Consider the following 115,343-nt stretch of genomic DNA (forward strand, 5'->3'; position numbering starts at 1 on the left):
GACAAGGCGAAGCAGGTCCCAACGGCACTCCAGCCGGTGACCTCTTCGTGGCGGTAACCGTAAAACCAGACAAGGTCTTTACTCGTGAGGGCGATGACCTCCATGTCACCGTTCCGGTTTCCTTCACCGAGCTCGCCTTGGGCGATACCATTGCGGTTCCAACTTTGGATAACCCGGTGCGCGTGAAGATCCCTGCCGGCACGCCGGATGGACGCACGCTGCGGGTGCGCGGAAGGGGCATCGCCAAGCGCGGTGGCAACTCCGGTGATCTGCTGGTTACCGTGCAGGTCACCGTGCCCACCAAGCTCGATGCCGCCGCCTCCAGCGCACTGCGCACCTATGCTCAGGCGGAAAAGGACTCCGGTTTCAACCCGCGTGCGGGTTGGGCCGGCGCCGAGAATGCTTAAGGCAGGAGGTGTGTTAAAAAATGAGCACTGGAAAGGCAGAAGATTCCGGCACCGCGGTCTACGTCATCTCCGTAGCTGCGGAACTCTCCGGAATGCATGCCCAAACCCTGCGCACCTATGACCGTATGGGCTTGGTCTCCCCGGCCCGCACTCGTGGCGGTGGCCGCCGCTACTCCGACCGGGACATCGAGCTGCTGCGCAAGATTCAGGCGCTGTCCCAAGACGATGGCGTCAATCTTGCCGGCATCAAGTCCATCATCGAGTTGACCGAGGAACGCGATCGACTCGAGGCCGAACGCGATGCCCTTGCCGAGGAAGTTCGGGCCCTGCGCGAGCAGGCCGCCGGCCGTCGCTCCCAGCGCAGCGGTGAGCTTGTCCATGTCCCACGGTCCACCTCCGTGGTGATGTGGAGCCCGCGCACCGCGCGTGAGCGCAAGCGCTCCCGCGGCCGTGGATACGGCCAAGACTAACTCTCGCTCTGCAGACGAGTACACCCAACCCCGCAGCCAGCTTCCCCGCTGGCTGCGGGGTTTTCTTCAGCCTTGGCCGTGAGAACCACTTGATGATGCTGGGCCACTATCAGGAGACTAAGAATATGTTGGTCTCCTATTCGGACCAGCCGGCTGGTCTGTTCTAAAAGGCCCTACCCCTCGGACTAATCCGCGCGTGCCACTTGGCCTAGGCCGCGCAAGAACCGGGGGTCCTCCCAATAGGAGCCATGATCGCCAGGGAGGCCATCCGCGCCGGGAAGGGGAGTAGCGCCAAAGGTATCAATGGTGGGATCGGGGCCATGGATGCCGGCGTGAGGCCCCGTCGTAATAGCGATGGGGTCGTTGGCGTTTGTGGCTGCCCAGATGCGGCCATGCAGTTCTGAGGCGTGGCCAGCGCCGGTGCCGGGACTGCCGACGAGCACTACGTCCTCAGCAATCCTTTCCTGCTTTGCGGCATGCCCGGTGACGACAGAACCATAGGAGTATCCCACTACGGTGCGCTTGGCCTGCGGATAGCGCCTACCGAGCGAGCGCTGAAACCGGGCGAGTTCTTGACTGGCAGTGCGCGCGGGAGTGGCGTGAACCGCACGGGGCAGGGAGGAGGGCGCCTGGTAGCCCAACCACACGACCGCGGGCCCGCCGCTGGCCTTGGCTAGATTGCGGCCGCGGTCTACCGCACGCTGCCAGGTTTCTGGATCGGAGGAGTGAACTCCTTCTACGAAGCTGGTAAGTGATGCCGGCATAGTCCGAAAGCCGCCGGGGTCCACCATGGCTACGAGCCGTCCGTCGCTAGTTTCTAGCACTCGCATATCTGGGTTCTGTGCGGCGAGCTGAGATACGTGCTCGCTGGCGTGGGCAAGATTAATCTCGTGGACGGTATCCACTGGAAGATCGGAGAAGTCTTCCAAGCGAACGGGTGGGGCCACCCCGTCAGGCGTACATAGGGCATCGATTTCTTGGGAGCATAGCCAGTCGAGGGAATCGCCCAGCGCCCGCACCTGATTCAACAAGAGTCCTGCGGCGCTGGCCGCGGCGCCATTGCGCTCATCCACTTGTCCTAGAAATGCGATGATGCGGTCCTCGAGTTCCTCGCGGCGGGCCTGCAGGCTGGCGTGGAATTCAAGGGTGGTGGCAACCTGCTCCATCTGGTGCAGTGGTTGTGCGAGCCAGTCGGTGTAGCTTGCCAAACTGGTGCGCGCGGCCTCGCCGGCAGGTCCACCCAGTGGTAGGTCGCGCCAATCCTGGTGTGCATCTATAACACGAAAGCGCAGTTCAGCGTGTTCGCTGTGCAACGTACTAGCACCATTTTTTAAAGCCACGGATAGGGTCATCGCGCATCTCCCAAGGCATTGCCCAGGTGAGAATCCACCCCGGCGGCAGCGTGGAGGAAAGCGTCGACGGAACGCAATTGCTCGGCCGTGGCGTCTTCCGTTGCAGTCACGGTGCTGGACCAGGTGGCACGGGCTCGCTCTAGTGCGGCCGCTGTGCGGCAGGCGGTATCGAGCGCGGCCGTCGGCGGTGGCAGCGGAGGGCGCGCCATGAGGGAGCGGACGTAATCGGGCAGGTGCGTGGGAATTTCTACATAACTCATGCCCCTAAGCCTGAAGGACCATACAACGCCGCGCTAGGGGTAAAGACGCAGCCTGTGGATAACTCCGCATTGCTTCATTATTTTGGGAGGCATGAAGGTAGCAGCAGTGCAGTTAACGTCCACCGGTAGTGTCACCGAAAACCAGGAACTGGCCCTCGCCAAGATCCGTGAGGCGGCCGGAAACGGGGCGCGGTTAATCGTGCTGCCGGAGGCCACGGCGCAGAATTTCCGCTCCGGGCGCCTTGATGAGCAGGCGCAGACGCTCGAAGGCCCGTTCGCCACGGCGATCCAAACGCTCGCAGAGGAGCTTGAGGTCACCGTCGTGGCCGGCATGTTCTGCCCAGCCGATACCGTGGAGCGCGACGGCAAGACCATTAATCGCGTGACCAATACGGCGCTCATTGCAGGACCTGGCGTGCTGGGCGGCTACGACAAGATCCACACCTATGATGCCTTTGAGTACCGCGAATCGGATACGGTCTTAGCCGGCGAATCGCTCGTAGCCTTCGACGTGGATGACCTTGTAGTGGGCGTGGCCACCTGCTATGACATTCGCTTCCCAGAGCAGTTTAAGGAGCTGGCCAGCCAGGGCGCGCAGCTCATTGTAGTACCCACGAGCTGGGCGGATGGCCCCGGAAAGCTGGAGCAGTGGCGCCTGCTCACGGCCGCGCGTGCCTTGGACTCCACCAGCTATATCGTTGCGGCCGGCCAATCGCGCCCGGGGGGTGACGCAGAGGCGGGCAATCCTTCCGGACCAACGGGCATTGGCCATTCCACCATCGTTGATCCGAATGGCGTGCGCATGGCCGAGGCCGGCTACGAGGATGACATCCTCTATGCCGACATCGATCCGAATGAGGTAGCGAAAACCCGCCGCGCCCTGCCGGTTGTGGCCACTGTGGACTAGGCCAGAGCCGCGTAGTCTTCCGGCTGCCAGCGCCCGTCGCGGCCCCAGCTAAGGACGTCGATCTGCTGCTTGCCGACGCCTCTTTGAACCAACCTTTCCCCACCTTCCACAACCTCGTCGGCTGGTCCGACGAGTAAGAAGCGTGGGGGAGTGCCTGTGGATAACTCCACCTCGTTGACTACTACATCGGTCGGTTCCCCGGAGACTACGTAGTCGGCGCCGGGCGCCAATTCGCGGGCATTGAGCAGCCACGGGTCTTTTTCTTCCCGCACGATGCGGCGCACCGGCACGCCAAGTGCTGCCAGGTTCTGCTGGAAGTAGGTGTCATAGTGGGCGCCGGGGCTGCCCGCCACGGCGAAGAGGCGTGGTACTCGGCCGCGGTCATCATCGTCCAGCGCGGCGAGTGCCGCGCAGCGGGCCGTGGCCCACCCGGTGCCATAGGCAATAATGACCAGTTCGCCTGCGCCCGCGTTCTGCAGGCTAATGCCTCCGGCGGGCTGGCCCAGGGTCCACCAGTCTCCGGGCTGCGCGTGCGCGAGGGACCGGGAAGCCTCGCCCGCGGTGGAGATGTGAAAGACCACCTGGCCGGTTCCGTCGCTAGGCTGCGCAGGAGTGAGCATCCGCCATTGCCCGGGCAAGTACTGCGTGGTCACCGGAAAGTGCTGCCCCGGTTGATAGGGCACAGCCAGGCCAGCCTCCACGCGGATGATGGACGTCTCGCGGGTGGGGTGATCCACCGCCACCACTTGCGCCGAGTGCGCCGGTGCTTCGCCGGCGGCATCGGACTCCCGTGCGGCGTCGGCCATCGTGGCGCACACCTGGTGGATGACGTCGCAGGCAAAGTTGTATTGATACTGCGTCAGCGCCAAAACCCGCAGGCCCGCTACTAGGGCATCGTCGAAGCGGGAATAGATTTCGGCCGGAAACCCATGCCGGCGGTGATCGCGGGCGAGCTGGGTGAGTTTTGCGGAGACGTCGGCAAGCAGGGGCTCCCTAGGCTCCGTATGCTCAATCACCCACGCCAGCGCAGGCACCATCGAGGTATGGGTATCGCGCATCGACAGGGCAAAAATCTGCCGGGATTCAGGCACCGCGTTAAAGAAATGCTCGTGCACCGCATCGCGATACTCGTCTGCGTAATTTCGAAAATGCTCGCCCAGTTCCCACATGTCACATCATCCTAATAGTCAGCGCCCAACCGGGGGTCGAGCTACCTACTGAAAGCTGTAGTGGGGGTGAAAACGGGAGCCTATGTTGTGGATCACTTAGCGGAAGGTATTGTATTCCCTATCCGCCTGCCCTCTAACGGGGGCAAGCCGCCATAATTGCACAGTTAGAAAGGGTCCCCATGGAAGATTTTTCCGCTTATACGCTCATGCTGGATGTGGGCTGGATTTCTTTGCTCATGGTCATCGGCAACGTCCTGCGTCACCAGGTGAAGTTCATTTTCCAGGACCTGCTGCTACCTGCCCCGATCACTGCCGGCCTCATCGGCCTACTGGTTGGTCCAAACGTGCTGGGCTGGATCAACTTCTCCGATAACTTGGGCGACTACACCTCCATCCTCATCGCGGTGGTCTTTGCGTCTATGGCCTACTCCATGGAAGTGGGCGGCAACATGGGCAAGGGCGCGCGCAATATGTGGGGCTATTCCACCATGATGTTCACCGGCCAGTGGGGCCTGTTCATCGTGCTGGGTCTTTTCCTTTTTGCGCCGCTTTTCGATACCCCGAATTGGTTCGGCATGATGCTGCCCGTCGGTTTCACCGGCGGCTTCGGTACCGCCGCGGCCGTGGGTGGTGCGCTCGAGGGCGTAGGCGCTGATGCCGCGTCTTCGCTCGGCTTTACCTCCGCGACCGTCGGCACGCTGGCCGCAATCATCGGCGGCGTAGTCGCCGGTAACTGGGGCATCCGCAAGGGCAAGGTTTCCCACGTACCCAAGGAGCTGCCGGAAGAGCTGCGCCGCGGCTATATCAAAAACATCGATGAGCGCCCGTCGCTCGGCCGCGCTACCACCAACCCTTCCTCCATCGAACCGCTCGCATTGCACTTCGGCTTCATCATCTTGACCGTGATGACCGCCTATGGGATCAACCAGGGCCTGAGCAGCATCTGGGAGAATGTCTCCGTGCCGCTTTTTGCCATGTCCATGGTGGTGGGCCTAATCTTCCGTGCGCTTATGAACTTCGTCGGCGCAGAGGACTACCTGGATAAGGACTCCATTTCCTCCGTCTCTGGTGCGGCCACGGACTACCTCATTGCCTTCGGTGTGGCCGCCATCGTCCCGGCCGCTATTGCCTCTTATTGGCAGGCACTTCTCCTGCTCTTCGTCCTGGGCACCATCTTCTGCGCGTTCTTCTTGCTGTGGTTCCCGGCCGAGTTCTTTGGCGAGCGCTGGATTGAGCGCGGCATCTTTGGCTGGGGCTGGGCTACCGCCACCGTGGCGACCGGCATCGCCATCCTCAAGATTGTGGACCCCAAGCTTAAGTCCGGCACGCTATCTGAATACGGCATGGCCTACATTGGTTTCGGCCCATTCGAAATCTCGTGGACCATCATCGCGCCTATGGCCGTGATGTACGGATTCACCGGCATTTTCGGTGCCATTTCCCTGGCGATTTCCATCGGCGTCTACATTGCTTTTAAATCCATGCGCCTTATGCCGCCGCGCGGCACCATCTTCCAGGAGGGCATCGGCCATGTAGGACAAAAGCAGGAATAGCCGCGCTTGCCGACGTCCCCTCCCTCACACCGCCACCTTAAAAAACTATGAGATAGGACGCGCAAAAACTAAGAAAATGTTCCATCGGTGCAAGGCGGGTGGACATGGCTGCGGCCGTGACCATGGCCTATCGGCCCCGCCACCACCGTCAACATTGGTGAGGGGCTACATACTTGAAAAGGGTAATCGATTGGGGCCATCCCTAAACCTTAAAATTTGTTAGAATCAGTGGGTATCAATCTCAGGAATGATGAGGAACTAGATGTACCAGTTGGATGCGGCTTCCAGTCGGGCGATTATCCTGGAAGCCGCTGTTTATATAGCGGGCTCCGCAGGCGAGCAGGCTGTTACCGTGGACTCTGTGGCGGACCAGGCTGGCCTCTCGCCGGAGGCGGTTTCCGCGGAATTTACCAGCGGTGCTGACATGCTTGCGGCACTCCCAGATTTTTTGGATTGCCGCATGTCTGAATACATGGTGGAAGCGGCGCGTCACCTGCCGGAGGGTAATTCCGGCGGCGATGTCCTCATGCAGTTGGCCGAGGCCTACTTTGCCTACGCACAGGACGAGCCTAGTATCTACCACTACCTCTTCGAGCGGTACGATGCCATGGATGAGGAGCGGGTCTGCCAATTTGCCAAGGGGGAAAAGTCGGGCACGCCGGGTGCGGACATGGCGCTGGACGTCGTCAAGCGCTTTGCTGAAGAACAGGGTGCCGTCGTAGCGGCAGATGGAGATATCTCGCCTCTGGAAATCGGCCGCATCACTTTGGCGCTCTGGTCGGTTATTCATGGCATGGGGCACTTGAGTGTGGTGGGCATCTTGCGCCTGCAGCACGCCGTTATTCGCGCCGCTAATCTGAAGCGGGTGGAACGCCTCGTGATTGATGCCCTGCAATATTGGTTTAAGAATAAGCAGATCCCGCAACGCCGCCCCATTATGAACGATGCTCGTGGCATCGTAGAAAAAGTCATGGGCAGCGAGCGTGAAAAACCCTTCGTTGTCCCGGATAACCTCGAGCAGATGGATCCTGAGGAAGCCAAGAAGGTCATTATTGAGGCCGCGCTGCGCGTGGCTGGTCGCCGCGGTGTCGACCGCCGCTTCTTTGACCACGTGGCCGAAAAACTTGGTACCTCCAAAGACTTCCTGACCACCATCGTCGACAATGACTTCGCGCTGCGTGAGGTTGCAGAAACCCTCACCGCCGCAGAGATGGCGAAGGACTTCGAGGACTGTCTCGCCGTGCTTCCAGAAGATACCCCCACCGTAGACCGCCTGCAGATTGTTGCTGCCGCCTACTTTAACTACGCGATGATGTACCCAGAGCGCTTCAGCTCCATTATTGCGCTGGCCAGCGGTTCCATTGTTCCGCACAATGGTGATGGTAGCTCGCATGAGGGTATGGCCAAGAACTTTGCCATCATGATGGACCTGCTCCGCAAGTTTGTCATCGAGATGGGAATTACCCCCACCGACCACCTAGTTTATATCAGCACCTTGGCTGTATGGGCCGGCGCCAATGGCATTGCCCATCTGTGCAGTATCGGCGATTTCAAGACCTTTAATGAAGATCTCAAGTGGGCGCTTTTTGTTCAGGTAGTGACCGTATCCTTCTTCGCTACCGCCCACAGCTTGCAGATTCTGGGCCACGAAAACGAGGAGTACAAGCAGGTTTAAAAACCCTGCGTAAAGTTGAGCGGATTACGCTTAAAAATATTTAAGTTGAGTGGAATAGGCTCAACTCTGGGTGCGTTGTGCTAAGTGAAGCCCTACAGTGGGTGAATAAAACTTAGAAGGAGCAACGCACACATGAACTCATTTAACCCCACCACTAAAACACAAGAGGCTTTGCAGGACGCCCTGCAAACCGCCTCGTCCAATGGCAATCCGGATATCCGCCCGGCCCACCTGCTGGCAGCCATTCTTAGCCAAGAAGGCGGAATTGCCGCCCCGGTTCTTAAGGCCACCGGCGTAGACCCGGATACCGTGCTCAAGGAAGCCCGCGAGCTTGTTGATTCTTATCCCAAGGCCGAGGGCGCCAATATGGCCAACCCGCAATTTAACCGCGACGGCCTCAACGTCCTGACCAAGTCGCAGGAGCTGGCCGGGGAGCTAGGCGATGAATTTGTCTCCACCGAGGTTCTCCTCGCCGCCATCGCGGGCTCCAAGACCGACGCTGCTGAGCTGCTTACCGGCCGTGGTGCTACTTATGACGCCATCAAGGGCGCCTTCCCCTCCGTGCGCGGTGCCGCCAAGGTGACCTCTGAGAACCCGGAGGACCAGTTCCAGGCCCTAGAAAAGTACGCCACGGACCTCACCGCACGCGCCCGCGAGGGCAAGATCGACCCGGTCATCGGCCGCGATCAGGAAATCCGCCGCGTGGTCCAGGTGCTCAGTCGCCGTACGAAGAATAACCCAGTGCTCATCGGCGAGCCCGGCGTGGGCAAGACCGCCATCGTGGAAGGCCTAGCCCGCCGTATCGTGGCTGGCGACGTCCCCGAGTCCCTTAAGGGCAAGACCCTCATCAGCCTGGATCTTGGATCCATGGTCGCCGGTGCTAAGTACCGCGGTGAATTCGAGGAGCGCCTTAAGGCCGTGCTCGATGAGATTAAATCCTCCGAGGGCGAGATCATCACCTTCATCGATGAGCTGCACACCATCGTCGGTGCCGGCGCTACTGGCGACGGCTCCATGGACGCCGGCAACATGATTAAGCCCATGCTGGCCCGCGGCGAGCTACGCTTGGTTGGCGCCACCACCCTGGACGAGTACCGCAAGTACATCGAAAAGGACGCCGCCCTCGAGCGCCGCTTCCAACAGGTCTATGCTGCCGAGCCTTCCGTGGAGGACACGATCGGTATCCTGCGTGGCTTGAAGGAGCGCTACGAGGTACATCACGGCGTGCGCATCATGGACTCCGCGCTGGTATCGGCCGCCGAGCTTTCCAACCGCTACATCACCAACCGCTTCCTGCCGGATAAGGCCATCGACCTCGTCGATGAGGCAGGCTCCCGCCTGCGCATGGAGATCGACTCCTCCCCGCAGGAAATCGACGAGCTTGAGCGCATCGTTCGCCGCATGGAGATCGAAGAGCTGGCGCTGAAGAAGGAATCTGACGCCGCCTCCCAGGATCGCCTAGCCGCCCTGCAAGGCGAGCTCGCGGACCAGCGCGAGAAGCTCGGCGAGCTCAAGGCCCGCTGGGCCAACGAGAAGAAGGCCATCGACGATGTCCAAAACATCAAGGAAGAACTCGATGACCTGCGCCGCCAAGCCGAAATCGCCGAGCGCGACGGCGACCTCGCACTGGCCTCTGAGATCAACTACGGCAAGATTCCACCGCTGGAAAAGGATCTCGCGGCCGCGGAGGTCAAGGCCACCGAACAGCGCAATACGATGCTCGATGAGGAGGTAAGCCCGGACACCATCGCGGAGGTCGTTTCCGCCTGGACCGGCATCCCGGCCGGCAAGATGTTGCAGGGCGAGACCGAGAAGCTGCTCAACATGGAATCCGTGCTGGGCAACCGCGTGGTCGGCCAGAAGGAAGCCGTCACTGCCGTATCGGACGCAGTGCGCCGCTCCCGTGCGGGCGTGGCCGACCCCAACCGCCCGACTGGTTCCTTCCTCTTCCTCGGCCCCACCGGTGTGGGCAAGACCGAGCTGGCGAAGGCATTGGCAGACTTCCTCTTCGACGATGAATCTGCCATGGTGCGCATCGATATGTCCGAGTACGGCGAGAAGCACTCTGTTTCCCGCCTCGTCGGTGCCCCTCCGGGATACGTCGGGCACGAGGCTGGCGGCCAGCTCACCGAGGCCGTGCGCCGCCGCCCCTACACGCTCGTGCTTTTCGACGAGGTAGAAAAGGCCCACCCCGACGTCTTCGACGTCCTCCTGCAGGTTCTGGATGAAGGCCGGCTTACCGACGGCCAAGGACGCACCGTCGACTTCCGCAATACCGTCATCATCCTGACCTCCAACCTGGGCGCCGGCGGCACCCGCGAGGAGACCATGGATGCGGTGAAGAAGGCCTTCAAGCCCGAATTCATCAACCGCCTCGATGATGTGGTCATGTTCGAGCCCCTTTCTGAGGAACTCCTGCGTGGCATCGTCGACATCCAACTGCACGGCCTGTCCGAGCGCCTCGACGCCCGCCGTCTGACCCTGCAGGTCTCGGATTCCGCCAAGTCCTGGTTGGCCGAGCGTGGCTACGACCCGGCCTATGGCGCCCGCCCGTTGCGCCGCACCATCCAGCAGGCCATTGGTGACAAGCTCGCCAAGAAGCTGCTGGCCGGCGATATTGTCGACGGCGACACCGTCCACGTGGACGTCGCCGATGGCGGCGCCGAGCTAGACATCGCCGCCCGCTAATCGGCCTTCCACCGCCCGCCGCGCCAAATCCTGCTCATGCCCCTAGACTCGGGGGCATGAGCATTTTGGTCTCCCCGCAAGAACTCCGCGAATCTATTTATCACGGCGAGCGTTTCACCCTCTTGGCCACCCACTGGCAGCCGCAGCTGCGCCAGAGCTACAACGAATTTACCTCCCTGCACATCCCGACAGCACTGTTTAGCGATACCGCCAATTCCTTCGCCGGCCTGCCCGGCTCCCAAGTAGGCCGCAACCCGCTGCCGGATCCGGATAAGTTGCAGGAGCACTTCCGCCAGTGGGGAATCCGTGAGGACCGTCCCGTCGTGGTCTATGACGAGGGCCGTGGCCTTTTCGCCGGCCGCGCGTGGTGGACCCTGCGCTGGGCTGGTCTAGACAACGTCCGCATCCTCGACGGCGGCTTGGCCAATTGGCGCCACCTGGGCTATACCACGCTGACCGGCCCTGGCAACTTCGCCGTCGGTGCCACCGCCGAGGTCAACCCGGGCCAGATGCCCGTGGCCACCATCGATGACGTGCGCAATCACGACGGTCTGCTCATCGATACCCGCACCCGCAACCGCTTCGCCGGCCGCCGCGAGAACCTCGACCTCAAGGCCGGCCACATCCCCGGCGCCGTCAATGTGCCGGAGCGCCTGTTCCACAACGATGGCCTGCGCACTTGGAAGTCCGCGGGCGAAATCCGCGAAGTGCTTTTCGACGCCGGCCTCACCCCCGACAACGTCCAAGGCGCCATCATCTACTCCGGTTCCGGCAACCACTCCGCCCTCGCCCTTGCCGCCATGGAAGACGCCGGGTTCGCTGGCCTGCGCCACTATGTCGGCGGCTGGTCCCAGTGGTCCGCCAACCCCCACAACCCTGTCGAGCGCGGCGACCGCTTCACCGTCAACGGCTAATCGCCCCAACCCGCCCCTCGCCTTCGCCCTCAGCCTCCCGCGTCCGCGCGCCGAGCGCTGAGGGCTTGCTCCTTCCTACTACTATCGTGGGATGATGGCTTTTCTAATCCTTGCTCTCGCGGTTCTTCTCGGCATTGCTGGCGGTGCCCTGCTGCTTTACGACGGCAAACAGCGCACCTCCACCCCTACACCCTCCGCCGACGCGGATCCCAGCTCCGCGGACCCCAGCTCCGCGGACTCCAGCTCCGCGGATCCCGCCCCCGCAGACGCCACTCCGACGGACTCTGCGTCCTCCGACGCCGCACCCGAAAACGCTGCTCCGGCCGAGCCTGCCGATTCGGCCTCGAGCGTCGCCCCCGAGCGCGCCCCTGCCGCTGACCCGGCCACCCCAGCTTCAGTTTCCGCGCCCACACCAGAACCCAAGCCGGAACCCACACCCAAGCCCGCGCCCCAGCAAGAACCTGAGTCAACCGGCGAACCCGACCCGGAACCCGATGGCGAACCAGCCCCCGAACCCAATCCCCAGCCGAGCCACGAGACCACAAGCGAGCACCCAGCGCCTTCCAAGACACACGCACGCCACCGGCCAATCCTGCCAGGAACCATGCGCCGCGAGCGCCGCAATTGGGCGGAAGCCAAGGGATTTGAATTCATGAAGGCCGACCCTTACCTCGTAGACGAATGGACCAGGGGAGTGGCCTCCACGGGCGTGGCACCCAAAGACATTGTCGCCGGCAACGTGTACGGCCACGAGATGCTGTTGATGGATATCGATGGCGTCAACGTCATGGCTATGCGCACCGGTGCGGCCTCCGACATGGTGGTGGACTTTCGCCGCTTCGACCGCGACGACGCGAAGGCTTCCGAGGACCTGCTTTTGGCCATGACCATCGAAGGGTTCGATGTGTATTCCTCGGATAGTGCCGTGACCGAGCGCATGGTGGATGAGCGCGTCCACGTCGCCCTGCAGCGAATGCCCGAAGCCGTTACCGCACTATGGCTGGAAACGGAGTGGGTCCTGGCGCAGACCACGAAGCAGGCGCGCTCCGCGGAATGGGACGCGATGCTTCCACCTCTCGCCCTGCTTGCCGACGCCGCCCGCGTCCTCCCCCCGCGTTCCTCGGCCACCCATGTGGTGCGCCTCGAGGAATTGGACCCAGCCCGCGAGATTCCCGCCCAGCCCATCGTCGAGGCCGTCGGCGGCGCGCCGGCGGCCGGCGCGCCCGAATTCGAGCGACCCGTCATCCAACGGCCGGAAGAGCCGCTGCAGATGCCGTCTCGGGCCTACTCTGAAACCCGCGGCCCGGTCGAGCACAGCGCCCTCGGCGGCGACGAAGTAGACGCCATTGCCGATGGCCGCGAGCGCCCCACACCCGATTCCCACACCGCCCGCCTGCCCCGCCAGCAGTTCCGCGCCGCCTCCATCTTCGACGACCCCTCCGACGATTCCACTAGTGGGCCCGCCCCCAGCGCGGCTGATACCCGCGGGGCCGATAGTCGCGCGGCCGAGGAATCGGACCCGCGCCGGGAAGAGTAGCCTAGAGACCAATACTGGCGGCCTGCCACCGCGCACGAGCCGCCGCGCACGACCCACGACAAGGAGCAGATGACTGTGGATTCTCACACCACCAACGCCCAGAACGCGCACGCCCAAAACCTGGACGCCGAGAAGAAGGCCCGCCTCGCTGAACTGGTCAAGGAACTGGCCGTCGTCCACGGTAAAGTGACGCTGTCCTCGGGCAAGGAAGCTGACTACTACGTGGATCTCCGCCGCGCTACCTTGCATCACGAAGCCTCCCGTCTCATCGGCGCCCTGTTGCGCGAGCTGACCGCAGATTGGGATTTCGCGGCCGTCGGTGGCCTAACCCTCGGCGCCGACCCGGTTGCTACCTCCATCATGCATGCCGACGGCCGCGATATCGACGCCTTCGTCGTACGTAAGGAGGCCAAGAAGCACGGCATGCAGCGCCGCATCGAGGGCGCGGACGTAGAAGGCAAGAAGGTTCTTGTCGTAGAAGACACCACCACTACCGGTAACTCCCCGCTTACCGCCGTGGCTGCGCTGCGCGAGGCCGGCGCCGAGGTCGTTGGCGTGGCGACCGTTGTGGACCGCGAGACCGGTGCCGGCGACGTCATCGCCGCAGAAGGCCTCGAGTACCGCTCCCTGCTGGGCCTGGGCGACCTTGACCTCGCCTAACGTAGACAGCGCGGCCGACCAGGCCAAGGGGCCGACCGAGTGGAACGAGGGCCGCCATGGCGTAGGCCCCTGGGAAGGTCCGCTGCCGCGAGGGCCTGAGGCCGAGAAATACGACCCAGAGCTGCTTGCTGAAGGAGACCGTCGCAACGTCGTCGATGCCTACCGCTACTGGAGCAGGGAGGCGATCAAAGAGGACATCGATAAGCGCCGGCATAGCCTGCACATCGCCATCGAGAACTTTGAAAATGACGCCAATATCGGCACCGTCGTGCGCACCGCCAACGCCTTCGCCGTCGATACCGTGCACATCGTCGGCCGGCGGCGGTGGAATCGCCGCGGGGCAATGGTCACGGATAGGTACCAGCACTTGATGCACCACGAGAGCGTCGAAAAGCTTATTGCTTGGGCGGCCGAGGAAGGCCTTACCGTGGTAGCCATTGATAACACCCCCGGTTGCGTGCCCCTGGAAACGGCCGAGCTGCCGGAGCGCAGCCTGCTGCTTTTCGGTCAAGAGGGCCCCGGTGTGACGCAAGCGGCCCAGGACGCCGCGGTGATGACCTGCTCCATCGCCCAATTTGGCTCCACCCGCTCCATCAACGCGGGTGTCGCGGCCGGCATTGCCATGCACGCCTGGATCCGCCAGCACGCCGATCTGGACAATTCCTGGTAGGAAGATCGTTACACTAGCTATATCTACCCGTGCGACTGGAGTGATTGAGGAACCGTGGAAGAAAAGTGGGCCCACCGCGCCGAACTCGCAGAGGCCGCCATCAATGAGCGCCACGCGCACTCCGTATGGGGCCTGCCGCGCACCAATCTTGCCGTGGTCAGCTGGCCGCCCACCACGAAGGAAAAGCTCTTTGTCCACTGGCACTACTGGTGGCAGGCCCACTACCTGGACTGCCTCGTCGATGCGGCGCTGCGCAATAACACCAAGGTGCGCCGCCACCGCATCTATGACACCTTGCGCGGCATTCGCATCCGCAATCTCGCGCAGCTGACCAAGAATAAGTACTACGACGACAAGGCCTGGCTCGCCCTGGCTTTCGGCCGCGTGGAGGGCCTGAAGAAGGCAAAGACACCCAAGCGCCTCGCGGCCCTGCAGCGCAATATCCACGAAGGCCTCGATGAATCGCTTGGCGTGCTGCCGTGGCGCCTGGGCGAGAATTTCATGAACGTGCCCTCCAACGGCCCGGGTGCCATCATGCTCGCGCGCATGGGGCGCATTGAGGAAGCACGCCACATCGTTGACTGGATCTATGACCACCTGCTGGACGACGACGGCTACATCATGGACGGTGTTCGCATGCGCATGGACGGCCCTGAGGTGGTAAAAAACATCCACCCCTACTGCCAGGGCGTAGTGCTCGGCGCGTGCCTGGAAATCGTGCTGGCGCTGCGGGAAAAGGCCGGCGTGGGCGATTTGGAACAGATCGACAGCGTGCAGGAAGCGGAGATGGCTTCCGAGATGATGGATTACATCATCCGCATCCGGGGCTTGGTGCAGACCGTGGCCTCGGGCATGGCTACGCCTTCGGGCGTAGTGGACTGGGAGACCGGCGATGGTGACGGTGGTCTGTTTAAGGGCATTTTGATGCGCTATCTTGCCGACGTCGCCGTGCGCCTGCCCGGCGATTCCCCCGCCAACCGTGCGACGAAGAAGCTGGCTGCGCGCATGGTGATGGCCTCGGCCGAGTCGGTGTGGGAGCACCGCTTAGAGGTTGATGGTCTGCCGATTTTCGGATCCGACTGGCTTTCCGATGCGCGCCTGCCGCATAACTACGGCTTCGGCCGGCGCACCATGAGCGAGAAGGTAGGCATCATTCGCGTAGACGAGCGCGATTTGTCGGTGCAGCTTTCCGGCTGGATGCTGATGGAGGCCTGCGCCCGCGTGGCGCGATATTTGGCTAAATAGCCCACGCTTGTCGGAGTGGATTGGTCCCGGAAGTGACCGGGTTGAAAATGTCACACGGTTTTTGCGGCAGAATTTCCGGGAAACGGGCATACTTGGGTGCTGGAACGTGTTTGACCACAAACCCACTTTTAAGGATGGAAACTCATGCCAATTGCAACCCCTGAGGTCTATAACGAGATGCTGGATACCGCGAAGAAGAATGGCTTCGCGTTCCCAGCTATCAACTGCACCTCTTCTGAGACCATTAACGCAGCTCTGAAGGGCTTTGCTGAGGCCGAGTCCGACGGTATCATCCAGTTCTCCACCGGTGGTGCCGCTTTCGGTTCCGGTCTGGCACTGAAGGACAAGGTCAAGGGTGCTCAGGCATTGGCCGCATTCGCTCACGAGGCCGCCAAGCACTACGGCGTCAATATCGCGCTGCACACCGACCACTGCCAGAAGGAAGTGCTCGATGAGTACGTCCGTCCGCTGCTGGCTATCTCCCAGGAGCGCGTGGACCGCGGTGAGAACCCGCTGTTCCAATCCCACATGTGGGACGGCTCCGCTATCCCCATCGACGAGAACCTGGTCATCGCCCAGGAGCTGCTGGAAAAGGCTAAGAACGCGCACGTCATCCTCGAGGCCGAAATCGGCGTCGTCGGCGGCGAAGAGGACGGCGTTCAGGCAAAGGCAGGCGCTAATCTCTACACCTCCCCAGAGGACTTTGAGAAGACCATCGATGCCCTAGGCACCGGCGAGAAAGGCCGCTACATGCTGGCCGCTACTTTCGGCAACGTTCACGGCGTCTACAAGCCAGGCAACGTGAAGCTGCGCCCCGAGGTCCTGCTCGAGGGCCAGAAGGTGGCACAGAAGAAGCTCGGCCTGGGTGAGGACGAGTACGCATTCGACTTCGTCTTCCACGGCGGCTCCGGCTCCGAGAAGGAAAAGATTGAAGAGGCACTTCGCTATGGTGTCATCAAGATGAACGTAGACACCGATACCCAGTACGCCTTCACCAACCCGATCGCTCGCCACATGATGGAGAACTACGATGGCGTATTCAAGATCGACGGCGAGGTTGGCAACAAGAAGGTCTACGATCCACGCTCCTACCTGAAGAAGGCAGAGCAGGGCATGTCCGAGCGCGTCATCGAGTCCTGCCAGGACCTGCACTCTGTGGGCAAGTCCCTCTCCAAGTAACTTGGCCACCGTGCTCTAAGTTGAGGCAGCCTCGTACATAGGCATGCCGAATGAGCCGCTTCCCCCGCGTGGGAGGCGGCTTTTTCGTTCTCTCGGCCGGGGCGATTTTAGGCCGGGGCTTGGTGATCTGCCGGCGCAGTTAAAGGTTGTGGTTGGGGCTTGGCGGCCTAGCGGGGCTGGGGACGAAGCGTGGGGTATTGCTCCACGGCGGTACCCAAGCGATGCGGCCATTTACGCGCACCATACGGCCGCGTTCTGTGGACCGCGAGGGATCATCTTGGTTGACGGCGTTGTGGTGCGCGCACAAGGTGACCAGATTTTCTTGGTTGGTGGGCCCGCCGGCGGACCACGCGGTGAGGTGGTGGACTTGGGCGTCGTCGGCAGGCGTATTGCACCCCGGCCAGGCGCACACGGGATGCTCGGCCGAGGCGAGCATGCGCTGTTTCCATGTGGCCATGCGCTCGGTGCGATACAGGTTTACCGGGCCGTGTTCGGGGTGAACAAGACTGACGTAGCCGCGCTGGGCGAGAGCGCGGGCAACCAACTGTGCGCCGGTCATGCGGGCGCCGTTGGTGAGCTGGAGGGTGATATCGGTGGCATTGGAGGGTGCGGCGACGATGCGGTCGAGCTGGTCTAGGGTGAGGATGACGTTGGTGTGCACGGCCGGCAGCGTGCCGGGGTTGCCCTCGAGGAGGACCTTCTTGGCGGCGGCGAGGGGATCGTCTTTATTGACGGAGGAGAGCACGCCCTTGATATCGGCGATATCGGTGGGATCAGCCGTAATGGAGATGGTGTGGGGTCCGTCGGGGCGGCGGGTATAGCGCACGCCGGGCTCAGGGCGGCGGGGCGGATTGAGCTGTTTGAGGAGCTTCTTGGCCACAGAAGGGATGAGGCGGGCCTCGGTGCGGCAGAGCTCTAAGCGCAGGTCCCAGGCGCGGTTGGTATCTCGCACGCGGCGGGTATAGGACTCGATGCTATCGAGCGTGGCGAGGTCATGGGCGCGGCTGCGGGCGGCGTCGCGCGCGAGGCGCTGCTTGCGGCTATTGGACGTGCGGCCGAAGTAGACGTGTTGCAGGCGGGCGAGCTGGGCAGCCAGAAGGGGGCTGGCTCCGGCCTCGAGGAGTGAGTCTTCGGAGCAGCCCTGAAATTCGGCGACGAGGTCGACGCCGCGGCGGCATAGCAAGAGAAATTCGGTGTTCACACGGCCGAAGCTAAAGGGCACGCTGGGGTCGAACAAGCGGTGCGCGGCCGGGAAGGGCGAAATTGTGGATAGGTGGGGGAGAAGGGGGCGTCGGCAAGAGCTATCCACAGGCCAGCCGACGGCCGAGATGCGCGGGGACGACGGCGATGGTAGGGGCGGTCTTCTATGCTGGAAGTCATGTCGGAAGCGAAGGAAAGAGTCTCAACGCGGGAAAAGCTGCGGGTGATTGACCGCTCGGTGCTCTCGCGGGTAAACCGCATCCGCGCGCGGTTTGTCTACATCGTCCAGGCGACCATTGGTGCGGCGCTCGCGTACTGGGTGGCCGGCGATGTGGTGGGGCACCCGCAGCCGTTCTTTGCGCCGATTTCTGCGGTCATCATTCTGGGGATGTCCGGTGGGGACAGGATGAAAAAGGCGCTGGAGATGTCGATTGGCGGCATCATCGGCGTGGCCGTGGGCGACCTGCTCTTCCAGGTTGTGGGGCAGGGGCCGTTCCAGATTTTCTTCATTGTGGGCGCGGGCCTGGTGGTGGGCTCGTTTTTGACTAAGTCGCCGCTCGTGACCAACCAGATTGTCTTTGGCGCGATTTTGATTGCGACGATTTTCCCACCGACGGAGGGTCCGGGTGGCCTGCACCGCGCGATCGACGCGATGATTGGCTCGGCCATTGGCCTGATAACCATCGCGCTGATTCCCAATTCCCCGTTGGTGGAGGCGCGGCGCGAGGTATCGAAGGTGTTAAAGATTGCCTCGAGCATTCTTGCCGACGTCACCTATGGCATCCGCCAGCAAGACCCCGCCGTCATCCGCGACGCACGCGAGGCGGTGCGTGGTACGCAAAATAGCGTCAATACTCTGTTGAGCGCGGCGCAATCGGGTAGGGAGGCCTCGGAGGTCTCGCCGCTGTTGTGGGCCTCGCGGCGCAGCATTCGATCGCTGGAGCGCATCCTCATGCCGGTGGATAACGCGGTCCGCGGTGTGCGCGTGCTCTCCCGCCAGGCATTGGGCCTGACGGAGGACCGCGACAAGGTTTCGGATGAGCAGGTGGAATTGCTCGATGAGCTTTCTGAAATCATGCTCGCCATCAGCGAGCTCTATAGTCAGGGCAAACAGCACGGGCACGACGAAGCGATTGAGATTCCGGACCTCGTGCAGCGCCTGCGCATCGTGGGCGGGCGCGCCGGGCTGGACATCATCGACAAGGACGGCACGTTATCGGCCTATATGATTCTGGGCCAGACGCGCTCCCTCGTGGTGGACATGCTGATGGTGTGCGGGTTGTCGCGTGAGTCGGCCGTGGCGCACCTGGTGCCGACCTCGCAGCACCCGGCCTACCCGCCGGAGGTGTGGGGGCGCGAGGACTAGCGTCCTCGCGCGTAGATAAAGACGTCGTGCGCAATGAGTGACGTCGCGGGGGCTAAGGGCGGACGATCTGGAGGTCGCGCAGGTGGCGGTAGAAGGTCACGCGGGTCACCGGCCGCTTGTGAGGGACCGAATCGACGATGACGCGCAGCTGTGGGCCGCCGGCCTGGACGGCGCGGCCGGTGCGCACGGATTCGGGGTCGAGCTGGCCGGGCTTGCGCAGGAGCGAGCGGAGGCGGCCCTGGGATTCGACGGGGGAGGTAGCGCGGGCGGCGAGGATGCCGGGGGCATCGGTCATCGGGACTAGGCGTGCGCCGAAGGTCTTGGGGGAGGTGGCGGCTAGGGTGTGGTCATCGATGATGATTTCGCCGGTAAAGGAGCCGTTTGCGGCATCCGAGATGGTGGCAGAGCCAGCGACTGCGAGGCCAGAATCGTTGCGGATGAGCGGAGCTGGGCGGACCGGGGCGGTGCGGGCGAAATCGAGGGCTTCGGCCGGGGCGGTGGGAAGGCCCCAGTTCTGCGCGGCCGCGGACGGGGTAGACGGAGTAGCGGCGGCCGGCGCGGTGGTTGAAGGGGTGGAGGCGGATGCTGCGGCCGAGGGGACGGGGATGAAGGCAACCTCGGCCCAGAGGCGGTCGGAGCGCATGAGGCGAGTGAGCACGGCCGAGAGGGCGGCGTCGGAGCCGGCGACGACGATGCGGGCGGGCTCTGCTAGGTGCGAGGCCTGAGGGGCTGGCTCTGGCGCGCCGAGGTGGCGGACGTCGGGCTGAGCAGCGATGTCGTCGAGGGAGGGGGTGGGGTCGGTGGGAAGGAGGGGGGATAAGAAGGCGTCGATAAGCGCGAGCTCTTTGCGGGTAGGAACGGCCGAAAGATCGTGGGCCTCAGCGGGCATGGGGATGTCCGGAGCACCGCAGCGGAGGAACAAAAAACGCATGCGCACCATGCTACGCGCGCTTTTTGGGCCGGGAAAGTGTAAGGTTGGAGAGTATTTTGGCTTCAATAATGAGGAAGTGACTAAACAATGGCAGCGATCGTCATTGTCGGCGCCCAATGGGGCGACGAAGGCAAGGGCAAAGCGACCGACATCCTCGGCGGCAAGGTTGACTACGTGGTCAAGCCGAACGGCGGCAATAATGCCGGCCACACCGTCGTGGTAGGCGGCGATAAATATGAGCTGAAGCTCCTGCCAGCCGGCATCTTGTCTGAGAACGCTACCCCGGTGCTGGGCAATGGCGTAGTGATCAACCTTGAGGCGCTCTTTGATGAAATTGACGGCCTTGAGGCCCGCGGCGCGAACGCCTCGCGCCTGAAGATTTCCGCCAATGCGCACCTAGTGGCGCCGTACCACCAGACCCTGGACCGCGTGCAGGAACGCTTCCTAGGCAAGCGCGCTATCGGCACCACCGGCCGCGGCATTGGCCCGACCTACGCCGACAAGGTTGCGCGCATTGGCATCCGCGTGCAGGACATCTTTGATGAGTCCATCCTGCGCCAGAAAGTGGAATCCGCGCTGGATATCAAGAACCAGATGCTGGTGAAGATGTACAACCGCAAGGCCATCGAGGCAGACCAGATTGTGGAGTACTTCCTGAGCTACCGCGATCGCCTGCGTCCGATGGTTATCGACGCTGAGCTGGAGCTCAACAAAGCCCTCGAAGCTGGCAAGCACGTGCTCATGGAGGGCGGCCAGGCCACCATGTTGGATGTGGACCATGGCACTTACCCGTTCGTGACCTCGTCAAACCCGACCGCCGGTGGTGCTTCCGTGGGCTCCGGCATTGGTCCAACCCGCATCAAGACCTCCCTGGGCATCATCAAGGCCTACACCACCCGCGTGGGTGCTGGCCCGTTCCCCACCGAGCTCTTTGATAAGTGGGGCGAGTACCTGCAGACCACCGGCGGCGAGATTGGCGTGAACACCGGCCGCAAGCGCCGTTGTGGTTGGTACGACTCCGTCATTGCGCGCTACGCCACCCGCGTGAACGGCTTTACCGATTACTTCCTGACTAAGCTGGACGTTCTCACGGGAATCGGCGAGATTCCGATCTGCGTGGCCTACGACGTCGACGGCAAGCGCTACGACGAACTGCCGCTTACCCAGTCCGAGTTCCACCACGCCGAGCCCATTTTCGAGACCATGCCGGCCTGGGATGAGGACATTACCGAGTGCTCCACCTTTGAGGAGCTACCGCAGAAGGCCCAAGACTACGTCCTGCGCCTAGAAGAGCTCTCCGGCTGCCGCATTTCCTACATCGGCGTCGGTCCTGGCCGCGACCAGACCATCGTGCGCCACGATGTGATGGAAGATCAGTAAAGCAAGTCCGCTTTCAATCGTCGAATGAGCCCCGCCTCGTAGTGTTTCCACTGCGTCGCGGGGGCCGATCCCTGTCTGATGGACATAGGTTAGCCTCGGCTCCTAACCGGAGAAAGCTAGCTATTACTTATGTCTTTTAAACTCTCTTCGGAAGAGTTTAAAAGCGACATAGCCGCCATCTGTGAAGACACTGATAATGCGTTTGTACTTTGTCTCAGAAGTGCCCCAGGTTTTGTTCCGTCTGAGTAGATGGGAAATTCTGAAGAATGCCAAAGAAACTTGAACAGGATGCAAAGGATCGAGCGGTCCGCCTTGTGGAAGACTGCATCTTGGCTAAGAACAAGTCCATACAGGAAGCGTGCAAGGTCGTGACACCCAACCTGGGTGTCTCGTGGCATACTGTTCGGCGATGGGCGCAGGCGGCTCGTCGCAAAGGGCGCACTACTGATCCTTTGCCTGCATATCTTGTTGCAGCGGTAGCCAAGCTGCGTCGTGAAAACCAAGAGCTGAGGGAGACCAATGAGTTGTTGAAAGCTGCCGCGGCTTTTTCGCGTCAGAACCTGGCTCAAAACGTCGGAAATGATCCAGATCATCGATGAATATTAGAATCGTTTCACAATCGAGTTCATGTGCACGACGTTGAAGGATAATCGTGGAGGCAACCTGGTTACCCCGCGAGGTTACCGGCAGTCCAAAGCCCGGGGCTAAAGTGCACAGGCTCTTTGCGACGGAAGCCCTCGTGGCACATGTTCGCCGTGTACATGCGGAAAATGTGGCACACTCTTCGACGTGGAGGCATCGCTATCGGCCGAGAGCAGACTGCCCGGTTGATGTGTATGGCCGGCCTGTCTAGAGGAGGTAAAGATGGTGTACCCACCAACGACCCATAGACCCACGGGGCTGGGCCTACGCCCAGATCTAGTTGGTCGAGAGTTCAAAGCCGCTGGGCCTGACCGGCTGAGGTAGCAAAAATTGTCTACGTTTGCACGCGGAAGGGATCCGTGTATACCGCTTTTGCCACCGATGTGTTCTCCCGGAGGATCGTCGGTTGGGCACTGTCTGATTTGATGCATACTTCAAGTGCTGCCGCTACAGGCGCTCAACCAGGCGATTGTGAAATGCCCAAGGAAACTTCCACAGTTGGTTCACCATTCTGACCACGGCTCGCAGTCAGTGAGTATTGTCTATAACGAACGTCTTGCCTAGCGATGGAATCGCAGCGTTCACTGGGTCAAAAGGTGACTGTTATGACAATGCGCTAGCTAAGCGTATCAATGGTTCTTACAAGAACGAGCTCATCTATACCCGCACGGGGAGTGATGTCGTCGACGTGGAGATTGCGAACTTCGACTGGGAGAATTGGTGGAACGAGACAAGGCTTCATCAGAGCCTTGGCTACCGCACACCAATGGAAAATGAATCAGAGTTTTGGAGTCATCAACCGGCCCGAGATGTAAGAGAAGATAAGAAAATGCCTAGGAACAAACCTCGGGGCACTTCAATGAGATTTCTTCGTGATCCACTTTAAGTTTGTTTATGGCCAGCGAACCAGGTGTGCGATTGAACAGGAGCGCCAAACTTTAAAACTCAATCGATCTTCATTTTTCAGACAGGTCGGCACCCGCGAAAACATAGATCGAAGATGTATTCGGTTGCACTTATCGGAATGAAAAACTGCAACCAGCTTCGATGATGAGCACGGTCGTTACGGGCTAAACGCGTCACTGCAACCTCTTAGGGGACACGTCGTGTGCCCCGACGAACCAAAACAAGGTCGAACGAATCATGAAACGCAAGGGGCTGGAAAGCGCAGCCGTTTACTTACCGCCAAAAGCATGCCGATCCACCGGATCTAGTTGGTTTTAGTAAGCCGCAAATTGTCAGCTGACAGGCCGAATTGGGTCTATGTTGGGGTATTTGCTTGCTCAGCAAGGGGGTAAGAAAATGTATTTAGATACGGTCATTTGTACCTACTCGGACAGACTTGCAGATTATGCAAAAGAAGGTCAAATACGCTTCTCATTGGCCATCAATGCTTTATTTCACGCACACACTGTCTGGAGGCCTAAACGGTACGATCTTCCACTCGGATCACGAGAGCGTGTGCACTTCACAAGCTCTTTAGAGAGCATTGTGAGTCGCTGAGTGAGCCCTACCCCATGGAAGCGGTAGAAACCCGGGCTAATAACGCACAGGCCGGAACGTTTAACGTGATCCTCAAGTGAGTAGGAATGGGTGAGAAATCTGACGGTCCGATCGCCTACCGCCAAGAAGTCTATCGATAGCGCACGTGCTCCAACATTCGCCGACGGATCTCCTGGTGTAATCCTTTGGTTCCAGATGTTCTTGTGGTCGAAACTCTAGCTACATGGACTGGAGCGGTGTATCCCCCGACGTGCCTACTTTCCGAGAGTAGGTCCCGCCCCTAATGCGGCACTATTCCAGGTACAGAAAGGATACACCGACTAAAACATAAGTCTACCGTTATATTCAAAAAATGGAATGTTACTGTGATTTTATTTAGCCGGATCGTGAAACAAATAATCATCTAGCATTAAAACATCCTGTGAAAACTTGCATCGTGACCTAAATGTCCTATACTCAACCCTTAAGAAAGTAAAATCCGGACACTGGAATCATGGAAATGAGGATTGGATGATGCTTAAATGAGTATAAGTATGGAAGGTGCGCAGCTCGGTCGAAGTAGACTATTTCGACCGATTTTGGCGCTTTTTGTTGCAATTGCAGTTGCATTTGGAGTGGCTCCAGTAGCTAAAGCTGTCAGTGTGGGGGATGAAGTTACAACACTTCCTGGCCCAGGCTACGGATTGACATGGAAGGATCCAGAGTCTACTGGAACATTCCTGCCCCGTCTGTTTTGGTATGCACCAGACAATGACTCCGCAAAATTTGAAGGATTGGCTGGATATTGTGTTGATCCTGAGCATGTAGCTGAGGGTGAGGGGCCCGGGGTTGTTCACGACTGGGACGGTTACCTAAAAGCTGCAGAACAGCAACAGGGGTCGCGTAAAGAGTCCATGCCGGGCGGTCAAGAAGCATTCCGGAAGATTAACTGGATCGCTCATCATGGTTATCCGTATATTGGAATCAAAGATCTTGAAAGCAAGCTTTCGCTTAATCGGGTAGATCAAGATCAGGCCATTATAGGTACACAGCTTGCTATTTGGCACTTTTCTGACGGGATTGATTTCTCTGGTACGTTTGATAAAAATAGCAAGAGAGTGTGAAGCGTCCTGGGTTTAGTTCCTACCTCAGCTAAGGAAGGATTGAACTATGCCTAGAAAGTATTCCGTCGAGTTCAAGGAGAAGGCGGTCCATCAGATCATCGAAATGGTCCGCCTGGAGTCTTGCTCACTGCAACGCGCCTACACGGAGGTCGGTGAGCTGCTTGGAGTATCTCACCACACGTTGCGGGCCTGGTACCGTGACAGCGCCTCAGTACGCGATAATTCTGACGCTTCAGGCGGCGAAACAATGGAAGAAGAACTCAGGCGTCTGCGCCGCGAAAACCGCGAACTGAAACGAGCAAACGGGATTCTTAAAACTGCTTCGGCTTTTTTCGCAGCGGAACTCGACCGACCCACGACCAAATGATCTCCTACATCGACGCGTACAAAGATCAATTTGGGGTCGAGGCCATCTGCCGAGTCCTTAAACAAGCAGATCGTGGATTCATTACTTCACGCGGCTACCGCAAAGCCACCACACGTGTTCCCAGCGCAAGAGCCTTAAGCGATAGCCTTCTCATCCCAGAGATACAGCGTGTGCATGCGGAGAATTTCTCGGTCTACGGCATCCGCAAAATGTGGCACGCGATGAACCGCGAAGGCTTTCATATTGGTCGCGACAAGACCGCACGTCTGATGAAACTTGCAGGTGTTTCTGGCCGCAGACGTGGGCGAACCCCAATAACAACGGTAAGCCCGAAGACACCGGATCATCGCCCGGACCTAGTGCGCCGAAACTTCCGTGCGCAGGCACCAGGCAGGCTTTGGGTTGCCGACATTACCTACGTTCGCACCCTGTCAGGATTCGCCTACACCGCGTTTGTCGTGGATGTCTTCAGCCGAAAAATTGTTGGTGTTGCTACACGCTCGACAATGCGCACCGATGCGCTGCCCATGGAGGCATTGGAACATGCGTTAACGACTGCAGGACGAATCCATGGAAACCAACTAATTCACCACAGCGATCGGGGCAGCCAGTACGTGTCACTGAAGTATTCCACCGCGCTAGCTGAGTCAGGAATCCGCCCGAGTGTGGGAACAATCGGCGATTCTTACGACAATGCACTAGCCGAAACAGTCAACGGTCTCTACAAGGCGGAACTGATTCATGCCCAGGGCCCGTGGACGTCGGTCGGAGAAGTCGAACTGGCCACCTTGCGGTGGGTGCATTGGTGGAACACTAAGCGACTTCACGAAGCATTGGACTACGCCACCCCACAGGAAGTAGAAACCGAGTACTATCTCACCCAGCCCATCAACACAGGGCCGTAAAAGAAGCGGAACTAAACCCAGGACGCTTCANGTGCATTGGGGGAACACTAAGCGACTTCACGAAGCATTGGACTACGCCACCCCACAGGAAGTAGAAACCGAGTACTATCTCACCCAGCCCATCAACACAGGGCCGTAAAAGAAGCGGAACTAAACCCAGGACGCTTCAAGTGCAAAATATTAAGGCTATCTACACCTATTTGACCGGAGAATCGAACGTCGGGCAGGATGAGGTGAAAGATTCATCAAATCTGACTGGCAAATTCGTTTCACATTCGGGTCAAGATCAGGTAATTATTGATACAAACTCGCCGTCTGACTCTGGCCATAAAAAGACGCCGTCTATTAAGACGGAGGCTAAGTTTGCTGAGGGTTCGGTTCGTGTTGTTAATGGTGCGGTTGTTACTGACACTGTGACCTATGAGGGTCTGGTGCCTGGTAAGAAGTACCACTTGGATGCGACGTTGATGTCCAAGGATGGCGAGACTGAGCTGGGTACTGGTGAGGCTGAGTTCACTGCTGCTGAGAGTGGTAGTGGTTCCACCACGGTTGATATCACTGTTAAGAATGCTGAGAAGCCGGTTGATGCTGCTGTTGCGTTTGAGGAGTTGACCTCTGTTGAGGTTAATGCTGATGGTGATGAGACTCCGGATGCTGAGACTCCGAATAAGATTGCGGAGCACAAGAATCTTGAGGATCAGGCTCAGACTGTTACCTCTAAGAAGGCTTTGACGCCGTCTATTAAGACGGAGGCTAAGTTTGCTGAGGGTTCGGTTCGTGTTGTTAATGGTGCGGTTGTTACTGACACTGTGACCTATGAGGGTCTGGTGCCTGGTAAGAAGTACCACTTGGATGCGACGTTGATGTCCAAGGATGGCGAGACTGAGCTGGGTACTGGTGAGGCTGAGTTCACTGCTGCTGAGAGTGGTAGTGGTTCCACCACGGTTGATATCACTGTTAAGAATGCTGAGAAGCCGGTTGATGCTGCTGTTGCGTTTGAGGAGTTGACCTCTGTTGAGGTTAATGCTGATGGTGATGAGACTCCGGATGCTGAGACTCCGAATAAGATTGCGGAGCACAAGGATCTCAAGGATGAGGATCAGACGGTGCCCAAGAAGGACGAGGGAACCCCTACCACTGAGCTGACTGGTGAGACCACTAAGCCGGGTGAGCCGACTGGTGAGACCACTAAGCCGGGTGAGCCGACTGGTGAGACCACTAAGCCGGGTGAGCCGACTGGTGAGACCACTAAGCCGGGTGAGCCGACTGGTGAGACCACTAAGCCGGGTGAGCCGACGCCTGGCGAGCACAAGCCGGGTGAGCCGTGGATTACCACGAATGCTGACTTCGCGAACGGCTCCCACGTTGTGGTTGCTGGTGCCAAGATTGTTGATGAAGTCACCTACGAGGGTCTGGTTCCGGGTAAGGAATACACCCTGAAGGCTGAGCTCATCAACAAGGAAGACGGCAAGTCTGTTCTGGGTACCGGTGAAGCTACCTTCACTCCGGAGAAGTCCAAGGGCATGGAGCCTGTCACCATCACCGTCAATGATGATGTAACGGAGCCTGTCGAGGCTGCGGTGGCCTTTGAGGAGCTCACCTCCACTGAGGTCAATGACAAGGGCGAGGAGACTCCGGGTACTACTCCGGAGAAGCCAAACCACATTGCTGAGCACAAGGACATCAACGATAAGGATCAGACTGTTCCGAAGGACACCCCAGGCGGTTCCTCTAACGGTTCTTCCAACGGTTCTTCTAAGGACAATAAGTGGTGGCTCATCCTGATTCCGGGCATTGGCTTGGGCAAGATCATCAAGGATCACTTCGACCACAAGGATCATGGCAACCACAACGGTGGCCACGGTGACAACACCAGCAGCCACAATGGCGGCCACGGTGACAACACCGGCAACCACAATGGTGGCAATGGTCACGAGGACAAGGGTCAGGACGCTCCTAAGGGCGGCAACTCTGACAATGGAAACGGCCGCGGTGTCGAGGTCCAGGGTCAGCAACCTGAAGAGACTGGTAACGCACTGCCATCCAACGCTGACCGCGTTGAGATTAAGTCCGTACCGTCCGGCGCAACCGAGCTTGAGCCGGGTATGCAGGATTACATCAAGTAGTCCATAAGCTTTGGTGAGGTGGCCCACGGGCCGCCCCGCCGGGGCTGAGACTTAAACACCAAAAATCCCCTCCAGGGTGTGATTGCACACGCTGGAGGGGATTTGCATATAACCTGCACAGGCTTGATTTCTAGTGGTCGTGGAAACACCTGACATGGGTTAGGTGATTGTGTGGAGTCGAAATGGGTTCCGGATTCTGCTGTTGTGGCGCGGTTTGCGTCGTTGGTTCGGGCTGGTAGTTCAATACGGGCGGCTGCTGGGGTGGTTGGTTTAGCGCGGTCGGTGGCTTATCGGCTTGCTGGTGAGTTGGACTTGCCGCGCAAGCGCCGCAGGACTACTAGCTCGGATGACTGTGAGGAAATAGCTCGCCTGTGGCTGGAAGGTGTGGCACCGATGGATATTGCGCGCCAGCTTTCTATAGGCTCTTCTCCGGTGTACCGCATCGGTATTGAGCTTGGTTTGTGGAAGCGCAATCCGCATGGCCGAAAAGCTGCGGCCACAACTGACCGGTGTAGTTATCTGCAATTGCGCGCGAATGCTTTAGGCCGCAAAGATGCCGCTTTAGCCTGTGGCATTCATCCGCGTAATGCTGCTGATATAGACAAAGGTGTCATTAAGCTTTCCACTGGGCGTGTGCCTTTTGTCCCGGCTGGCCCAGATGTGGCGCTGTATAACAGGCTTATGCAGGTAATTGAGTACGTTGATGGTCGCCAAGCAGTTCCAGTCCAGGTTATTCCGCAACAGCGTATCGATAGGCGTATTTCTTCGCGCTACTTATCGGTAGAAGAACGCGAGCTCATCTTTGACCTTGACCGGCAAGGCAAAGGTGTACGTGAGATAGCTCGGCGTCTTCAGCGCTCTGCTGGCACTATCAGCAAGGAGCTTAAACGCAACCGGGATGAATTTGGGGTGTATCTTCCCACGCATGCGCACCGTAAATCGGTGTTGCGTAGGTTTAGACCGAAAAAGCGCAAGATTGATGCCAATCCACGTTTGCGCACCGTGGTCTGGGCGATGGTGAAAGATAGGTACTCGCCGGAGCAGATTTCTGGGAGGTTGCGCAGCTGCTACCCCGGTGATGAGACTATGTACGTGTGTCCTGAAACTATTTATCAGTCTTTGTATTTCCAGGCTAAAGGTGAGTTGAAAAAGGAAGTCGCTGCTGCACTGCGTCGCGGTCACGCCCAACGTCGACCTCGTGGCACGCGCAGTGCCCGCAGGCGGTTTGTTGACCCTATGGTGATGATTTCCGACCGGCCAGCAGAAGTAGACGACCGAGCAGTACCAGGTCATTGGGAAGGCGACCTCATTTTAGGCGCGGGTAATAAGTCTGCAATTGGCACGCTAGTAGAGCGAACCACGCGCTATGTCATCTTGCTGCATTTACCTAATGGGCATAGTGCTACCGAAGTAAATAAAGCACTTACTAAAGCGATTGCTACCTTGCCAGATCATCTCAAAGGATCACTTACCTGGGATCAGGGAAGTGAAATGGCCTGCCATAAGGCCTTTTCTGTAGCTACAAAGTGTCCCGTGTTCTTCTGCGATCCTGGTTCGCCGTGGCAGCGAGGCACCAATGAAAACACCAATGGACTACTAAGGCAGTACTTCCCTAAAGGAACAGACCTAAGCGTCCATAGTGCAGCGGACCTAGAATTCGTCGCCATGCAACTCAACCGCCGCCCCCGCAAAACCCTGGGCTTTCAAACACCAGCCGAGAAAATGGCCGCACTGATAAACTCAACCGAAACATAAGAAGTGTTTCCACGACCACTAGAATCCGCCAGGGTAGACAAATCGAGGAAATGAAGGAAGCTAGCTATGGGAAAGCACAGGGAGCCAGAGCAGCCGGAGGAAAGCGGCGCTTCGCAGTATCCGGCGAGTGGGGAAGAAGGGGGCGTCGGCAAGCAGGGCATGGGCCGTGGCAAGCTGATCGCTATTATCGCAGCCATCATTGTCGTGGCGTTGGTCTTGTTGCAGGTAGTGCTGTACCTGGCGCGCGATGATGAGGATGAGGCCGGCTCGGCGCCGGAGACGGTGGCCAGTGAGAGCGCACCCGAGGAATCTGGACCGAAGTCCGATGCTTTCGTGGATGATTCGGGCCAGCAGGAACACGAGTATGAGGCCGCGCCTGGTGAGTTCAAGGGCTTTGAGGGCATGTCGGTAGGCATCGATGGCGAGTATGCGGCCGTGGACCCCGTGCAGGTCACGGACCAGGGCGTGCTGCTGCCGCCACACGACGTCACCCGGGTGGGCTGGTACTCCGCTTCCGCTGTGCCGGGTGAGCCGGGCAATGTGGGCTCGAGCGTGATTACGGGCCACATTAACTACCAAGGCCAGGGCACCGGCTATGCGGAGAAGTTCACCAAGCTGAAGAAGGACCAGGAATTTACCGTGGTTATCGACGGACAGGAGCGTACCTTCCGCGTGACCGAAGCGCCGTACCGTCTGCCCAAGGGTTCCGGTTTCCCGGATGTGGTCAATGATAAGGAAGGTGAGAACCGCCTGGTTCTCATTACCTGCGGTGGCCAGTTTGTTGGCGGCGCGCTGGGTTATGAGGACAACATCATTACCGTGGCGGAGCCGGTAGGCGAGCCCGAGCAGCCCGCCGAGCAACCGGCAGGGGAAGCACCGGCTGAGGCTCCTGCAGCCTAGGCGGAAATGTTTCAGGTGCCCTGTGGAATTGCCCACAGGGCACCTTTGCTTATCCGGCTTACCTGGCATGTGGGTAGTGGGGTTGGGGCCTAAATATGAAATAATTTAGGGCAGTAAACGCCGCTGCCTGCGGCTTAGAAGGAGCATTTTCATGGATAATCCAGGCGAGATCGCCGGTCATATTGGCACGCCGCTGACTAGCAATGCCACCAAGGTATTGCTGCTGGGCTCGGGCGAACTGGGCAAGCAGCTGGCCATGTCCTTCCAGAACCTGGGCCTTGAGGTCCATGCGGTGGACTCGTATGCGGGCGCGCCGGCGCACCAGGTGGCGCAGTATAGCTACGTCGCCGATATCAAGGACGCTGGGCGCATCCTGCAGCTGGCGCAGGAGATTCGGCCGCACTTTGTGGTCCCAGAGGTAGAAACCGTTGCGGTAGAAGCTTTGGAAGAGATGGAAGCGCAAAGTGACGCCATCGTGGTCCCTTCCGCTCGTGCCTGCGCCATGACGCAGGACCGCCAGTGCGTGCGCGAGGTGGCGGAGAATATCGGGCTGCCGGTTTCGGCATACCGCTTTGCTAGCTCCGTGGAGGAGTTGGAGGAAGCGGTGGGGGAGCTGGGATTTCCGTGCATTATTAAGCCGGATGTGTCCACTTCCGGCAAGGGCCACATGATCGCGCGCGACGAGGATGATGTGCGGGTGGCCTGGGAGACCGTGCGGCGGGTGTCCTCGGACTCGCAGCGCGTGGTGGCCGAGCGCTTCGTGGACTTTGACCTCGAGGTCACCCTGCTGGCCATCCGTTCCATCGATCCGGCCACGGGCAAGTTGGCCACGTGGTTTAGCGAGCCTATCGGTCACCGCCATGAGCGCGGTGACCTCGTGGAGGAGTGGCAGCCTACTGGCATGAGCGAGATCGCGCTGGAAAACGCACGCTCGGTGGCCGCGCGCATCTCTAATGAGTTGGGCGGGCGCGGCGTGTACTGCGTGGAGCTCTTCGTCGCCGGCGATGACGTGTACTTTTCTTCCGTGTCCCCGCGACCCTCGGATACGGCGATGCTTACCGCCTACACGCAGCGTTTTTCCGCCTTTGACCTGCATGCGCGCGCGATTTTGGGCTACCCCATCGACGCCACCTTGGTCACCCCGGGTGCCAGCGTGGTCATCCACGCGGACGAGGAGCTGAATGAGGTGGCCTATACCGGCGTCGCCGCGGCCCTCAGCTATGCGGAGACGGACGTCAAACTCTTTGGCAAGCCGGGGGCCTACAAGGGCCGCCGCATGGGTTTGGTCTCTTCTACTGCGGAAAATGTGGAAGAAGCGCGCGATCGGGCGGCGCTTGCAGCGCATAAGATCGAGGTGACCTCCACGCCGGGCCTGCTGGCGCAAGGCGGCGCCCGCGGCATCGATCCAGAAACCGAGAACGTTCCCGATATTGAGGTCGTGGAGTACGAGGGCGGCGTAGAGCTCGACCCGAAGCTCGCCTCCGGCGTGGACGACGCCGACTAGTAGCCGGCCAGCTGTCCAAGTGGCTAGCTGGCAGGGCGCAGCATCGGCTGGTGGGGGACTCCCTCGTCATCAAATGGCTCTCCAGTCGGTGTGAAGCCGAAGGAGGCGTAGTAGTCCACTAGGCCGGCCTGCGCCTCCAGATAGAGCGGCTGGCCTGGGCGCATGCGCTCGCCAAGGTCTATGGCCGCCTGGAGTAGTTTGCGGCCGAGTCCCGTGCCGCGCGCGGCCGGCGCGAGCGCGAAGCGGCCGATTTGTGCGCCGGTGGTCGGGGCGTTGGTAGGCGTGGTGTCGGAAAGCGCGGTGTCGTCGGCAGGCGCAGCCGGAAAGACGCGGGCCGTGCCAAGCAGCTCGTGGGTGTCCGCGTCCCAGGCCAGCAGGTGCACGGTCTGGGGGTCGGCGTCGGTGGCGTCAATCTCGGCGTACGGGCAGCGCTGCTCGTGGACAAAGACGTCTACCCGCAGCTTATAGAGCTGGTGGACGTCCAAGGCTGCCAGTTGGCCCAAGGGCGCGGCGGAAATGAAGTGTGGCATGGATTAGGCCTGTGGGCCAGCGTGCTTGACCATCTCGTCCCACTCGACGATCTTGATGCGCTCGCGGCCGTGCGGCTCGCCGGCGGCGCGCTCGGCAGCATCCAGGCGGTGCCAGCCTTCCCAGGTGGTAACGGCGATATCGCGGGAAGCCAGGAAGTCCAGGATGTTCTGTGGATCGCGCTTGGTGGCAAGCTCCAGGTCGCCGGCCTTATAATCGGCGATCAGCATGGTGGTGGTGTCCTTGGCATCGGACTTGGTATTGCCAATCAGGCCCACTGGGCCGCGCTTAATCCAGCCGGTGGTGTAGAGGCCAGGCAGCTTTTCGCCGTCGACATTGGCCAGCACATGGCCGCCGTCGTTTGGCATGGTGGCCTTGGTCTCGTCGAAAGGCACGCCATCGACGGACTGTGGGTGGTAGCCCACCGCGCGGTAGACGGCCTGGACCGGCCACTCGGTGTACTTGCCGGTACCGGTGACGGTGCCATCGCCGTTGAGCTCAGTGCGCTCGGTCTTGATGGCGGTAACGTGGCCGTCCTCGCCCAGCACCTCTACTGGGGACTCAAAGAAGTGGATGTAGAGCTTGTGCGGGGCATCGCCCGGCTCGCGCATGGCGTAGGACTCCAGCGTCTGGCACACCAGGTCGGTGGACTTGGCAGCGCGGCGTGCCTCCTCGGAGGCGGCGTCATACTCGATGTCCTCGGGGTTGACAATGACCTCAATGGTCGGGGACTCGTCTAGCTCCTTGAGCTCCTTCGGCGTGTACTTGGCCTGTGCCGGGCCGCGGCGGCCGAAGACGTGGACCTCCTTGGCGCGGTTTTTCTTCAGCGCTGCGTAGACATTATCTGGGATCTCAGTAACGAGCAGCTCGTCGGCGGTCTTTGCCAGGATGCGGGAGACGTCGAGGGAGACATTGCCCACGCCCACGACGGCGACGGATTCTGCGGAGAGATCCCAATCGCGCTCGAAGTTGGGGTTGCCGTCATAAAAGCCCACGAACTCGCCCGCGCCGTGATTGCCCTTAAGATCCTCACCGGGGATGCCCATGCGCTTATCGGCGGTGGCGCCGGTGGCGAAGATGATGGCGTCGTAATACTCGCGCATCTCCTCGACGGTGATGTCCTTGCCCACCTCGATATTGCCCAGGAAGCGGATCTCTTCTTTTTCCATAACGTTGTGCAGGGACTGCACAATGCCCTTAATGCGCGGATGATCTGGTGCCACGCCGTAGCGGATCAAACCGAACGGCGTTGGCATCTTTTCAAAAAGATCGATCTGCACATCGAGGTCGGATTTCACTAGAAGGTCAGAGGCGTAAATGCCTGCCGGGCCGGAGCCGACCACGGCGACGCGCACTGGGTTAGTCATGTGCTTAGGGTGTCCTTTCTTTCGTTGTGCTGCATATTCTACGCGGTCACTATGCGATAAAAACCACAGCATTACTAACCCCAGTTTAGGGCGGTCACGATAGGGCATAGGAGGGGGTAAATCGCGTACAGTGGAAGAGTCACCGCGTGTTAATAACTGTGATGGATGACATGAAGTTATGACACGCGTTAATTGTGTTCAAGTGACCGTGAATGAAAGGTAATTTGCATGTCTGCATCCCATTCCGCAGTTATCAGCACTATCGGCCGTGGCTTTGATGGCCTCGACGTGTCGGCCCTAGCCCAAGACTTGGGGGCGGAGTTTATCCGCCTCGAAGACTTTGACGCCACCGTCGCCGCTGTACTCGCTGAGGCGCCTGCTGCCGAGAACATCGTGGCGCAGGGTACCGGCGATATCGCTTTTGATGCTGAGGTAGCTGCCGCCCTCGGCCTGCCCCTGGCCATCATTTCCGGCGCCCCGCAGCGCACCGGCGAGCTGGCCCAGCAGAATGCGGAATCCTTGGGTGCCACCGTCGCTGGCATCTTCACCGATCTGGAGGCGGTTCCGGGCGCACTTGCCTCGCTTGGCGACGTCACCCCGGTCATGTCCGCAGACCTCTTCCAGAAGCAGCTCATTGACCAGGCCCGCGCGGCTGGTGCACACATCGTCTTGCCGGAAGGCGACGATGACCGCATCCTCGAAGCTGCTCACGTGCTGCTGCGCGATAAGGTTGCCAAGCTGACCATTCTGGGCAACGAGGCCGATATCAAGGCCCGCGCCGAAGAGCTCAAGCTCGATCTGGCTGGTGCCGAAATCATCAATCACCTTGAGTCCCCGCTGGCGGAAGAATTCGCCGCCGACTTTGCCGAGCTGCGCAAGAAGAAGGGCGTTACCCTCGAGCAGGCTCGCGAGACGATGCAGGATATCTCCTACTTCGCCACCATGATGGTCCACAAGGGCTTGGCCGATGGCATGGTCTCCGGCGCTGCTCACACCACCGCCCACACCATCAAGCCTTCCTTCCAGATCATCAAGACCAAGCCGAATGCTTCCGTCGTCTCCTCCATCTTCCTGATGGTCATGCGCGGCCGCCTGTGGGCCTTTGGTGACTGCGCTGTTAACCCGAACCCCACCGCCGAGCAGCTGGGTGAGATCGCCATTGTCTCCGCACAGACCGCTTCCCAGTTCGGCATCGACCCGCGCGTGGCCATGCTGTCCTACTCCTCCGGTACTTCCGGTTCCGGCCCTGACGTCGAGCGCGCCGTGGCCGCCGTAGAGGCCGCCAAGAAGCTGGATTCCTCCGTCAAGGTGGATGGTCCGCTGCAGTTCGATGCCGCCTGCGATCCAGGCGTTGCTGCGAAGAAGATGCCGAATTCTGAGGTTGCCGGACAGGCAAATGTCTTCGTCTTCCCGGACTTGGAGGCTGGCAATATTGGCTACAAGACGGCACAGCGCACCGGCGGTGCGCTCGCCGTGGGCCCGATCCTGCAGGGCCTGAACAAGCCGGTTAACGATCTGTCGCGTGGCGCGACCGTTCCGGACATCATCAACACCGTTGCAATCACCGCTATTCAGGCTGGAGAGAAATAAATGTCATACGTTCTGGTCCTTAACTCAGGTTCTTCCTCCGTTAAATTCCAGCTGGTCGATCCCGAGTCCAGCGCCACGGATACCCCGCTGGTCTCTGGCCTGGTCGAGCAGGTTGGCGAGCCCCTCGGCGCCGTCACCGTTAAGACCGGTGGCGAGAAGTACAAGGAAGAGCTGGAAATCCCTACTCACTCCTTCGGCCTTGAGCGCGCTTTTGCCATCATGAGCGAGCACAACGTTGGCCCGACCGACGTGGATGTTATCGCCGTTGGTCACCGTGTTGTTCACGGCGGCCGCCTCTTCTCCGAGCCACAGCTCATCGTGGACCAGATTGAGTCCATGATTGAAGACCTCATCCCGCTGGCTCCGCTGCACAACCCGGCCAACCTGGACGGCATCCGCGTGGCCCGCAAGATGCTGCCGGATATCCCGCACGTTGCCGTCTTCGATACCGCGTTCTTCAACACCCTGCCGCCGGCAGCTGCGCTATATGCCATCAACAATGAGGTGGCATCCAAGTACGATATCCGTCGCTACGGCTTCCACGGCACCTCTCACGAGTTCGTCTCCCAGCAGGTACCGGCCCTTTTGGGCCGCGACCCAATGCATACCCACCAGATCACCCTCCACCTGGGCAATGGTGCGTCCGCTGCGGCCATCCGCAATGGCCGCGCCATCGATACCTCGATGGGCCTGACCCCGTTGGCCGGTCTGGCTATGGGTACCCGTTCCGGTGACATTGACCCGGGCATCATCTTCCACCTCGTCCGCCAGGCGGGCATGAGCGTGGATGAGATTGACAACCTGCTCAATAAGCAGTCCGGTGTGAAGGGCATCTCCGGTGTCAATGACTTCCGTACGTTGCGCGAGCGCATCGACAACGAAGACCAGGACGCTTGGCTGGCTTATAACATCTACATTCACCAGCTGCGCCGCTTCATCGGTTCCTACATGATTTCCCTGGGCCGCGTTGACGCCATCACCTTTACCGCTGGTGTGGGTGAAAACGATACCGAGGTGCGCCAGGATTCCCTCTACAACCTGGATATGTACGGCATCCACTTTGATAAGGAGCGCAACCTGGTCCGCTCCGACCAGCCGCGCATGATCTCCACCGAGGATTCCCCGGTCAAGGTCTTCGTTGTGCCGACCAACGAGGAGCTGGCGATCGCCCAGAAGTCTGCCGAAATCGCCGCTATGGCGCGTGAGGCTGGCATGTACAAGTAAAGATTCTCACGTCTAGCTAGCGGCTGGAATATGAATAAGGGGCGTGCGGTCCGCAAGGGATCGCACGCCTCGTTTTTGTCTCTGAACCTAGTACAGCAACTGTTTCGTCTATTTCGGTTATTTTGTAAGGTGAGGGTATGAAGGACTTACAAAATGGCGGGGCAACTCGGGATACCAGCCCAGCGGAAGAGGCTTTATTAAGGCTCAATTCTGTGTTGGAGGCAAAAGATTCACCGGCACCAGTGGATATATTCGTGCAAGGAACCGAGCAAATAATCGCAATTCCGCGAGAAATCGCTGAAACCCTGCAGAAAGTTCTCGTCATTGAAGCGGCAGGGAAATCGGTCCGCGTAGTGCCCGAGGAATCCGAATTCACCACGCAACAGGCAGCAGACTTTCTCAATGTTTCGCGGCCACACGTTGTAAAGCTCATTGATGAAGGGAGCCTTCCCGGCTACAAAGTTGGTTCCCATCGGCGCGTGAGTCTTGCGGATCTGCAGAAATACAAGAATGAAAGAGATGTCCGTCAGCGCCGTGCCGTAGCTGAATTAACAGCCTTATCGGAGGACCTGGAGCTATATTAGTGGGGCGGCTGTACGAGCCTATGTAGCGATTAGAAGGTGGTGACCGGGCGGACCTGGTTGGCAAGGTCAACGAGCGCGTAGCGGTGGCGGCTAAACGGGGCTTGGCGCGCGAGGGCGCGGAGTGTCTCGGAGAGACCAGTGCGCAGGCCACGCTGGGTAAAGGCGTATTCGAAGAGGTCGTTGGGGGAGGCGGCGCGCGATAGATCAGCATTGCGCAGGAAATTCAGGCCGGCGGAGATGACGGCAATCTTGATCTGGAGGAAGCGCGGCTCGTTGGTGGGGACCTCTTCGAGGCGTCGGGCGGCGCGGCGGATTCGGGATTCGGAGAGATCGTGGACGATGAGCTGGAGGATCGTCGTCAAGCGGGCCATGCGGTAGTGGCGCGAGGCATTGGGGACCTTGTCAAGGACCACGACGGCTACCTCCACCTGGCCCTCGGAGCGCAGTTGGCGGGCGAGGCCAAAGGAAGAGGAGACGGTGGTGGGGTTGGTGGACCACACAATGCCGTAGAGGCGCATGGAGTTAAAGCGCAGTGCGGCCGGATCCTGGGTGACGTGGTTCCAGATTTCCGGCTGGCCCTCAAAGGCGGAGTTAGGGAGATCGGCCAGCGTGGAATGCATATTGGAGCAGGCCCGCGCCACGGTGGGGTCAATAAGCGAGGTATCGCTATAGTCCAGCTGCTGCAGGATGAGCTCGTTGATGGCGGCGATGGCGAGCTTGGGGGCCGCCTCGCCCGGCAGAAGATCGAGGACGGTGGAGAAGTATTTCTGGGCGTCGCGGTAGTCGTCGTGAAGCAGCTCGGTAATTCCGGCGTACCACTGGAAGCGCCAGTCTTGGCCAAGGCGGTCTTCGATGGAGCTTAGCCACTGGCGGGCCTGGCCGGTATAGCCCAGGTCAATCATGGAGCGGACCACGCCCAGCGGGATTTCGGCGGAGTGTTCATACTCGGGGGTCTGCATGGCCTGGCGGAGGGTCTCCAGGGCTTCCTGTGGCTCCGCATAGGATGCGCCCTGCAGCAGGCCGGCGCCCACGTCATCGCGGTCCAGCAGTGGCGTAGGCAGGGCGGAGACGACCTCGGGGGCGGTGATTTGGACGGTGCGATCGATGCCGTCGATAAGCTGGTCGGTGCGAAAGACCAGGTGTTTGGTGCCAAAAGTGGTACGTTGCGGCGAAAAGAGCGAGTGCTGGGACGGATATTGGAGGCCGTCGCGGATGGCAATGACCTCGCGCAGAACGCCGTAGAGCTGGGTGCGCAGCTCCTTGATGGAGGTAAAGCGGCGTTTTGGGTCCGGGTCGGTGGCGCGCTGTAACAGGCGGTAGAGCGACAAGAAGCGGCGCAGTTCCGGCTCCTCGGTGGGGGTAGGAATGCCCGGCAGATAGACGCCGTCCTCAGTAGGCAGCTTGAGGCAGAGCGCAGCCAGGGTACGGCCGATGGTGTAGATATCGCTGGCGATGGAGGGCCCTTCGGTGGCTACCTCTGGGGCCTGGTAACCCTTGGTGCCGTAAATATAGCCAAAGGCGCCGATTCCGGAAACCGCTCCCAAATCAATGAGCTTGACCTGGTCCTCGGTGACGATGATGTTATCGGGCTTAAGGTCGTTGTAGACCACCCCGCGCGAATGCAGGTATTCCAGCGCAGGCAGGATTTCTAGGATATAGGCGATGGCGATATCAACCGGCAGGAGCTTATCGGGTTGCTTTTTGCGCCTGTTTCTTAGCGACGGCCCGCCAACGTACTCCATGACAATAAAGCCACCGGGTACTCGCTCGTCATCGATAAAGTTGAAAATCTTGACGATACCGGGGTGGGTAATATCCGCGAGAAACTCGCGTTCGGCCACCGCAGCGGCGGTTTCATCGGCCGATTTTTGGGCCTGCATACCTTTGAGAACCACCACTCTTCCCGAGACAAAGTGGTCATTGGCCAGGTAAATCCATCCCATGCCGCCGTGGGCGATAACGCCCAGGATTTCGTACTGGCCGGCCACCACGTCGCCGGGCTGCAGCTGCGGCGGCGGGATCTTTTTGCCGGATGTTTTCTCGGCCGGATCGATCAGGGCATCGGTGGGTTCGGACGGGGTGATAAAGGGCAGCCGCACCATGCCATCGGCCACGCGGCGCTCGGTGCGGTGGGTGCCGCGGCGCTCACGGAAGGTATCGAGCGCGCGGCGGCGCGAGCGTTGCGAGGAATCCTCTTGGGCCTTCTGAGCGCGCTGCTGTTCGCGTTGGGCGCGGATATTATCCAGATCCGCCAGAAGGCTGGAGATGTGGTCTGGGTCGATGGAACCATCGCCATCTTCATCGTCGTCCGCGAACGGATCGAAAGCCACAGCAGCGGTGCCGGTTTCCTCCCCGGACTCCTCATCGGCGAAGGGGTCAAAGGCCACGGCCGCAGTGCCCTCTTCCTCTTCGTCCGCAAAGGGGTTGAAAGGAACGGCGGCGGTGGCGGGGCCATCGTCCAGCGCATCCGGCTCCTGCGCGGAATTGGCGGCATTGGTGGGCTGGCGGAAGGCGCGCTGGGTATCGAGGTTCTCCGGTTCGATGTACTCGAGCTCGTCGTCGCTAAAATTCGGGTTATGGCTCATGGCTTAGCGTCCTCCTCGATGTACTTGCCGGCCGGCAGGGTGGGCTCTTCCAAGTAGGCGCCGAGCCACTCCTCAAAGATTGTGGACCACGTGCCGTCGCGGCGGATGCGCTCGAGCGTGGAATTTACTTGGCGCAGCAGTGGGCGGGTGTCATGTTGCTTGCTGGGGCGGCGCACGGCCACGCCGTAGTTCTCGGTCTCTAGCGGCTCGCCCACGATGGAGGTATAGGAGTCTTGGGCGGCCATGCCGGAGAGCAGGGCATCATCGACGACGATGCCGTCGGCCTGGTTAAGCTGCAGGGCCATCAGGCAATCGCCCCAGGAACGGGTAACCAAGATATCGGACTTGGGGGCGTGCTCGCGGATGGTATCCAGCGCGGTGGACGCGCCTACGCCGCATAGGGTCTTACCGGCGGCGTCTTTCACGGACCTAATGCCGGAATTGGTGAGCACCAGCATGCGGGTTTGGGTGCTCATATAGGGAATGGAAAAGGCCACGTCGCGCTCGCGTTCAGGGCTAATGGTCATGGTGCGCACAATCATGTCCACCGCGCCGGTATTGAGGGTATCGACGCGGTCGGAGGATTCCACGAAGCGGAAGTCCACCTTGTTGGGATCACCAAAGATATCGCGGGCAATCTCGCGGGCAATCTCCACCTCGAAGCCGCGCACGTCACCAGTGGCGGCATCGCGGTAGCTCAGCAAGTTATTGGAACGGTCCACACCCACGATGAGACGGCCGCGCTTGACGATGTCCGGCACCCGCTCCTTCGCCTTCCTATCATCCGGGCGATAGCTGCCCCTGATTTCCTCATCAGAGGCACGGTGAGCTGCGGTCGATCCGGCCTTTTCAATTTCCGCTCCTTCCGGCAGCGGCGGGCCCGGCTTTGAATCGAGGGCGTGCTCGGCGGGCGCCTCCAGCGGCGGGGTGGAGCGAACATCGCACGAGGCTAGCGGCAGTGCGGCGCAGATGCAGGCAAGGGTAGCGAGGGCAAGGCGTGTGCGGCGCATTAGAGGTACTCCTGCAGTCGAGGACGGATGCCCAGCCACACGGCAATAATGGCGCACAAGGTCAGCAGGAACACGGCCGAGGACACCGCAGTCATGGCGGTCAGGCCGCGCTCCAAGTAGCTGCGCATGGCGATGCGCGCCTGACCGATGAGATCCGAAAGCTCCGTGTCGAGCTCATCAAAGGAACGCGCCGCGGTCATCTCGCCATGCCTGGGCTCGGTGGCCGTGGCCTGGTAGATGGCCTCATCATAGTCGCCATCCTTGAGCGCACCCATGAGTTTGTCGTGGGTACCGCGCCACTGCTCGGCGGCCGCCCGGGCGCTGTGAATGAGTTCTGGGTCGGTGACCTCCACGTCCTCATCATTGAGCGCTTCCTCATAATCCTCGAGGGCCCTTTCGATGGAGTTGATGGAGCTGGAAAAGCGCACCATCGAATCCTCCTCGGAGGAGCGCAGCACCAGCGCCAGGGTCTCAGAGGTACGCGCCTGCTGCGCCTCAATCCGCGAGGCCGTGAGCGAATCCCACGGGCGCGAGGCCGTCTCAAAGCCCTGGTGGCCGGTGGACCAGGTGGCGAGGTTGGATAGTGCCACCCAGGAGATGGCCAAGAAAAGCAGCACGCTGGCAGTTAAGAAGCCGCGGTTAAAACGCCGGCGGGTCTGGCGCCACAGCCACCATTGGGCCACGGCGAGGAAGAAGAGCGCCGCCAAGAGGCCGGAGAGCGGCACCCACTGCGGGGAGGTGAGCTTTTGCTGTTGCTGGTTTACCTTGGCGGTGGTCAGCTGGAACAACTCGGAGGCAGCCGGCAGGATACGCTCGCGCATCAGCGCCGAGGCATTGGACATATAGGAATTGGCCACCGCATTGCCCGCCCGGTGGTTGGCGCGGGCCTTTTCCACCATTGCGGTATAGACGGGGAGCTCGCGTTGGATAAAGGTCACCAGCTCGCGCACACGGCCGTCTTCCTGCGTGGTACCCAGCACGGATTCGGTGGCTGCCACCGAAGCGGCATCAATGGCTTCGTTATATCTATCGCGGTTGTGCTCTGATTCCACACCGGCCTGCACGAAGCCGGTGGTGGCCACGGTATCGGCCACCGAAAGCGAACTATAAAGGTGGTGCGCCGCATTCGACATCGGCTCGGTGGTGCTTAGCAGCTCGTCCAAGTCGGAATGGCGGGCGGCGGAAGATTGGGACATCGATAAGCCGGCAGCGCCTAGGGCTACGGTGAGAATGAGCGTGACCGTAAAAAGCTTGCCTGGGGTAGTGGAGGCGAAGTAGTAAAAGCGGCGCAGCAGGCGCGCCGGGCCCGCGAACCATTCCATGGCGCGGCTACTGAGCCCGCTGAAGGCCGGGCCGGTGGGCGCGGTAACCTCATCGAGCCAGTGATCGCTCGGGTGAGCGTGTTCGTCGTGCACGCTTTCTGCCCGGACTGCCTGCTCGGTCATTCACTTAGAATAGCGCCCGCAGTGTGCTGGGCGCCACCATATACCCGCGTGTGTGGCTAGGATAGGCAGCATGCATAACCCTCACAGTGGAGACGGCTGGGCGGCAGGCCCCGGCGGCATTCGCGTCTGGGGAAAATTTGGTGCCGCCGGCCTGTTCCTCGTCGCCGGGCGCAAGGTGCTCCTCCAGCACCGCGCCGCGTGGACCAATCATGGCGATACCTGGGGGATTCCGGGTGGCGCCCGCGATTTTACGGAGACGCCTACCCAGGCCGCGCTGCGTGAAACCCATGAAGAATGCGCGATTGCGCCCCAAGATGTGGAGGTGCTCGATGCGCGAGTAACGGCCGGGCCCTATCCCGCGGCGGGGGATCTGCCGGGGGAGTGGACCTATACCACCGTCCTAGCACGCACGCGCACTGGCGCACCGCTTCCTACTACAGCTAATGAAGAGTCCTATGAGCTGCGCTGGGTGCCTTTTGAGGAGGTAGAAAGTCTCCCCCTTCTGGCCGCCTTCCGCCACGCCTTTCCCGCCCTGCGGGAGAGTGTGGAGGCATTGAACAGGTAAAGTTGCCGGATTTATGGCACGCTAGTGCCATGATCGAAGTAGAAGGATTGACTAAACAATATAAGTCTGTCCGCGCCGTTGATGATCTCACCTTTCAGGTAAAACCCGGCATGGTCACCGGGTTCCTGGGCCCCAATGGCGCGGGCAAATCCACCACCATGCGCATGATCCTGGGCTTGGACATGCCGACGGTCGGCAGGGCGCGCATCAACGGCAAGCACTACCACGAGCTCAAGCAACCTCTGCGTGAGGTAGGTGCCTTGCTCGATGCCAAGGCGGTGCACCGCAACCGCAGCGCCGCCAACCACCTGAAATGGCTTGCGCAGTCCAATGGCATTTCTACTTCCCGCGTTGATGAGGTCCTAGGGCTGGTAGGGCTTTCCGACGTCGCCGGTAAGAAGGTCGGTGGCTTCTCCCTCGGCATGGGTCAGCGCCTCGGCCTAGCCGGCGCGCTGCTCGGTGACCCGGGCATCCTCATCCTGGATGAGCCGGTCAACGGCCTCGATCCAGAGGGCATTCGCTGGGTCCGCCAGCTCGTGCGCGCCCTAGCCAAAGAGGGCCGCACCATTTTGATTTCTTCCCACCTGCTTTCGGAGATGTCCCAAACCGCCGACCATCTCGTGGTCATTGGTAAGGGCCGTTTGGTAGCGGACCAGCCCACCTATGACTTTGTGAAGGACCACTCGCAGTCCTCCGTGCTGGTGCGCTCCGACCATCTTGATGCCTTTGGCTCTGCTCTGCGCGCCGAGGGAATCTCCTTTACCGAGTCCACCGACGAGGAAGGCCGCCCCCGTTTGGTGATTGCCAACCAGACCACGGATTTCGTAGGTCAGCTGGCCTACTCCACCGGTGTGCCGCTTAATGAGCTCAGCCTCAAGAGCGCCTCCCTCGAGGATGCTTTCATGGAGCTTACTGGCGACGCCGTCCAGTACCACGGCTCCACTGGTGGCCCCACCGCCGGCGGTGCTGCTGCCAGTGCCGATGCTGCCACTCCGTTCGCTCGACCCACCCAGCAGGAGGTTTAATTCGCCATGCTGAATACCTTGAAGTCCGAATGGACCAAGCTGCACACCACCCGCTCCTTCTGGTGGACCACCTTCATCTTCCTCTTCTTTGTGTGGGGCTGGGCTATCTTGAATGCTCGCCTTACCCAACCGGCAGAAACCCCCGAGGATGCAGCGTTGGGCATGGGTGTTATCACCCCGGATGGCGCGGTGTCTGTTCTTTTGGGCCTCGGCCTGCCCGTGCTCATGATCCAGGCCATCATGATCGTGACCACCGAGTACCGCTTTGGTACGCAGACCATCACGTTTATGGCTACCCCGCGCCGCTGGTCGGTGGCCTTGGTCAAGCTGCTCATGTACGCGGTTATCGCGGCCGCGCTGACCTTTATCGCCGTGGCGGGCGCCTACCTACTGACCGAGGTTTTTGCCCACGATGAGGTAGCCGCGGAATTCCACCCTTGGGACGATGAGATGGGCCAAAAGCAGCTGTGGAAGTACCCGCTGGCTGCCGCGCTGCTCGTCCTTTTTTCCCAAGGAATTGGTTTGCTCTTGCGCTCGACGGCTGGCTCCGTGGCCATTGGCCTCATCCTCTTCCTCGGTGTGGATAATCTCGTGGCCAGCATCCCCAAGGTTGGTAGCAAGCTGGTTAACTTCATGCCGTTCAAGTCTTTCCAGTCTTGGCTTTGGGAGATAGATCCGGTGGATGCTCCCTGGAAGGAATCCTGGGGATTTGGGCTGGTATTCCTCGCCTGGGCTCTCCTTTTGTGGGTCCTAGGAGTCATCGTCCTGCAAAAGCGCGACGCCTAAACACCCACCCATATAACGCTTCACCGCTCCGGCCGACAGTTCATTCGCTGCCCGCCGGGGCGGTTTCTTGTTGCCAGACTGTCTTCGCTGCAGTCGTGATGGTTCGTGTTCGCTCTACTGCAGCGCGGAGGTAAGGCGCATGACATTATCCACGTAGCGGCGGATAAAGCCGCGCTCATTCCACTCCTCCAAAGTTAGCTCGTGGCACACCGTGCGGTAATTGGCTACGAGCTGGTTGAATTGGTCAATGAGGTCGCCCTTGGCCACCAACATGGTGGATTCATAGTTCAGGCCGAACGAGCGCGGGTCCATATTGGAGGAGCCGAACATGCACAACGGGTCGCGGCCGGGATCGTCCGGGTCGGTAATGATGAACTTGGAGTGCAGCACAAAGGGGTAGGGGAATTGGTAGATGTGTACGCCTGCCTCTAGCAGGGCTTGGTAGTAGGAGGACTGGGCATGGTTGACCATAAACTGGTCCGCTTTTGCCGATACATAAAGCTCCACATCCACCCCGCGGTAGCACGCGGTGGTCACCGCCTCCAGCAGGGACTCATCCGGGACGAAGTAGGGCGAGCACAGCACCAGCCGGTCCTTGGCGTGGTGCACCAAGGAGTTGAACATGCGCAGGTTTGGCTCAGTGGTATAACCCGGGCCGGAGGGGATTATTTGGAGGTGGTTGGCGTCGGCAGTCTGGGCGTCATCATAAGGCAGTTCATCGAGCGGAAGGTTCTCGCCTGCCTCCAGGTACCAATCCACGGCGAAGACCGCAGACATAGAAGTTACAATTGGCCCGGAGAGCTCCACCATGTAGTCAATCCAGTACCGGTCCTTGGTTTTGTACTGGCGCTTAATCATGTTCAGCGAGCCGATAAATCCCACCTTGCCATCGATGATCACCAACTTGCGGTGGTTGCGCAGGTCCGGGCGGCGGAAGCGGCCCTTGTGTATCTGAATAGGCAGCATGAGATGCCAGTCCACGCCTATCTCTGTTAGCTGCTTGCCCAGCTTGAAATAGCCCTTGTACTTAAAACTGCCGATCTGATCCAGCAGCAGCCGCACCTTTACGCCGCGGGCGGTAGCCCTGCGCAGCGACTCGAAGAATACGTCCGTGACCTCATCCCAGGACTGGATGTAGATCTCGATGGACACGTACTTCTCGGCGCGGTCAATGGCGGCTGCGATGGCGCGAATGGATTCGTCATAATCCGCGTGCAGGCCAAGGTTGTGGCCCACCAACGCCGGGAATCCGGTTAGCTCGCGGTTGAGCCGGATGACCGACTCTATTTCCGCCGAAAGGATGCCCTGCGGATGGTCCGGGGTGCGGGCCGTGACACTTTCAATCTTCTCATTGGCTTCTTGCTGGATGCGGTGGCGACGCCGGTTGATATACGGCGAGCCCATGAGCAAAAACAGCGGCAGGCCGATAAACGGCAGTACCAGAATTGCCAGTAGCCACGCGGTGGAGCTGGAAGGTCGGCGGCCTTCGGGCACGAAGCCAACGGCAACGATCTTGATCCCGTAATCCAGGATCAGGAATACGAGCTGCCAAAAACTGAGATCAAGCGACCAAGACATCTATTTCACGGAATCGAAATCGGGCAGATCGTAATCTGCGAGAAGCGGGCAGTGATCGGAGGTTTTATCGCCGGCGCGCTCGACCATGTCTACCTGCGCGCCGGTCACGTGCTGGGCAAGCGGGGCTGAAGCCAACTGGAAGTCGATGCGCATGCCTTCGTTCTTTTGAAAGCGCATGCCCTTGTAATCGAAGTAGGTATAGCGTTGGTCCTCCGTGAACCGGCGGGTAACTTCTTCGAGCCCGGCTTCTTCCAGCATCTGGAACGCGGCGCGCTCTGGCTCGGTGACATGCGTCTTGCCGCGGAAGGCCTCTATATCCCACACGTCTTCATCGCGCGGGGCAATATTGAAGTCACCGGTCAATAGCAGCTTGGACTGCGCATGATTTTCCGCATAGCGCGCTAGGTGATAGAGAAAGTCCAGCTTGTAGTCATAGTGGCGGTCCGTGATCTCGCGGCCGTTGGGCACGTAGAGGGACCAGATTTCTACGCCACGGATGCGAGCCCCTAGCGCGCGGGCCTCACGGTCCTGCGGCTTTTCCGAATCCTTCGCAAAGCCCGGCTGGCCCGGAAAGCCGACCAAGACCTCCTCGGGTTCTTCCTTGGACACAATGGCCACGCCGTTCCACTGGTTGAGCCCGTGGCACGTGACGTGTAGGCCCGCGTCCTCGAAGGCCTCGCGTGGAAACTTATCGTCTTTCACCTTAGTTTCCTGCAAACACAAAACGTCGATGTCGTGCTTGGAGATAAGGTCCAGCGCCCGCTGTATGCGGGTGCGGACGGAGTTAATATTCCACGTGGCGATGCGCATGCCACATACAGTACCTGCCCGCTGCAGCGAGGTCAGCGGGCAGTCCCATAAGGCTCACCGCTCAGACCGGAAGTCTGCAGCGCGGAGCTTAGTTGCGCAGGCAGGCGTAGATGCGGCGGTGTTGCTCGATGAAGCCGAGCTTCTCAGCCAGCCGCACTCCTGCGGTATTGGAAGCCGGCACGGTGAGGTAGGCGTGCTCGGCGCCGTTATTGCGCCCCCAGTGCAGCAGGTGCTGGAGCATGAGCGTGCCGTATCCGCGACGCCGGAAGTCCTTGGCCACTTCGATGGAAGAAAGCCCCAGCCACGTGGTGCCATCGCCGGATTCGGTAATTGTGGCGCGGGCGATGGCGACGGTCTCGCCATCGAGGACTAGGCGGCCGAAGCCGAGCGTTCCCTCGACGTGAGAGCCAAGGCTCTGCACCGCCTCGGCAGGAAGGGCATCGGTGCGCGATTGATACATCGCCAGCCACTCGTCATCGGGCTGGGCGGCGAGGTGGAAAGTGGGGGAGGTAGAGGGGGCGTCGGCAAGCGTGGGCAGATCCCGCAGGACCATGGCGAGGACCTCCGGCTCGGTCTCCCAGGCGGGGTCGGCGAGCAGGCGTTCGGCCGGCTTGCCAATGCGCTCTGGAACCACCAGGCGCACCGGGAGGTTGTGGCGGGCGTAGAAGGCCTTAATCTCCTCCAGTGGCACCGGGGTAAAGCCGGCTGAAGGACCTAGAGGAACGGCTGCATTGGAGCTGCCGGAAACCCCGTTGCTCGCGCGCAACAGCCAGGAACCGTCGCTGGTCCAGGCGTGGTCTGTGCCGGGGGAAGCCGCGGCCGCGGCAACCTCCACGGCGCGGATATCGGAGTTGCGGACCATGCGCGGGGAGAGCCGTTTGATGATTTTCAGCTGCTCCGGCGGGATCTCCACCGCATCTAGGTCGGAAGGGTAACCGCCGACCTCTTGTGGGCGAATGACCAGCGGATTGAGGCTGAGCACATGCCCGATGACATCGCTATGTACATCGCCGAAATCGCGCCGGGCCACCACGCGCTCGCCCACCTGGACGGCATCGGAGCGGAAAATACGTGACATTAGTCGTCGTGGCCGAAGGGATCGGCGTCCTCGCCCGGTACCCAGGAATACCCCGGCTCGGTCCAACCGTGGCGCTTAATGGCCTTCTTGGCCTGGCGCTTATAGCGGCCAATGAGGGTATCGGTGTAGAGGAAGCCATCGAGGTGGCCGGTCTCGTGCTGCAGGCAGCGGGCGAAGAAACCATAGCCTTCGACGGAGATGTCGTTGCCGTTTTCGTCCTTGCCGGTCACGCGCGCCCAGTCGGCGCGGCCGGTGGGAAAGCCCTCGCCAGGAACGGAGAGGCAGCCTTCGTCATCGGAGCCGTCATCGGCCGGCATGGTCTCTGGAATCTCGGAGGTCTCCAGCACGGGGTTAATAACGCAGCCCTTGCGCATGCCTGCCTTTTCGGACGGCAGCTCGGTGCCATTGGGGCCATCCGTATCGGGGCAGTGGTAGACAAAGAGGCGCTTGCCAATTCCTACCTGGTTAGCGGCCAAGCCTACGCCATTGGCGGCATCCATGGTTTCATACATGTCCGCGATGAGCTGCTGCATTTCCGGGGTGGAAATCTCGGATTCTTCCACCGGTTGGGTGGGTTCGTGAAGCACGGTCTCGCCGTGGATAACGATGGGGCGAATAGTCATGCCTTACAGTTTAGGCATGAACCCCTTGTCTGACCTAGACGCCGCCATTTTGGACTTCGAGGAAACCGCGCCGCGCAGTATCGGCCGCAAAGAAGAGGCTATTCGTGCGCAGCTGGATATCTCCCCGGTGCGCTATCACCAGCGCCTTAATCTGCTTCTCGACGCCCCCGCGGCCGCCCAATCCCATCCCCTCCTGGTTGCACGGCTGCGTCGCCTGCGAGAGGAGCGAGAAGACACGCGGCGCGCCGCGCAGGGAAATACCCCGGATAGTTAATTCTGAGTACTAGTGTTGCGTATGTGACTAATGTGAATCCGGAAAATTCGACCGACAAGGTATCCGACGAAACCCGCGCCGGCTCTGCTGCCGGCGCCTCCGCTTCCAGTGCTGCTAAGCAGCGCCCCGCTGGTGGCGGTGCGCATGCTAAAAAGGGCGGCCTCCCGCTGCGCGGCCTGGCGATGGTCCTCATCGCGGTGGCCGTCATGCTCGGCCTTTGGGCTTTGTACTCCATGACCTCGGGCGACGATGATTCCACCGTGGCGTCTAAGAGCACGCAGGAAAACTCCGCAGGTTCTACCATCGGTGCCGCGCCCGAAGGCTCTGCTGGCCCCGACACCGCCGGCTCCCGCGCTCCGGGTGCCCCAGAGGCATCCGATCGACCCGGCGCTCCTGCCCCCGCCCCAGCAGGGGAGGGCGATAAGCCGCGTGATGCAGCCGCTTCCGGTGACGCTGACGAGCGTGCCGCAGCTGAGAATGAAGCCGCAGGCGAGGGCAACGCCCACTCCGCCGCACGCGACCGCAATGACATTAAGGTCAGCGTCCTCAATAACTCCGGCGAGGTAGACAAGGCCAAGAAGGAAGCCGATTCCCTCAAGGGCGGCGGCTTCAAGGTTGGCTACGTGGGCAACCTGCCTGGCGACGTCCTTACCGTCCCGAAGACCACCGTCTTCTTCCCCGAGGGCGACGCCTCTGCTGAAGCACTGGCCAAGGAGGTCGCCGCCCGCTACCAGGCCGATATCGCCCCGATGAACCGCGATTTGCCTAAGGAAGCCACCGCTGACGGCGCCGTCGTCGTCGCCCTGGCGGTTCCGCAGGCCTAAGCAATCCGTGCACCTGACTTAAAGTCCAAGGCCATCCGGCCGAAGAGCAAGCACCATAGTTCTTCGGCCGAATGCCTTGGACTTTTGTGATCTGAGCTATTCCGCACCTGCAAGGCCGCCGGTAAAAGTAGGTTAAATAAAATTCACGTCTTAATACCTGTCAGCCGTTAAGCTGAATGGGTGAAGATCCCGGCAGAACAATTCGCCCGCTCTCCCGAACCAACGCTCGGCGTGGAATGGGAGGTAGCGCTCGTGGACCGCGACACGCGCGACCTCGTCCCGCGCGGTGCGGAACTTATCGATCTAGCCAATGCGACCCACCCCGATATCCATCTGGAAAAGGAATTTCTCCAAAATACGGTGGAGCTAGTCACAGGCATTTGTCACACCGTGCCGGAAGCAATCGCTGACCTACAAAATTCCCTGAACGCGGTGGAAGAAGCCGCCGATAAGCTGGGCATAGACGTCTGGGCCTCTGGCGGCCACCCGTTTACGGACTTCCGCGAGAACCCACTTTCGGATAAGCCCAGCTATCAGGAAATCATCGCGCGCACCCAGTACTGGGGCAAGCAGATGCTGCTATGGGGCACGCACGTGCACGTGGGCATTAGCCACGAGGACCGCGTCTGGCCCATCATCAATGCATTGATGACTAAGTACCCCCACCTGCTGGCCATTTCTGCGTGCTCGCCTGGGTGGGAGGGCCTAGATACCGGCTATGCCTCCAACCGCACCATGCTGTACCAGCAGCTGCCCACCGCCGGCATGCCGTATCAATTCCGCGATTGGGCCGAGTGGCAGTCCTATATGCGCGACCAAGCGATTTCCGGCGTTATTAACCACACCGGTTCCATGCACTTTGATATTCGACCGGCGTCCAAGTGGGGCACGGTGGAGGTGCGCGTCTCTGATGCAACGTCCAACCTGCGCGAGCTCTCCGCCATCGTGGCGCTGACCCACTGCTTGGTGGTGTACTACGACCGGCTTATCGACGCCGCGGAGCCCCTTCCCACCCTGCAGCCCTGGCACGTGGCAGAAAACAAGTGGCGCGGCGCCCGCTATGGTATGGATGCGCTGGTGATTACCTCCCGCGAGACCGATGAGGCCTGGGTTAAGGACGAGCTAGCGGAGATGGTGGATGAGCTTAGCCCCATTGCGCGCGAGCTGGGATGCGTCAACGAGCTAAAACTCATCCACGAAATTATCGAAGGCGGTGCCGGCTATGAGCGGCAGCGCCGTCTCTTCAAAGAGACCGGCAGCTGGCGCGAGGTGGTCGAGGAGACCTGCCGCGAGTTGCACACCTTCCGCCCGCTCTAAAGCGGCGGGCAGGCGGGCCCGGGGCTAGTCCTCGGAGCGCGAGTGGCGACCGTAGGCCGGGGTATCGGGGATATCGGTGATGTCCTGAGCCGCCGGGAACGCGCGCGTTTCCGGCCCTACCGCGGGCATTTCTGCTGTTTCATCGCTGACGGGTTGCGCTGCCCGTGGATGACCCTGGCCCCTCCGGCTCGTAGCTGCCGTATTAAACGAGCGCGCCGGGAGTGCCCCGGCCTCCGCGGAAGCAGGTTGCGCACCAGCGGGCTTTGCGCCAGCGGGCTGCGCAGGTAAGTGGTGGCGGCCCGGGGCGGGCGCTTCCTCTTCCGGCTGGGTGCCAGGGACAAAACCCCACACCGCGTAGAAGGCGATAAAGAGGACGCCGGCGCCGGTGAAGGCCAACATTCCCCACGGCTGCAGATCCCAGTGGTTGAGCGAGCGGCTAGCAGCAGATAGCCACACGGGGGCGGAGATAAACGGCAGGGTTACCGCACACATCGCCAGCACCGATACGAGGCCAGCGACCTGCGCGCCAAGGATGCCGGGCAGGCGCTTGCCCAGACCCTGGTTGACGGCAACCAGCACGACGACGGCCAGCGGCACCGTCCACACCCAATGGTGATACCAAGAGAAGGGGGAGACCAAGCAGGAGCTGATGCCAGCAAGCGCAAGTGCGGCGGAATTATTGCGGTGCTTCATCGCAGTGCGCAGCGCCAGGCAGGTCAAAATGAAGACCACGACCACGGCGGCGAGCCAGATCCAGCCGCCATCGATGCCCCACGCGCGGACCATCACCGAGCGAATGGACTGCGCACCTGGGTTGGTGTGCTCGCCCACGCGGGAGGACTTAAAGATAGCGTCGGTCCAGAAATCGGCGGCATCCGGAATGGTCACGAAACCAATGGCCACGGTTACCGCGAACGTAAGGATGGCGATGATCGCTTGCCACCAGCGCTTCTGGAAGAGCAAGACCAGACCCATATAGGCCGGGGTGAGCTTCATACCCGCGGCCAAACCAATGCCGATGCCCGGCAAAGCGCGTTTGCGCGGCAGAATATCCAAGGCCACTAGCAGCATAAGGAAGATGTTGATCTGGCCAAAGAATAAGGTGCCGTGCACCGGCTCATTCGCCGGGGTGCAGCACAGCAGCAAAAGGCCCAACAGCCACATTGCCGGGGAGAGCTTGAGGCCGCGCTCGCGCAGAACCAGCATAATAACCGTGAACAAGGCGAGGGCGGTGCCGCCCTGCCAAAGGAGGATCAGGGGGGCGTCGGCAAGCGAGGAAAGCCACGTGAAAAGGGTGCCGGAAAAGGGCGGATAGGTAAAAGGCAGGTTGCCGATATAGGCGTTATCGTAGAGGTCCGCGCCTTGGGCCACCTCGCCGCCGGCGAGCCAATAAATCTTCAGATCCAGGGGAACGCGCCACACAAAGGCGCTATTGCCGTCGAAGATGCTGAAGCGGTAGACGATGATGCCGATAAGAGCGGCGAGCAAAGTCACCATAGTGGGAAGCCCATAAAGCTTTTTCACGGTGAAAAGCGTCTCCTACTTGCGGCGCAGCGACTTCGCGGCGGGTCGGTCGTTGCGGGACATGGATTCCTCGGTGCCGTACAGGCCCTCACGGCGTGCAATACGCGAGGTGCGCTGCGCGGTTACCGGGCTAGTGAACATGGCAAACAGTACCAGCAAAACGAGTATTCCTAAATCCCCGCGCTCGGCAACGCTGAAGGATTCCGCGCCGGTGATGCGAATGATGGCGCCGAGGATGGTGAGGATAAGCCCTGTGGTTTGCGGCTTGCTTACCGCGTGTACACGAGACATCGTGTCCTTGAAGCGGGCGATGCCGATGGCTGCGGCCAAGGTGAGGACGCTGCCGCCGATTATCAGGATGAGCGAGAGCACATCTGCGATGAAAGACCAGCTCATTGGCTATCCCTCTTCCTAAACCTGGTGACGGACACGGTGGAGATGAATCCCAGCAGCGCAATGACCAGCATGGCCGAGACCACCGTGGTATTGAGCGACCAGCACATATAGGTAGCCAACGCGCACTGGAACATCGCGGTAAAGCCGTCCATGCCCACCAAGCGGTCCAACGAATTGGGGCCGGTGACAATGCGCCAGACGGTGATGAGGAAGGAGACCACCAGCAGCGCGGCGGCCACCAGCAAAATCGCGTTATAGATCTGCGGATCCATTAGGGGTGGCTCCTTTCAAAGATGTCGATGAATGAGGCTTCAAGGTGGGCCACGGCACCGATTTCGCGCTGAATCTGGGCCTCATCGCGGGCGTCCAGGATATGGACGGTAATCATGCGGTTTGCAATGTCGATATCGGTCACCGTGCCGCCTGGCTGCAGGTTATACAGCGTTACGGCCAGGGAGAGTACGAACTCATTATCCAAGCGCATGGGCAGCTCCAAGATGGCGGTCTTGGGCACCGGCTGCGGGCGCACGGCCAGCCAGCCCACCTTGAGCGAGGCGTAGAACAGCTCCCAGAACCAGCGGATCATGAACGCAACGAGCTTGCCCCAAGAAACGTCGATGCCGGTAATGGGCATGGCCGGCAGCGGCAGAGCAAAGACGATAACAGTGCCGATGAGGAGTCCGGCCACCACATTGCCCACGGTGATCTCTCCCATGAGCATGCACCACATGACTACCAGCCAAACGATGAACCACGGGCGGAAGCGGTGTCGCAGGCCGGAAAAGCGCGTGTTAGTCATCGCTAATATCCTTCCTCTTGGCGGCATCCGGGGACTTTACATCGGTGGAATGCGCATCGCGTCCACCGGCTTCCGGGTCGGTGCGGGCATCCAAACCCGCTGAATCCGGCGGCTCCGCCTCCGGGGAAGGGTTGCGGCGATTCTTATAGGAATCAGCGCCGCCGGTGTAGCGCTCCTTCTGGTTGAGGTGGCGGGTGGGGTCATCCGCGCGGTCGCCCAAGACCGCGTATTGATAGATGGACGTGTCCTGCGCGGATTCGGCAGCGCGTGAGGTCACGCCGGACATTGGACCGGCCAGAAAGGTAATGGAGGTAGACGCGGCCACCAGCAGAGTAGTAGAGGCGATCATGCCAAAAGGCACCCTGCCCACATCCTGGCGGGAGGAAAACTCGACCTCATCGGTGATATCGGAAAGCGGGGCCGGGCGGGCGAGCGCCACGTTGCCTTCCGGGGCATCGGCGCGGTCGCGTTGAAAGCCCTTGGCCCACACCAACATCATGACGTAGAGGGTCAGCAGCGAGGTGAGCACAGCACCGACGATGAGTACCCACGCCATCCAGGAACCCTCATTCGCACCGGCTTGCAGCAAGATGATCTTGCCTAAGAAACCGGAGAACGGCGGGATGCCGCCCAGATTAATGGCTGGAATGAAGTACAAAATTCCGATAAGCGGGGCCGAGTACATCAGCGAACCCAAGCGGCGCAGCGACGAGGTGCCGGCCTGGCGTTCAACGAGTCCGACCACGAGGAATAGCGCAGTCTGAACCAGAATGTGGTGTACAGCGTAGAAGATGGCGCCGGAAAGCCCCTGGGCGGTACCGAGTGAGACGCCGAAGATCATGTAGCCAATGTGGCTGACCAGGGTAAAGGACAAAAGGCGCTTAATATCGGACTGTGCGATGGCGCCCAAAATTCCCACCAGCATCGTGGCTAGGGCCACCCACATGAGCACGGTATCGAGGCCGCCGGCAGTGAAAATGGAAGTGCGGGCGCGGATGATGGCGTAGACACCCACCTTGGTCAGAAGGCCGGCAAAAACCGCAGTGACTAGTGAAGGCGCCGTGGGATACGAGTCCGGCAGCCAAGCGTCCAGCGGAACGACGGCCGCCTTAATGCCAAAGGCAACGAGCAGCGTGGCAAAGATCGCGGTGCGGGTGCCTTCCGGGAGATCCTGCATGCGCTGGCCGATCTGGGCCATGTTCATCGTGCCCACGGAGGAATACACATACCCCAGCGCGAGCAAGAAGATCATTGACGAAGCCATGGACACCATCACGTAGCCCACGCCGGCGCGAACTCGACCGGCTGAGGCACCTAGGGTCAACAGCACATAGGACGCCACGAGGAAGACCTCGAATCCCACGTAGAGGTTGAAGAGATCGCCGGCCAAAAAGGAGATATTAACGCCCATGGTCAGCAGCATGTAGGTGGGCAGGAATACGGCCACCGGCTCGTCCTTGGTGCCATCGCGCACGCCCTGGGAAATGGCGTACCAAATGACAGAAAACAGCACTACGGAGGAAGTAAAGAGCATGACCGCAGATAGGCGATCCGCCACGAGCGTGATGCCCACCGGGGCGTCCCAACCTCCTATCTGCAGGGTTTGGATGCCTTCAAAATCCGCAATGAGGATGAGGACGGCATTAACCACCGCGGTAATGAGCAGCGAGAAAAACACGATCTGGCGCTGCGCATTGGGAATGCGGCCAAAAATCAATGCGAGGGCCGCGGCCACTGCGGGGATGATAATCGGCAGCGGAATGAGGTATCCGATGTAGGGAAAGAGGGCATCGACAAGCGGCTGGACGGTTTCACTCATCGCGGGCCCCCTTTACTGGTTCCTCGAAAGATGCGGGGCCGAAATTATCACCTTGCTTGGTGGCGCGGCCCGTAGTCGGATCATTGGACGCATCGTGGTCCGGGCTGGCGGCCGCATTGCCGGGGCGTGCGGCCTTGGCTGCAATTGCGGTATCTTCCGCGTCATCTTCAATGACATCGTCTGTACGGTAGCGGTACTGCCGGTATGCCAAGGTGAGGATGAAAGCCGTCAACGCCATGGAAATGACGATGGCGGTCAGAATCATTGCCTGCGCCAGTGGATCCGCAATCTCGGCGCCGTAAGGCTCCGACTCGCGGCCATCGATAGGCGGGGAACCGGCCGAACCGCCGGACTGCAGCAAGAAGAGGTTGGCGCCATTGCCCAAAAGCAACAGTCCAAGCAGCATTTTGGTCATGGCACGGTCCAGGAGTAGGTAGACGCCCGCGGCTACAAGCACACCGGCGGCCAAGAGGAGGAAGAGGTTGGCTTCCATTTATTTCTCCTTCCCTGTGGTGGCGGTTGTGCTTGCTGTAGCGGCTCGTTTCTTTTCCTTGCGCTGGGCCCGTTGCGCCTTTTGCTTGGCGGTGCGTTGGCGTTGCTGCCGGGCCAGCGAGCGGGCGCGATCGCGGGCACGTTGCTTACGCATATCCTCTTCCTCATCCAGCTTGGCGCCCAAGGAATTCAGGATGTAGAGCGTGAGCCCCACGACGATGAGGTAGACACCTGCGTCAAAGACCAACGCTGAAGGCAGTGAAACCTTGCCGATGAGCGGAATCTCCGGCGAGGTGTATCCGCTGGTAAGTGGCGGGTGTCCAAAGAACATCGGGGTCACCGTGGCCAGTGCGGACAGCAAGAGACCGGTGCCCATGGTGCGGCCGGCATCAATAGGCAGGGTTTCTTCCAGCTCTGCGCGCCCACCAGCCAGGTAGCGCAAGATGAGCGCTAGCGCTGCGACGAGGCCGCCGGCAAAGCCGCCGCCAGGGGCATTGTGGCCGGCGAAGAAGAAGTAGAAGGACAGTGCGACCATGGACGGAAAGAGCACGCGCGTGGAGACATCGATCATCAGCGAGCGGTTGAGCGCTTGCTCTGATTCCACCCCGGCGGCCAGCCACCGCCGGCCGGTAACCCGCAGGGTGGGACGGCGGCTTTCGCGGCCGAAGGATTGGGTGCGATAAATCAGAGAAACCACGCCCAGTGCGGCGATGATGATCACCGTGATTTCGCCAAAGGTATCCCAGGCGCGCAAGTCCACTAGCAAGACGTTGACAGCATTGGCGCCGTGTCCAATCTCTTTGGCCAGATCCGGCATGAACTCGGAGATGGGCTTAGACTGACGTGCGTTAATAGCAAACATCGCCACCACGGTGACGGTAAGGCCCGTGCCCACGGAAAGCCACGCGCGCAGGCGCCCCATCTTGGGGTCCTGCTTCCACTCGGTGGAGGCCGGCATGCGGCGCAGAACCAGCATGAAAAGAACCATCACGATGGTCTCAGTCAGCAGCTGCGTCAGCGCCAAGTCCGGCGCACCGTGCAGAGCGAAGATGAAGGCGAGGGTATAGCCAGTCACCCCGACGATGATCACGGCTGATAAACGATTATCGGTGACCGTGGCGGCTACGGCGGCCACCATGATGATGAAGGCGGCGACGATCTGCCAAGGATTTTCCGCCACAATCATGCGGATATCGGTGAGATCGCCCTTGATGATCATAGCCAGTGGCAGCAGCATCAATGTGGCAAAGATGACCGTCAAGTTCAGCTGCAGGGAGCCGCGCTGCGTGGTTGCCGTCGTGCGCAGCGAGAGCTGGCGCAAAAGAGCGATGACCGAATCATAGGCATCATCCGCATTGCCCAGCGCAGGATAGGCGAATTGCCACTTGACCAGGACCTGGCGTTGCCAGTGCATAATAATACCGCCCACGATAATGAGTGCGGAGAGGCCGAGTGCCACGGTAAGTCCATGCCACAGGGCTAGTTCGCTATGCTCCTTCGGGGCGAAGGTGGAGTCGAGATGCTGGTCAAAGGCCGCCGATAGGGGCTTGGGGAACACACCAAGTGCCACGGTTAGGGCAGTGAGCAGGGCAGGAGAGAGCCATAATCCCATAGTTACGGGATGCATCTTGGCGACGGCCTCTGTCGGCTCCGTTCCATTGACCTCCTTCTTGGTAGCAAAGGCACCCCACAAAAAGCGCAGCGTATAGGCCATCGTGAGGATAGAACCGAGGACATAGGCCACAAGCATCATATTGCGTGGCATGCCGACCAAGAGCTCCTCGTGCATGGTTGCTTCCAGCACGGCCTCTTTGGCCACGAAGCCAAATAGAGGTGGGACGCCGGCCATGGAGAACCCGGAAATGATCGCAATGCCGAAGAGGAATGGTTCTTTGCGCCCCAATCCGGATAGCTTGGTGATATCCCTTGTGCCTGAGCAGTGATCGATAGCGCCGACGACCATAAAAAGCGCCGCCTTAAATAGCGAGTGAGCAAAGGTCAGCGCGAGACCGGCCTGCATGGCTTCCCGCGAGCCTACGGCCATGATGGAGGTGATAAACCCTAGCTGGGAGACGGTGCCATAAGCCAAAATCAGCTTCAGGTCGCGCTGCTTGAGCGCCATCCAGCCGCCGAGCAGCATGGTAAATACGCCTAGGGAGATAACCACCACGTGCCAGGTGGCTACCTCATACATTGAGGGCGCCAGGCGCCCGATTAGATAGATGCCGGCCTTAACCATCGCGGCGGAGTGGAGATAAGCGGAGACTGGAGTCGGTGCCGCCATCGCGCCGGGGAGCCAAAAGTGCGCCGGTGCAATTGCAGACTTTGTCAGTGCGCCCGCCAAGATGAGCACGATGGCCACCGTGACATAGGGTGTCTGCGCAAAGTTTTCATAGGCGGAGATATCACTAAAGGTCCACGCCCCAGTTTGCCGTCCGAGCAAGATAATGCCCATGAGCATGGTTAGACCACCCAGAGCAGTGACCATCAGCGCCTGCTGTGCCGCGCGGCGGGAGGAGGCTCGTTCCGCATAGTAGCTAACCAAGAGATAAGACAGCAGGGAGGTAATCTCCCAGAACACGTACATAAGCAGGAAATTGTCCGCGGCCACTAGACCAAACATGGCGGTGGCAAAGCCCACCATTTGCGCCGCGAACATGGCCAAGCGGCGCCGCGTGCCGTCGAAATAGCCCCAGCAGTAGACCAATACCAACGCGCCCATGCCCAAGATGATGAGGCTAAATAGCGCGCCTAGTCCGTCTAAGCGGAGGTCAAAACTTAAGTTCGCGGACGGCATCCATTCCACAGTGTGCTTAACTGCGCCACCGTCTGCGAAGGTGCCGCGCAGAAAGTGCATGAGCGTCCACACAAAGCCTGCGCCGGGGACTAAGGCCAAAATTCCAAATGCCGGGCGACCCATTCGCATGATGAGCAGCGGTGCTACCAGGGTGGCGGCGATGAGAGTACCCAGGAGTATTAGCACGTTGGTTACTGCGCTCCTTTTGGTTGTGTCACGTTCTCTTGCCCCGCTGCCGCGAATACCACGAGCATCACAACTAATGAGGGACGAGAACATTCACGAGCCGCACGCCGCTGAGTACGCCGCGGTGGCATAGTGCAAGCAACATGGCCGAGCGCGGGGCCAACTTTTGCCATTTTACCGGCTTTTCTACGGCTTGGAAAGAATTATTTTTGGCACTGTATTATATGCTGCTGTTTTGCGGCATAAAGAAACCCCGCTCCCCAAGGAGCGGGGTACGCCGCAGTGCCGCGGCGGTAGGTAGGGCCCAGGCTGGGCTAGGGGGCGCAAGCCTTAGGAATAGCGCTGTAAGAAGAGTGCTTCCGCGGCGGCGATGTTTTCGATCTCGGTGGGGTCGACGGACTCATTGGCGGAGTGGATCGTGCACTTTGGCTCCTCCACGCCGTAGAGAGCGATCTCCGCGTTGGGGTGAGCCTCCTGCAGCTCCGTGGTCAGCGGAATGGAGCCGCCCATGCCCTGTGCGGCCGTTTCCTTGCCATAAGCCTCAGACAGGCACTCGCCCAGCAGGGCAGCGGCTGGCTTTTCCGGATCGGTGGCAAAGCCAGCGTTGGATTCCAGCACCTCGGCCTTGACCTGTGCGCCCCAAGGGGTGTGGGAACGCAGGTGATCGCAGACGGCGTCGGCAATCGCGGCGGCATCGGCACCGGCCGGAACGCGCAAGTTGAGCTGGGCGGAAGCAGTGGCGGGCACGGCGTTGACAGCCTCAGACACAGGGGTGGAGGTAAAGCCGGTCACGGTAATGGCCGGGCGGGACCAGACCATATTGGCCACTGGGGTGGCACCGGCCGGGTCGTCTTCGCCCATGATCTTGGTGCCCTCCAGCAGCTGCGCATCGGCGCGGAAGGCTTCGGCCGGGTACTCCTGGCCGGACCACTCGGCGGTGGTATCCACGCCGTCGATAACGGTGCGGCCGTACTCATCGGACAGGGAGTCAATGGCGCGCATCAGCGCCTTGGCGGCATCCGGTGCCGCGCCGCCAAACTGGCCGGAGTGCACGGCGGAGGCCAAGGTATCGACCTGCACGCCAATCTGCGCGCCGCCGCGCAGGGACGTGGTCAAGGTCGGCTGGCCTACAGCGGCGTTGCCCGCATCGGCGATGAGGATGGCGTCGGCAGCAAAAAGCTCCGGGCGGTCCTTGATGAGCTGGGACAAACCCTCGCCGCCGCGCTCCTCGGAGCCCTCGATGAGGTACTTCAGGTTCACCTTGGTGCCGCCGTTATTGTCCACCGCGCGCAGGGCGGCCAGGTGCATGGCCACATTGCCCTTGCAATCGGCGGCGCCGCGGCCATACCAGCGGGTGGAGCCATCGGCGGCCTCGCGCTCGGTAAGGGTGAACGGATCGGATTCCCAAGCCTCGCGGTTGCCGGCCGGCACCACGTCATAGTGGGAGTAGAGCAGCACCGTCTTGGCGCCTTCATCGCCCTTGCGCTCACCCAAGATGGCGGTGGAGCCATCGGCCGTGGTGATGGTTTCCACGCTCACTCCGGCTTCTTCCAGTGCGGACTTAACCCACTGGCTTGCGCCCTTGGTCTGGTCCTCTAGGCCTTCCTCGTCATGGACGGAGTTAAAGGCCACGAGCTCGCTGAGCTGGCGGAAAATGGTCTCGCGATCGTTGCGAATGCTTTCATTAAGTGCAGTCATGTTCTCTACGGTACCCGCCCGCCCCAAGCTATAGAGCAACCGGAATAGGAAAACGCTGGGGTGGTGAACTAAAATTTTTTCATTCCACCCTGTGCGGATTCTGTCCGTTCGGACCCTATTCCGGGAAGGAACCGGCGCCAAACAGACAGAAACGGACGTGGCAGGCCGCGGTTTGCTACGCAGGGTGAAACGAGAAACTTTCATAGCCGAGAATAGAAAGGACCTGGCATGGCGAGCGCATCATCCGCCGCAGGTTCCAAGGCCTCCCTGCCCGAGCTGACTCTGCGCGGCATCATTATCGGTGGCCTGATTACCCTCATCTTCACCGCTGCCAACGTGTACTTAGGCCTGAAGGTGGGCTTGACCTTTGCTACCTCCATCCCGGCCGCCGTGATTTCCATGGCGGTGCTGCGCCGGTTCAAGGGCCACAACATTAAAGAAAACAACATCGTGCAGACCATCGCCTCTGCTGCGGGCACCCTGTCCGCCATCATCTTCGTCCTCCCGGGCCTGGTGATGGTGGGGTACTGGCAGGGCTTTGGCTTCCTGCAGACGGCCGGCGTGTGCATCATCGGCGGCGTGCTGGGCGTGATGTATTCCATCCCGCTGCGCCGCGCTTTGGTCACCGGCTCCGATCTGCCCTACCCGGAGGGTGTGGCTGCGGCCGAGGTCCTCAAGGTGGGCGATGAAAATACTTCCGGCACCAGCCAGGAAGAAAATGCCAAGGGCCTGCGCGTCATCGTCGCCGGTGGCATTACCTCGGCCGTAATGGCGTTGCTGACCGCAATGAAGGCCGCCGCCTCCGAGGTCACCGCCTATTTCAAGCTCGGCGCCGGCGCGACCACCCTGGGTACAAGCCTTTCTACTGCCCTTATCGGCGTCGGCCACTTGGTGGGCCTGCCGGTAGGCATTGCCATGCTGGTCGGCGTGGTGATTTCCTACTTCATTTTGCTGCCCATTTTCACCACCGGCGATATTACGGGGGTCACCGCGCTTGCCGACGTCGTCGATACCACCTTTTCCGATGACATCCGCTTCATCGGCGTGGGCACCATGGCCATCGCCGCCATATGGACCCTGCTGAAGATTGCCGCTCCCATTGCTGTGGGCATCCGCCAGTCCCTGGCCTCCTCGCGTGCGCGCAAGTCCGGTTCCGCCGTGGACGTCACCGAGCGCGATATTCCCTTCCCCTATGTCGCCACCACCATCGTGGCGTTCATGGTGCCTATCGCGTTGCTGTTGTGGGACTTTGTGCGCGGTACTGATATTCACGACCACATGGCCGTGCTCATTACCGTTTCCGTCCTCTTTACCCTGTTGGTAGGCCTGATTATCGCCTCCGTGTGCGGCTACATGGCCGGCCTGATTGGTGCGTCTAACTCGCCAATTTCCTCCATCGGCATCATCGCCGTGCTCGCTGCCTCGCTGCTCATCGCGGCCGTCACCCGCGGCACCACTGCGGATCCTTTGTCTTTGGTGGCCTACACGCTCTTCACCGCGGCCATCGTCTTTGGCATTGCCACCATTTCCAATGACAATCTGCAGGACCTCAAGACCGGTCAGCTCGTCGGAGCTACTCCGTGGAAGCAGCAGGTAGCGCTCATTATCGGAGTGGTCTTCGGCTCTCTCGTTATCCCGCCGATTCTGCAGGTCATGCTCAACGGCTTCGGCTTCCAAGGTATGGAAGGCGCCGGCGAAGACGCCTTGGCCGCCCCGCAGGCCGCCCTGATGTCCTCCGTTGCCTCCGGCATCTTCGATAGCTCGTTGGATTGGAACCTCATCTTCATCGGTATGGCCATTGGCGCTGTCCTTATTATTATTGACGAGCTCCTGCGCAAGTTCACCGATAAGTACTCGCTGTCCCCGCTAGCTGCCGGCATGGGCATGTACCTACCGGCCGCCCTGACCATCGTCATCCCCATCGGTGCCATCCTGGGCACTTTCTATGACAAGTGGGCCGCGAAGCAATCTCACCCGGAGTTTGCCAAGCGTATGGGTACCCTCCTGGCCACCGGCCTCATTGTAGGTGAGTCCCTGTTCGGCGTGATCAACGCCGGCATCATCGCCGCCGCGGGTGGCGAGAGCCCACTGGAAATCTTTGAGGGTGGCGCCTCCGCCACCGTGGTGGGCGTGGTCCTCTTTATTATCGCGCTAACGTTCATCTACCGCTGGACCAAACGCACGGTGAAGAGCTCCTAGTCTCTGAACCATTCCTTATATAATGGCGTCCCTTCGCGGGGGCGCCATTTTTTCTTGCAGTCGCGGTGGGAGAGTGCCAGAATGGTCGTTAGCACTCGCACAGTATGAGTGCTAGATAAATCTACATCGTTGTGGTTGAGGTTGGTTCACACTCACCAGCCATGCCGTCGCGGGCGTCCGCAGCGAGAAAGACGTGAGTGTCGTCCTCAATAAACCAAGGAGCACAAACACAATGGCAAAGATTATCGCTTTTGATGAAGAGGCCCGCCGCGGCCTCGAGCGCGGCCTAAACACGCTTGCCGACGCCGTCAAGGTCACCCTCGGCCCCAAGGGCCGTAACGTCGTCCTGGAAAAGTCCTGGGGCGCCCCGACCATTACCAATGACGGTGTTTCCATCGCTCGCGAAATCGAGCTCGAGGATGCTTACGAGAAGATCGGCGCCGAGCTGGTCAAGGAAGTTGCCAAGAAGACTGACGACGTCGCAGGCGACGGCACCACCACCGCAACCGTGCTGGCACAGGCTCTGGTACGCGAGGGTCTGCGCAACGTAGCCGCAGGTTCCAACCCAATGGGCATCAAGCGCGGCATCGAGACCGCAACCAAGAAGGTTGTGGACTCCCTGCTGTCTTCTGCCAAGGAAGTAGAAACCCAGGAGCAGATTGCTACCACCGCTGGCATCTCCGCTGCTGACCCGGCCATCGGCGAGAAGATCGCTGAGGCTATGTACACCGTGGGCAACGGCTCCGTAAACAAGGACTCCGTTATCACCGTGGAAGAGTCCAATACCTTCGGCGTTGACCTCGAGGTAACTGAGGGTATGCGCTTTGATAAGGGCTACATCTCCGGCTACTTCGCTACCGATATGGAGCGTCAGGAGGCGGTCCTGGAGGATCCGTACATCCTGCTGGTCTCCTCCAAGATCTCCAATATCAAGGACCTGGTTCCGCTGCTGGAGAAGGTTATGCAGTCCGGCAAGCCGCTGCTCATCATCGCTGAGGACGTTGAGGGCGAGGCCTTGTCCACCCTCGTTGTGAACAAGATCCGCGGCACCTTCAAGTCCGTTGCTGTTAAGGCTCCGGGCTTCGGCGACCGCCGCAAGGCCACCCTGCAGGACATGGCCATCCTCACCGGCGGCCAGGTCATCTCCGAGGAGGTCGGCCTCTCCCTCGAGACCGCCGAGCTCGAGTACCTGGGCCAGGCGCGCAAGGTTGTCGTCACCAAGGACGAGACCACCATCGTTCAGGGTGCTGGTTCCCAGGAGCAGATCGACGGCCGCATCAAGCAGATCCGTGCCGAGATCGAAAGCTCCGATTCCGATTACGACCGCGAGAAGCTGCAGGAGCGCCTGGCTAAGCTCTCCGGCGGCGTTGCTGTCCTCAAGGTCGGTGCCGCTACCGAGGTTGAGCTCAAGGAGCGCAAGCACCGCATCGAGGATGCAGTCCGCAACGCAAAAGCTGCCGTGGAGGAGGGCATCGTTGCCGGCGGCGGCGTAGCGCTGCTGCAGGCCGCTTCCGTCCTGGATTCCCTGGATGACCTCAAGGGCGACGAAGCTACCGGCGTCAAGATCGTCCGCGAGGCCCTGTCTGCACCGCTGAAGCAGATTGCACACAATGCTGGCCTGGAGCCAGGCGTTGTTGCTGACAAGGTTGCCTCCCTGCCGGCAGGCGAGGGCCTGAACGCTGCTACCGGTGAGTACGTCAACCTCATGGAGGCTGGCATCAATGACCCGGTTAAGGTCACCCGCTCCGCTCTGCAGAACGCTGCTTCCATTGCAGCTCTGTTCCTGACCACCGAGGCTGTCGTTGCCGATAAGCCTGAGCCGGCTGGTGCCAACAACGGCATGCCGGACGCTGACGCTATGGGCGGCATGGGCTTCTAGGTCCCGGAGAGGTATTAGGGCACATTTTAGGGCCCTCTAGCCCTTCTGAGCGCCCCGTTTCTGTGCTTTTGAGCGCATGAAGTGGGGCGCTTTGGCGTGTCTGCAGCACTTTGCTTCACCAATGCGATATGGCAGCACGGCTTCTTCATGGAAAGATTTTCCGAAATCGCTTCTCATAGGCGGTTTCCATTTGGGCCTTAGTGCAAAGAAAACTCGGGCAATCCACCGCGGAAAGTGGTGCGCCAATCACCGCCACAACTTTTAACACGCGAACCATGCACCCCATTGACCCCGTATAGGGGTAACTGAAGCGGCGGAAATTAAAAAAGTTTTTCGCTCTCAGAGAGCGGGTTTTGCGCCTATCTATCGTTCGTTACACCGGAAAGCGTTACAGTGTTAAGTCTTATTTAGTCCAACTATTTAAAGCGTGACATAAAAGCCCAGTTCAGCAGGCTTTCAATTAAGATAAAAAGTTTCTAATGACTGCTATAAGTCATAAACTTATCCTTATCAAGTTGCCTGCGTGTAGGGACATCTATGTAAATTTGACTTGATTTCGTTCAAACTTGTGCCAAAATATCTCTTGTGACGCCCACTGAGGGTGTCTGCAAACTGCAAACCCCTCCGGGGCAAGATAGCTTCGGATCTATTTTAGGAGTTCAAACATGGATCTCTCCACCATCCAGATGCACCTGGACAACTTCGTTAACACCTGGGAAGGCTGGCACAAGGTTGTCGAGGGTCTGTCCAACTGGGTTGGCATTGCTAATGCTTTCGACTCTTTCAAGACCTCCCTTGAGGTAGTCGACGCAGCCCTTCCGGCACTCAGCTCCAACTAATTCAACCAGCTCTAATTTTCTAAGGAGACACTAAAATGGAGAACCTTTCCTCTACCCTGAACTTTGCTTTCGACATCTTCGGTGGCCTGTTCAATGCTGCTTACACCCTCATTGAGCCGCTGACCGAGGTTGCTAAGGGTGCTTCCCAGCTGATCGGCATGTTCGCATAAGAACATCCTTCAGTTCTGAGCTTTAAAGCTTACTGAAGTAAGAAGGCCTACCGTTTCGGTAGGCCTTCTTTTTGTTTTGTTTGCTGTTTCGAGAGAAGGGGTAACTGCGAAAGTTTAGCGCGCTTGCCGTCTACATTCGGGTTACACTAAATGCATGGCTGATATTAAAGACGACGACCTTCCCGAGATTGACCTGGCAAAAACTGACGGCTACGTCGTCGACGGAACCGACGAGGATGATCCTTCGCTGATCATGCCGGATGGTTCCCCGGTTCAGACTTGGCGTGAAAATTACCCCTACGATGAGCGTATGACTCGCGATGAGTACGAGTCCGTTAAGCGCGCGCTGCAGATTGAGTTGCTGAAGTGGCAGAACTGGACCAAGGAAACTGGCCAGCGCCACATCATTATCTTTGAGGGTCGCGATGCGGCCGGTAAGGGTGGCACCATTAAGCGTTTTAACGAGCACCTGAACCCGCGTGGTGCTCGCACTGTGGCTCTGGAGAAGCCGTCGCCGCGTGAGTCCACCTCGTGGTATTTCCAGCGCTACATTGAGCATTTCCCGGCTGGTGGCGAAATCGTCTTCTTTGACCGCTCTTGGTACAACCGCTCCGGCGTGGAGCGAGTAATGGGCTTTTGTACCGAAAGTCAGCATGCGGAGTTCCTCCGCGAGGTTCCGATGCTGGAGAATATGATTCTGGGCTCGGGTATCTCCCTGACCAAGTTGTGGTTCTCGGTTACCCGTAAGGAGCAGCGCACCCGCTTCGCCATTCGCCAGATCGACCCGGTGCGCCAGTGGAAGCTATCCCCGATGGACTTGGCTTCGCTAGATAAGTGGGATGACTACACCCGTGCGAAGGAAGAGCAGTTCCGCTACACGGATACGGAAGAGTCGCCGTGGATCACCATTAAGTCCAACGACAAAAAGCGTGCCCGTATTAACGCCATGCGCTATGTCCTATCCAAGTTCGAGTACACGAACAAGGACCACGAGCTGGTGGGCGAGGTCGATGAGAACATCGTTAAGCGTGGTCGCGACCAGATTGGTGACTAGGCTTGAGCTGAATTAGCCGCACATTAGGCGGGAAACTCGGTAAGTCCGGGTTTCCCGCTTTTTGTTTTAGGGGTACCAAAAGGGGGTAAATGGGGAGGAATAGTTTCGCGGAAATTTGGGGATTTTAAAGGGCTATTTCCGTGCGGTTATGTTACGGAAACGTAGGTAGCATTGTCGAAAACTATTTGTGGTCTCCGTCTTAGAATATTTAGCATCACTGTTATCTCAATCTCATCTGGGAAATGATTATGAGCTACAACACCAAGAGGAGACGGTGATGATGAAGAAGCATTTAACCGCTTGCCTGACAGCGGCAGCAGTACTGGCGGCACCAGTTGCGGTATCTGGCACGCTCACGGCAGGGGCAATCGCCCAGGAAGTTCCGGCGCCTGCGCCCGCGGCAGACCAGAAACCAGATGTATTGGGGCGCCCAACTGTCTCGGAAAAACAGGTATCCGATGAGGAAGGCTACTTCGACAGCGCTCATGGCGAGGGTGTCAAGATCTACTACCGCAAGCAGAAGGTGGCCAACCCACGCGGTGCGGTGGTTTTGGCGCACGGTGTATCTGAGCACTCGGGGCGTTACGATTACGTCGCTAAGCGCTTGCTCGATGCAGGTTACAACGTCTACCGCGTAGATCACCGCGGGCACGGCAAGTCCGCTGGCGGCAGCGTGCCTCTGGGGCACATAGATAATTTCCAGTACATTCTGGATGACTTTGATCATGTGGTGGACATGGCCAAGGAGGAAAACCAGGGAGTAAAGACCTTCCTGCTGGGCCACTCGATGGGCTCGCTGACCGTGGAGGCTTATGGCATCCGTGAGCCGGGCAAGGTGGATGGCATCATTACCAACGGTGGCGGGGCGCCGCTGAACCTCTCTGGCAAGAACGTGGCCGGAAAGAATATCACCCCGGATGATATTTCGGAGACCCAGAAGAAGCTGGATCCCACCATCTTTGAACGCTTGCCGCTGGCCCAACTCACCAGCTTTAATGCGCACTATGCGCAGAACTTGATTCCGCACCGCACCGAAATTGGCGCACAATCGCCGGAGTGGAGCAAGGACATTCAGCTGTCTAATCCATTTACGGATGGTATCTCCACTAACCAAGCGGTGAAGGACGAGTATGCCTCTAGCCCGCTCATTGCGCAGAAGACCAGCGCTGGAACTGCCCTGCAGTTGGCGGCGATTGCGAACTACGACGCCGTCAATGCGGACCTCTTCACCGCACCGACGCTCATCATGCACGGCACCAAGGACGGCATCGTTCCGCCGTACTTCTCCCAGGATTGGTACAACTCCATCTCTTCTGAAGACGTGGAGTACGTGACCTGGGAGGGGCAGAAGCACGAGGTCTTTAATGAGCCGGCTGCCGATCAGGCTCTCGATACCGTCGTGGACTGGCTCGACCGCCACACCTAAATTCACGCGGACCTCAAAGTGAGGACTCTTGGCGGGCATGTAATGCTTGCCAAGAGTTTACGTATATGTAACCGCGTCGTTGCCCAGGACGGATAGAAATTGAATTATGAAAAATAAACTCTGTGCTTTCTCATCTGTCCTGGCGCTCACCGGAATGGTGGGCGCGCCCGTTGCGGCGGCCCAGTCCTCGCTTCCGGGTTCCTCCTTTGGTTCTTCTTTGGGTTCGTCGTTAGGCTCCTCGCTGAGTTCCTCATCGGGCTCTTCCTGGGGGTCCTCCCAGGGCTCGTCCGAGGGATCCTCGGCGGGAGACGATGTGCAGCCGGGGGAAGGCACTGAATCGCGGGTGCTGTGGCAGGAAAGCTTCGACGGGGTGGATACCCCGGCATGGTTTACCCACCGCGCACCGGAGGGGTGGAGCACTGACGTGCACGGCGTGGACTCGGGCGAGGCCCGCTGGAAGGGCTGGACCTTTGGCGATATGCGCCACTGGACCTGGGCGTCCGGTACCGATATGCGTCACTACTTCACCCAAGCGCATGACACCTTCGCCATCATCGACAACAAGCAGCAGCGCCTAGCCGAAGGCGATTCCATGACCGCGGATCTAAAGAGCCCGGCCATCCCGGTGGCGGGGCAGGAGCGGGTGAATGTGGAATTCGACCACCATTACCGCCAGGGCAAAGACGGGCAAAATGCCACGGTGACTGTCTCCTTCGATGGTGGGGAAGCCCAGGAAATCGCCGTCTTTGATAAAGACGTCTTCTCCAAGCACGAGTCCATTGGCGTGGACGTGCCGGCCGGCGCGAAGAATATGCAGGTTAGCTTCAGCTACAACAACGGCAATGATGACTGGTGGTGGGCGGTGGATAACGTGGGCGTCGTCAAGCCGCTCGGTGAGCTTGAAGGCTCGCCGCAGGCTACCGTGGACGTGCTTTCCGACGTCCAAGGCGACCCCCAAGACTACAAAGACGCGGTCCGCCAGTTGAACGGTATGGAGGACAAGGCCGGGGCGCTGGTGCTCAACGGCGACCTCGTCGATGATGGCTCGCAGCAGCAGTGGGATGATTTCTTGGCCGCGCACAGCGAGGTGCCGCATGATTCGGGCAAGGAATTGTGGACCATCGGCAACCACGAAATGTACGGCAAGGAAGGCTCTAAGACCTACCTTGACCGCTTCCTCAAATACTCCGGCCAGGATAAGCCGTGGAAGGAAGAAGTGGTGGATGGGGTGCCGCTCATTTCGGTAAATACCGAGTTCTATTCCGATGTCCTGCGCCACGGCAAGGAGCCGTTCCAGCGCATCAGCAAGGAGCAGCTCGATTGGCTAGATGAGCGCCTGGCTTATTGGGATGCGAAGGGCACTCCGGCGTTGGTCTTTAGCCATCCACTGCTGCCGCAGACGGTATCGATGTCTCATTCGGCGTGGTACCAGAATGACTTTGAGGACCTCGAGGCGCTCTCCAATGTGGTTAATAAATACAACAACATCGTGTGGTTTAGCAGCCACAGCCACTCCTCGCTGCACCAAAATAACTGGTGGGGAACCCGCCGCTACGACGGCACCGGCGAGGCCGGCCGCACCGGCTTCCCAGTAGTCAACACTGGTGCCATCCTCAATGAGTACCTACCGGATGGCGATAATGACGAGAAAATCGTCAAGGAAAAGGAAGAGGCCTCCACCGGACTGCGGGTCAAGGTCTTTGTTGACCGTGTCCGGGTGGAGGCCTGGGACTTCAAGTCCGGCGAAATGATTAAGTATCAGGACTTCGCGCGGTAGGGCGCAGATTATGGCCGGCGGCCTAGCGCTCCCACGGCTCGATGGGGTTGCCCTGCCACACGGCGTTGGTGGGAACGCGGTCGCCGCGCATAACCAGCGAACCGGGGCCTACGGTGGAGGCCTTGCCAATCAGTGAGGCAGGCAGCGCCACCGAGTGGGAGGCCAGTGTAGATCCGGCCTCGACGGTGACGGTATCCAAGCTCATCACGCGGTCCTGGAAAAGGTGGGTTTGCACCACCGTACCAGGGCCCACGGTGGCGGCCTCACCGATGCGGATGAGGTCCGTTTCCGGGAACCAGTAGGAATCGATCCACGCGCCGCGGCCGATTTCCACGCCGAGGGCGCGCAGCCCCAGGTTGATCTCCCCGGAGCCGTAGGTGTGCTGGAAGAACCACGGCGCGGCGACGACCTCCACGAAGGTATCCTGCAGCTCATTGAGCCAGACAAAAGCGGACCACAGCGGGTGGTCGGCCGCGCGGTGCTTGCCCACGCAGATCCACTTCACGGCAACGGTAACGGCCATGGCTACGGCACCCATGCCCATGAGCACGAGGCCGGAGAGGAGCCAGGTGAGGGGGAAGCCGAGGGCGTCGAGAAGCGAGTAGTACACGCTAAGGGTTGCCGCGAGCAGCATGGCGGAAAACATCGGTGCCAAAAGGCGCATGGTTTCCACCACGCCGCGGGCGGCCTTGACGGCAAAGCCCGGGTTATAGGTCAGCGCCTCACCCGAGTTAGCGGGGGAGTCCACCTCCACGGTCACGCGGCGCATGCGCTCTGGCGGCGCACCCCACCAGTTGGCGCCGGCCTTCGTCTTCTTCGGGGTAGAAGAAAGAACGGCAACCAGCGAGTTCTTGGATAGCTTGCGGCCGGGTGCGGTGATGCCGGAGTTGCCCACGAAGGAGCGCTTGCCCACCTTGGTCTCGCCGGTGCGCATCCAGCCGCCGCCGAGCTCGTAGCCGCCGATCATGGTGTCATCGGCCAGGAAGGCACCCTCTTTGACCTCGGTGAGCTTGGGGATCATGACCGCGGTGGAGATTTCCACGTTGGTGCCAATCTCCGCGCCGAGCGAGCGCAGCCATGCTGGGGTCAGCTGGGAGGCATAGAGCGGAAAGAGCTTGGTGCGAGCCTCGTCCATGAGGCGCTCGATGGCCCACAGGCGCCAGCCCGTGACCGAGCGCACGGGTGCCACGCCCGGCCTAATGCCGAGCGAGAGAATGCGTACGCCCAGCCAGGTCTGCAGCATATAGGTGACAAAGGCCGCCAGTGCGCCGACGGGCGCGAAGAAGACCGCACCGACGAAGCTATCGCCGCCTGTGGAATGCACGAGGGCGAGGACGATGGCCGCGCCTATCGCCAGCGCAACAACCGGCTGGATGGCGAGGAGGACGGAGGTGGCGTCATAGATAGCCACCCACCACGGCCGGCGCTTTGGCGTATGGGACGGGAAGCGGTGCTTGGAGCGGCCCACCTTCTTGGCAGGTGAGCCCGACCAGCGCTGGCCGTCCTTGATCTTCTTGCGGCCGGTAACGGTGGAACCGGCCTCCACGTGGGCATACTTGCCCACCACGGTGCCAGGCAGCAGCGTGGAGCGCGCGCCCACGCGAGCGCCTTCCTTGACGTCGATGGCGCCCACATGCAGGATATCGCCGTCCAGCCAATAACCGGAAAGGTCCACTTCGGGCTCGATGGCGGCGTGCTTGCCCAGCGTGAGCAGGCCGGTCACCGGCGGCAGGGAGTGCAGATCCACGCCGCGCTTGACCTTGACGCCGAGCGCGCGGGCGTAGTTATTCACGCGTGTGGCACCGGCCAGGGAGCTCGCGCCGGAGGCATTAGCCCAGCGCTCGGCCGCCCAGATGCGCAGGTGCGTCGAACCGCCGCGCGGGTAATCGCCCGACTTGATGCCGGCCGTAATAAGACGCGCGCCGTAGCCGCCGATGGGGATGCGGCCGATTGGGGTGACAAAGACAACGAGCATGACGATGACCAACCACCACGGGAAGGCCGCGGCCCACTCGAAGCCCAACGATGCCGCCACGGTGGAACCCAACATGAGCCAGGCCAGCCAGCTGGAGGCGGCCAGCGTCATGACGGGGATCTGAATCAGTGTCTGGGCGAGGCGGGTGCCGAAGCCGACCTTGGTGACCTCGCGCATGGGGACGTCAGCAGCCGCGGGGTGCGGCTCGGCACCGGCGATGAGGTCGGCCAGCGAACCCAAGCGCGGGTGGTCGTAGAGGTCGCGCACCGCCACGTTGGGGTAGCGCTCCCTGATATGACCCACGAGGGTTGCGGCCGCCAATGAGGTGCCGCCGAGAGAGAAGAAATCGGCGTTCTCGTCCTCCACGGATACGCCGAGTGTTTCTACCCACAGTTCCGCGAGCCACTTCTCAGTCTCGGTCAGCGTGGTCGATTCCACGCCCACTCCAGGCAGTGGCCATGGCAGGGCCTTCTTATCCACCTTGCCGGAGGTACGCACCGGCAGCTCTTCCATCACACAGATGCGCGGGACGAGCGCGGCCGGCATGGTATCGGCCAGGCGGGCGTGCGCGGCCTCGTGATCGAAGCCCTTGGCCTCATCCTCGAGGGAAACATAGCCCACCAGAACGGACTCGCCGCCCGGGGTCTTCTGCACGGCCACGGCCGAGTTATAGACGTTATCCAGGGCCGCGACGTTGGCTTCAACCTCGCCGAGCTCGATGCGGCGCCCACCAATTTTCACCTGGTCATCTACGCGGCCGACGAAGTACAGTCCGTCTTCCTCTAGGCGCACGTGGTCACCGGTGCGATACGCACGCTGCCAGCCCATCGACTCCAACGGGGCGTACTTTTCCGCGTCCTTGGCCGGATCCAGGTAGGACGCCAGTCCCACGCCGCCGATCACTAGCTCGCCGACGCCGCCCATTTCCACAGGCATGCCCTGCTTATCGACGACCACCAGGTCCCACCCATTCAACGGCAAGCCAATGGACACCGGCCGTCCGGGCAGCATTTGCTGCGCACAGGCGACGACGGTGGCCTCGGTGGGGCCGTAGGTATTCCACATCTCGCGGTCCTCGGTGGCCAGGCGGTCTACCAGTTCCTGCGAGCAGGCCTCGCCGCCGACGATGAGTAGGCGGATATTGTCGAGAGCCTCGGCCGGCCAGAGGCCCGCCAGGGTAGGCACGGTGGACACGACGGTGATATCGCGGCGGATGAGCCAAGGGCCCAAATCCATGCCGGATCGCACCAGGGAGCGCGGTGCCGGGACCAAGCAGCCACCGTGGCCCCAGGCCAGCCACATTTCCTCGCAAGAGGCATCGAAGGCGACGGACAGCCCGGCGAGCACACGATCCTCCGGGCCGAGTGGCCCGTGGGGGTGATTAACCAAAAAGAGGCTGGCCTCGGCATCTACGAAGGCAGCCGCAGAACGGTGGCTCACGGCCACACCCTTCGGCTTGCCGGTAGAACCGGAGGTGAAGATGATCCACGCGGTGTCTTCTGGGAGCGGGGCATTGGACTCCTCGGCCGGGGCGTCCGGGCGCGCGGAATCGCGCAGGAAGCGGAAGCCTTCATCAGTAAAAACGCCATCGATATCGGCCTCGCCGAAGACCATCTCGGCGCGCTCGTCCGGGTCGTCGGCGTCGACAGGCACGTAGGCCGCGCCTGCCGCCAGGGTCGCCAAAATGGCGAGGTAGAGCTCGCGCTTGCCGGAGGTCATCCGGATGCCGATGCGATCGCCTCGGCGGACGCCATTGGCGTGCAGCTCGGTGGCCCACAGTTCGACCTCGTGGATGAGTTCGGAGTAGGTGATGATCTCGCCGTCGTCAAGCGCGGCGGCGTCTGGATGCATTTCCGCGGTGGCCGTGATGATGTTCCACAGCGTGCGCGGCCGCGGAGCCGCGCTACCTAGAAGGTACTGCTGCGGGACACGTGATTCGGGTCCTGCCATTTATGCCTCTTCTTCGTCCGCGGCGATGATGGACTTGGCCAACTTACGCAGGTGCTTGAGCTGCTTATTGGTGGACTCATCCAAAGCCTCGTCCTCGGCGGCGGAAACAAGCTCCGCCAAGTCCTTGTGGACCTTTGCGCCCTTCTTGGTAGACGCGACGATCTGGCGGCGGCGATCCTTCGGGTCGCGCTCGCGCTTGGCCCAGCCGCGGTCTTCGAGGGCGTCGATAAGACGCACCATGTCAGAAGCATCAATGGCCAGGGTCTCGGAGAGGTAGGACTGCGACGCGGCATCCGCGTCCACCAGGCAGGTAAGAACCCAGTACTCGCGCAGCGTCGTCTGCTTGGTCTGCAGGGCGGCCTCGACGCCATCGCGGGTGCGACGGCGGAGGCGCTCCAGCTGGAACGACGGGGATTCGAGTAAGGCAGTTGGGATTACAGAATTATTCGTGGAAGCCATACCATCATAATAATCCCAAAAGATTGGTTAAGGCCAATTAATCCGTTTCGATGGGAAGCCCGGCAGCCTTCCAGTTATCCGTGCCGCCATCGACGTTGATGGTGTCCCAGCCCAGCGCATGCTCCAGATACTGGCAGACCTGCATGCTGCGGCCGCCCGCGTGGCAGATGACGTAAATGTCCTTGTCTGGGTCGATTTCCTGGATGCGACCCGTAATCTCACTCATCGGGATATGGGTCGCGCCCTTTGCGCGCTCTACCGCCCACTCATCATTCTCGCGGACATCAATGAGCTGAGCGCCTTCTGGTACTTCAGTTGGTTGAACGTTTTTCATGCCTCATACCCTAGTCACGCAGAGGTTCTTATGCTGCTCCGCGTGTCCCAGCGCTAGCGCTGGAACCGCCAGTAGTGGTGCCACTGCCACGGTGGCTGCACAGTGTCGCCTTTATCATGGACTATCGCGAGGACTTGGCCAACAGCCATGTCGAGGTGGTGCTCGATTGTGGCGGCGGTGAAGTGGAGGGGTTTGTAGCCTCTGTGGACGGCGTCGTTAAGCTTGTGGCGGTCAATTTCGAACCGCTGCCGGTTCTCGCCCTGGTGGTAGGCGTAGCCGTCGACCTCGATGGCCAGCTTGTGCTCCTCCAAGAGCAAATCCCAGCGGTAAGGGCCAATGTATCTGTTGTTATACACGGTGACATGGGGCCGAAGCGCGCGGGTGAGGTTGCGTTCGGGGACGCTATCAGCGCCGAGGACGGTGTTTTCCAGGATGCGCCGGGTGTGCTGTGGGAAGCGCTGAAAATCAAGCATGTGGCCCTCCATCTGCGAGGCGCCGTACTGGCCGGCAAAGCAGGCCTCGAGGAAGGCGACGGCGTCTTCCTCCGCCATGATTTCTGTGGCCTGCAGCGGATTGCACACGTTAATGCCATTGAGCTGGCCCAGTGCCTTCGGACGGGCGCGGCGGCTGCGGAAGTACGGGCTGGAGGCCATCGTTCCTGCGCGCAGGAAATGGAGTGGGAAACTTAAAGCGTGGCCGAGGTAGTGGTGGGCGCACGAGTAGCCGTCGAGCGCCGAATCGGGCCAGCGGCGGGAGACGATTTCCGCGAGTTCGCGCGGCGAGGGCTTGCCTTCGGTATAGAGTCCGTGGCAGATTTTCACGGCTTGGTTGTCGATAGCGCGGCGCGCGGCCGTGCGCGTGGTGAAGATTCTCATGCGCCCACCCCTAGGCGTTCATTTCGATCAATTAGGTCCCCCGAGGCCGGTGATTTCGGCCTGCTATGTGATCGAATTGTACTGCGGGGACGGGATTGTGTCGCGGGGAGGGCCTTGCTGGTGTGAAAAAGACAAAAAGGGGGCGTTTCGATCAAATACGGCCTTGAAAACAGCCGCTTTCGCGGTGCTATTTGATCGAAACGCCCGGGAGGGAGCCCGCGGGCTCAGGGCCAAGGGGCCCGCGCTCAGAAGCGCTTACTTGAAGCGAGCCTTAGCCTCGTCGAGGATCTTCTCTGCCTCGGCCTTGTCGCCCCAGTCGGAGCCGGTGACTTCCTTGTTCGGCTCCAGGTCCTTGTAGTGGACGAAAAAGTGCTCGATTTCGTCCTTGATGTGCTGCTCCACATCGTCGATGTCCTGGTAGCGCTCCCAGCGTGGGTCATCGATGACGGCGAGCAGCTTGTCGTCGCCGCCGGCCTCGTCGGTCATCTTGAAGACGCCGACGATGCGGGCCTCAACGACTACGCCTGGGAAGACCGGTTCCGGCAGGATGACCAGGGCGTCCAGCGGGTCGCCGTCCTCACCCAGGGTGTGGTCGATGAAGCCGTAGTCAGCCGGGTAAGCCATCGGGGTGAACAGGTAACGGTCGAGGTAGACCTTGCCGGACTCGTGGTCAACCTCGTACTTGTTGCGGGAGCCCTTCGGGATTTCAATGGTTACTTCAACGCTCACAGCGATGTCCTCCATGGGGGATTGGGTATCAATTACTGCCCATAGTCTAGCGCGTTGCGGATTCGCGCTAGGGTTAAAGGCAATGAAAGCAAAGCATGTTTGGTGGTCAGCGACCGCGCTCGTGGTAGCGGCAGCGGTCGGAGGTACGGCTGCGCTGGGCGTTACCCTCCAGCGCGAATACGGCGATCTCTCGCACGGAGAAGCACAGGCGGTGCAGGCTCCTAAGGAGCCGTTGAGCGCAGCAGAGCCGGGCGAGGCGAACCTGGATGCGCTGAGGGCGAAGCTGGATGAGCTCGCTAAGAATAAGGACCTTGCCACTTTCGGCGGCGAGGTGATCGATACCGAAACCGGCGACGTAGTGTGGCAGCGCGACGCGGATAAGCGGCTTACCCCGGCCTCGTCCACGAAGGTCCTCACCACTGCGGCGGCGACGTTGGCGCTGGATGAGAATGAGAGAATCACCACCAAGGTCTACCGTGGGTCGAACGAAAGGAACGTGGTCATCAAGGCCGCGGGCGATGTGTGGATGACGCACGAACAGCTCGATGATTTGGCCGAGCAGATTTCGAAGAACGTCGAGCAGGTCGATGGTGTCTACATCGATACTTCTGTGTGGTCCGGCGAGGCGCAGGCCCCGGGTTGGGATCCGGAGGACGTGGACGGCGGCTTCGTCGCGCCGATGGAACCGGCCATGCTCTACGGCGGTCGCCTGGGCGCGACGACGGGGGACGTGCCGAGGAGTCATGAGCCTGCTTTGGACGTCGCTAAGCAGCTAGGCGATCGCCTCGGCGCGGGCAAGGTAGGCATGGGCTCTGTGGCGGAGAACGCGCAGGAGGTGGCGAGCGTGGATTCGCCGCCGCTAGCGGACCGCGCCCGAGAAATGGTGCGCCACTCGGACAACGTCATGGCCGAGGCCATTGCGCGTGAGCTGGCGATGGCCCGTGGCAAAGAAGCCAGCTTTGAAGGCGATACGCAGGCCACGCTCGAGGTGCTGCGGGAGCAAGGATTCGACGTCGAGGGCGTCGATATTAAGGATAATTCCGGGCTCTCGGTAGACAATCGACTCACCGCCGGGTTGTTGACGCAGCTCATCAATGGCGCGGTCAAGGATCCGCGTCTGCGCCCGCTGGTGTCCTACCTGCCGGTGGCCGGCGGCGATGGCAAGCTGTACGAACGCTACGGCGATTCCGCGGCCAAGGGCTATGTGCGCGCCAAGACAGGCACGCTGACTGGGGTCTCGGCCTTGGCCGGCACCGCGCAGGGTAATTCCGGGCGCGTGTATGCCTTTGCCTTCCTTGTGAATGACGGTGATATCTTGGCCGCCCGCAAGGCTCAAGACGCATTGGCTTCTGCACTGCATGAGTTCTAATAAGCCCTTTTGGCCGCGGGTTTCGCCGCACTTTCTGGCGTGTCGGCGCGGCGTGCGCACCGCCGATCTTGACCACGCAGTGGCGGTGGGGCTTTCCGGGGGCGCGGATTCGCTGGCTCTCATGGCGGCGCTCGTGGCGGAAGGGCACGACGTGCTCGCGCTGTGCGTGGACCACGGGCTGCAGGACGGATCGCGGGCGCAGGCCGAGCGCGCGGCCGAACAGGCCCGAACGCTGGGCGCGCGGGCGCAGGTGCTTAGCGTTGAGGCGGGTGCGGGCGCTGCGGCGGGGGCGGAGTCGATGGAGGCGGCCGCGCGGGCGGCGCGGTATCGAGCACTGGCCGCCGCGTGCGCAGACGAAGGTTTAGAGGTGGCCGTGGCGCATACGGCCGATGACCAGGCGGAAACGCTGCTGCTCGGCGCGCTGCGCGGGCGGGTGACCGGCATGAACGAGCGCAGCGAGGTGGAAGGCGCCCGCGTGGTGCGGCCGCTGCTGAACGTGCGCCGCGCCGATACCGAAGGCGCTTGCGCGGAGTTGGGCCTTTCGACGTGGCAGGACCCACAGAACGCGGACACCCATTTCCGCCGCGTGGCGCTGCGCCGCGAGGTCATTCCGCAGTTGAGCCGCATCATCGGTGGGGATGCGGTGCCAGCGCTGGCGCAAGCGGCAAGCGACGCCGCGCTTGACGACGCCGCCCTGCGCACCCTACCCACCACGGACTGCGCTGAGCTGGCGGCGATGGCGGAGCCGCGGCGCCGGCGGGCTATCGCGGCGTGGCTGGTCAGCGAGGGGGTAGAGGTAACAAGGAGGGCAGTGGGGGACGTCGGCAAGCTGTGCACCCACTGGCACGGGCAGGGCCCGGTGGCCGTGCGATCGACGGGGCAGGTGGGGCAGAGGTTGGAAGTAGCCCGTATAGGTGGCAAACTGGCACTATTGTCTGGTCATTAAAGGAGCGCACACGTGCACGACAAGAAAGACTTCGCCGTTCCCGCAAACCGCTACGGTGACGATGTAGAAGCAATCCTCATTGGAGAAGAGGAACTGCAAAACCGCGTCCAAGAACTCGCGGATCTGGTCTCGGAAAAGTATGCCGACTCTGAGCACGACCTGCTGTTGGTCTGCGTGCTCAAGGGCGCCGCATTCTTCCTCACGGACTTTGCGCGCAAGCTATCCATCCCCTCCGAGCTGGAGTTTATGGCCGTATCCTCCTACGGCGCCTCCACCTCCTCTTCCGGCGTGGTGCGCATTTTGAAGGATTTGGACCGCGATATTGCGGGGCGCAACGTGCTCATCGTGGAAGACATCATCGATTCCGGCCTCACCCTGTCGTGGCTCATCCGCAACCTGGAAGGCCGCAGCCCTGCTTCGCTGAATGTGGTCACCCTGCTGCGCAAGCCGGAAGTAGTCAAGGCTGATATTGATCTGCTGGATGTGGGCTTTGATATCCCGAATGAATTCGTCATCGGCTATGGCTTGGACTATGCGGAACGCTACCGCGATCTCCCCTACGTGGGCACCCTCCACCCCGATGTCTATACCACCAACTAAAATCGCGCAGTAATGAAAAACAATAAGATTCTTCGCTACGGCGGGATTGCGGCCCTCATCCTTATCGCGCTGTACGCCTTTACCTTCTTTAGCAACGATGCCCGCGGCTACGTGCAAGCGGATACCTCCGTTGCGCTGACCCAGCTCAAAGACAAAAACGTCAATGAGGTGGAAATCGATGACCGCGAGCAGCGCCTGCGCATCAAGCTCAAGGATGAAATCACGGTAGACGAGCGCGACGGCGTGCAGGAAATCGTGGCCAAGTACCCGGCCCGCGCCTCCGAGCAGGTCTTTAACGCCGTCAAGGATTCCGGCGCTGAGAAATACCAGACCAATGTCACGCAGGAATCCTTCTTGGGCTCCATGCTCAGCATGCTGCTGCCGATGATCATCCTCTTTGGCGTGCTCTTCTGGCTCATGTCCCGCATGCAGCAGGGCGCTGGTGGCATGTTTGGCATCGGCGGTTCCAAGGCCAAGGAACTGACCAAGGATATGCCGACCAATACCTTTGAGGACGTGGCCGGCGCGGATGAGGCCGTGGACGAGCTGCAGGAGATCAAGGACTTCCTGGAAGACCCCACCCGCTACCACGACCTAGGCGCCAAGATCCCGCGCGGCGTGCTGCTCTACGGCCCTCCGGGTACCGGTAAGACCTTGCTTGCCCGCGCCGTGGCTGGCGAGGCCGGCGTGCCGTTCTATTCCATCTCCGGTTCTGACTTTGTGGAGATGTTCGTTGGTGTGGGTGCCTCCCGTGTGCGCGACTTGTTCAAGCAGGCGAAGGAAAATAGCCCCTGCATTATCTTCGTCGACGAGATTGACGCCGTGGGCCGCCAGCGCGGTTCCGGTACCGGCGGCGGCCACGATGAGCGCGAGCAGACCCTCAACCAGCTCCTGGTAGAGATGGACGGCTTTGGTGACCGCGAAGGCGTTATCCTCATCGCCGCCACCAACCGCCCGGATATCCTCGATCCGGCGCTGCTGCGCCCGGGCCGCTTCGACCGCCAGATTCCGGTCACCAACCCGGATCTTGCCGGCCGCGAGGAGATCCTGCGCGTGCATGCAAAGAATAAGCCGCTGGCAGAAGAGGTTGACGTAGCGCAGCTGGCCAAGCGCACCGCCGGCATGTCCGGTGCGGATCTGGCCAATGTACTCAACGAGGCCGCTTTGCTTACCGCCCGCATCGGCGGCAACGTCATTACCTATGATGCCTTGGAAGAGGCCACCGACCGCGTCGTGGGCGGCCCGCGCCGCCAGGGCAAGATCATCTCCGAGCACGAGAAGAAGGTGACCGCTTATCACGAGGGCGGACACACGCTTTCTGCGTGGGCACTCAAGGATATTGAGCGCGTGTACAAGGTCACCATCCTGGCCCGCGGCCGTACCGGCGGCCACGCCATGACCTCCCAGGAAGACGACAAGGGCATGTACACCCGCGACGAGCTCTTCTCCCGCTTGGTCTTTGCCATGGGTGGCCGCGCTGCCGAAGAGCTGGTCTTCGGAGCGCCGACCACTGGTGCGTCTTCCGATATTGAAAACGCCACTAAGATCGCTCGTTCCATGCTCACCGAGTATGGCTTCTCCCCGGACCTGGGCACCGTGAAGTACGGCAAGGAGCAGGGCGATCCCTTCAGCCAGATGGGTGGCGGTGGCTCCATCGATTACTCCGATGAGGTTGCCTCCAAGATTGATGAGCAGATGCGCTACCTGCTCGAGCGCGCGCACGAGCAGGCCTATGACATCTTGCGCAATAACCGTCACTACCTGGACAAGCTGGCCGCGGCCCTGCTGGAGAAGGAAACCCTGCGCCGCCCTGACCTGGAGCGCATATTCGACGGCATCGAACCGCGCGAGGCCTTCGATGTCTTCCCAGGTGAGGACGATCGTTTCCCACGCCAGATTGGCTACGCCCCAGTGAAGACCCCGGTTGAGCTGGCGAAGGAGCGCGGCGAGGAGCTGCCTAAGCGCATGACGCTTCTCGATGCCTCCCGGGCCGCCCGCGAGCGCCGCCTCGCCGGCGAAGAGCCGAAGGGTGAGGTGGGCTTCAACTTTGGCCAGCACGCCGGAGATTACGTCGACCCGGACACCGCCCGCGAGCTGGGCAACGGACCCGCAGCCGCAAAGGATTCCGAGGACTCCGCGCCGGACCAGCCTGCCCAGCAGGCTCGCGACGCTCAGTCTGCTCCGGCTTCCGAGCCAACCGCCCGTCCTGCCGCACGCCCCGCTACCGGCGGTGGCAAGCACCACAAGCCGGACGCCGGCGCGGAGGCTGATGCCGAGACCCGTCAGTGGTTTACCCCTGGCTGGGACGAGAAGGATCGCCGCAAGAACCCCTATGCGCGCGAGGACGATAAGCAAGAAGATAACTAATGCCTGATAATCACATTCCCGCTCGCGCCGCCTTCGACCAAGACCGAGCGGAGGCAGCGGTGCGTGAGCTGCTCCTTGCGGTAGGGGAGGACCCTGACCGCGAGGGCTTGCGCGAAACCCCGGCCCGCGTGGCCCGCGCCTACCGCGAGGTCTTCGCCGGCCTGCACGAGGACCCCACCGAGGTCCTGCACAAGACCTTCGCTGAGGACCACCAAGAATTGGTTCTGGTGCGCGATATCCCCATTTATTCCACCTGTGAGCACCACTTGGTGCCGTTCTACGGTGTGGCGCATATTGGCTACATCCCGGGCAAAGACGGCCACGTCACCGGTTTGAGCAAGCTCGCCCGCCTGGCGGATATGTACGCTAAGCGCCCCCAAGTCCAAGAGCGCCTCACCCAGCAGGTAGCAGACGCCCTGGTGGAGGTCCTCGGTGCGCAGTCCGTCATCGTGGTCATTGAGTGCGAGCACTTGTGCATGGCCATGCGCGGCATCCGCAAGCCTGGTGCGACGACGACCACCTCCGCGGTGCGCGGCGGCTTCAAGAACAATGCCGCCTCCCGCGCCGAGGTGCTCAGCCTGATTCGCAGCTAAGTCCCCCGGTTACCACGAAAGCGAGAAGGAGCACGCCATGCAGCAGGCAACCTCGGTATCGGATCTGAGCATCGCCAACCGCACGCTGGTGATGGGCATCGTCAACGTCACGGAGGATTCCTTCTCCGATGGCGGTAAGTGGTTGGACGTCGATGCCGCCATCAACCACGCCCGCGAACTCGTGGCGCAGGGCGCGGACATGATTGACGTCGGCGGTGAGTCCACCCGGCCGGGTGCGGTGCGGGTAGAAGCGGACGTCGAAAAGCGCCGCGTGGTTCCCGTCATTAAGGCGCTGAGCGAGCTGGGCATCCGCACCTCCGTGGATACGATGCGCGCCTCGGTGGCCCGTGCGGCCGCAGCGGCCGGCGTGGACATGATTAATGACGTCTCCGGTGGCCTAGCTGATCCGGAGATGTATCGCGCGATGGCCGAGGCCGGTGTGCCCGTCTGTTTGATGCACTGGCGCACGCTGCAGGAAGGCGCCTTTGGATCCGCAGCCGGTAGCGCCGACCATGGCGGCGATGTGGTGCGCGATGTGCATGAGACCCTCGAGCGCCTGGCAAATAACGCGCTGGAGGCCGGCGTGCGCCGCGATAATATCGTGCTCGATCCGGGCTTAGGCTTCGCCAAAACCCCGCAGGATAATTGGGCGCTGCTCAAGGCCCTGCCGGAGTTCCTCGACGCCGAATTCCCCATGCTGGTGGGCGCTTCCCGCAAGCGCTTCCTCGCCGCCATCCGGGAGGACCGTGGCGTGGAGTCCAGCCCACTGCTGGCCGATCCCGCGACTGCGGCCGTGACCGCCATTTCCGCCCAGATGGGCGCGTGGGGTGTGCGCGTGCACGAGGTCGCCGTCTCGCGCGACGCCGTCGATGTTGCGGCTGCGTGGAATGCCGGCAACGGCTACGCGGGCGGGGCCAATGCTAGCGGCAGCTATAGCAATGGCGCCGATGGCAACGGCACCATGAAATCCACCGCCCTACCGCGCAACCCAAAGGAGTAAAACATGGCAGACCGCATCGAGCTCACCGGCCTAGAATGCTTTGGCTACCACGGCGTTTTCGAAGAAGAAAAGCGCACCGGTCAGCCCTTCATCGTGGACATTACCTGTTGGTCCGAGTTCGCCGAGGCCGCCGCCACCGATGATCTGACCAAGACCATCAATTACGCCGAGCTTGCCGACGTCGCCGCAACAATCATCGAAGGCCCCGCCCGCGACCTTATCGAGACCGTCGCCAGCGAGGTGGCCGATACCATCATGGAGACCTTCGAAGGCCTGCATGCTGTGGAGGTCACCCTGCACAAGCCGCAGGCGCCGATTCCACGCACTTTTGCCGACGTCGCCGTGGTCGCCCGCCGCTCCCGCAAGCACGCGAGGACCCTCTAATGCGCGCGGTGCTCTCCATCGGCTCCAATATGGATGACCGCGTGGAGCTTTTGCGCACGGTATTCGACGAGTTTGCCAGCGAGATCGTTGCCGCTTCGCCCGTCTATGCCACCCCGCCGTGGGGCGTGACGGACCAAGACGAATTCCTCAACGCGGTGCTCATCGTGGACGTCGAGGAGACTCCGAAGGAACTCCTGCGCCGCGGGCAGAAGCTTGAAGAGGCCGCCGAGCGTGTCCGCGTGCGCCACTGGGGCCCGCGCACGCTGGATGTAGACATCATTGATATCGAGGGCTATACCTCCGACGACCCAGAGCTTATCGTCCCGCATCCTTATGCCCACGAGCGTGCCTTCGTGCTGATTCCGTGGTTGGCGGCCGATGGTGGTGCTAGGTTGAGTGGGGAGGGCGTCGCCAAGCGGGTAGCAGCACTCGACCCGAAAGAGCGCGCCGAGATTCGCCGGCTGGGCATGATGGAGGAGCTATGACACGGACCTCGCTGGGTGCCCTCATCGGCACCGGGGTCTTTTTCGCCGCCGCGGCGGCCATCCTCACCACGCGCTTTTATGGCTCCATGCTGCAAATCCCGGTAACGGTCTCGGCCACACTGTGGCTCATGGCGGTCATCTGCGTGGCGCTGACCTGGAAGGTCGATCAAGCAACCGAGGACGAACACGGCATTGGCTTGGATAATTCGCAGCTCAATCCCATGACCATCACGCAGTTCATGCTGGTGGGCAAGGCCTCGGCATGGACGGGTTCCATCGTGGGCGGCATCTATGCCGGCATTGCCGTCTACGTCATACCCAACGCCAGTACGCTCGCGGCGGCTTCCGATGACCTCGTGGGGGTCATTGCCTCCGCGCTCGGCGGCCTCGCGATGGCCGCCGCTGGCCTACGGCTAGAGCGACACTGCGAGACCCCGCCCCCACCAGATGGGGTTCAAACGGTACATTAGTGAGCATGACTGAGCCTCGCTCTTCTTCTAGCAATACTTCCGCCAAGACGACCAAGCCGGACTTGGGCCAGATCGGCCTTATCGTCCTCGTGGTGCTGGCCGTGGTGGCCAGCATCGTCATGCTGATTTCCGGCTCTGCCGCCGCGCTCAAGATTGCCCTCATTGCTGCCCTGTGGGCCGCCGTGCTCGGCTTCTTCTTGGTCATGCGCTATCGCCGCCAGGCTGAGGAGTCCGTAACCAAGCTGGAGCTGCAGGAGCGCGCTCACCGCGCCGAGCTCAAGCAAGCCCGCACAGCCGATGGCCAGCCGCTGCCGGATCAGGAACTGCTGGATGAAATCCGCACCGAGCTGGCTTCCATCCGCAAGCAGATCGAGGATCTTTCCGGCCAGAACTTCACCTATGAACCGGCCGCTCTGCACGCCGAGGCGCGCCGCATCATGCAGCTCGAGGCCCAGACTGCGGCCGCTGCTCGCCCTGGCTCTGAGGAGGGCAATGTGGACTTCACCCAGTCCTCTTCCGGCGCCCCGTCCACCGATGCCATCGCCGGCCGCTTGGGTAACCAGCCGTCCGCGGCGCACGCCGAGTCCAACCCGCTTAATGACATCATTAGCGAAAAGACCCGCGCGCAGCGTACCTCCGGCAAGACTTCTGGTGCCTCCGCCTTCAATACTGGTGGCTTCCAGGCCGTGCGCTGGGATACCGGCGGCGATGATTCCCTGAAGACCACCCACGCTTCCGCCTCCAGCGAGCACCATGGCAGCCACCGCAAGCCGGAGGCTGCCACCAAGGCCAATGATGAGACCCAGGACATTCCGCAGCAGCCGGCACCACAGCGCGATGAACGCGCGGAATATCCAGGCTCGGGTCAACATGTGGCTCCGGAATCGGCCGAACCAGTACGCCAGAAGGCAGCCCGCCCGCATCACCGTGCGGCTGAACCTCAGCCGGAGGAGCAGACACGCGGACGCCGTCGCAGCGACGATAAGCGCGAAGGGGCGGTCTCCGTGGCCGAGCTGCTGGCGCAGGCAAAGAAAAAGAAGGACAAATAAATGCGCCCGCCACGCATGCGGGTAGCTCTTTTTGGCCGGAGCCTGGCCGGCTTTACCTTGGCCAATGCCATGGAACGCGCCGGCCATGAGGTGCAGATGCTTTCGGACCCAGCCGAGCTTTCTTCCTTCGAAACTCTCATTATCGCCGTGGGCGATTCCCGCCTGGAAGCTACCGTGGAGTTGCTTGAGCCACACGTACATCGCGGATTAATCGTTTTCCACACCTGCCTCTCGCGCGGTGTCCAAGTGCTAGATCCGCTAGAAACCCGCGGGTGTGTCGTTGCGGCACTCGCCCCATTTGCACATATGCGCTGGGCCGTGACCACCCTGGACGAGCTGGGCGAGACTGTAGTGGAGCTCAATATCACCGAGTTCCGCGGCGAAACCGTAGCGCTTTCCGACGCCGAACGTGCCCCCTTCGCTGCCCGCGCCTACTATGCCGAAATGCTTCGGCGCTTGCATATCTCTGCTGCAGTTGATGCTCATTTCCTCTCGCCCTCAGAAGAGCCACCCCTGGTGGGTGAGGACATGGACACCGAAGAAATCATCGCCGCCTACCGTGGCGCCACCGACCCTGGCCTGCGCCGCAGTTATGTGGAGGTTGCCCGCCGCCTAGGTGAGGTGGACGGCCGCGAGGAGCTGGAAATGTGGGCCCTACAAGAGGAGAGCCGATGAGCCTAGAGCTGGGAAACGCCACCGTCATCAGTGAGATTGAGCGCATCCGTATGGTTGGCAGCGCCTTTCATAAGACTGGCCGTCCGGTGGCCTTCGTGCCGCTGACCAACGGCGTGCACGCCGGCCATATCGCGCTGGTGCGCGCGGCCAAGCACATCCGCGGCGCGGTTACCGTCGTGGCCCTGCAGTCCCCACACGAGGAGGACCTTGAGCTCCTACGCGCCGAGGGCGTGGACATTGTCTGGAATTACTCAACAGATTCCTTGTGGCCACACGGCCGCCGGATCGCCGTGGCCCCTGTCGACGCCGCGACTGCCCTCGAGCCGGACCTCAGCGAGGGCCTCTCCCTGTACCTTGCGCTCATCCTGACGCTTTCGCCTACCGACGTCCTCCTTGGCGAAAAGGACTATGAGCTCCTCCTCGCCATCCACCACGCGGTCCAAGACTTCCACTTAGGCGTGCGCGTGCAGGGCGTGCCCGCCGTACGCATGCCCGATGGCGTGGTGATGAGCCTGCGCAATACCAACGTCCCGGCCGGATCCCGTGACCAAGCAGCCGCCCTATCCGCCGCGCTGACCGCCGGCGCGCATGCCGCCGAAGCCGGTGCGGAGAAAGTCCGCGAGGTCGCCGCGGAAGTCCTGCGCGCAGCAGGCGTTGAGCCGGACTACCTCGAGGTGCGCGGTCGCGACCTCGGCACCCCTCCCGAGGAGGGTGATGCCCGCTTGCTCGTCGCCGCGACAATCGGCGGCGTCCGCCTCATCGATAATGTGGGCCTGCCGCTGGGAATCGGCTTTAATAATATTGAAGAGCACGAAGCCAAGGCCGAGCTCGAGCGCGAGCAACAACGCGCGCAGGATACCGCTTCCCAGCAGCCATCGGAGGACTAATGACCGATATCCAGATCCGCGACCTTGACCCGCGCGATGAGCCCAAAGCCATTTCTTTTGCCATCGAGGGCATGCACCTGCACTGGTTTGTGAAGAACCCGCGCTTTGAGCGCGCCTATGGCCGCTACTTTTGGGATTTAGAGCGCGCCAAGGCCACCGATATCTTGGCCGCTTATGATGGCGACCGCTTCCTCGGCGTGCTGTTGGCCTCCATGAAGGGCAAGCCCGCGCTGCCATATCCCTGGTGGCGCAAGGCCTATGTCCGCGCGGTGGAAATCTTCAACAACCTGCGCCCAGGCGGACACCGCGATGATTACGATGCCGCCAATCAGGACATGCTGCTCAAGTACTTGGGTAAGCACCCCATTGATGGCGAAATCGGCTTCCTCGTCGCGGCTCCCAATTCCGGCGTGAGCGGCGTGGGCACGGCGCTGCTCGAGGCCTTCGAAGCCCGTCATGAGGGAAAGAATGCCTATTTGTTTACCGATGACGGCTGCACTTATCAGTTCTATGACAGCCGCGGTTTCACCCAGGTGGGCGAGCGCACCATCGCGGTCAACGAGGACCGCGACTTAGTGTGCATGCTCTATGTGCGCCGCCTTGGCACGCCGCAGTCTTAGCGTGCCGCAGGCTTAACGGGCCAACGCTCCCATCGGATCCCAGGCCGGCAGGGTGGTCACGGACTCGGACTGCAACGCCGCTTGGTATTGTTCCGGCAGGCGGGAGGGGTGCACGGCGATTTCGAAGACGAACTCGTCGAACCAGTCATCGGCCATGGTCCAAAAGCCCTTATCGGCCTTTTTCGGGCCCCAGGAATTCTCTACGCGCCAGCGATTGACGGTGCCGTCTTCTTCGATATCGGCGCCGGTAAAGACCATCGCGTGGGTCATCATGGACTCGTGCAGGCGCAAACGCTGCGCCTTGTCCAGATCCATCTTCACGCCGTAGAAGGCCTCATAATCGTGCAGGTGCTTGGCCCACACGCCGTGCTCATCATCAGATTGCTGGTCGGTATCGCAGCCGAACCAGACCGGCTGGCCGTCTTCGATGGAGGCACGCGCGGCATCGCGCAGCACCTCCACAGGCGCGTTCAAATAGGTCACGCGCTTACCTGCCACGTTGCCCAGGTACTCCACGGTGTAGAGCTCGCCATAGGCATTGCGCGGATCGTTGACCACGCACACGTACTCGCCTAGGTCCGCAGGCAGGTATTCCTGGGCAAACTCCTGTGGGGTATAGGTGCCTGCGCGGTGGAACTCATCATCCTTATCGCGATACTGCCATACAAAGTCCTCGGGTGGCAGGCCCAGGTTGGCGGTGAGGATCCGGTAGACGTCGGCAAGCGCCTGCTTATGCGCACCCTCTTCGCCGCTGCGGATCTGGTGGGCGGCACGGCGCAGCACGGTCTGCAGGTTGCGGTTAAGCATCGCCGTGGCCTCGGAAGACGCGGTTTCTGGCATGGCGTACTGCGGCACGACGCCGTATTTTTCCACCAGGGCGACGAACATGGACCATTGGCCGCCGTCATCGATGGGATCATCCATGAGCTTGGTTACGGTGCGGTCCTTAATATCGCGGTCCTTGAGCTCAGCCATGGCGGTAAGGAACCAATTGGCCTTTTCCAGCTTGTCAAAGAAGTAAATATAGGTCTGGGAAAGCTCAAAATCCTTGAGCTTGGCCTTGTCCATCAGGCCGCCGCGCAGGGAATTGAGGCCGGCAAAAATCCAGCAGCGGCCCGAAGCCTTCTGGTCGGCCACGCCCCAGGAATCTAGCTTATGGCTGGTTACCGGGGTAAGGGTGCGCAATTGCTCACGGTCGAGGCTGAGCTTGTCGACGCCCTCCTGGGCCACCCCATTGCGTACCAGGCGCAGAGCGGCATCGCTGGTGAGCTCGGCAGTAGCGGCATGAACCTCGTTCGGGTTAATCTCTGACATTTCTCGATTCTCCTTAGTTCATCCGGTCCCAGAGGGGAAGCTCAATCGGTTCGGTGGCAAGAGCCTGGGCCAGCTCGTCGCTCAGGTGCTCCTTGCGGACGGCGATGTGGAAGACGTTCTGGTCAAACCAGGCATCGGCCATCGTGGCAAAGCCCTTACCGGGCACATCCTCGCCATCGTCCTTGCGTGGCGGCTTAGAGCCCCAGGAGTTCTCTACGCGCCAGACGCGGTCGCCATCGACGCCGGTGAGAACCATCGCGTGGGTGGGCGCGGTCTCGCCGGAGGTAAAACGCTCCTCCTTGCTCATGGAGGAATCGATGCCGTAAAGGCCATCGGTATCTACCAATCCCTCGTCCCATACGCCGTTGAGGAAGGAGAACTGGCGGTTGACATCGCAGCTAAACCACACCGGCTCGCCGGCCGCCAGGCTGCGCTTGGCAGTTTCCTTCAGCTCGGCCGCGCTGACGTTGAGGTACTCCTGCGGAACGCCGCCCAACACATTGGTCTCCTCGGCGCTGCTGAACACGCGATGCTTGGGGTTGGTGGAGCGGGGGTCATCGGCCAGCACCACGTACTCGTCCAAGTTCGGCAGGTATTTATCGGCAAACTCGCGCGGGGTGGAGTGCAGGCGCACGAATTGCTCGTCCTTGGTGCGATACGCCCAAGTAAATTCCTCCGGTGGGGTGCCCAGGTGGATGGCCAGGATGCGGTGGATATCCTTGCGCGCCTGGGCGAGGATGTCTTCGCGCGGGCCGTCCTGTGCGGCGGCGCGGCGCACCACGGTGGCCAGGTCGCGGTTCATCTCCGCGGTATTTCCAGACGAGCGCACCTCCGGCATGGCCTCGGCAGGGACGGCGCCGTACTTGGCTACGAGGTTGCTAAAGAAGCACCACCAGCCGCCATCGGCCCCTGCGTGGTCGAGCACCGCGGCGACGGTGCGCTCGTCCCAGCCGGCGTCTTTTTTATCCAGCAATTGGTTGAGCACCAGATTGGCGCGTTCCAGCTTGTCAAAGTACTGCAGGTAGGTGAAGGAGAATTCGAAGTTATCTACATTGAGTTCCTTGGCCGCGCGGTGACGGAAGACGTTCAGCGCCGCGAACATCCAGCAGCGGCCCGAGCGCTTCTGGTCCGATACGCCCAAGCTATCCAGCTTGATCTCGGTGGTGGGGTAGAGCGCCGTAATACGGTCGCGGTCTAGGGCCGCCTTGGCTGCCCCGACGTTGGTAATGGCGTTGCGCGCGATGCGCAGCCGGGAATCGGCCGCGGCCTCCTCGCGCAAGTGGGATAGGTATTCGTTGGTGAGCAAAGTCATAGTTTCGGTTTTAGCAGACCCGAGCCCACAGCGGCGCGGGCGGGTGGAGCTAGAGATGGGCCGCCAGCTTGCCGACGGCCCCCGGAGTCCCCACTTCCTCCGGCAACCACGGAACCTCGCGCACCGGGGTATCGGGCAGCTGGGCGCGTAGGAGTGCGAGTGCCTCATCCTCGGCGGCGCGCCGGGCGGCTAAGAACTCGCCTTGGTCGGCCGGGGTGCGCCGGTTAACCAGCATGGATCCCACCCGCACACCGTTGCTCGTGAGGTCCGCATGAAACTCGGCAGATTCCAGCACGGGCAGGCGCTCGGCGGTGAGCACGATGTGGAACACGGTGCGTGGGGAGGTAAGAGCGGTGCGCAGCTGGGCAAAGCGCTCGCGGCGCTGGAAAAGCGTGGCGCGAATCTCCTGATTGCGCCGGTCCACCGGGTCATTATCCGCGCCGCTGACGTTAGACATCCCGCGCACCAGCGAGCCGAATTTATCGGATTTCTCGCGCCGGGAGAGCAATCCATCGGTATAGGCGGCCATGATCTCCGGCAAGGCCATCAGCCGCGAGGTATGCCCTGAGGGTGCGGTATCGAAGATGAGGTAGTCGAAGTCCGACTCCTCCACGACCAGCGCCGCTATGCGCTCCAATAGCGCCGCCTCCTGTGTGCCGGGCGATTGCCGGGCTAGGTCGAGGTGCTTTTTCACCTCGCCATGGAGGTGTTCGGGCATAAAGCGGCGCATCGAGTTCCCTACTTGCGCTAGGTGTTGCTCGGTCGCGCGCGCAGGGTCGATCTCGATGGCAGACAGGGTAGGGGTGAGGTCTACGGGGGCGTCGCCAAGCGAGGCGCCAAAAATATGCCCCAGGTTATGCGCCGGGTCCGTGGACACCAGGCAGACGCGGTGATTGCGGGACAGGCGCAGCGCGGTGGCGGTGGCCAGGGTGGTTTTACCCACCCCGCCCTTGCCTCCAAAGAACATGATGGGTGCGGTCTCTAACAACATTGAATATTCTCCAGCGGGGATTTATCCATTCCCATGCGGGTATGCCAGGCGTGGAAATCCTCATAGACCAACGGCAAAAGCTCCAGGGTGTAGTAGCTGGCGGGGTTGGGGATGCCGAGCGCCTCCGAGGCGACCAGCATCAGGAAGAGATCATCTTCTTGCTGCTGGGCCTTGGCAAAGCTGGCACGATACGGGGCCTGGTAGTACTCATTGAGCCCGGCCGCAAGTGCCTTAAGCTTGTCGAGCATGCTCGGGCAGTGGGGCGTCAAGGTCATCATCGGTCCACTCCAGCGGGGTCTCCTTGCGGGCGCGGGAGATGGCGCCGACGGCTTCCACAATGACCCAGATGGCGGCGACCACGATGATGACGTCCATGCAGAATAGCAGCCAGTTCTGGCTGGTAAAGAGGGACTTCAGCTGGAGCAGTGCGGCCCACAGTGACATGGCGGTAACGAAGATGAGCGGTATGACCACCGGCCACGTCGGCCGGCGCAGGTGGGTCAGGATGACCACCACGATGGCCAAGGAAAGGCCCGCCATGAGCTGGTTGGTAGTGCCGAATAGCGGCCAGATGGTCATGCCGCCGGAGCCATCCGCGCCGGCAGAGAAGGTCAGGCCGAAGGCCAAGCCCACCGCGATGACGGTGGCGGCCAAGGCCTTGATGCGCACGCCCATGATCTCGCCAATTTCTTGTACCACTAGGCGCTGCAGACGCACGCCCGAGTCCATGGTGGTAGCGGCAAAGAGCACGGCCATGGTGGCCAAGATGGTGCCGGAGAGGGACGTGGGAATGCCCATGCCCTCATTCATGAGCGCGCCGCCGCCGTGCACGAAGGCCTCCACGCCGCCGGCATTCCACTCGGAGTAGATTTCTTCCCACTGCTGCACGGACTTAAAGCCCGCGGTGGTGGCGATGATGGTGCCCAGCGCGAGCAAGCCCTCGCCCACGGCGCCGAAGTACCCCACAAAGCGCACGTCAGTTTCCTTATCCACCTGCTTGGACGAGGTGCCGGAGGCCACCACGCCGTGGAAGCCGGAAATAGCGCCGCAGGCGATGGTGACAAAGAGCAGCGGGAAGATGCCCGGGGTGCCGTCCGGCACGTTATCGCGCAGCGCCGGTGCGGCCAGCGAAGGGCGGGTAATGAGGAAGGATCCGTACAAGATGGCCAGGCCCACAAAGAGCTGGAGGCCGTTGATGTAGTCGCGCGGCTGCAGCAACACCCACACCGGCAGCAGCGAAGCGATGAAGGCGTAGATGAATAACAAGATGATCCACACGCCGTTGGCGGGGATGCCCAGGACAGTATCTGGTAGGACCACAGGCACACGGTCACCGATGATCATCAACGCGTAGAGCGCGACAACGCCCACGATGGAGACCAGCGGCAGGTTCCAATTCAGGCGGTAGATGGCCTGGCCGATAAGCAGCGCGACGACGATGGCACCCCACGTGGGGATAACGGCCGTAGGGGTGGAGACCAGCAGGTTCGAAATGACCACGGCGAAGGCCGCATTCACCATCAACAGCAGCAGGAAGATGACGATGAGGAAGAGGTTGCGCCCGCGCTTGCCAATGTAGCGCCCGGACAAAGTGCCGATGGACTGGCCCTTGTGGCGCTGCGACGCCCACAGCGCACCTAAATCGTGCATGCCGGCAAAGAAGATGGTGCCGAGGGTGACCCAGAGAAACGCCGGAACCCAGCCCCAGATGACGGCTACGGCCGGACCAATGATGGGCGCGGCGCCCGCCACGGACGTGAAGTGGTGGCCCCACAGGACGTATTTATTGGTGGGCACAAAGTCCACGCCGTCTTCCATGGTGTGGGCCGGGGTGGAGTAGTTCGGGGATAGCCGGAAAATGCTCTTTCCTAGGACCTTGGAATAGAGCAGATAGCCGGCGCCCATCATCGCAATGCCGATGATGGCGAGGACAAGAGAGTTCATGGTGTGCGTCTCCTCATGGGCGGTCAGGTGGCGTGTCTCACACGTGCGGTTAGTATGCCATAACTCACATAGGTATTAGCCCGTGGGGGAGACCGGCGGGTGGATTTATATTTGGAAGGCGCAGGCGGCGCAGTACCTCATGCTGCCGGCAGGAAAACAACAGCGCGGCCCCAGTTCCAGTGGAGGAACGAGGGCCGCGCGGCGGGTGCTTAAACCAGGTGGTGCTTACTTCTTATCGACGCCGATGTTGCCGTCCTTCTTCCACACCACAACCACTGCTGGGCGAGGGGTGGACTTGCCACCCTCTGGCCAGTGGGAGGTCTGCTTTTCAAAGGTAGCGTCATCGGTTTCACCTGGGTGCTGAACGTTAACCATCACACGCTCATCGGTGACGATGGGGCCGCAGGTCTCGGCACCTGCCGGGACCGTCAGGAAGCACTTGAGCTCGCCGCGGGTATCGCCTTCGGTGGTCACCGCGTAGAGACCATCGTTCGACTCAAGGGCGTTGCCGTCGGTGGAGATCCATAGGTTGCCGTGGCTATCAAAGGCCAGGTTATCCGGGCAGGAAATCGGGGATACCTTCTCCTTGTCAAAGCCACCAAAGTAGGTATTGGCCTCCTTCGGGTCACCACAGACCAAGAAGAGGTTCCAGGTGAACTTCTCGCCAGCGTGGTCATCTTCAATCTCCATGACCAGGCCGTTCTTGTTCTCCTTGATAGGAGCCCACTCCATCGGCTCTTCCTTGTTCTTCTTGGCATTCTCGCCGGTAGCGCCGCGGTATTTATTGTTGGTCAGGGACACGTAGACCTTCTCGGAGTCCGGGTGAACCTGCATATCCTCAGGGCGGTCCATCTTGGTGGCGCCCACCTTATCGGCAGCCTCACGGGTGTAGACGGCAACCTCTTCGGCAGACATGCCATCAACGTGAGACTCGAACTTGTTGTTCTCCGTATCGGAGGTCAGCAGCTTGATCCATTCGCCCTTGCCGTCAAAGGCGCCATCCTCTGGCAGCACGCCGGAGCCGTCAATCTCGTCCTCTGGGGAGTTGCCCTCTACCTTGGCCACGTACAGGGTGCCGTGGTCCAAGATGGTGAGGTTGTGCTCGATGTCGCCTTCTTTGTACTTCTTGGTGGAGATGAACTTGTAGATGTACTCGAAGCGGGAGTCATCGCCGGAGTAGCACACGACGGTGCCGTCGGATGCGATGTGGATGTTGCCGGCCTCGTGCTTGAAGCGACCCAGCGCGGTGTGCTTGACCGGAGTGGACTTCGGGTCCAGCGGGTTGATTTCTACGATCCAGCCAAAGCGGTTCGGCTCGTTCGGCTCCTTGGAGACGTCGAAGCGCTTATCAAAGCGCTCCCACTTGCGCTGGGACTCGCCGTCTTCCATGCCGAAGCGCTCCAGGGACTCCTGCGCCTTCTTGTCATCCAGCTTGGCGTGGGCGAAGTACTGGTCAAAGTTCTCTTCGCCAGAAAGCATGGTATTCCACGGAGTGATGCCGCCGGAGCAGTTATTCAGGGTGCCCTTGACCTTCTTGCCGGTCTTATCGGCGGAGGTCTTGACGTAATCGGAGCCGGCAGCAGGGCCCACCAGGGTGAATTCGGTGGTGGCGGTGATGCGGCGGTTGAGCGGGCCGAACTCGCGCTTGAGCTCGCCGGTCTTGCCAACCTTAGATACCTCCACGATGGAGTGGCCGTGGCCAGCCCAGCCGATCTTGGCCTGCTCCTCGGTGGGATTATCCGCATCGTAGTTGGGGAACATCTGCGGCTCGGTGGTGTACTCGTGGGAGCAGACGTAGATAAGGCGGTTGTCATCGTCCGGGTGCTCGATAAGGCCCGCAAAGTCATTGTTGAAGCCGAACTGCTTCTCAGCTGCCTCGGCGGTCTGGTTCTTGTCATCGAATTCCGGCGCGTCCTCAAACAGCGGGTCGCCCCAGGCAATGAGGACGGACTGCTCGTAGCCATCCGGGATGACCACTTCGTCCTTCTCGTTTGGCTGTACTGGGTCGAATTTCATGCCCTCTGCGGAGGTGAGCTCAACGTTCGCCTCAGAGGTTTTGCCGCCCTTGCCCTCGGAGGAAGAAGCCTCATTAGACGCATCATCCGGGTTGGAGCAGGCCGCCAAAGCAGCACCGCCGCCAACGGTTACGACGGACAGGCTGCCCGCACGCAGCGCGGTACGGCGGGAGAACTGGTCAGCAAAGTACGGGTTATTGGACTTGTTCTCGCACTCGCCAAAGCAAGCATTACCGCACTTGTAGGTGCAGGTCAGGCTGGAACGAGAGGAGGCAAAGAGACTAGAGAGAAGGTTGCGGCCTTTAAGCGCCATTATTACTGCTCCAAATGGGTTGAAAATATTGTTTAGACACGGGGACAGCCATATATATAAGGGGATCTCAGTAACTGTGCGTTGGCGCGGAGGTGACGGTGAAGTGAATTATGCGTAAATCTTTTCCGGGGTGAGGGTGGCGTGGGCTAAATCGCGTGCTGCGGTGGGGATCGACTACCCTAGGCTAACGTGAGCGAGCAGAAGAATAATGAAGTAAACGATGTCCCTGAGCAGCTGCGCATCCGCCGCGAGAAGCGCGATCGCCTGCTGGAATCCGGCGTAGAGGCCTACCCGGTAACCGTTGAGCGCACCATCTCTTTGAAGGATTTGCGCCACGATTTCCGCGTTGTACCCGAGGGCGAAGAGCCGGGCGCCGAAGAAGGCGTGACCTACCTGGCCCCAGGCGAGGAAACCGAGGTAACCCACGCCATTGCCGGACGCCTTATCTTTATGCGCAATACCGGCAAGCTGTGCTTTGCCACCCTGCAAGATGGTGACGGCACCCAGGTGCAGGCCATGCTTTCCCTAGCGGAGGTGGGCAAAGAGCGCCTCGACGCTTGGAAGTCCGATGTTGACTTGGGCGATTTCATCTCCGTGCGCGGCCGCGTAATTTCCTCCCGCCGCGGCGAGCTGTCCATCATGGTCTCCGAGTGGACCATGGCCGCTAAGTCCCTGCGCCCGTTGCCGGTGTCCTTTGCCGATATGGCAGAAGATACCCGTGTGCGCCAGCGCTATAACGACCTCATTATCCGCGAAGAGGCCCGCAAGAACGCCATGATCCGCGTGAAGGTCATGCGCGCGCTGCGTAACTACCTGGAAAGCCAGGATTTCGTTGAAATCGAGACCCCGATGCTGCAGACCCTGCACGGTGGCGCGGCCGCTCGCCCGTTTATCACCCACTCCAATGCGTTGGATATTGACCTCTACCTGCGCATTGCGCCGGAGCTGTACTTGAAGCGTGCCGTCGTCGGCGGCATTGACCGCGTCTTCGAAATCAACCGTAACTTCCGCAACGAGGGCGTGGACCGCTCCCACTCGCCGGAGTTCGCCATGCTCGAGACCTACGCTGCATGGGGCGACTACGACGATTGTGCCCGCATGACGCGCGAGTCCATCCAGGCCGTAGCGCGCGACGTCTTTGGATCGACCACCGTCACCTTGGCAGATGGCACCGAGTTCGATTTCGGCGGCGAAGAGTGGCCCGAAATCGAGATGTACCCCTCCCTCAATGAGGCCCTACAGCGCAAGTTCCCAGGCCAGCCGGAGGTCACCATCGATACCGACGTCGAAACGCTCAAGGGCATTGCCGACGTCATCGGCCTTGACGTCCCCAAGGACGGCGGCTGGGGCCACGGCAAGTTGGTGGAGGAAATCTGGGAGGTCCTGTGTGAGGACCAGCTGGAAGGTCCCATCTTTGTCAAGAACTTCCCGGTTGAGACCTCCCCGCTGACCCGTCAGCACCGTTCCAAGCCGGGCGTGACCGAGAAGTGGGATCTCTACGTCCGCGGCTTCGAGCTGGCAACCGGCTACTCCGAGCTGGTGGACCCGGTTATCCAGCGCGAGCGTTTTGAGGATCAGGCTCGCCTGGCCGCCGGTGGCGATGACGAGGCCATGGTGCTGGACGAGGACTTCCTTGCTGCAATGGAGCAGGGCATGCCTCCTACGGCCGGCACCGGCATGGGCATGGACCGCCTGCTGATGGCCCTGACCGGCCTGGGCATCCGTGAAACCGTGCTCTTCCCACTGGTTAAACCAGAGCAGAAGTAGCAGCCCAGCGGCCAATCTCTAGCCGTCAGCCCACGTGGCTGGCGGCTTTTGCCGTGCCTGGGCTAGTGCGAAAGTGGCCCTGCGGATTTATCGCCGCGCAGGCGCTTAATAATGTTTTCGGCCGAAATCAGACACATCGGCACGCCCACGCCCGGCACGGTGGTGGCTCCTGCGTAATAGAGTCCATCGACCTTGCGCGAGGCATTACGCCCGCGCAAAAACGCCGATTGCCGCAGCGTGTGCGCGGGCCCAATAGAACCGGCCGACCAAGCATGGTAGCGCTCGGCAAAATCGGCAGGGCCGAGCGTGCGCTTGACGACGACCCTGTCTACCAAATCCGGCACCCCAGCCGTGGCTGCAATGTGGTTAAGGGCGGCGTCGGCAATCGCGGCAACGCGCTCGGATTCCTCTGCGTGGTAGGCATTGCCGAACCCGGGCGCCTCCGCGGCCGGCACCGGCACCAGAATGAAGAGGTTTTCGTGGCCTGCGGGCGCTACGTTCGGGTCGGTGGCTGAGGTCTTGGACACGTAGATGGACTCCGAGGCACCCAACGGCCGGGAAGGCTCCGGACCGGAATAGACGGCGCGGAAATCCGGATCCCAATCCTGGCTAAAAAGCAGCGTATGGTGTGCTAGTTCTGGCAGCTCGCCCTTCACCCCGGCCAAAACGAGCACGGTGCCCAGGCCCGGATTGCGCCGGCCCCAATAGCGCTCTGGGTAGGTGCGCAGCTGTGGAGGCAATAACTGGGTCTCGGTATGGTGCAAGTCCGCCGCCGAGACCACAATATCGGCGTGGATAGCGCCCTTATTCGTGCGCACACCCGTGACCCGCCGGTTGGCGATCTTGATGGAAGTAACCTCCTCGCCCAAGCGGAAGGTGGCGCCAAACTTCCGTGCCTGCCGGTAGATGGCCTGAACCACGGCGGCGAAGCCACCCTGCGGGTAGCGCACGCCCTCCACCAGGTCGGTGTGGCTCATCAAAGAATACAGTGCCGGTGCGGCGGCCGGCTCGGAGGACAAAAAGACCGCCGGGTAGCTTAAGATTTGGCGCAGGCGGGCATCAGAAAACGTTTGGCCCACGTACTGCTTTAGGTTTACCGTCAGCAGAGCCATGAGGCGCGAAATCCGGGTGCGGATATCGCGGTGCACCAGGTTCAGCGGCGCGGAGAAGGTGGTGTAAAGGAAGTGCCTAAGCGCCATCTCATAGGTATCGCTGGCCTGCGCCAAGTACGCGCGGACTTTCTCCCCCGCGCCGGGTTCTAGCGACTCGAAAAGCGCGGTGACTTCCTCGATCCCGGAGTGCACGTCCACCGGCGCATCGCCATGAAAGACGCGGTAGGCGGGGGAGAGATCCACTAGATCCAGCTCCGCCTCGGTGGAGGTGCCACACAGCGCAAAGAAGTGATCGAAAGCCTCGGGCATGAGGTACCACGACGGGCCGGTATCCCAGCGAAAGCCGGCCTCCGCAAAGCTGCCGGCGCGCCCGCCTACCTCATCCAGCGAGTCCACGACGGTCACCTCGTAGCCCTCGCGGCCGAGCAAAGCGGCGGTGGCGAGGCCGGCGATGCCGGCTCCAATGACGACGGCGTGCATGTTGTTCTCCTTAATCTCCGGCTAGGGGCGGGGTCAGGTTGCTGTGGCCGCGACGGCGCACCGCGCGGGCCGCGAGCCAAGCCTTGGTGTGGTTCGGCACGGATACTCGCGTGGTGGCAAGCGCTGTAGCCGGAGTGGCGGCGAGGCGATTGGTGAGCTCAGCAAAGATATCCGCCGCCGCGCTCACACCGACCCGCGCAGAAGCCGGGAGCACGTCGATGGTGAGCGCGGCGGTGGCGAGCTCCTGGCGGATCTCTGCGATGAGCGCGGACTTGGTGGCCTCATCAATCCGGCCCGATGGGGCCTGCTGAAAATAGGTTCGGCCCAAAGTGGAGCTATCCTCACCCAGGTCACGCAGGAAATTAATCTTCTGAAAGGCTGACCCTAGAGCGCGGGCGCCGCGCTCCATCGCGGCGCGGTCGGCGGGGGAGACGTCCTCTTCGGCCAAGAAAATTTGCAGGCACAATAACCCAATGACTTCCGCTGAGCCGTAGATATAGTCCTGCAATTCCGATGGGGAGTACTCGCGCTGGGTGAGATCCGCACGCATGGAGCTAAAGAAGGCAGCAAGGTACTCGCGGCGGAAGCCGCAGCGGCGAGCAGTGATGGCATAAGCGTGCACTATCGGGTCGGTGTGCAGTCGCCGTTGCGGTGCGGCCAAGATGGTCTGCTCGTAGGCGTCCAGCGCGGCGGCGGGGTCGGTGTGGGCTTGGGCTGCGGCGCCGTCGACAAGCTCGTCTGCAATGCGCACCACCGCATACAGGTGGCGGATATCGGCGCGCACCCGTCCGCGCAGAAGCCGCGTAGCCAGGGAGAAGCTGGTGGAGTACTGCCCCATAACCTGCGCGGCCGCGCGGGAGGCCGCTTGGTCATAGCGAGTCAACATATCTGTCAACGTAGCATGCAGCCTGTTAGCGGTTCGTGGCCCGTGGCTGCCCCTCGGCAAAGCCGGCGGCGGACTGCACGCCCACGGTGGCGCGTTCGCGGAAGGCGGCTAGGGAATCGGCACCGGCGTAAGTACACGAGGAACGCACGCCAGAGACAATCCGGTCCACCAGGTGCTCCACGCCGCCGTGCTCGGGGTCGAGGTAGATGCGAGAGGTAGAAATGCCCTCTTCGAACATCTCGCGGCGGGCGCGCTCAAAGGCCTCGGTATCGGAATTGCGGCCGCGCACCGCCCGGCGCGACGCCATACCGAAGGATTCTTTATAAAAGGCGCCGTCGGCATCCTTGTGCAGGTCACCTGGGGATTCAAAGGTGCCGGCGAACCAGGAGCCGATCATGACATTGGAGGCACCTGCGGCAAGTGCGAGGGCGACATCGCGCGGGTCGCGCACGCCGCCGTCGGCCCAAACGTGGGCGCCTACCTCGCGGGCGGCCGCAGCACACTCTAGGACGGCCGAGAACTGCGGGCGGCCCACGCCAGTCTGCATGCGGGTGGTGCACATCGCGCCTGGGCCCACACCGACCTTGATAATGTCCGCGCCGGCCGCGGCCAGCTCGCGCACGCCCTCGGCCGTGACGATATTGCCGGCAGCAATGGGAAGCCCCAGTTCCAGCGCCTTGACCTTGCGCAGCGCGGTAAGCATGCTTTCCTGGTGGCCGTGTGCGGTATCGATGACCAGCACATCAGCACCGGCCTCCGCCAAGGCGCGGGCGCGGCCTTCCACATCGCCGTTGATGCCCACCGCAGCACCGATGTGTAAGCGGCCTTGCTTGTCGACGCCCGGCCTGTACATCTTCGCCCTCACCGCGCCCTTCCTCGTGAGGATTCCGGCCAAGGTGCCATCCGGGTTGACCACTGGCGCCAGCTTGCGGGAGGTTTTGCGCAGCTTGGTAAAAGCCTCCTGTGGGTCAATGCCCACCGGCAGCGTGACCAAGTCGGTGGTCATCAATTGACCGACAGCGGTGAAGTTATCCTGCCCACGCAGGTCCTTCGGGGTGATGATGCCGATGGGCATGTCTCCCTCGACCACGATGGCGGCACCATGGGCGCGCTTGTGCAAAAGGTTGCTGGTATAGCCCACGGTGTGGTGCGGCTTGACGGTAATTGGGGTGTCATAGACCAAGTCCGCCGCCTTCACAGAGGCGATGGTCTCTGCGGCCGCTTCTAAGGAGAGGTCCTGTGGCAGGATGGTCAGCCCGCCGCGCCGGGCGATGGTCTCGGCCATGCGGCGCCCGGCCACGGCGGTCATATTGGCCACGATGAGCGGGATGGTATTTCCGGTGCCGTCCTCAGTGGTGAGGTCTACCGACTGGCGCGAGCCCACCTCGGAGTGACTCGGGACCATAAATACGTCGGAGTAGGTCAATTCGTACGGCGGATGGGAATCGTTGAGAAAACGCACTGGGGTGTACCTCGCTTTAGGCTCGGGTGGCGCGGTCTCACCGCGCGGATGAAGACACTAAAACTATACTCCTCGACTTTCCCCGCACCCGCGGCCTCAGTATCCTGTCTGGGTGTCTCAGAAACCAGATCCCCGCATTTCCGCAGAGGTAAAAATCAACCTCACCATCCTCGTCCTCGGCGCGATGGTGATGATCCTGAACGAGACCGCCCTGTCGGTGGCGCTGCCCACCATCATGGCGGACTTCGGTATCCCCGCGACCTCTGCCCAGTGGCTGCTTACCGGTTTCCTCCTCACCATGGGCGTGGTCATCCCGACCACCGGCTTTCTCATGGATAAGTTCACCACCCGGCAGATCTTCTTGGCATCGTCGGGCGTATTTCTTGCCGGTACGGTGCTGGCGGCGCTTGCCCCGGCCTTCGGCGTGCTGCTGGTGGGTCGTGTATTCCAGGCGGCCGGCACCGCCTTGATGATCCCTACACTGATGACGGTGGCGATGACCCTCGTTCCGCCGCAGCGCCGCGGCAGCGTGATGGGCATTATCTCCGTGGTGATCTCCGTGGCTCCGGCGCTCGGGCCCACTGTAGGCGGCTTCGTGTTGAGCATGTCTAGCTGGCATGTCATCTTCTGGACCATGGTGCCGCTGCTCGGCCTCATCTGCGCCGCCGGCTATTTCCGCCTAGTCAACGTGGGAGATAAGCGCGATACCCCGCTGGATTTCCCGTCCGTAGTCCTGTCCGTCATCGCCTTTGGCGGGTTGGTCTACGCCGTATCGTCCCTGGAAAACATGCTGGAGGGAGATGGCCTGGTAGACATCGTCGTTCTCATCGTCGGCCTCGTGACTTTGGCGCTTTTCACCCGCCGCCAGCTGCGCCTGGCCAAGGACAATCGCGCTCTTTTGGACATGCGCCCGTTTACGGTTCCCAACTTCACCGTGGCGGTACTGGGCATGCTGCTCATGTTTGGGCTATTGCTCGGCGTGGTCAATATCCTGCCCATCTACCTGCAGACCTCCCTGGCGGTAAGCTCGCTGGTCACCGGGCTCGTCGTCATGCCTGGCGGCTTGCTCCAAGGCGGCATCTCGCCGATGGTTGGCCGCCTCTATGACGTCCACGGGCCCCGCCCGCTCATGATCCCAGGCGCCCTCCTCCTCGCCGCGGGCACGTGGCTGATGACCTTGCTCAACGAGGACAGTGCGGTATGGATGGTCATTGGCATGCACATCCTCTTTGCGCTGGGCATCGCGCTTATGATGACGCCGCTGATGACGACGTCCCTGGCCTCTCTGCCAGACGAGCTCTACTCGCATGGCTCCGCCATCCTCAATACCCTGCAGCAGCTGGCGGGCGCGGCCGGCACTGCCTTCCTGATGACCTTCCTGACCCGTGGCACCAAGTCCGGTGCGGCCCAAGGCATGAACGAGGCAGCCGCGACGGCTCACGGGGCGCACTGGGCTTTCCTCTTTGCCGGCGTGCTTTCGCTGGTGGTCGTCGTACTCGCTCCGTTCCTCAAGCGCGTACCCTCCGGGGAATAGGAACAAGGACAAATTAAGAGGCGCACAGCGGCAGGTTCAGCCGCTCCTCTTCAGCCTTATCGCCCCACACCAGGAATGCGGACTGGGTGCCTTCCACGGCCATCACGTAGGTCGGAACATCCGCGGTGGTCTCAAAGCTTTGGATGGTGCACTGATCATTGGAAAGCTCGACCGGTTCGGCGTCGGGAAGCATGGCATCGCGCTCCTCCACGCTGGGGTAGTAGGTCACGATGTAGTTGAACCCATCGCCCACGCAGGAAATCTTGGCCTCCTGGCCAGGTTCCGGCTCGCGCGAGGAGCACTTAGCCCCATCGAAGCCGACCTGGCCGCTGCGGGAGCCCACCAAGTCCGGATACGCATCCGCGAGGTTTTGCTCCTTATCATTCCAGCTGGGGTAGGACAGGAAGAACCACAGCGCGGCCGCAGCAGCAATCGCGACCACCGCCAGCACCGTGATGAGCGCAATGAGCCCGCCCTTGCCCTTCTTCTTCGGGGCGGGTGCCATCGGTTGCTGCGGCTGCGCCATGGGCTGGGCCATCGGTTGCGGCTGTGGTTGCTGCTGTTGCGGCCGGGCGAACTGCTGCTGAGGGCGTGGCTCCGGCTCCTGCACGCGGGGAATCTGCGCGGTATCGAAGTCGCGCTGCGGGCGCAGCTGAGCGACCACATCCTTGGCGCTCTCTGCCGTGCCAGTGGGCTTATACTCCGGGCATTTGCGGGCAACAAGCTCCTCAAACGTCGCCACCGCATCGCCGTGCTCTTCGCCGGACGGCCCGGCCGCAGCCAGCACCGAAACCTGGCGTTGCTTATCGACGCCCACCCGGGCCTCCCTCAGCCCATGCATCGCAAAGTCTGCCCGGCCGCGGGAAACTAGGAAGTCCACCGCACCCGCCAGCGGGCCGAAGACGTCGGCGGCCTCCTCGCGGCTGAGATTACTGGGAAGCTCAGAAAGCTGGGTTCCGGAAACCCCTTCGCGCACGATGAATTCCTGCCCGTCCGCGGTGGTGCCCGTGCCTACCAGCGGCGCGATGGCTGGGTGATGCAACCCATGCAGTGCCGTGGACTTATCCACCACGCCGGTAATTTCCGGCGCGAAGATTTCCACGCTTAGTTGCTGGTGCGTGGTTCCATCTTCGACCGCAAAGAGGGTAGACGATGGAGCCTCATCCAATACGGCCAATTCGTGCAGGTTGTGCTGGGTGGCAAAGAACTCAGGAAGCTGGGGCACGGTCGCGACGTCCTTTAATAGTAGGGAGGGGCAGGGAACGATAAAACGATTCTAGATTACATGCCCATGCCCCTGTTCGCTACCGGCGTACACCCGTGTGAGCTGCGCATATGGTGGATTCTGGCGGTATTGCGGGCATCTGGGAACAAAACCGGAAATTATCGGCGGACTGCCGCGTTAGAGTGGGTATCACATTAGAAGCGAAAGTATAGGGGAATCATGTTCGAGAGGTTTACCGATCGTGCTCGCCGCGTCATCGTGTTGGCGCAGGAAGAAGCGCGCATGCTTAACCACAATTACATCGGCACCGAGCACATCCTGCTCGGCCTTATCCATGAGGGCGAAGGCGTAGCCGCCAAGGCGCTGGAATCCATGGGTATCTCCCTGGAGGATGTCCGCCGCGAGGTCGAGGAAATCATCGGCCAGGGCAGCCAGCCGCACACCGGCCACATCCCCTTTACCCCACGCGCCAAGAAGGTGCTGGAGCTTTCCCTGCGCGAAGGCCTGCAGATGGGACACAAGTACATCGGTACTGAGTTCTTGCTGTTGGGTCTCATTCGCGAGGGCGACGGCGTCGCCGCCCAGGTGCTGACCAAGCTCGGCGCCGACCTGCCGCGCGTGCGCCAGCAGGTTATCCAGCTGCTGTCCGGTTATGAGGGCGGCCAGCAGGAGGGCGGTTCCTCCAACGGCCAGGGCTCCGGTCCGGTCGGCGCGGGTGCTGGTGCGGGTGCCGGCGCGGGCGGCCGTGGCGGCTCCGGCGGTTCCGGCGAACGTTCCAATTCCCTGGTGCTCGACCAGTTCGGCCGCAATCTCACCCAGGCCGCTAAGGACGGCAAGCTCGATCCAGTCGTTGGCCGTGAGTCCGAGGTAGAGCGCATCATGCAGGTGCTGTCTCGCCGTACGAAGAATAACCCGGTTCTCATCGGTGAGCCGGGCGTTGGTAAGACCGCCGTCGTTGAGGGCTTGGCGCTCGACATCGTCAACGGCAAGGTTCCGGAGACCCTCAAGGACAAGCAGCTTTACTCGCTCGACTTGGGCTCCCTGGTTGCCGGCTCCCGTTACCGCGGTGACTTTGAGGAACGCCTGAAGAAGGTGCTCAAGGAGATTAACCAGCGCGGCGACATTATCTTGTTCATCGATGAGATTCACACCCTGGTTGGTGCTGGTGCTGCTGAAGGCGCCATCGATGCTGCCTCGCTGCTCAAGCCGAAGCTGGCTCGTGGCGAGCTGCAGACTATCGGTGCTACGACCCTTGAGGAATACCGCAAGCACATCGAGAAAGATGCCGCCCTGGAGCGCCGCTTCCAGCCAGTCAAGGTGGAGGAGCCTTCCCTGGATGACACCTTCTTGATCCTGAAGGGCCTGCGCGATAAGTACGAGGCGCACCACCGCGTGTCCTACACCGATGAGGCGCTGCATGCTGCAGCTTCCCTCTCGGATCGCTACATCAATGACCGTTTCTTGCCGGATAAGGCCGTTGACCTCCTCGATGAGGCTGGTGCTCGTATGCGCATCAAGCGCATGACCGCGCCGAAGGGCCTGCGCGAGGTCGATGACCGCATCGCTGAGGTCCGCAAGGAAAAGGAAGCGGCCATCGATGCCCAGGACTTTGAGAAGGCAGCCGGCCTGCGCGATAAGGAGCGCAAGCTGGGCGAGGAGCGCGCAGAGAAGGAAAAGCAGTGGCGCTCTGGCGACCTGGAGGAAATCGCCGAGGTAGGCGAGGACCAGATCGCCGAGGTTCTGGCGCACTGGACCGGCATCCCGGTGCTGAAGCTGACGGAGAAGGAATCCAACCGTCTGCTCAACATGGAAGAGGAGCTGCACAAGCGCATCATCGGCCAGGACGAGGCGGTCAAGTCCGTCTCCCGCGCCATCCGCCGCACCCGTGCAGGCCTCAAGGATCCGCGCCGTCCATCCGGCTCCTTCATCTTCGCCGGCCCGTCCGGTGTGGGTAAGACCGAGCTGTCGAAGTCCCTGGCTAACTTCCTCTTCGGTTCGGATGATGACCTCATCCAGATCGACATGGGTGAGTTCCACGATCGCTTCACCGCTTCCCGCCTCTTCGGTGCCCCTCCGGGATACGTTGGCTACGAAGAGGGTGGCCAGCTGACCGAGAAGGTTCGCCGCAAGCCGTTCTCCGTCGTGCTTTTCGATGAGATCGAGAAGGCCCACAAGGAGATTTACAACACCCTCCTGCAGGTGCTGGAAGATGGCCGCCTTACTGACGGCCAAGGTCGCGTCGTCGACTTCAAGAACACCGTACTTATCTTCACCTCGAACCTGGGCACGCAGGACATCTCGAAGCCGGTGGGCTTGGGCTTTACCGGCTCCTCCGAGAATGATGCGGATGCTCAGTACGATCGGATGAAGCAGAAGGTCAACGACGAGCTGAAGAAGCACTTCCGCCCAGAGTTCTTGAACCGTATTGATGACATCGTCGTCTTCCACCAGCTCACTCAGGAGCAGATTGTGGAGATGGTCGAGCTGCTCATCGGCCGCGTGGCCAAGCAGCTGGATGAGCGCGATATGGGCATCGAGCTCACGCAGAAGGCCAAGGACCTGCTGGCTAAGCGCGGCTTCGACCCAGTATTGGGTGCTCGCCCGCTGCGCCGCACCATTCAGCGCGAGATTGAGGACCAGCTCTCTGAGAAGATCCTCTTCGGCGAAATCGGCGCCGGTGAGATCATCACCGTCGACGTCGAGGGCTGGGACGGCGAGTCCAAGGACAACACGGGCGCGAAGTTCACCTTCAGCCCGCGCCCGAAGCCTCTACCGGAGGACACTGAGGAGCCACAGCTTGACGACGCCGAGGTGCGCGACAACGACGCCGACTCCACCGATGACGGCGAGCCCGACACCATCACCCCGGACGTTCCGGGCGATGGAGGCTCCACCGCCGCCGGAACCGACCTAGAGTCGGGCTCCGGTTCCGACTCCGATGACGACGGCCACAACCCGCCGCCAGCAGGCGCCGGCCAGCCGATGTAACTCGGGGCAACGATTAAGGCCACCCAGTACCTCGCTTTCTGCGAGGCTGGGTGGTCTTGCGTTGTGTGCGGTTTGGAGCTTCTGACGTCGCCTAGCCCGCACAATTCGACGGCGCCGGTTTCCCGTCGAAGCGGTCAAAGAGATACTTCAAGCCCACCGGGATATTAACGTATAGCGGCAACGCGTGATCGGCGCCGGCGCCCGGAATCGTTGCGGTACCAGGCGCGGCCATGAAGTCCACGGTCCCGCCCATCTGACAGTACGCCCCTGCGGTGGACCGAACTTGCTCGTGCGGGATGAGGTCATCGTGCGGCGAGCTGGCGATCATCGCTGGGCCCCTGAGCGGGTGCTTGCCCTGATTCTGCCGCAGCAAGGTTTCCCTGATGACAGGCTTGCGCTCTACGAGCTCGGATAGCGATTCCCCGGTGCGGGTGAGTTGGCGGGTATTGCTAAAGCCCCACATGAGGATGGAGTCACCCGTGCAGCTGGTGGCTGCCGAACGCAGGAAATCAATGCCGCGTGGATTGAGCTCTTCTAGGACCGCATCGCGGAACTTAGGGTCGCGCTCAGCAAAGCCGTTGATGGCGTAGCCCAGCACATGGACGATGGAGGAGCCGTCGATGGCCTTCATCACCTTTGGTAGGTCGGCCGGAGGGGCGCCGGAGTAGGTACCGGCTACGTTCAGCTCGGGTGCATAAGAATCGGCGAATTCCGCGGCGGCCAACGAGGCTCCGCCGCCCTGCGAATAGCCCGCAAAGCCAATAGGGGCGTCCTTTGGAGCGTGGGCCAGCTCTAAGCCGGAGTGGGCGGCATCGAGCATGGCGTGCGCTTCTTCAATGTGATTGACATAGGTGTGGTGCCCCGGCATGCCAAGGCCGATGAGGTCTGCCACGATTACTCGGGCACCATGCTGGAGTGCGCCCATATAGAAGCCGTATTCGTAGTTCGCATTGATGGTAGGGGAGCCGACCTTGCTCAGCCCTACCGACCCCAGGCCCATGCCGGCACGCGATGGTGCACACTGGTCTCCTGCGCCGCGAGTGCCGGGCGCAAAGATGATGGTGGGCCGCTCGCCCTTACCGCGCCACGGCGCATTTGGCTCGTACAAGGTTGCCGAGGCCTGAATCGGCCGACCATCATCCGTGGTGGTGTCATACGTGAATACCTGCCCGCGGCCGACGCCATCGAGCACGTGCGGCGAAGGCCGGGTCGAGGTTACTGCTGCATTCGCGGCCGGCGGTAGGAGGAGCGACCCGAGGATTAGTGAACAAATTGTGAGGAGTCTCATACAAATCTTTTCCATGTCCAAAACCTACTGCGCAGTAGGAACGGTGGAAGTGAAATTGCTAAAATAAATGCTTATGGGACTTCAGTATCGTTCAAGAAAAAAGACCGGCAAGAATAGCTGGATCAACGTCTCCGGATCCGGTGCGTCGATGTCTACCAAGGTAGGGCCGGTTACCTTTAATTCCCGCGGCGGCATGTGGGTGAACCTGCCGGGCGGATTCAATTTCCGCGGCCGCTGGCGTTAAGCAGGACACACGCCCTGGATCGCGACCTGCGATTATAGCCGTCTATTATAAACTCCCTAAATAGGAAGGTGGAACAGGCCGGCGTCGTTTTGCTCGGCGAGGCCGTCGGCAAGCAGCGAAGCCAACGCCCGGGAGCGCTGTGCCGCATCGGGCCAGACTACGTCAATCTCGGACTGGGGCACCGGCCCATCCGCCGCGCGCAGCACATCCAAAATCTTGCCGCGCACCTGCCGGTCCGTGCCCACGAATTTCTGCACGCGCTTTTTCGCCCGTGCCTGCTCCTCTGCACTGGGCTGCGGCCGGCCAGCGAGCTGCCACGCACAGCTCGCGCGCAGCGGGCACTGCTCGCAGGAAGGATTCTTCGCCGTGCACACCAGCGCTCCCAATTCCATGAGCGCGGCCGAAAAACGCGGTCCATTCTCGGCCGGCAACAGCTCCGCCACGGCCGCTAATTCCCGCTTCGACGGTTGCGGCGCCAAGAACCTACCGTCCTCCGCGCGCGCATACACCCGGCGCACATTGGTATCGACCACCGGCACGTTTATCCCAAAATGGAAGCACGCCACGGCGCGCGCGGTGTAGTCACCGATGCCCGGCAGGCGCAGCAGCTTATCGACGTCCGCCGGCACCTCGCCCTCGCCAATGGCCGCCGCGCACTCCCACAGACGCAGCGCACGCCGCGGATAGCCCAGCTTGCCCCAGGCGCGCAGTACCTCCGCCCGGCTGGCCTGGGCAAAGTCCGCCGGGGTGGGCCAGCGCTGCATCCACTCCTCCCACACCGGAGCTACGCGCGCGACCGGGGTTTGCTGGCTCATGACCTCGCTGAGCAGCACACCCCACGCGCTCGTGCCAGGCCGGCGCCACGGCAGGTCGCGTTCATTGGCATCAAACCAGGAAAGAAGAGCTTGCGAATCCATCGTGGGGGATAGTCTAGGGCATTAGAATGTGGCCTATGCCTTTACGTAATGTTGCCCACGAACCGCAGGCCGTATGGGAGGCCCTTAAGGCGGGAAATCAACGCGTGCTGGACGGCGAGACCGTCGACGTGCGCGAGATTTATAACCGCGAGGGCCTAACTCACGGCCAGGATCCCCGCGTGGTGGTCATTTCCTGTTCCGATTCCCGCGCCCCCATCGAGCACGTTTTCAATATCGGCTTCGGCGATGCCTTTGTCATCCGCACCGCGGGCCACATTCTTGACGACGCCGTCGTGGCCTCCCTCGACTACGCCCTCGCCGCCCTCAAACCCAACCTGCTGGTGGTTCTCGGCCATCAATCTTGTGGCGCGGTGGGCGCGGCTACCGGTTTCGTGGCCGGCGGCGAGCTACCCACCGGCCTGCAGCGACCCATTATTGAGAAGGTCGCCGCCTCCGCCTTGGTGGCGGGCCCGAATGCCACGACTGACGACGTCGAGCGGGAACACACCCGCCAGACCGTCGCCCAGCTGGTGGCCAGCGTGCCCAACGTGCGCCGCCTGCTGGACGAGGGCGCCCTGGGCGTTATTGGCGCGCGCTACCTGCTGGAAGACTCCAGCGTCGAAACCCTGCAGACCCTCGGCGTGAAGTAGCACAGCCTGACACGCGGCGCGGGCTTAGCGCACCGGCCCGCACCCACCGCTTAAAATTGACAGCGTGACGCAGAAAAAGCCCCTACCTGAAGAGATCTACAAGCGCCGCCGCGTGGCGGCGCTCATCATCGTGCTCGTGCTGGCCGTGGTGCTGATCTGGGCGGCTGTGGCCGCCTTCGGGGGTAGCAGCGATGAGTCGGCCGATACCGCCGCCCCTGCGCCCACGCCGGAGCAGACCTCGTCTTCTGCCGCTCCGGAGACCTCCGAGGCTGCCTCGGAGACGGCTGCAGAGGCCGCGTCCGAGGGGACATCGGAAAGCAAGGCGGCCGAAAGTGAGCCGTCGAGCGCTGCGCCTGCAAGCTCTGAGGCGGCCAAGAAGACCTGCGATCTCGCGGACCTCCAGGTGCGCACCTCCATGCTGAACTACTCCGTGCCGGAAGGCGAGCTGCCGAAGTTCTTCATGACCGTCACCAACCCCACGGCCGCGGACTGCAAGATCGACCTGGACAAGAACCTGCTGCGCTTCGAGGTCTACAAGATGGCCGATAACCAGCGCGTATGGTCCGATACGGATTGCTACGCCTCCGTGCAGACCGGCTCGCAAACCTTCCCGGCCGGCAAGGACGTGAAATTCGAGGCCGAGTGGTCCCGCCAGGCCTCCAAGCCGGGCGAGTGCACCGACCGCCCCGTGGCCGAACCTGGAGCCTACTTCGCCCACACCGTCATCGGCGATAACTCTTCGCCGCCGCAGGACTTCACGCTGCGCTAGGCGCTATCCCGACACCGCGGCGATGGCCTGCCCCAGCGTCCCGACCTGGTGTACGCGCATGCCCTCTACCGGCTCGATGTCCCCGCGTGGGACAATCGCGTGCTTATAGCCCAACCGCGCGGCCTCCGTTAAACGCCGCTCCACATTGGGCACCGGCCGCAACTCGCCGGCCAGGCCGACCTCGCCAATGACCACCGTCTTGGCCGGCAGCGGCTGCTCGTGCAGCGAGGACCACGTTGCCAGCGCCACCGCCAGATCCGTCGCAGTCTCCGTAATCCGCATGCCGCCCACCGTGGCGACATAAGCATCCTTATCGTTGGTGCGTTGGCCCGCACGCGCCTGCAGCACCGCAAGCACCATCGGCACGCGGTTGGAATCTAGCCCGGTCACCACGCGCCGCGGGTTCTTTGCAACCGGGTCCACCGTCAGCGCCTGCACCTCCGCGAGGATCGGCCGCACGCCGTCCATCGCGACCGTCACGGCCGAGCCATCCGGCGTCGTGCCGCGGTGCGAGAGAAACAGCCCGGAAGGGTCTGCGACTTCCCGAATGCCGCCGGCCGTCTGCTCAAAACACCCCACCTCATCGGTGGCGCCAAAGCGATTCTTGATGCCGCGCAGCATACGCAGGCTGGATTGGCGGTCGCCCTCGAAGTTTAAGACGACGTCGACAAGATGCTCCAGCACGCGCGGGCCGGCCACGTTGCCGTCCTTGGTCACATGGCCCACCAGGAGCACCGGAATGCCGGTGGACTTCGCCAGCGAAGTCAGCGCGGCCGTCACCGCGCGCGATTGCGCCACGCCGCCCGATACGCCCTCCACGCCCACGGCGTGCATGGTCTGCACCGAATCGACGATAATGAGGCTCGGCTTAAGCTTATCCACGTGCCCAAAGACCGCATCCAAGTTGGACTCGGCCGCCAAGTACAGCGATTCCTGCAGCGCCCCGGTGCGTTCGGCGCGGGAGCGGACCTGGCCGGCGGATTCCTCGGCCGTCGCATAGAGCACGGTGCGGCCGAGCTGGGCCCACCGCGAGGCTACTTCCAGCAGCAGCGTGGATTTGCCCACGCCGGGCTCGCCGGCCATAAGCACCACCGAACCCGGCACGATGCCGGTTCCAAGCACGCGGTCGAGCTCACCGATGCCGGTGCGCACCGTCTTTGTCGCCTGCGCCCCAATCTTGGTAATCGGCTGCGCCGGGCTGGACGGCGCTACGCCCTTGCTTGCCGACGCCCCCGCAGTCCCCGGCCCCGCCACCACCGGCGCCCTTTCCTCCAACGTGCCCCAAGACCCGCAGTCGGGGCAGCGCCCCAGCCACTTCGGCGAGACGTAACCGCATTCGGAACAGGTATGGATGGGGCGAGATTTCTTGGCCATAGCTTCTAGCCTAAAACACATAAGCGCCCCCAGCCCGGAAAGGGAGGCTGGGGGCGGAAGCGCTGCGGCTTAGTTCTTCGGGGCCTCGGAGTAGCCCTCTGGAGACTCGACATCACGATCGAATTCGCCGGACTGCATCTGGGTGGCGGCAATGGTGGCGTCCACGTCGATGGAACCATTGGAGAACTCGAAGGTAACTGGGCGGTCGCCGGCATAGCCAAAGTCATCGTTCTTCAGCGAGGTGGCGATGTACTGGACGTTCTCGGAATCCTGCTGGGTGGTGGCGTCCAGGTTCTTCTGGGAATCCGCGATGATGGACTGGTCGCGGTGCAGCGGCTGAGCCTTGTCCATCTCTACGCGCTGGCCGTCGACCTCTACGGACTCCAGGGAGATGACATCGGTGTCATAGCCTTGGTTTACGGCGGTGAACTTCAAGGCAGCGGTGCCGTTCGGCTCTACCAGGATGGTGACATCGCGAACCGCAACCTTGTTGTCTTCCGTGCTTGCAGAAGCGCCATCGACCGCCGCCACCTTATCGGCGGTCTGGGTGATCTGACCTGCCGAGCAAGAAGCCAGCGCCAGAGCGGAGACGGCGGTAACGGAAATAATGGCACCGCGGCGGGCGGCGGACTTCAGGGACTGCACGTTGAGCATCCTCCATCAATTGCGATCACAGGGCTTATCAACGCTTTAGCCTAGTCCCTTTCGCATTAAAGTACACAGTTTGTCCCAAACCGGGCGGGTAGACCGTGGGGGTATACGGGGGTATCCGCAGGCGGGGCGGCCGCTCGTGATAAAATGACGGCCTTAGTCAACCGGGATAAAACGGGAAACAAGGAGTGGCAATGGAGTATAAGGTCGGCGAGGTCGTCGTCTACCCGCACCACGGTGCGGCCGTCATCGAGGATATCGAGACCCGCGAGATGGGTGGCGAGACGCTGGAATACCTGGTGCTGCACATCAACCAGTCCGACCTAGTCGTCCGCGTGCCCATCAAGAACGCCGATAACGTCGGCGTGCGCGACGTCGTGGGCAAGGAGGGCCTGGAAAAGGTCTTTTCCGTGCTGCGTGACGAGGACGTTGAAGAGGCTGGCAACTGGTCCCGCCGTTATAAGGCTAACCAGGAGCGCTTGGCCTCCGGCGATATCAATAAGGTCGCCGAGGTCGTTCGCGACCTGTGGCGTCGCGACCAGGACCGTGGCCTCTCGGCCGGCGAGAAGCGCATGCTGGGCAAGGCCCGCACCATCCTGGTGGGCGAGCTCGCGCTGGCCAAGCCGGTTGATGAGAAGAAGGCCGACACCATGATGGAAGAGATCGATGCCACCATCGAGCGCCACCGCGCAGCCGGATTGGTAGACGATAAGTCCATCACCACCGATATCGACAACGACATCGATCTCGATGACCTCTCCTTCGACGACGAAGACTAAACCGCGCGTCATCGCGCTCATCGCGGCCGCCGGCCAGGGCACCCGCCTCGGTGCTGAGGTGCCCAAGGCTTATGTCGAGCTGCGCGGGCGCACCCTCCTGGAGCGCTCCGTGCGCGCGTTGCTGGCCTCCGGCGTGGTCGATGAGGTCATTGTGTTGGTCAGCCCAGATATGGAGCCCGAGGCCGCCCGCATTATCGGCCGCATCGACACCGCAGGCGCTAAAAGCGCTACAAACGCCGTGCCCATCCGCCTCGTGCACGGCGGCAGCGAGCGCGCCGATTCCGTGTGGGCAGGCCTGCAGGCAATCCCCGACGACGACGCCGTGGTGCTCATCCACGATGCGGCCCGGGCACTGACTCCGCCGGCGATGGTGCGGGACGTCGCCAAGCGTGTGCTCGAAGGCGCCCCCGCGGCCGTGCCGGTGGTTCCCGTGGCCGATACCATCAAGGAAGTCGCGGCCGACGCCGTGGTGAGCACTCCCGACCGCTCCCGCCTGCGCGCCGTGCAAACCCCGCAGGCCTTCCGCCTGTCCGCGCTGCGCCAAGCCAACCTGGATTACTGGGCCCAGCAGCCCGAATTTACCGCCACGGACGACGCCAGCCTCATGGAATGGCATGGCGAGCGCGTGGCAACCGTGCCGGGCGATACCCTGGCGTTCAAAATCACCGCGCCCATCGATCTCACCCTGGCCCACGCTTTGACCGAGGAGACCCATGACTAACCCGATTATCCCGCGCGTTGGCATCGCCACCGACGCCCACCAGATCGAGGCCGGCAAGGAGTGTTGGATCGCCGGCCTGCTCTTCGAGGGCGATGCTGGCTGCGAGGGCCACTCCGATGGGGACGTGGTAGCGCACGCGCTTGTCGACGCCCTTTTATCCGCCTCCCACCTCGGCGACCTCGGCTCTTTCGTGGGCGTCGGCCG

General features: G+C 61.3%; 101 protein-coding genes (2 of these 101 only partly in view). 60 read left to right on the forward strand and 41 right to left on the reverse strand.

Annotated elements, in window-relative coordinates:
- Positions 1–407 carry the 3' end of a molecular chaperone DnaJ gene (gene dnaJ / locus LG376_RS05005; protein ID WP_225746355.1) on the forward strand. 799 nt of this gene lie to the left of the window's left edge, so only the last 407 of its 1,206 coding nucleotides appear in the window; the start codon falls outside the window, past its left edge; the stop codon is at positions 405–407.
- Between the two features lie 20 nt (positions 408–427).
- Positions 428–877, forward strand: a complete 450-nt coding sequence (locus tag LG376_RS05010; RefSeq protein WP_204610862.1) for a heat shock protein transcriptional repressor HspR — start codon at positions 428–430, stop codon at positions 875–877.
- Between the two features lie 185 nt (positions 878–1,062).
- On the opposite strand, the gene LG376_RS05015 is transcribed toward LG376_RS05010, so the two are convergent.
- Both LG376_RS05015 and LG376_RS05020 read right to left on the reverse strand, forming a co-directional pair.
- Positions 1,063–2,229 carry an alpha/beta hydrolase gene (locus tag LG376_RS05015; RefSeq protein WP_225746356.1) on the reverse strand — a complete coding sequence of 389 codons (1,167 nt, stop codon included), beginning with the start codon at positions 2,227–2,229 and terminating at the stop codon, positions 1,063–1,065.
- Entirely contained in the window at positions 2,226–2,489 is a 264-nt protein-coding gene (locus LG376_RS05020) for a hypothetical protein (protein ID WP_225746357.1), read from the reverse strand. Before LG376_RS05020 ends, LG376_RS05015 begins: the two co-directional genes overlap by 4 nt.
- Positions 2,490–2,580: 91 nt before the next feature.
- On the opposite strand from LG376_RS05020, the gene LG376_RS05025 reads away from it, so the two are divergent.
- Positions 2,581–3,396, forward strand: coding sequence for a carbon-nitrogen hydrolase family protein (locus LG376_RS05025; protein ID WP_225746358.1), 816 nt, complete (start codon positions 2,581–2,583; stop codon positions 3,394–3,396).
- Here the strand turns inward: LG376_RS05025 and LG376_RS05030 are convergent.
- A complete protein-coding gene (locus LG376_RS05030; protein WP_225746359.1) occupies positions 3,393–4,565 on the reverse strand; it encodes a 2-polyprenylphenol hydroxylase in 1,173 nt (390 codons plus the stop codon). The genes LG376_RS05025 and LG376_RS05030 overlap by 4 nt on opposite strands.
- A 179-nt stretch (positions 4,566–4,744) precedes the next feature.
- Here LG376_RS05030 and LG376_RS05035 point away from each other — a divergent pair, with 179 nt between their 5' ends.
- From LG376_RS05035 to fbaA, 9 genes are all read left to right on the forward strand, one after another.
- Positions 4,745–6,118 (forward strand): sodium/glutamate symporter, encoded by a 1,374-nt coding sequence (locus LG376_RS05035; RefSeq protein ID WP_225746360.1) that lies wholly within the window; start codon positions 4,745–4,747, stop codon positions 6,116–6,118.
- 262 nt (positions 6,119–6,380) lie between these two features.
- A complete protein-coding gene (locus tag LG376_RS05040; RefSeq protein WP_225746361.1) occupies positions 6,381–7,793 on the forward strand; it encodes a TetR/AcrR family transcriptional regulator in 1,413 nt (470 codons plus the stop codon).
- 132 nt (positions 7,794–7,925) lie between these two features.
- Positions 7,926–10,481: an ATP-dependent chaperone ClpB gene (gene clpB, locus LG376_RS05045; protein ID WP_225746362.1), complete on the forward strand. Its 2,556-nt coding sequence runs from the start codon at positions 7,926–7,928 to the stop codon at positions 10,479–10,481.
- A 56-nt stretch (positions 10,482–10,537) separates the two neighbouring features.
- A complete protein-coding gene (locus LG376_RS05050; protein ID WP_225746363.1) occupies positions 10,538–11,395 on the forward strand; it encodes a sulfurtransferase in 858 nt (285 codons plus the stop codon).
- A 91-nt stretch (positions 11,396–11,486) separates the two neighbouring features.
- On the forward strand, positions 11,487–12,932 hold the full coding sequence (locus LG376_RS05055; RefSeq protein ID WP_225746364.1) for a hypothetical protein: 1,446 nt from the start codon (positions 11,487–11,489) through the stop codon (positions 12,930–12,932).
- 69 nt (positions 12,933–13,001) lie between these two features.
- Positions 13,002–13,592 (forward strand): orotate phosphoribosyltransferase, encoded by a 591-nt coding sequence (gene pyrE / locus LG376_RS05060; protein ID WP_049377135.1) that lies wholly within the window; start codon positions 13,002–13,004, stop codon positions 13,590–13,592.
- Positions 13,579–14,262: a TrmH family RNA methyltransferase gene (locus tag LG376_RS05065; protein ID WP_225746365.1), complete on the forward strand. Its 684-nt coding sequence runs from the start codon at positions 13,579–13,581 to the stop codon at positions 14,260–14,262. Before pyrE ends, LG376_RS05065 begins: the two co-directional genes overlap by 14 nt.
- A 54-nt stretch (positions 14,263–14,316) precedes the next feature.
- Entirely contained in the window at positions 14,317–15,507 is a 1,191-nt protein-coding gene (locus LG376_RS05070) for a glycoside hydrolase family 76 protein (protein WP_049377133.1), read from the forward strand.
- A gap of 144 nt (positions 15,508–15,651) precedes the next feature.
- Positions 15,652–16,686, forward strand: a complete 1,035-nt coding sequence (fbaA, locus tag LG376_RS05075) for a class II fructose-bisphosphate aldolase (protein ID WP_049377132.1) — start codon at positions 15,652–15,654, stop codon at positions 16,684–16,686.
- A 139-nt stretch (positions 16,687–16,825) separates the two neighbouring features.
- On the opposite strand, the gene LG376_RS05080 is transcribed toward fbaA, so the two are convergent.
- Positions 16,826–17,887, reverse strand: a complete 1,062-nt coding sequence (locus tag LG376_RS05080) for an HNH endonuclease signature motif containing protein (RefSeq protein WP_225746366.1) — start codon at positions 17,885–17,887, stop codon at positions 16,826–16,828.
- Between the two features lie 165 nt (positions 17,888–18,052).
- On the opposite strand from LG376_RS05080, the gene LG376_RS05085 reads away from it, so the two are divergent.
- Positions 18,053–19,252, forward strand: coding sequence for an aromatic acid exporter family protein (locus LG376_RS05085; protein ID WP_225746367.1), 1,200 nt, complete (start codon positions 18,053–18,055; stop codon positions 19,250–19,252).
- Positions 19,253–19,304: 52 nt separating this feature from the next.
- Here LG376_RS05085 and LG376_RS05090 read toward each other — a convergent pair whose 3' ends face one another.
- Positions 19,305–20,183 (reverse strand): hypothetical protein, encoded by an 879-nt coding sequence (locus LG376_RS05090; RefSeq protein WP_225746368.1) that lies wholly within the window; start codon positions 20,181–20,183, stop codon positions 19,305–19,307.
- 87 nt (positions 20,184–20,270) lie between these two features.
- Here LG376_RS05090 and LG376_RS05095 point away from each other — a divergent pair, with 87 nt between their 5' ends.
- From LG376_RS05095 to purT, 9 genes are all read left to right on the forward strand, one after another.
- Positions 20,271–21,563 (forward strand): adenylosuccinate synthase, encoded by a 1,293-nt coding sequence (locus LG376_RS05095; RefSeq protein WP_225746369.1) that lies wholly within the window; start codon positions 20,271–20,273, stop codon positions 21,561–21,563.
- Positions 21,564–21,829: 266 nt separating this feature from the next.
- On the forward strand, positions 21,830–22,162 hold the full coding sequence (locus LG376_RS05100) for a transposase (RefSeq protein WP_225746370.1): 333 nt from the start codon (positions 21,830–21,832) through the stop codon (positions 22,160–22,162).
- A 599-nt stretch (positions 22,163–22,761) separates the two neighbouring features.
- Positions 22,762–23,091 (forward strand): integrase core domain-containing protein, encoded by a 330-nt coding sequence (locus LG376_RS12680; RefSeq protein WP_225746371.1) that lies wholly within the window; start codon positions 22,762–22,764, stop codon positions 23,089–23,091.
- 1,138 nt (positions 23,092–24,229) lie between these two features.
- The gene (locus LG376_RS05110; protein WP_225746372.1) at positions 24,230–24,811 is read left to right on the forward strand and encodes a thioester domain-containing protein; all 582 of its coding nucleotides are present in this window, start codon (positions 24,230–24,232) and stop codon (positions 24,809–24,811) included.
- A gap of 46 nt (positions 24,812–24,857) precedes the next feature.
- A protein-coding gene (locus tag LG376_RS05115) for an IS3 family transposase (protein WP_100619247.1) occupies positions 24,858–26,083 on the forward strand; the annotation gives its coding sequence in 2 pieces (ribosomal slippage) (positions 24,858–25,137 and positions 25,137–26,083; 1,227 coding nt in all).
- 170 nt (positions 26,084–26,253) lie between these two features.
- Entirely contained in the window at positions 26,254–28,209 is a 1,956-nt protein-coding gene (locus LG376_RS05120) for a VaFE repeat-containing surface-anchored protein (RefSeq protein WP_225746373.1), read from the forward strand.
- A gap of 681 nt (positions 28,210–28,890) precedes the next feature.
- Complete coding sequence (locus tag LG376_RS05125) at positions 28,891–29,964, forward strand: IS30 family transposase (RefSeq protein ID WP_225747348.1); 1,074 nt, start codon at positions 28,891–28,893, stop codon at positions 29,962–29,964.
- 66 nt (positions 29,965–30,030) lie between these two features.
- A complete protein-coding gene (locus LG376_RS05130) occupies positions 30,031–30,864 on the forward strand; it encodes a class F sortase (protein ID WP_225746374.1) in 834 nt (277 codons plus the stop codon).
- Positions 30,865–31,015: 151 nt separating this feature from the next.
- A complete protein-coding gene (gene purT / locus LG376_RS05135; protein ID WP_225746375.1) occupies positions 31,016–32,368 on the forward strand; it encodes a formate-dependent phosphoribosylglycinamide formyltransferase in 1,353 nt (450 codons plus the stop codon).
- Between the two features lie 23 nt (positions 32,369–32,391).
- Here purT and LG376_RS05140 read toward each other — a convergent pair whose 3' ends face one another.
- Positions 32,392–32,898: a GNAT family N-acetyltransferase gene (locus tag LG376_RS05140; RefSeq protein WP_225746376.1), complete on the reverse strand. Its 507-nt coding sequence runs from the start codon at positions 32,896–32,898 to the stop codon at positions 32,392–32,394.
- A gap of 3 nt (positions 32,899–32,901) precedes the next feature.
- Positions 32,902–34,263 (reverse strand): FAD-dependent oxidoreductase, encoded by a 1,362-nt coding sequence (locus tag LG376_RS05145; RefSeq protein ID WP_225746377.1) that lies wholly within the window; start codon positions 34,261–34,263, stop codon positions 32,902–32,904.
- A 228-nt stretch (positions 34,264–34,491) separates the two neighbouring features.
- Between LG376_RS05145 and pta the strand changes: the two genes are divergently transcribed.
- From pta to LG376_RS05160, 3 genes are all read left to right on the forward strand, one after another.
- Positions 34,492–35,853 (forward strand): phosphate acetyltransferase, encoded by a 1,362-nt coding sequence (gene pta / locus LG376_RS05150; RefSeq protein ID WP_225746378.1) that lies wholly within the window; start codon positions 34,492–34,494, stop codon positions 35,851–35,853.
- Positions 35,854–37,077 carry an acetate kinase gene (locus tag LG376_RS05155; protein ID WP_225746379.1) on the forward strand — a complete coding sequence of 408 codons (1,224 nt, stop codon included), beginning with the start codon at positions 35,854–35,856 and terminating at the stop codon, positions 37,075–37,077. It abuts the gene before it with no gap.
- Between the two features lie 137 nt (positions 37,078–37,214).
- Complete coding sequence (locus tag LG376_RS05160) at positions 37,215–37,661, forward strand: helix-turn-helix domain-containing protein (protein ID WP_049377940.1); 447 nt, start codon at positions 37,215–37,217, stop codon at positions 37,659–37,661.
- Between the two features lie 29 nt (positions 37,662–37,690).
- Here the strand turns inward: LG376_RS05160 and LG376_RS05165 are convergent, their stop codons facing one another.
- Genes LG376_RS05165 through LG376_RS05175 form a run of 3 tightly spaced genes read right to left on the reverse strand, consistent with a single transcriptional unit; the run spans position 37,691 to position 42,701 of the window.
- Entirely contained in the window at positions 37,691–40,246 is a 2,556-nt protein-coding gene (locus LG376_RS05165; RefSeq protein ID WP_225746380.1) for a serine/threonine protein kinase, read from the reverse strand.
- A complete protein-coding gene (locus LG376_RS05170) occupies positions 40,243–41,256 on the reverse strand; it encodes a glutamate ABC transporter substrate-binding protein (protein ID WP_225746381.1) in 1,014 nt (337 codons plus the stop codon). The genes LG376_RS05165 and LG376_RS05170 overlap by 4 nt, the downstream gene beginning before the upstream one ends.
- Positions 41,256–42,701: a hypothetical protein gene (locus LG376_RS05175; RefSeq protein WP_225746382.1), complete on the reverse strand. Its 1,446-nt coding sequence runs from the start codon at positions 42,699–42,701 to the stop codon at positions 41,256–41,258. Before LG376_RS05175 ends, LG376_RS05170 begins: the two co-directional genes overlap by 1 nt.
- A 70-nt stretch (positions 42,702–42,771) precedes the next feature.
- On the opposite strand from LG376_RS05175, the gene LG376_RS05180 reads away from it, so the two are divergent.
- Genes LG376_RS05180 through LG376_RS05190 form a run of 3 tightly spaced genes read left to right on the forward strand, consistent with a single transcriptional unit; the run spans position 42,772 to position 45,077 of the window.
- Positions 42,772–43,266, forward strand: coding sequence for an NUDIX domain-containing protein (locus LG376_RS05180; protein ID WP_049377936.1), 495 nt, complete (start codon positions 42,772–42,774; stop codon positions 43,264–43,266).
- Between the two features lie 29 nt (positions 43,267–43,295).
- Entirely contained in the window at positions 43,296–44,291 is a 996-nt protein-coding gene (locus tag LG376_RS05185) for an ABC transporter ATP-binding protein (RefSeq protein WP_225746383.1), read from the forward strand.
- A gap of 6 nt (positions 44,292–44,297) precedes the next feature.
- Positions 44,298–45,077, forward strand: coding sequence for an ABC transporter permease (locus LG376_RS05190; RefSeq protein ID WP_049377934.1), 780 nt, complete (start codon positions 44,298–44,300; stop codon positions 45,075–45,077).
- Between the two features lie 114 nt (positions 45,078–45,191).
- Here the strand turns inward: LG376_RS05190 and cls are convergent, their stop codons facing one another.
- From cls to LG376_RS05210, 4 genes are all read right to left on the reverse strand, one after another.
- Positions 45,192–46,655, reverse strand: coding sequence for a cardiolipin synthase (gene cls / locus LG376_RS05195; protein WP_198492105.1), 1,464 nt, complete (start codon positions 46,653–46,655; stop codon positions 45,192–45,194).
- Positions 46,656–47,465, reverse strand: coding sequence for an exodeoxyribonuclease III (locus LG376_RS05200; RefSeq protein ID WP_225746384.1), 810 nt, complete (start codon positions 47,463–47,465; stop codon positions 46,656–46,658).
- A gap of 88 nt (positions 47,466–47,553) precedes the next feature.
- Positions 47,554–48,543, reverse strand: coding sequence for a GNAT family N-acetyltransferase (locus tag LG376_RS05205; RefSeq protein WP_225746385.1), 990 nt, complete (start codon positions 48,541–48,543; stop codon positions 47,554–47,556).
- The gene (locus LG376_RS05210; protein WP_049377930.1) at positions 48,543–49,166 is read right to left on the reverse strand and encodes a peptide deformylase; all 624 of its coding nucleotides are present in this window, start codon (positions 49,164–49,166) and stop codon (positions 48,543–48,545) included. Before LG376_RS05210 ends, LG376_RS05205 begins: the two co-directional genes overlap by 1 nt.
- On the opposite strand from LG376_RS05210, the gene LG376_RS05215 reads away from it, so the two are divergent.
- From LG376_RS05215 to LG376_RS05225, 3 genes are all read left to right on the forward strand, one after another.
- On the forward strand, positions 49,165–49,440 hold the full coding sequence (locus LG376_RS05215) for a DUF3263 domain-containing protein (protein ID WP_198492101.1): 276 nt from the start codon (positions 49,165–49,167) through the stop codon (positions 49,438–49,440). The genes LG376_RS05210 and LG376_RS05215 overlap by 2 nt on opposite strands.
- 23 nt (positions 49,441–49,463) lie before the next feature.
- Positions 49,464–50,264 (forward strand): LytR C-terminal domain-containing protein, encoded by an 801-nt coding sequence (locus tag LG376_RS05220; protein WP_225746386.1) that lies wholly within the window; start codon positions 49,464–49,466, stop codon positions 50,262–50,264.
- Positions 50,265–50,444: 180 nt separating this feature from the next.
- Positions 50,445–51,581, forward strand: coding sequence for a glutamate--cysteine ligase (locus tag LG376_RS05225; RefSeq protein ID WP_225746387.1), 1,137 nt, complete (start codon positions 50,445–50,447; stop codon positions 51,579–51,581).
- Positions 51,582–51,605: 24 nt separating this feature from the next.
- Here LG376_RS05225 and LG376_RS05230 read toward each other — a convergent pair whose 3' ends face one another.
- The 8 genes from LG376_RS05230 to LG376_RS05265 all read right to left on the reverse strand — a co-directional run bounded on the left by LG376_RS05230 (position 51,606) and on the right by LG376_RS05265 (position 61,292).
- Positions 51,606–53,105 (reverse strand): glycosyltransferase 87 family protein, encoded by a 1,500-nt coding sequence (locus LG376_RS05230; RefSeq protein ID WP_225746388.1) that lies wholly within the window; start codon positions 53,103–53,105, stop codon positions 51,606–51,608.
- A gap of 15 nt (positions 53,106–53,120) precedes the next feature.
- Complete coding sequence (locus LG376_RS05235; protein WP_179387013.1) at positions 53,121–53,501, reverse strand: monovalent cation/H(+) antiporter subunit G; 381 nt, start codon at positions 53,499–53,501, stop codon at positions 53,121–53,123.
- Positions 53,498–53,773, reverse strand: coding sequence for a monovalent cation/H+ antiporter complex subunit F (locus LG376_RS05240; RefSeq protein WP_005325614.1), 276 nt, complete (start codon positions 53,771–53,773; stop codon positions 53,498–53,500). The genes LG376_RS05235 and LG376_RS05240 overlap by 4 nt, the downstream gene beginning before the upstream one ends.
- Positions 53,773–54,300, reverse strand: coding sequence for a Na+/H+ antiporter subunit E (locus tag LG376_RS05245; RefSeq protein ID WP_225746389.1), 528 nt, complete (start codon positions 54,298–54,300; stop codon positions 53,773–53,775). The genes LG376_RS05240 and LG376_RS05245 overlap by 1 nt, the downstream gene beginning before the upstream one ends.
- Positions 54,293–56,119: a Na+/H+ antiporter subunit D gene (locus tag LG376_RS05250; RefSeq protein WP_225746390.1), complete on the reverse strand. Its 1,827-nt coding sequence runs from the start codon at positions 56,117–56,119 to the stop codon at positions 54,293–54,295. The genes LG376_RS05245 and LG376_RS05250 overlap by 8 nt, the downstream gene beginning before the upstream one ends.
- Complete coding sequence (locus LG376_RS05255) at positions 56,112–56,612, reverse strand: Na(+)/H(+) antiporter subunit C (RefSeq protein ID WP_225746391.1); 501 nt, start codon at positions 56,610–56,612, stop codon at positions 56,112–56,114. The genes LG376_RS05250 and LG376_RS05255 overlap by 8 nt, the downstream gene beginning before the upstream one ends.
- Positions 56,613–59,594, reverse strand: coding sequence for a Na+/H+ antiporter subunit A (locus LG376_RS05260; protein WP_225746392.1), 2,982 nt, complete (start codon positions 59,592–59,594; stop codon positions 56,613–56,615).
- Between the two features lie 330 nt (positions 59,595–59,924).
- Positions 59,925–61,292 (reverse strand): dipeptidase, encoded by a 1,368-nt coding sequence (locus tag LG376_RS05265; RefSeq protein ID WP_225746393.1) that lies wholly within the window; start codon positions 61,290–61,292, stop codon positions 59,925–59,927.
- Positions 61,293–61,520: 228 nt separating this feature from the next.
- Here LG376_RS05265 and LG376_RS05270 point away from each other — a divergent pair, with 228 nt between their 5' ends.
- From LG376_RS05270 to LG376_RS05295, 7 genes are all read left to right on the forward strand, one after another.
- Positions 61,521–63,491 carry an OPT family oligopeptide transporter gene (locus tag LG376_RS05270; protein ID WP_225746394.1) on the forward strand — a complete coding sequence of 657 codons (1,971 nt, stop codon included), beginning with the start codon at positions 61,521–61,523 and terminating at the stop codon, positions 63,489–63,491.
- A gap of 232 nt (positions 63,492–63,723) precedes the next feature.
- Entirely contained in the window at positions 63,724–65,370 is a 1,647-nt protein-coding gene (gene groL, locus LG376_RS05275) for a chaperonin GroEL (protein WP_086588229.1), read from the forward strand.
- Positions 65,371–66,035: 665 nt separating this feature from the next.
- Entirely contained in the window at positions 66,036–66,209 is a 174-nt protein-coding gene (locus tag LG376_RS05280; RefSeq protein WP_225746395.1) for a hypothetical protein, read from the forward strand.
- A gap of 35 nt (positions 66,210–66,244) precedes the next feature.
- On the forward strand, positions 66,245–66,379 hold the full coding sequence (locus LG376_RS12585; protein ID WP_255632127.1) for a hypothetical protein: 135 nt from the start codon (positions 66,245–66,247) through the stop codon (positions 66,377–66,379).
- A gap of 154 nt (positions 66,380–66,533) precedes the next feature.
- Complete coding sequence (gene ppk2, locus LG376_RS05285; RefSeq protein WP_023019951.1) at positions 66,534–67,433, forward strand: polyphosphate kinase 2; 900 nt, start codon at positions 66,534–66,536, stop codon at positions 67,431–67,433.
- 277 nt (positions 67,434–67,710) lie between these two features.
- Complete coding sequence (locus LG376_RS05290) at positions 67,711–68,859, forward strand: alpha/beta hydrolase (RefSeq protein WP_225746396.1); 1,149 nt, start codon at positions 67,711–67,713, stop codon at positions 68,857–68,859.
- A gap of 106 nt (positions 68,860–68,965) precedes the next feature.
- Positions 68,966–70,636, forward strand: a complete 1,671-nt coding sequence (locus LG376_RS05295) for a metallophosphoesterase (RefSeq protein ID WP_225746397.1) — start codon at positions 68,966–68,968, stop codon at positions 70,634–70,636.
- Positions 70,637–70,658: 22 nt separating this feature from the next.
- Here LG376_RS05295 and LG376_RS05300 read toward each other — a convergent pair whose 3' ends face one another.
- The 5 genes from LG376_RS05300 to LG376_RS05320 form a co-directional block, all read right to left on the reverse strand.
- Positions 70,659–74,561: a Pls/PosA family non-ribosomal peptide synthetase gene (locus LG376_RS05300; protein ID WP_225746398.1), complete on the reverse strand. Its 3,903-nt coding sequence runs from the start codon at positions 74,559–74,561 to the stop codon at positions 70,659–70,661.
- Positions 74,562–75,020, reverse strand: a complete 459-nt coding sequence (locus LG376_RS05305) for a MarR family winged helix-turn-helix transcriptional regulator (RefSeq protein ID WP_198492088.1) — start codon at positions 75,018–75,020, stop codon at positions 74,562–74,564.
- A 37-nt stretch (positions 75,021–75,057) separates the two neighbouring features.
- On the reverse strand, positions 75,058–75,354 hold the full coding sequence (locus LG376_RS05310; protein WP_049377914.1) for a rhodanese-like domain-containing protein: 297 nt from the start codon (positions 75,352–75,354) through the stop codon (positions 75,058–75,060).
- 53 nt (positions 75,355–75,407) lie between these two features.
- A complete protein-coding gene (locus LG376_RS05315) occupies positions 75,408–76,229 on the reverse strand; it encodes a hypothetical protein (RefSeq protein ID WP_225746399.1) in 822 nt (273 codons plus the stop codon).
- Between the two features lie 255 nt (positions 76,230–76,484).
- Positions 76,485–76,973 (reverse strand): inorganic diphosphatase, encoded by a 489-nt coding sequence (locus LG376_RS05320; RefSeq protein ID WP_304505921.1) that lies wholly within the window; start codon positions 76,971–76,973, stop codon positions 76,485–76,487.
- Positions 76,974–77,040: 67 nt separating this feature from the next.
- Between LG376_RS05320 and dacB the strand changes: the two genes are divergently transcribed.
- From dacB to LG376_RS05385, 13 genes are read left to right on the forward strand one after another with little or no spacing between them, the layout of a single operon-like run.
- A complete protein-coding gene (dacB, locus tag LG376_RS05325; protein WP_049377912.1) occupies positions 77,041–78,327 on the forward strand; it encodes a D-alanyl-D-alanine carboxypeptidase/D-alanyl-D-alanine-endopeptidase in 1,287 nt (428 codons plus the stop codon).
- Positions 78,317–79,273 (forward strand): tRNA lysidine(34) synthetase TilS, encoded by a 957-nt coding sequence (tilS, locus tag LG376_RS05330; protein WP_225746400.1) that lies wholly within the window; start codon positions 78,317–78,319, stop codon positions 79,271–79,273. The genes dacB and tilS overlap by 11 nt, the downstream gene beginning before the upstream one ends.
- A gap of 12 nt (positions 79,274–79,285) precedes the next feature.
- Positions 79,286–79,873, forward strand: a complete 588-nt coding sequence (gene hpt / locus LG376_RS05335) for a hypoxanthine phosphoribosyltransferase (RefSeq protein WP_049377910.1) — start codon at positions 79,286–79,288, stop codon at positions 79,871–79,873.
- Between the two features lie 12 nt (positions 79,874–79,885).
- Entirely contained in the window at positions 79,886–82,240 is a 2,355-nt protein-coding gene (gene ftsH, locus LG376_RS05340) for an ATP-dependent zinc metalloprotease FtsH (protein WP_225746401.1), read from the forward strand.
- Positions 82,240–82,833 (forward strand): GTP cyclohydrolase I FolE, encoded by a 594-nt coding sequence (folE, locus tag LG376_RS05345; RefSeq protein WP_005325658.1) that lies wholly within the window; start codon positions 82,240–82,242, stop codon positions 82,831–82,833. Before ftsH ends, folE begins: the two co-directional genes overlap by 1 nt.
- Positions 82,834–82,870: 37 nt before the next feature.
- Complete coding sequence (gene folP, locus LG376_RS05350; protein ID WP_225746402.1) at positions 82,871–83,833, forward strand: dihydropteroate synthase; 963 nt, start codon at positions 82,871–82,873, stop codon at positions 83,831–83,833.
- A gap of 3 nt (positions 83,834–83,836) precedes the next feature.
- Positions 83,837–84,217 (forward strand): dihydroneopterin aldolase, encoded by a 381-nt coding sequence (folB, locus tag LG376_RS05355; RefSeq protein WP_225746403.1) that lies wholly within the window; start codon positions 83,837–83,839, stop codon positions 84,215–84,217.
- Positions 84,217–84,702, forward strand: coding sequence for a 2-amino-4-hydroxy-6-hydroxymethyldihydropteridine diphosphokinase (gene folK / locus LG376_RS05360; protein WP_049377906.1), 486 nt, complete (start codon positions 84,217–84,219; stop codon positions 84,700–84,702). The genes folB and folK overlap by 1 nt, the downstream gene beginning before the upstream one ends.
- On the forward strand, positions 84,699–85,172 hold the full coding sequence (locus LG376_RS05365; RefSeq protein ID WP_225746404.1) for a DUF3180 domain-containing protein: 474 nt from the start codon (positions 84,699–84,701) through the stop codon (positions 85,170–85,172). Before folK ends, LG376_RS05365 begins: the two co-directional genes overlap by 4 nt.
- A 5-nt stretch (positions 85,173–85,177) precedes the next feature.
- A complete protein-coding gene (locus LG376_RS05370) occupies positions 85,178–86,221 on the forward strand; it encodes a DUF6779 domain-containing protein (protein WP_049377904.1) in 1,044 nt (347 codons plus the stop codon).
- A complete protein-coding gene (locus tag LG376_RS05375; protein ID WP_225746405.1) occupies positions 86,222–86,896 on the forward strand; it encodes a hypothetical protein in 675 nt (224 codons plus the stop codon).
- Positions 86,893–87,783 (forward strand): pantoate--beta-alanine ligase, encoded by an 891-nt coding sequence (locus tag LG376_RS05380; protein ID WP_225746406.1) that lies wholly within the window; start codon positions 86,893–86,895, stop codon positions 87,781–87,783. The genes LG376_RS05375 and LG376_RS05380 overlap by 4 nt, the downstream gene beginning before the upstream one ends.
- On the forward strand, positions 87,783–88,403 hold the full coding sequence (locus LG376_RS05385; RefSeq protein WP_049377902.1) for a hypothetical protein: 621 nt from the start codon (positions 87,783–87,785) through the stop codon (positions 88,401–88,403). Before LG376_RS05380 ends, LG376_RS05385 begins: the two co-directional genes overlap by 1 nt.
- Before the next feature lie 12 nt (positions 88,404–88,415).
- Here LG376_RS05385 and LG376_RS05390 read toward each other — a convergent pair whose 3' ends face one another.
- From LG376_RS05390 to LG376_RS05415, 6 genes are all read right to left on the reverse strand, one after another.
- Positions 88,416–89,717, reverse strand: a complete 1,302-nt coding sequence (locus LG376_RS05390; protein ID WP_225746407.1) for an aminopeptidase C — start codon at positions 89,715–89,717, stop codon at positions 88,416–88,418.
- A gap of 13 nt (positions 89,718–89,730) precedes the next feature.
- Positions 89,731–91,029 carry an aminopeptidase C gene (locus LG376_RS05395; protein WP_225746408.1) on the reverse strand — a complete coding sequence of 433 codons (1,299 nt, stop codon included), beginning with the start codon at positions 91,027–91,029 and terminating at the stop codon, positions 89,731–89,733.
- A 49-nt stretch (positions 91,030–91,078) separates the two neighbouring features.
- Positions 91,079–92,020: an ArsA family ATPase gene (locus LG376_RS05400; protein WP_225746409.1), complete on the reverse strand. Its 942-nt coding sequence runs from the start codon at positions 92,018–92,020 to the stop codon at positions 91,079–91,081.
- The gene (locus LG376_RS05405; RefSeq protein ID WP_198492073.1) at positions 92,011–92,268 is read right to left on the reverse strand and encodes a cory-CC-star protein; all 258 of its coding nucleotides are present in this window, start codon (positions 92,266–92,268) and stop codon (positions 92,011–92,013) included. The genes LG376_RS05400 and LG376_RS05405 overlap by 10 nt, the downstream gene beginning before the upstream one ends.
- Positions 92,252–93,964: a carbon starvation protein A gene (locus tag LG376_RS05410; RefSeq protein ID WP_225746410.1), complete on the reverse strand. Its 1,713-nt coding sequence runs from the start codon at positions 93,962–93,964 to the stop codon at positions 92,252–92,254. Before LG376_RS05410 ends, LG376_RS05405 begins: the two co-directional genes overlap by 17 nt.
- A gap of 225 nt (positions 93,965–94,189) precedes the next feature.
- A complete protein-coding gene (locus LG376_RS05415; RefSeq protein WP_225746411.1) occupies positions 94,190–96,292 on the reverse strand; it encodes a PhoX family phosphatase in 2,103 nt (700 codons plus the stop codon).
- Between the two features lie 189 nt (positions 96,293–96,481).
- Here LG376_RS05415 and lysS point away from each other — a divergent pair, with 189 nt between their 5' ends.
- A complete protein-coding gene (gene lysS, locus LG376_RS05420) occupies positions 96,482–98,059 on the forward strand; it encodes a lysine--tRNA ligase (RefSeq protein ID WP_225746412.1) in 1,578 nt (525 codons plus the stop codon).
- 62 nt (positions 98,060–98,121) lie between these two features.
- On the opposite strand, the gene crtI is transcribed toward lysS, so the two are convergent.
- Genes crtI through LG376_RS05435 form a run of 3 tightly spaced genes read right to left on the reverse strand, consistent with a single transcriptional unit; the run spans position 98,122 to position 101,999 of the window.
- Complete coding sequence (gene crtI / locus LG376_RS05425; RefSeq protein WP_225746413.1) at positions 98,122–99,651, reverse strand: phytoene desaturase family protein; 1,530 nt, start codon at positions 99,649–99,651, stop codon at positions 98,122–98,124.
- A gap of 10 nt (positions 99,652–99,661) precedes the next feature.
- The gene (locus LG376_RS05430) at positions 99,662–100,537 is read right to left on the reverse strand and encodes a squalene/phytoene synthase family protein (RefSeq protein WP_225746414.1); all 876 of its coding nucleotides are present in this window, start codon (positions 100,535–100,537) and stop codon (positions 99,662–99,664) included.
- A gap of 25 nt (positions 100,538–100,562) precedes the next feature.
- Positions 100,563–101,999 carry a GuaB1 family IMP dehydrogenase-related protein gene (locus LG376_RS05435; RefSeq protein WP_049377893.1) on the reverse strand — a complete coding sequence of 479 codons (1,437 nt, stop codon included), beginning with the start codon at positions 101,997–101,999 and terminating at the stop codon, positions 100,563–100,565.
- A 112-nt stretch (positions 102,000–102,111) separates the two neighbouring features.
- On the opposite strand from LG376_RS05435, the gene LG376_RS05440 reads away from it, so the two are divergent.
- Positions 102,112–103,533, forward strand: a complete 1,422-nt coding sequence (locus LG376_RS05440) for an MDR family MFS transporter (RefSeq protein WP_225746415.1) — start codon at positions 102,112–102,114, stop codon at positions 103,531–103,533.
- Positions 103,534–103,546: 13 nt separating this feature from the next.
- On the opposite strand, the gene LG376_RS05445 is transcribed toward LG376_RS05440, so the two are convergent.
- Positions 103,547–104,758, reverse strand: coding sequence for a serine/threonine protein kinase (locus LG376_RS05445; RefSeq protein ID WP_225746416.1), 1,212 nt, complete (start codon positions 104,756–104,758; stop codon positions 103,547–103,549).
- A 219-nt stretch (positions 104,759–104,977) separates the two neighbouring features.
- Between LG376_RS05445 and LG376_RS05450 the strand changes: the two genes are divergently transcribed.
- The gene (locus LG376_RS05450) at positions 104,978–107,746 is read left to right on the forward strand and encodes an ATP-dependent Clp protease ATP-binding subunit (RefSeq protein ID WP_225746417.1); all 2,769 of its coding nucleotides are present in this window, start codon (positions 104,978–104,980) and stop codon (positions 107,744–107,746) included.
- Between the two features lie 91 nt (positions 107,747–107,837).
- Here LG376_RS05450 and LG376_RS05455 read toward each other — a convergent pair whose 3' ends face one another.
- Positions 107,838–109,034: a lipase family protein gene (locus LG376_RS05455; RefSeq protein WP_225746418.1), complete on the reverse strand. Its 1,197-nt coding sequence runs from the start codon at positions 109,032–109,034 to the stop codon at positions 107,838–107,840.
- A 73-nt stretch (positions 109,035–109,107) separates the two neighbouring features.
- Between LG376_RS05455 and LG376_RS05460 the strand changes: the two genes are divergently transcribed.
- Positions 109,108–109,278, forward strand: coding sequence for a DUF4236 domain-containing protein (locus LG376_RS05460; RefSeq protein ID WP_080970400.1), 171 nt, complete (start codon positions 109,108–109,110; stop codon positions 109,276–109,278).
- Positions 109,279–109,334: 56 nt separating this feature from the next.
- On the opposite strand, the gene LG376_RS05465 is transcribed toward LG376_RS05460, so the two are convergent.
- A complete protein-coding gene (locus LG376_RS05465; protein WP_225746419.1) occupies positions 109,335–110,195 on the reverse strand; it encodes an A/G-specific adenine glycosylase in 861 nt (286 codons plus the stop codon).
- A 35-nt stretch (positions 110,196–110,230) separates the two neighbouring features.
- Here LG376_RS05465 and LG376_RS05470 point away from each other — a divergent pair, with 35 nt between their 5' ends.
- Positions 110,231–110,845 carry a carbonic anhydrase gene (locus LG376_RS05470; protein WP_225746420.1) on the forward strand — a complete coding sequence of 205 codons (615 nt, stop codon included), beginning with the start codon at positions 110,231–110,233 and terminating at the stop codon, positions 110,843–110,845.
- Positions 110,846–110,909: 64 nt separating this feature from the next.
- Positions 110,910–111,614, forward strand: a complete 705-nt coding sequence (locus tag LG376_RS05475) for a hypothetical protein (RefSeq protein WP_225746421.1) — start codon at positions 110,910–110,912, stop codon at positions 111,612–111,614.
- A gap of 3 nt (positions 111,615–111,617) precedes the next feature.
- On the opposite strand, the gene radA is transcribed toward LG376_RS05475, so the two are convergent.
- Both radA and LG376_RS05485 read right to left on the reverse strand, forming a co-directional pair.
- Positions 111,618–112,988, reverse strand: a complete 1,371-nt coding sequence (radA, locus tag LG376_RS05480) for a DNA repair protein RadA (protein ID WP_225746422.1) — start codon at positions 112,986–112,988, stop codon at positions 111,618–111,620.
- Between the two features lie 69 nt (positions 112,989–113,057).
- Positions 113,058–113,642 (reverse strand): hypothetical protein, encoded by a 585-nt coding sequence (locus tag LG376_RS05485; RefSeq protein ID WP_225746423.1) that lies wholly within the window; start codon positions 113,640–113,642, stop codon positions 113,058–113,060.
- A 191-nt stretch (positions 113,643–113,833) separates the two neighbouring features.
- On the opposite strand from LG376_RS05485, the gene LG376_RS05490 reads away from it, so the two are divergent.
- The 3 genes in view from LG376_RS05490 to ispF are tightly spaced (each overlapping or abutting the next) and all read left to right on the forward strand, a layout consistent with a single transcriptional unit that may run on beyond the window.
- Entirely contained in the window at positions 113,834–114,418 is a 585-nt protein-coding gene (locus tag LG376_RS05490) for a CarD family transcriptional regulator (protein ID WP_005325718.1), read from the forward strand.
- Positions 114,390–115,139, forward strand: a complete 750-nt coding sequence (ispD, locus tag LG376_RS05495) for a 2-C-methyl-D-erythritol 4-phosphate cytidylyltransferase (RefSeq protein ID WP_225746424.1) — start codon at positions 114,390–114,392, stop codon at positions 115,137–115,139. Before LG376_RS05490 ends, ispD begins: the two co-directional genes overlap by 29 nt.
- Positions 115,132–115,343, forward strand: the 5' end (the start) of a protein-coding gene (gene ispF, locus LG376_RS05500; protein ID WP_225746425.1) for a 2-C-methyl-D-erythritol 2,4-cyclodiphosphate synthase. The gene runs 271 nt beyond the window's last position; only the first 212 of its 483 coding nucleotides appear in the window; it begins with the start codon at positions 115,132–115,134; its stop codon lies off the right edge, out of view. The genes ispD and ispF overlap by 8 nt, the downstream gene beginning before the upstream one ends.

This window comes from Corynebacterium sp. Marseille-P4611, assembly GCF_916618765.1.
GTDB classification, from domain to species: domain Bacteria; phylum Actinomycetota; class Actinomycetes; order Mycobacteriales; family Mycobacteriaceae; genus Corynebacterium; species Corynebacterium marquesiae.

Excerpts from the sequence above, each read along its gene's own strand:
- LG376_RS05010 (WP_204610862.1), top strand. The coding sequence starts at position 428 with ATGAGCACTGGAAAGGCAGAAGATTCCGGCACCGCGGTCTACGTCATC.
- LG376_RS05015 (WP_225746356.1), bottom strand. The coding sequence starts at position 2,229 with ATGACCCTATCCGTGGCTTTAAAAAATGGTGCTAGTACGTTGCACAGC.
- LG376_RS05020 (WP_225746357.1), bottom strand. The coding sequence starts at position 2,489 with ATGAGTTATGTAGAAATTCCCACGCACCTGCCCGATTACGTCCGCTCC.
- LG376_RS05025 (WP_225746358.1), top strand. The coding sequence starts at position 2,581 with ATGAAGGTAGCAGCAGTGCAGTTAACGTCCACCGGTAGTGTCACCGAA.
- LG376_RS05030 (WP_225746359.1), bottom strand. The coding sequence starts at position 4,565 with ATGTGGGAACTGGGCGAGCATTTTCGAAATTACGCAGACGAGTATCGC.
- LG376_RS05035 (WP_225746360.1), top strand. The coding sequence starts at position 4,745 with ATGGAAGATTTTTCCGCTTATACGCTCATGCTGGATGTGGGCTGGATT.
- LG376_RS05040 (WP_225746361.1), top strand. The coding sequence starts at position 6,381 with ATGTACCAGTTGGATGCGGCTTCCAGTCGGGCGATTATCCTGGAAGCC.
- clpB (WP_225746362.1), top strand. The coding sequence starts at position 7,926 with ATGAACTCATTTAACCCCACCACTAAAACACAAGAGGCTTTGCAGGAC.
- LG376_RS05050 (WP_225746363.1), top strand. The coding sequence starts at position 10,538 with ATGAGCATTTTGGTCTCCCCGCAAGAACTCCGCGAATCTATTTATCAC.
- LG376_RS05055 (WP_225746364.1), top strand. The coding sequence starts at position 11,487 with ATGATGGCTTTTCTAATCCTTGCTCTCGCGGTTCTTCTCGGCATTGCT.
- pyrE (WP_049377135.1), top strand. The coding sequence starts at position 13,002 with ATGACTGTGGATTCTCACACCACCAACGCCCAGAACGCGCACGCCCAA.
- fbaA (WP_049377132.1), top strand. The coding sequence starts at position 15,652 with ATGCCAATTGCAACCCCTGAGGTCTATAACGAGATGCTGGATACCGCG.
- LG376_RS05085 (WP_225746367.1), top strand. The coding sequence starts at position 18,053 with ATGCTGGAAGTCATGTCGGAAGCGAAGGAAAGAGTCTCAACGCGGGAA.
- LG376_RS05090 (WP_225746368.1), bottom strand. The coding sequence starts at position 20,183 with ATGCGTTTTTTGTTCCTCCGCTGCGGTGCTCCGGACATCCCCATGCCC.
- LG376_RS05095 (WP_225746369.1), top strand. The coding sequence starts at position 20,271 with ATGGCAGCGATCGTCATTGTCGGCGCCCAATGGGGCGACGAAGGCAAG.
- LG376_RS05100 (WP_225746370.1), top strand. The coding sequence starts at position 21,830 with ATGCCAAAGAAACTTGAACAGGATGCAAAGGATCGAGCGGTCCGCCTT.
- LG376_RS05110 (WP_225746372.1), top strand. The coding sequence starts at position 24,230 with ATGAGTATAAGTATGGAAGGTGCGCAGCTCGGTCGAAGTAGACTATTT.
- LG376_RS05125 (WP_225747348.1), top strand. The coding sequence starts at position 28,891 with ATGCAGGTAATTGAGTACGTTGATGGTCGCCAAGCAGTTCCAGTCCAG.
- LG376_RS05130 (WP_225746374.1), top strand. The coding sequence starts at position 30,031 with ATGGGAAAGCACAGGGAGCCAGAGCAGCCGGAGGAAAGCGGCGCTTCG.
- purT (WP_225746375.1), top strand. The coding sequence starts at position 31,016 with ATGGATAATCCAGGCGAGATCGCCGGTCATATTGGCACGCCGCTGACT.
- LG376_RS05140 (WP_225746376.1), bottom strand. The coding sequence starts at position 32,898 with ATGCCACACTTCATTTCCGCCGCGCCCTTGGGCCAACTGGCAGCCTTG.
- LG376_RS05145 (WP_225746377.1), bottom strand. The coding sequence starts at position 34,263 with ATGACTAACCCAGTGCGCGTCGCCGTGGTCGGCTCCGGCCCGGCAGGC.
- pta (WP_225746378.1), top strand. The coding sequence starts at position 34,492 with ATGTCTGCATCCCATTCCGCAGTTATCAGCACTATCGGCCGTGGCTTT.
- LG376_RS05155 (WP_225746379.1), top strand. The coding sequence starts at position 35,854 with ATGTCATACGTTCTGGTCCTTAACTCAGGTTCTTCCTCCGTTAAATTC.
- LG376_RS05160 (WP_049377940.1), top strand. The coding sequence starts at position 37,215 with ATGAAGGACTTACAAAATGGCGGGGCAACTCGGGATACCAGCCCAGCG.
- LG376_RS05165 (WP_225746380.1), bottom strand. The coding sequence starts at position 40,246 with ATGAGCCATAACCCGAATTTTAGCGACGACGAGCTCGAGTACATCGAA.
- LG376_RS05170 (WP_225746381.1), bottom strand. The coding sequence starts at position 41,256 with ATGCGCCGCACACGCCTTGCCCTCGCTACCCTTGCCTGCATCTGCGCC.
- LG376_RS05175 (WP_225746382.1), bottom strand. The coding sequence starts at position 42,701 with ATGACCGAGCAGGCAGTCCGGGCAGAAAGCGTGCACGACGAACACGCT.
- LG376_RS05180 (WP_049377936.1), top strand. The coding sequence starts at position 42,772 with ATGCATAACCCTCACAGTGGAGACGGCTGGGCGGCAGGCCCCGGCGGC.
- LG376_RS05185 (WP_225746383.1), top strand. The coding sequence starts at position 43,296 with ATGATCGAAGTAGAAGGATTGACTAAACAATATAAGTCTGTCCGCGCC.
- LG376_RS05190 (WP_049377934.1), top strand. The coding sequence starts at position 44,298 with ATGCTGAATACCTTGAAGTCCGAATGGACCAAGCTGCACACCACCCGC.
- cls (WP_198492105.1), bottom strand. The coding sequence starts at position 46,655 with ATGTCTTGGTCGCTTGATCTCAGTTTTTGGCAGCTCGTATTCCTGATC.
- LG376_RS05200 (WP_225746384.1), bottom strand. The coding sequence starts at position 47,465 with ATGCGCATCGCCACGTGGAATATTAACTCCGTCCGCACCCGCATACAG.
- LG376_RS05205 (WP_225746385.1), bottom strand. The coding sequence starts at position 48,543 with ATGTCACGTATTTTCCGCTCCGATGCCGTCCAGGTGGGCGAGCGCGTG.
- LG376_RS05215 (WP_198492101.1), top strand. The coding sequence starts at position 49,165 with ATGCCTTACAGTTTAGGCATGAACCCCTTGTCTGACCTAGACGCCGCC.
- LG376_RS05210 (WP_049377930.1), bottom strand. The coding sequence starts at position 49,166 with ATGACTATTCGCCCCATCGTTATCCACGGCGAGACCGTGCTTCACGAA.
- LG376_RS05235 (WP_179387013.1), bottom strand. The coding sequence starts at position 53,501 with ATGAGCTGGTCTTTCATCGCAGATGTGCTCTCGCTCATCCTGATAATC.
- LG376_RS05240 (WP_005325614.1), bottom strand. The coding sequence starts at position 53,773 with ATGGATCCGCAGATCTATAACGCGATTTTGCTGGTGGCCGCCGCGCTG.
- LG376_RS05245 (WP_225746389.1), bottom strand. The coding sequence starts at position 54,300 with ATGACTAACACGCGCTTTTCCGGCCTGCGACACCGCTTCCGCCCGTGG.
- LG376_RS05250 (WP_225746390.1), bottom strand. The coding sequence starts at position 56,119 with ATGAGTGAAACCGTCCAGCCGCTTGTCGATGCCCTCTTTCCCTACATC.
- LG376_RS05255 (WP_225746391.1), bottom strand. The coding sequence starts at position 56,612 with ATGGAAGCCAACCTCTTCCTCCTCTTGGCCGCCGGTGTGCTTGTAGCC.
- LG376_RS05265 (WP_225746393.1), bottom strand. The coding sequence starts at position 61,292 with ATGACTGCACTTAATGAAAGCATTCGCAACGATCGCGAGACCATTTTC.
- LG376_RS05270 (WP_225746394.1), top strand. The coding sequence starts at position 61,521 with ATGGCGAGCGCATCATCCGCCGCAGGTTCCAAGGCCTCCCTGCCCGAG.
- groL (WP_086588229.1), top strand. The coding sequence starts at position 63,724 with ATGGCAAAGATTATCGCTTTTGATGAAGAGGCCCGCCGCGGCCTCGAG.
- LG376_RS05280 (WP_225746395.1), top strand. The coding sequence starts at position 66,036 with ATGGATCTCTCCACCATCCAGATGCACCTGGACAACTTCGTTAACACC.
- LG376_RS12585 (WP_255632127.1), top strand. The coding sequence starts at position 66,245 with ATGGAGAACCTTTCCTCTACCCTGAACTTTGCTTTCGACATCTTCGGT.
- ppk2 (WP_023019951.1), top strand. The coding sequence starts at position 66,534 with ATGGCTGATATTAAAGACGACGACCTTCCCGAGATTGACCTGGCAAAA.
- LG376_RS05290 (WP_225746396.1), top strand. The coding sequence starts at position 67,711 with ATGATGAAGAAGCATTTAACCGCTTGCCTGACAGCGGCAGCAGTACTG.
- LG376_RS05295 (WP_225746397.1), top strand. The coding sequence starts at position 68,966 with ATGAAAAATAAACTCTGTGCTTTCTCATCTGTCCTGGCGCTCACCGGA.
- LG376_RS05300 (WP_225746398.1), bottom strand. The coding sequence starts at position 74,561 with ATGGCAGGACCCGAATCACGTGTCCCGCAGCAGTACCTTCTAGGTAGC.
- LG376_RS05305 (WP_198492088.1), bottom strand. The coding sequence starts at position 75,020 with ATGGCTTCCACGAATAATTCTGTAATCCCAACTGCCTTACTCGAATCC.
- LG376_RS05310 (WP_049377914.1), bottom strand. The coding sequence starts at position 75,354 with ATGAAAAACGTTCAACCAACTGAAGTACCAGAAGGCGCTCAGCTCATT.
- LG376_RS05315 (WP_225746399.1), bottom strand. The coding sequence starts at position 76,229 with ATGAGAATCTTCACCACGCGCACGGCCGCGCGCCGCGCTATCGACAAC.
- LG376_RS05320 (WP_304505921.1), bottom strand. The coding sequence starts at position 76,973 with ATGGAGGACATCGCTGTGAGCGTTGAAGTAACCATTGAAATCCCGAAG.
- dacB (WP_049377912.1), top strand. The coding sequence starts at position 77,041 with ATGAAAGCAAAGCATGTTTGGTGGTCAGCGACCGCGCTCGTGGTAGCG.
- tilS (WP_225746400.1), top strand. The coding sequence starts at position 78,317 with ATGAGTTCTAATAAGCCCTTTTGGCCGCGGGTTTCGCCGCACTTTCTG.
- ftsH (WP_225746401.1), top strand. The coding sequence starts at position 79,886 with ATGAAAAACAATAAGATTCTTCGCTACGGCGGGATTGCGGCCCTCATC.
- folE (WP_005325658.1), top strand. The coding sequence starts at position 82,240 with ATGCCTGATAATCACATTCCCGCTCGCGCCGCCTTCGACCAAGACCGA.
- folP (WP_225746402.1), top strand. The coding sequence starts at position 82,871 with ATGCAGCAGGCAACCTCGGTATCGGATCTGAGCATCGCCAACCGCACG.
- folB (WP_225746403.1), top strand. The coding sequence starts at position 83,837 with ATGGCAGACCGCATCGAGCTCACCGGCCTAGAATGCTTTGGCTACCAC.
- folK (WP_049377906.1), top strand. The coding sequence starts at position 84,217 with ATGCGCGCGGTGCTCTCCATCGGCTCCAATATGGATGACCGCGTGGAG.
- LG376_RS05365 (WP_225746404.1), top strand. The coding sequence starts at position 84,699 with ATGACACGGACCTCGCTGGGTGCCCTCATCGGCACCGGGGTCTTTTTC.
- LG376_RS05370 (WP_049377904.1), top strand. The coding sequence starts at position 85,178 with ATGACTGAGCCTCGCTCTTCTTCTAGCAATACTTCCGCCAAGACGACC.
- LG376_RS05375 (WP_225746405.1), top strand. The coding sequence starts at position 86,222 with ATGCGCCCGCCACGCATGCGGGTAGCTCTTTTTGGCCGGAGCCTGGCC.
- LG376_RS05380 (WP_225746406.1), top strand. The coding sequence starts at position 86,893 with ATGAGCCTAGAGCTGGGAAACGCCACCGTCATCAGTGAGATTGAGCGC.
- LG376_RS05385 (WP_049377902.1), top strand. The coding sequence starts at position 87,783 with ATGACCGATATCCAGATCCGCGACCTTGACCCGCGCGATGAGCCCAAA.
- LG376_RS05390 (WP_225746407.1), bottom strand. The coding sequence starts at position 89,717 with ATGTCAGAGATTAACCCGAACGAGGTTCATGCCGCTACTGCCGAGCTC.
- LG376_RS05395 (WP_225746408.1), bottom strand. The coding sequence starts at position 91,029 with ATGACTTTGCTCACCAACGAATACCTATCCCACTTGCGCGAGGAGGCC.
- LG376_RS05400 (WP_225746409.1), bottom strand. The coding sequence starts at position 92,020 with ATGTTGTTAGAGACCGCACCCATCATGTTCTTTGGAGGCAAGGGCGGG.
- LG376_RS05405 (WP_198492073.1), bottom strand. The coding sequence starts at position 92,268 with ATGCTCGACAAGCTTAAGGCACTTGCGGCCGGGCTCAATGAGTACTAC.
- LG376_RS05410 (WP_225746410.1), bottom strand. The coding sequence starts at position 93,964 with ATGAACTCTCTTGTCCTCGCCATCATCGGCATTGCGATGATGGGCGCC.
- LG376_RS05415 (WP_225746411.1), bottom strand. The coding sequence starts at position 96,292 with ATGGCGCTTAAAGGCCGCAACCTTCTCTCTAGTCTCTTTGCCTCCTCT.
- crtI (WP_225746413.1), bottom strand. The coding sequence starts at position 99,651 with ATGCACGCCGTCGTCATTGGAGCCGGCATCGCCGGCCTCGCCACCGCC.
- LG376_RS05430 (WP_225746414.1), bottom strand. The coding sequence starts at position 100,537 with ATGTTGACTCGCTATGACCAAGCGGCCTCCCGCGCGGCCGCGCAGGTT.
- LG376_RS05450 (WP_225746417.1), top strand. The coding sequence starts at position 104,978 with ATGTTCGAGAGGTTTACCGATCGTGCTCGCCGCGTCATCGTGTTGGCG.
- LG376_RS05455 (WP_225746418.1), bottom strand. The coding sequence starts at position 109,034 with ATGAGACTCCTCACAATTTGTTCACTAATCCTCGGGTCGCTCCTCCTA.
- LG376_RS05460 (WP_080970400.1), top strand. The coding sequence starts at position 109,108 with ATGGGACTTCAGTATCGTTCAAGAAAAAAGACCGGCAAGAATAGCTGG.
- LG376_RS05465 (WP_225746419.1), bottom strand. The coding sequence starts at position 110,195 with ATGGATTCGCAAGCTCTTCTTTCCTGGTTTGATGCCAATGAACGCGAC.
- LG376_RS05470 (WP_225746420.1), top strand. The coding sequence starts at position 110,231 with ATGCCTTTACGTAATGTTGCCCACGAACCGCAGGCCGTATGGGAGGCC.
- radA (WP_225746422.1), bottom strand. The coding sequence starts at position 112,988 with ATGGCCAAGAAATCTCGCCCCATCCATACCTGTTCCGAATGCGGTTAC.
- LG376_RS05485 (WP_225746423.1), bottom strand. The coding sequence starts at position 113,642 with ATGCTCAACGTGCAGTCCCTGAAGTCCGCCGCCCGCCGCGGTGCCATT.
- LG376_RS05490 (WP_005325718.1), top strand. The coding sequence starts at position 113,834 with ATGGAGTATAAGGTCGGCGAGGTCGTCGTCTACCCGCACCACGGTGCG.
- ispD (WP_225746424.1), top strand. The coding sequence starts at position 114,390 with ATGACCTCTCCTTCGACGACGAAGACTAAACCGCGCGTCATCGCGCTC.